The sequence below is a fragment of the Streptomyces sp. NBC_00258 genome (genome assembly GCF_036182465.1).
In the GTDB taxonomy this organism is placed as follows: domain Bacteria; phylum Actinomycetota; class Actinomycetes; order Streptomycetales; family Streptomycetaceae; genus Streptomyces.
The window spans coordinates 11,647,697-11,761,971 of record NZ_CP108081.1 but is presented as its reverse complement, the minus strand read 5'-3'; the positions used below and the strand labels follow the sequence as shown (position 1 = coordinate 11,761,971).

Genomic DNA, 114,275 nt, shown 5'->3' with positions numbered 1-114,275 from the left:
TCCTCGCCGGCCTCTACGCCTACCGCAAACAACTCCTCTCCGAGGGCGACGCCCACCGCGCCGACGCCAGCCAGCTCGCCGACCGGTACACCACCGCCGCCGAACAACTCGGCCACGACCAGGCTGCCGTACGCCTCGCCGGCGTCTACGCCCTCGCCCGCCTCGCCGACGACTGGGAAGAACAACGCCAAGTCTGCATCGACGTACTGTGCGCCTACCTCCGCATGCCCTACCAACCCGACCCGGCAGAAGCCGGACACAAGGCCGGTGAGCGGGAAGTCCGCTGGACGATCATCCGCGTCATCCGCGACCACCTGCGCAACCCCGTCGCCTCCACCGCCTGGTGCACCTACTCCCTCGACTTCACCGGCGCGACCTTCGACGGCGGCGACCTGTCGCACAGCCACTTCCTCGACACGGTCGACTTCGACGGCGCGGTGTTCTCCGGCGGCACGGTCGACTTCGGCGACGCGAGGTTCTCCGGCGACACAGTCACCTTCTTCGGCGGCGCGGAGTTCTCCGGCGGCACAGTCAACTTCGGCGGCGCGGAGTTCTCCGGCGGCACAGTCATCTTCTTCGGCGCGAGGTTCTCCGGCGGCACGGTCAACTTCGGCGGCGCGACGATCTCCGACGGCACGGTCGACTTCGACCGCGCGACAATCTCCGACGGCACGGTCGACTTCAAACGCGCGACGATCTCCGACGGCTGGGTCAACTTCGACCGCGCGACGTTCTCCGGCGGCACGGTCGACTTCAACCGCGCGAGGTTCTCCGGCGGCACGGTCGACTTCAGCGACGCGAGGTTCTCCGGCGGCACGGTCAACTTCAGCGACGCGGAGTTCTCCGACGGCACGATCGACTTCAACCGCGCGGAGTTCTCCGGCGGCACGATCGACTTCAGCGACGCGACAAACCCCGGCGGCACGGTCGACTTCAGCGACGCGGCGTTCCGCGGAACCGTGTTCTCGTGGGGTCCGTTCCCGGTCCCGGCAGGTGCCTAGGCCGTACGGGCACAGGCTCAACGGACCGACTGCCGGAATGCGCTGATCGCGGTGCGCACCTCCTGAGCCTGGTACCACTCCGCGCCATACTCGCCAGCGGGGGTACGCCAGGACCGCACCAGACTCTCTGCGGTGTCCGCTACCGCCTCCGGTACCGCGAAGACGCGATGGAGCGGGACCAGAGGACGGCGCGGGAGGATGTCATCGCGCACGAGGCGGACCGTGGCGTAGGACCAGCCGGTGTCCTCATCCCAGTGGAACCGGACGCCTCCCGGGCCGGCGGTGCGACTGACGTCCCAGCTCAGCTCCATCGACATGACGTCGCCATGCGCGCGCCCGGCCCGATCGATACAGACCGCACCCGGCGGGATCCCCCGCCCGGTGAGCGCCTCGTCGACGGCCTGGAGGTAAGGCCAGTGCGGCAGCCCCTGGGCACAGCCCGGCCAGCCGGGCGGATCAAGCAGCATCCCTCTCACCTCCACCTGCGGGCCGGAAACCCGGTCATGAGACACGCAGGAACGTGGCGGCCGGGCCGATCGCACCGGGCCCGAACTTCGCGCGGATCCGATCGCTGACAGCCTCAGCGACCAGACGATCCTCCCGCGCCTGGTCCAGGCTGATCTGCTGGGCAACCTGGTCGGCGTCGACCAGGTCCTCGCCCTTGAGGACCAGCCCGGTCAGGCGGCCGCGCTGCAGACCCGCAGCATCGACGATGCGATACGCCAGGGTTCGCAAGTCGTCGTCATGCGCCGAAGCCTCCGGCAGACGACGCGTCTTCTCCCACGACGTCCCGCCGGCGAACCGCAGTGTCAGGGTCAGGCCGCGGGCCACCTGGCCGCGCTGGCGCAGCTGGTGGGCGAGCTGCACGACCAGGTCCAGCAGGGCCGCGCGGACCAGCGCGCCGTCCAGGGTCTGTTGGGCGAAGGCGTGGCGCACGGTCAGGGTGGCGGGCAGCGCACGTGGGGCGACGGGGCGCGGGTCGATGCCGCGGGCCCGGTCGGCGGCCATCCGCCCAGCACGCCCGCCGAGCAGGCGCTGCACAGTGCCCGGCGGGACCGCGGCAAGCAGGCCCACGCAGTGCACGCCGAACTCCCGCAGCGCCGCCGCCTGCTTCGGACCGATGCCGTGCAAGGCTTCGACGGGCAGCGGACCCAGCCAGTCGACGAAATGGTCGGGGTCGATGGCGAGGACGCCGCCGGGGGCATCGATCTGGCCGGAGGCCGTGGCCGCGACCACGATCGTCGGGCCGATCCCCACGCGCACGTCGACACCCAGACGAGAGAGGGCCCGTATCCGCAGCACCTCCCCCAAGTGCCGGGTACTGGTGCCGTGGTAGCGCAGGGCGCCCTTCAGCTGCACCAGGGCTGCGGACGGTGGCAGCGCCTGAACGACCGGGGAAAACTCCGTGAGCAGTTCCAGGACTTGCCGGAAGGCCTCTTCCGGCAGGCGGTCGGGGCAGCGCACATGCAGCACACTCGACACCCGCTGATCTCCCGACACCGCTTCCGCCGCCATGGCACCCACCTCCACTACACTCACCTTATAGAACTAGTATTCGAACACGCGAGAGATGCAGCCCCACAGTCGAAGATCCCCGGGACGGACCATGCTGGACGACCTGCCCCCTGACCTGGGACGACTGCACGCACTGAGGACCTGGCATGCCATGTGGCTGCAGCGCATCGACGACAAGATCGCCGCCCTCCAGAAACGGGAAGCCGAGCAGCAGCACGGACGGCAGACCCGGCCCACGGAGCCGGAGTGGATCGTCGAACTCGGCATCGGCGACGGACGGCCGCCCGCCGAGGTCCACATGGGCGGCTGCTACGCCGCAGGCAAACGACGGCGCCCGGTCGGCCGGGACGAGGCCCGCCGGCTCCTCGCCTCGGGAGTGCGGGCCTGCAGCCATTGCCGGCCCGACACCGCCCTGGACATCCTCGGCTTACCCACCCGACCGGCCCTCGCCGCTACGGCGCGCTGACCGGCCCGGCCCCCTCCGGCCACGTTCACCGCACCCACCCCCTCCCCCAGAACAGGCTGCCCCTGATGACCAGTAGTGCTTTCCCGCCGCCGATCAGCGAGCCGGACCCCTCCACCTTCACCTGCTCCAGCAGCCTGGTCGGACCCTGCTCCGGCTGCCAGCGCAGCACCCACAGATACGGCAGCGGAGGTCTGCCCCTGTGCCACTGGTGCATGACCACCGCCCGGGAGAACTGGGGCACCGGCGTCCGCTTCAACAACACCCGCACACAGGCGAGCTGATCAGAGGACCCGCCGCAGAACCCTCCCGAAAACCTATGCAGGGCGCCGGCGGGAAGGCAGCCAAGAGAACGAGGGCCGGGCCTTCACTGTCAGGAGTCGGTGGGCGCGGACGCGGGCAGCGCGTCCGGCACGGTGGGACACCGGCTCGATACCGCGCCTGCTCTGATCCGCTCGAACGCTTCCAGCACTCTGGAACAGCGGAGCGAAAAACCGGCTCCTGGACCTGTTACGGGTTTCGCAGGCACGGCGGCCAGCATGTGGTGGGGGTGCGGCGGGGGCGCGCGGGGCGCTGGAAACCGCTTCCGCGGCGGTCTCCCCGGTGTCGGTGCGGTGGGCAGCGAACTGCCGTTGGCCGTCCGCCGGGTTAGCTGCGGCCCCCATCCGACGGTTACGGAAATGTCCGCATACAGCAACACCAAGCAGGACACCCGCAGAGCCGGGCGGGCCAGGGCCAAGCTGTGGGTCCTCGGCACTCGCCGGGGAACGCACACCGTCCCAGGTGACCGGTCAGGGCCGGCCCTCAGGACTCGCACCGTTGGGGGACTCCATGTCATCTCGTACCACCCGCCGTATCGCCGCGGTTCTCGTGGCCGGCGCCGCGCTCGGTGCGGTTGCCCTGCCCGCCTCCGCGGACAGCGGCCCCCAGGCCAGGCGCTCCCACGTCGAGATCAGCGACGTGCAGTACGACTCCCCCGGCTACGACAACCGCTCCAACCGCTCCCTGAACAAGGAGTGGGTCGACATCACCAACACCGGCCGGCGCAGCGTCAACCTCGACGGCTGGACGCTCAAGAACAAGGACGGCCGCACCTACACCTTCAACCACTACCGCCTGCGCGGCCACGAGACCGTCCGCGTCCACACCGGCCAAGGCCGCGACCACGACGGCCACGTCTTCCAGGACCGCCGCCACTACGTGTGGGACAACCGCTCCGACACCGCCACCCTGCGCAACGACAACGGCCGCCGCATCGACGACGAGTCCTGGGGCCGCCACAACGGCGGCGGCAACCACCGCCGCTGACCCCACCGATACCGGACCGAGGCCGTGAAGGCTCCCGGCACGGCATGACCCACAACGGCGTCCCCGGGCGGCTCCACCCAACGCCCCGGGACGCCGCTCGCCTGCGCCGGGTACGCGTCCGGCCCATCTACCGATGCCCGACGTCCAGCTGCACATCCTGGACTCAGCCACCCGGCGGCACGCCGGCTGCCCGCACCTCGGCGTCTACGCGGCGGGGGTGAGTTCGGCGCGGCCGAACAGCAGGGCGTAGCCGGTGGGGAGTTGGCGCAGGATGCGGGTGGTGAGGTCGGGGCCGGCGTGGGTGGCGAGGGCGGAGAAGACAGATCCGGTGTCCCAGCGGGTGGTGGCCAGGGAGGCGCCGGTGCGGGCGGCGAGGTCCTTGACGAAGGCCCAGCCGGTGAGGGGCTGGGGGTCGGGGATCTGCGCGGTGAGGGCGCGGGCGGCCTCCAGGGGCAGACGGGCGGCGAGATCGACGCGCTCGTCGCCGGTCAGCTGACGCCCCAGCCCCGCCAGGACCAGGCGGACGGCTTCGTCGGCCCGCTCGCGTGTGGGGTAGGCGCCTTCGTAGCGGACCTTCTCCAGCATCTGCTCATACGCCGTCCCGTACGGCTGCTGGTGCTCAAGCGGTACGCGCGCGTCGGAGATCACTGCGGTGCATGCCTTTCGTGGAGTGGGGTGGTGCCCGGTTGGCACCACCCGTCATGGTCAGGTGGGCTGGGGGCGGCCGAAGAGGAGGTCGTAGCCGGCGGGAAGCTGGAGCAGGATCTGCCCCAGCAGGTCATCGTCGGCTGCGTCGGCGACGGTGGACAGCACGGCGCTGACGTCCCAGGCCGCGGTCTGCTCGGTGGCGCCCTCGATCCAGGCGGCGGCCGCCCGGACGAACCGCTGCGGGGGCAGCGGTTCGGCGCTCTGCAGCGGGTTGAGGAGGATCAGTGCGTAGCCCTCCGGCAGGCGCGCCGCGAGGTGGGCGCGGATGTCGCCGACCAGATGCGCGCCCAGGAGGGCGAGCACCACGCGGGCCGCGCGCTCGGCTTCTTCCGCAGTTCCGTATTCGCCGCGTTCCTTCACGTGCTCGAGGAACACTTCGCGCCGCAGAGTCATCTCAGCCGCCGCCTCTTCCTCTTCAGACTGCCCATGGGGTGCGGAGGGCGGAATGAGAGGGGGAGATCAGGTGCCCGTCCTCCGCACCCGTCCGGCCGGTGTCAGCCGGAGATCTCGTTGCGGCCGGAGCCGGCGCCGATGGAGATCTTGCGGGGCTTGGCGCGCTCGGCGATCGGGATGCGCAGAGTGAGCACGCCCGCGTCGTAGTCGGCCCTGATGTGCTCGGTGTCGAGGGTGTCGGCGAGCACGATCTGGCGGGAGAAGACGCCCAGCGGTCGCTCCGACAGCTCCATCTGCACGTCATCGGCCTTCGCCGCCGGCCTGCGCTCGGCCTTGACGGTGAGCATGTTCCGCTCGACGTCGATGTCGAGCGCGTCGGCGCTGACGCCGGGAAGGTCGAAGGCCACCACGTACTCGTCGCCCTCGCGGTAGGCGTCCATCGGCATCGCGGACGGGCGGGACCATGTGCCCGGGCCCATCAGCTGCTGCGCCAGCCGGTCCAGCTCACGGAAGGGATCAGTGCGCATCAACATCGCGAAAAACACCTCCAGCAGGTTCAGGCAGTTGCTGCCAATGCGCTTCACTGACACCGTTGTAACATGTCATCCAATGGATGACAAACATGGTGTCGTCCATGTGATGACAACCCGAGGGAGGTGCCCGTGACCGCATCCGGCCAACCGGCCACGACCAGCACGAACGCCCACAGCCCGGCGTCGTTCCTCGCCGCCGCAGCGGCCCTCACCGCCATAGACGATGCCCTGCACGACGCCCAGCGAGACTCTCCCGACACCCCGGATGCTCCCGGTCCCGGGCCGGAGCAGGCGCTGGCCTCCCTGATGCTGCTGCGGCAGGTTCGCGAGCAGCTCGCCGGATGGGAGACCGGCCTGATCGAAACCGCACGCGACGCGGGTGCCAGCTGGGCCGACCTCGCCCATCCCCTCGGCGTCGCCAGCCGCCAGGCAGCCGAACGCCGCTATCTGCGCGGCCGCCCCGGCCCCGCCGGAACCACCGGCGAGCAACGCGTGACGGCCACCCGCCAGGCCCGGGCCGCAGACCGCACCACCGCCACCTGGGCCCGCACCAACGCCGCCGACCTGCGTCGCCTCGCCGGACAGATCACCGCCCTCACCGACCTCCCCGCCGCTGCCCGCCGCCCGCTCACCAAGCTCCACGCGGCCCTCGCCCACGACGACCCCGCCGACCTCCTCGCCCCCCTGGCCGCCGCCCGCCCCCACCTGACCGCCGCCCACCCCGCCCTCGCCGCCCGGCTCGACACCCTCACACCCCCTGAACCACCTGAACCTTCTCCTTGATCGTGGGCACCTGGAGACTTCCGCTTACGGATCAGAGGGTTTTGTGTCCTGTGCCGTGCATGGCACCATCCGTTGGCGTGGAGTGGTCGAGTCTGGTTGGGACGGAGCTTGGGGCCGTAGTGGGGGTGGGAGCCACCCTGGTCGGCGAGCATGTGCGCTGGCGGCGCACCACCAGGGACAACAGGCAGCAGGACCGCCGGAACCTGTACGCGGACTGCCTCGTCTCCTTTCGCAGGGCGCACGAAGCCATGCGGCTGGCCGCCGACGAAGAGCATGCGAGTCCGCAGGCGAGAGCGGCCAGGATCCGGCAGGTACACCAGGCGTCGGGATGCGATGAGGCACGGGAACGGCTGATCCTCACAGCAACCAATGAGGTGGTGACGGCGATTGACGCGTCGTACACCTCGCTTCGAAAGATCCGCGAGGTACTCGCTTCCGGCGCCACCGTCCCGACACCGGACTATCAAGCAGCCAGACAGGCACACAGAGACGCGACCGAAGCGGCTCGCAACGTCCTCCGCCGCGATCTGAACTCCCTGGACATCTGACCTGCTGTGTCCCTACGGCCCAGGCACGGGCATTATTTTGGGTGTTCCTGTCGGCTGGGTGGTATCCGGGCGGGGGCGTGCCCTAGCCGGACCAGATGACGGGCCGCCCCGCCCGCCAGAAGAAGAACCTGACCACTCTGCCCACAATCCCACCCTCGCAGACACAAGCGGCCTGATCAGGCCGGTCACATCAGACGCCCCACCGGATCCCCGCCGGGATCGTCGGCCAGCACGATCGCGGCCTTCACCCGCTCCGCCTCTGCTCCGAGCCGGTTCTCGGTCTCCTCGGCCTGAGCTGTCCGGTGCTGGGCGCGGTAGAGGGTGAGTGCCTGATGCCAGGCGGTGCGGGCTTCGGCGTACTCGCCGAGGGCGTGGTGGGCCCCTGCCAGGCCGCTGAACGTGTTCGCCATCTCGTAGGCGTCGCGGCGGTTGCGATAGGCGTCCAGGGCCTGGCGGAAGTATCCGACGGCCTCACGGTGACGGCCCGCTTGGGTGTTGATGTGGCCGAGGCTGTCCAGAACGGCTGCCTCCGCGTGCGGCCAGCCGTATGTCCGGCTGGCCGACAGGGACTTGTGGCAGCTGGCCGCGGCCTCTTCGTAGTGACCGACGCGGCCCTGACACCAGCCCAGTGTGTTGAGCGCGTTGGCCTCGCCGTGCGGGTCGCCGGCTCTCTCGTACAGTTCGAGAGACCGTTCGGCGTGCTTCAGCGCGGCCTTGGGGTCATCGGCCCGGTCCAGTGCCATGACCAGGCCCTGATGCGTATGGGCCTGGTTGAGCAGGTCACCCGTCTCCTGGGACAGGCTCAGTGCCCTGCCCAGGTGATCGAGAAGCTTCGCCCCGTCGCGATCGGCCAGCAGCATCGCGAAGGCCAGGCCACGATGGGCCAGGGCCTGGAGGGTCGGTGCCGTCGGGCCCTCCAGGGCCTGCGCGGCGGCGAGGCCGGTCTCGCTGATGCTGAGGAGTTCCTGGACATCGCCGGACCTGCGCAGGAACAGGGTGATGTCCCAGCAGAGCCGCCACACCTGGGAGTGGAGCCTCATCGAGACCGTGAGCTGAAGGGCGGCGAGTAGGCAGGACCGTTCGGCCTCGAACCACTCCCGCGCCGCGGCCGAGTCGTCCAGCCCGAGCTGGACCTGCCCACCGGACGATGGGCTCTCTTGCGCCCCTGCGGCGTCTGCCGCGCCTTTCGCTCCTTCCGCGATAGCCGAAGAAGTACCGTGGGGGGCCATCAGCGTATGAGCGCGGTCCGCTGTCCGGATGTAGAAGCCGATCAGGGCACTGAGCGCCTCGGTGAGCTGCGCCGGAGGCTGGTCCCGAGAGGCCCGCTCGGCGGCGTAGAGGCGTACGAGGTCGTGGAGGCCGTATCGCCCCGGCACATGCTGCTGGACGAGATGGGCGTCCTCCAGCGCACGCAGCAGCGCGCGGGCACGCGCCGGCGGGAGCCCGGCGAGAGAGGCCGCGGCGGGCAGGCCGATGTCCTGACCGGGCGCGAGGCCCAGCAGGCAGAGCAACCGTGCGGCGGCGCCGTCGAGGGCGTCGTACGAGGAGTCGAACGCGGCGCGCAGTGAGGTGCTCAGGTCGCCGGTGTCCAGGGCATCGAGCCGGGTCTCGTGTGGGCGGAGTTCGGCCGCCAGGGCGGCGAGCGGAAGCTGGGGGTTGCTCATGGCCCGAGCGCAGGCCACGGCGAGTGCGAGGGGCAGCCTGTCGCACTTCAATATCAGGGCTGTCGCCGCCTCGGGTTCGGCGGCCACCCTCTGCTCGCCGAGCCGGTCGGCCAGCAGCCTGTGGGCCTCGGTGGCAGTGAGAGGTTCCAGGACAACGGGGAGGGCGCCCTCGGCGACCAGTCCGCTGAGCCGGTTCCTGGAGGTGATCAGAACCGTGCAGGAAGGAGAGCCCGGCAGTAGGGGGCGGACCTGCTCGGCGTCATGGACGTTGTCGAGGAGGATGAGGATCCGTTTTCCGGCGACCAGGCTGCGGTAGAGACCGGTCTGTGCCTCGAAGTCCGTCGGGACGGCCCTCTGGTCGACGCCGAGGGCGGTCAGGAAACCGCGGATCACGGCCTGCGGAGTCAGGGGCCGGACGGCGGGGGCGAATCCGCGCAGGTTCGCGTGGAGTTGCCCGTCGGGCCAGCGGTGGAGATTGTCGTGCGCCCAGCGCAGCGCCAGTGATGTCTTTCCGACACCTCCCAGACCGCAGATCACGGTGACGGGCACCGTGTCGCTGCGCCGTATGTCCAACGCCGCCAGCTCCCGAGCCCGCCCGGTCAACGAGGATGGAGGCAGCGGGAGCTGACCGGGGCGAGCGGTCGGCGCCACGGCGGGGGCGGGTGGCTGCTGGTCGTCGGACCGGCCGGTCTTCGCGTCGAGGATGTGCAGGTGCAGCCGTTGCAGTTCGGGGCCGGGGTCCGCGCCCATGGTGTCCGCGAGGTCCCGGCGAAGGCGTTCGTACTGTTCGAGCGCGTGTGCCGAGCGGCCCTCCCGGTACAGGGTCAGCATCAGCTGCCCGACGAGGCGCTCGTTCAACGGCTTTTCTCCGACACGGGACTGCAGCTCCACGAGCAGCCGGGCCTGGCGGCCCTGCCGCAGCAGCAGATCGCCCCGCTCCAGCTCGGCCTGGAACCGTTCCTCGTCCAGACGTGCGCGGACCTCGTCGATCCACGGCGATTCCAGCGAGGCGAAGGCGTCGCCGTGCCACAGCGCGAGCGCCTCGTCCAGCAGGGCCGTGGCCCGCTCCCCGCCGTCGTCGGCCGCAGCCTCGCCGGCACGGCGCGCCCGGTCCACGAGCTCCCTGAACCGGTGCAGATCCACCGTGACGTCGGCGACGCCGCCGGCCCCCGGCCCCAGAGCGAGGACGTATCCACCGGGCCGCCGCTCGATCGCGACCCGCTCGCCGGCAGGGAGAAACGCCCTCCGCAGGCGCGAAATGTAGCTGTGCAGGATCTGCCGGGCGCCGTCGGGTGGCCGCCCACTCCATACCCGGTCCGCGAGACGGTCGGACGACACCACCCGGTCCGCGTCGATCAGGAGCCCCGCCAGTACGCACTGCCGTCTCGGCGGACCCAACTCGACCGGATTCCCGTCGATCAGTACCCGGATGTCGCCGAGTACCGAGATCTGAACCGCCATTGCGTCTCCCCCGAACCCGCCGCAACTGAGTCCGCCTGGTCATGACGGGAAGCCTGCGCAGCCCACAAGAATCCTACAAGGAGACCGCACGGGCTCTCCTGAAGCATCCATCCGGTACGTGCCTTTCCCGGTACATGCCCGTCGTTCACAGCGGCGGGCGGCCAAGTCGTCCACCCGATTCGAGGGAGACATCGTGAGATCCAGCATGCGAAGGCGCCCGTTCAACCTGCTCGCCACCGGAGCGCTGCTCGCCGGCCTGCTCGGCGGCGCCGTCACGATGGCGCCCGCCGCCTCGGCACACGGTGATTACCCGCACTGTCAGGGCAGTTGGCTGTACGAGCGGGTCGGGAACAGCGACCAGAAGGTGCGTCTGCCGGCGGAGGTCGGGTTCAGCATCGGCCTCATGTGCTACTTGACGAACGGCGACGGCACCCTCCAGTACCCCCTGGGCGGTGTCAAGACCCTGCAGAACGCGCTGAACCGGTGCTACTCGGCGGACCTCTCCGTGGACGGTGCCTTCGGCGACAAGACGGAGGCCGCGCTGCGCCGGGCGCAGACCTCGGCGGGGGTGAAGGTCGACGGCGAGTACGGTCCCGCGACCCGTCAGTACATGAAGTGGCCGACGTACAGCGACGCCACGACGAAGGTCACCTGCCAGCAGCACGGCAACATTCGGCGTGACCTGTGACAGCGGTCCGTTCTTCCTGAGCGGGGGAAAGGAAGAGTGAGGTCCCGGGACTCGGTGAGTGCCGGGACCGAACCGCTCAGCGCACGGCCCGCAGCCCGTCCTCGCCCCATCCCTCGGCCATGACCTCGACGCTAACGCGCGTCACCGAGTCGCAGCACCGAGCACCGCCAGTTTCCACTCCATACCCCGCCGGCCTCGTCCCCGCACCCGCCGAACCGATCGGCGCCACTCTGTCACCGGCTCCGCTTGCGCCCGCCCCGGGCCGTGGCACGCCCGCGCCTGCGGACACCACCGCGGCGAACGGCGGACATACGCCAGACCCGTGCCGCAAGGTGCCGGAGTTCCTCAAGTCCGGCCCGGTCCGGGTGCGCGGAGTCCAGCGCGGCGGCGACCGCGTCGCTGGCCTCGGGCCCCTGGGCGCGCAGTACCTCCTCGGCGCCGCCTGAGCCGCCGGCCAACTCCACGAGCTGCAGCAGGCTCTCGGCGAGCACCAGCAGATGCTCGGCGTCGGTCATGTCCTCGGGGGACAACAGTTCACGGTGCGCCAGCGCGCTCAGTGCGAGCGGTGCCAGTACGGCGTCGCCGCGCAGCGCACGCAGCAGCCGCTCACCCTCGCCGTCGGGCAACGCCACCGCCAGCACGTCCAGCATCGCCTGGGCACGCGTTCGGAACGCCGTACCCGCCATGGTCCGTAAGGCGTCGGTCAGTTGCCGCAGCGCGGCATCCCGCTCCCCCCGGGCCGAGATCCAGCCGGCCAGTTCCGTACGGGCGGCATCCGGGTCGTAGTCTTCGGCCAGCACCCCCAGCAAGCCGGCCGCCGGTGCCTGGACCAGCTCACCGACCAGCGGTGCGTCCCGGCCGGCCGCCAGCAGCCGCTGCCGTACGGCCCGGGTGCCCAGCTCGGTGACACGGATGAGTTCGACGGGCCCGGCGGTCAGTTCCTCACGCAGGCGGCGATCACGCTCCCGCGCCGCCGCCGGATCCGCTGCCGGCCCCACGACTCCCAGCATCTCCGCGAGTTCCTGCGACATCCCCGCGCCCAGTTCGGGTCCGGAATCTTCGAGATCGGAGAGATCGGCCTCCAGGAACACCGGATCGGCCATCCCCTGCTCACGCTCGACCGCGCCCAGGTCCACCAGCGCGTCGAGTACCAAGCGCAGGTCCCGGTCGGCGTGCTCGAACCACATCCGGTGCTGCAGGTCCGGGCCGGCGTCCAGTTGGAAGCGGGCCCGGTAGCCCAGGTGCACGGAGTCACGCAGCCGCGGCCAGGGCATCGGGTACGGCAGGCTGTAGAGCGTGTTCAGCACGTCCTCCAACATCTCGTCGTAGATGTCGAAGAGCATCGACTCGACATGCCAGCCGCTGCGCGCCCCGATCAGGGCCTGCCGCAGTTCGAAGAGAGCGTCGAAGGCGCGCAACCAGAGCTGAAGCGGGTCGGCCAGCACCGGCCGGGCCTTGGCCACCGCGTACAACCGGCCCTTGGCCACCCGGACCAGCCGCGCCTTCGTCGCCCACTCCACCAGCAGTGCCAGCTGCGGCAGCTCGGCCGAAGAGCGCACCCCCTCGGTCCTGTCGCCGGTGCCCAGCACGTCCACCAACTCGCGGGCGTCGGCCATCCGCAGCCGCCCCGTGGCTGTCACCACCCGCCCCTCGCGCCCCACCCACTCCGCAAGACCCCGCAACTGCGCCACAATCGTCGACACCTCGGCCCGTCGTCGCAGTTCACCGTCCGAAGGCAGCACCACAGGCAGCTGCGGCTCGGCCCGGGCCCCGTCGGCCAACAGGCGGCCGTTCAACCGCCGATCCATGATCGCGTCAAGGGCCCGCTGGTCGTAGGAGACGTCCCCGCACTGAGCACGCTCCGCGAACCGCTGAAGCGCCGCCCCGTCCATGACGTCCACGCCCTGCTCGGCAGCGGTCACCGCCCAGAACTTCGCCAAGCCCCAGCGGGTACGGTCCGCCATCGCCGCCGGATACCGCTCCGTGGCCGCGTCCACCGCGCCGAGGGAGTCATCGAGCGCGGGCCCGCGCGGGTCCGCCAACCGCACGGCGTGCAGAAAGCGCAGGAGGGTGCGCAACGTGCCCGGACCGTCTCCGCACTCCTCTCCGGGAAGCTCGGTGACCTGCTGGGGAAGCCAGGACAGCAGCAACTCCTCCACATGCCGCGGCTCCCACAACCCGAGCCGACCGTCGGCGGTCGCCCGGTGCCGGTAGTCCAACGCCGCCTCCACCAGGAACTCGTCCACCGGTAGACCCTGTTCCCCGGCCCACCGGACCAACCGGTCGATCAACAGCCCGCATGCCGCCTCGAACTCCTCCTCAGCCCCGGCTTCGTACCGCATCCGCATGAAATCCGCCCCGCCTGTCCGCAGCTTTACTCGCCTCGCCACGCTACCGCCGAGCCGCGACGCACCGCCCTCGGCCGAGGCTCGGCGGCATGCCGCCGGCAGGCCCCGGTGGCTGCCCGCGCTCACCCTGACCGTCCCGCGACGGATCGCTCATCGTCGAACGAGCCCCGCGGCACAGGACCGCATGAGAACGGCAGGCCGTCCCGGCCGAGTTGGATCGGCGCCGTTCCTGCGTGCTCCCCTGTGCGGCAGCCTCGGCGAACTCCTCATGCGGGTCCGTCAGCCGGTGCGGCAAACCGGTCACCCCAGCTGCAGATCAAGAGTCACTCTCCGTGGTACAGGCGGGGCAGGTCGATCAGTTGAATCGTGGGGTCGTTCTTTGCCAGCTGATTCAGTTCATCGGTGAAGCCGGTGCCGCTGAAGCAGTAAGATGTCATCTCATTTGGCGAGTCTGCGGTAGCAGATCAGGGTGCAGGCGATGCTGGTGAAGGCGAGGAAGTGGTCGGCTTTGCGTTCGTAGCGGCGGTGCAGGCGTCGGCATCCGGCGAGCCAGGACATCGTGCGCTCCACGGTCCAGCGGTGGGCGCCCAGGCGGGCCGAGGACTCGATACCTCTGCGGGCGATGCGGTGCCGGATTCCTCGGCTGGATAACCATCGTCGCAGGTGGTTGTAGTCGTAGCCCTTGTCGGCGTGGAGCTTGTGGGGCCTGCGTCGCCGGGGTCCCCGGCGGGAGCGGATCAGCGGTATGCCCTTCACCAGCGGGATCAGTGCCTGGCTGTCGTGCGTGTTGGCGCCCGAGATGCCGATGGACAGGGGCAGTCCGGTCCGCTCCGTGATCAAGTGGATCTTTGACCCGTACTTGCCCCGGTCTACAGGATTCGGGCCTGTCAGCTCCCCCTTTTCAAGGCCCGCATGTTGACCGAGTCGATCGCGCACCGCGACCAGTACAGCTCACCACGGGAGCCGAGTTCGTCGAGGACCAGGCGGTGGAGCTTGGCCCACACCCGGGCTTTGGTCCACTCGGTGAAACGCCGGTGGGCCGTCGCGCCGGACGGGCCGAACGAGGCGGTCGGCACCTGCTGCCACGTGCAGCCCGAGGTCGCCACGAAGACGATCGCGGCCAGCACTTCACGGTCGCCGTGCCGACGCCGGCCACCACCCTGAGGCCGCGACGGCGCCTCGGGCACCACCTGCTGGAACAGCTCCCACAACTCGTCCGGCACCAGCCGCTCAACGATCTTTGACACGCCACAAGTCTAGTCACCCAAATGAGATGACGTCTAAGGCGTTAACCACAAGCCGTCATGGGGCTGTTGGGAACAACAGGCACTGTTGGGGAACACATGAAAGCTCGTGTGTCTGGCAACGCCGCACACTCGGTGCCGTGGCCGCACGGGCCGGGGTTTCCACGGCCACGGTGTCGAACGCCCTCAACGGCACCGGCCGGCTGTCCGAGCCGACCAGGCAGCGCGTGCTCTCCGCGGCACGCGAACTCGATTACGCCCCCGCCAGCACGGCCCGTGCCCTGGCTCGCGGCGGCACCGGAGTGCTCGGTCTGACCATGACGGCATACGGCGACCTTCCCGTCCCGTACACCGAGATCCCGTACTACGCACAGCTGGCGCTGGGCGCCATCTCCGCAGCGCGTGAGCGCGGTTACCTGCTCATGGTGATGCCGAGTTCGTTGTCACCGTGGATGTGGCTCAACACACCGATGGACGGCGTCATCCACGTCGATCCGCGCGCCGACGACCCGGTGCGTTCCCTCCTGCGGGAGCGTGGCGTCCCCATGGCCTGCGACGGCCGGCCGCCCCAGCCGCACTGGGGCGACGTGTGGGTAGACACCGACAACGACGCGGGCCTGCGTCTCCTGCTCGACCACCTCACGGAGGCCGGCGCCCGGCGGATCGCGCTCTCCCAGCCGCTGCACGACAACGAGTACCCGCACCTGATCGGACGCGCCTACGCCTCCTGGTGCGCCGAGCACGACTTGCCCACACTCGTCGAGGAGTACGCCTCGCTGCCCGACTACTTCACTGCTGAACGGGACGCGGTCAGCCGGCTACTCAACCGCGATCCACGACCGGACGCCGTCATCGGCATCTACTCCGACTCCGGTCACAACATCCTCGCCGCCGCCCGGCACCACGGGCTTCGAGTGGCGCAGGATCTACTGGTGGCGTGCATCAGTGAGGATCCGGATTACGCGGCGACCACCCCGCCCGTCACCACGCTCAGCCTCCGCCCGGACCGGGTGAGCGACGAAGCGGTCGACCTGCTGATCGCTCTCATCAACGCCCGCACCTGTGTGGACCGGCATCGGCTCGTGCAGCCGGTCCTGGCCCCTCGCCGGTCCACACGAGGCCCCGTACGGCGAGGGAACGGCACACTCTGACCGCACGAGGCCACGGACCGCATCGTCGGCGTGGGGTCAGTTCGTCACGAGGAAGGTGGCGTCGCCGCGCCCTGTCGCCGTGGTGATCGGGTCGAGACGGAGCTGGTACCCGTAGTGGCGCATGTACCGGTCGGGGTGGTTGTACGACTGGAACGACGACCAGCTTGCGTCGGCGAGCCCGGCGACCTTGCGGAAGGTGGCGTCCGCGGCGAACTGGGTGGTGCCGTCGTTGTAGACGAGCTGGAAGTCGTATCCGGCGTGCCGCAGGAAGTAGCCGGGAAAGTTCACCGACTCGAAGGAGACGGTACCGGAGCCCGCCAGACCGGTCCTCAGCCGGAACTGGGAGTCGGCGGCGGGGCTGACGTTGGAGTCGATGCGCACGTCCATGTTGGCGTGCCGGACGTACCGGTCCTGGAAGTTGTACGACTGGAGCCGGTTGACCGTGGTGTTGGGCCAGCGGGCCTGTACGCGGCTCTCCTCGGCGGCCGTCAGGTTCAGGATCGAGCCGTGGCGCTTCTTGGTGCCGCCCAGGTTGTAGCTGCCCGACGCCGGGAGCTTGTAGGTGCCGGAGGCGGACGGGTTGGTCGTCGTGACCGGCATGTAACCGCGTCCCGAGGCGTACTGGTCGAGGTAGAGGGTCCACTCGTTGCGGTCTCTGAACTTCATCCACATCGGACCCTCGACCTGGGAGCCGGTCAGGCCGATGCCGGAGAGGTTGCCGAGGTTGGTCCAGGTGCCGAGGATCGAGTTGCTGCCTTCGAGGGTGATCTGGCCGTCACCGGAGGCCCGTACGTAGCGGTAGTCGCCGACGCCACTCGGCATCTCGACGATCTGGGTGTCGATGATTTCCTGGGTGCCGGGGCGCTCGATGTAGACCTGCGGGGTGGTGATGGAGCGGAAGTCGCTGGTGCGGGCGTAGTAAATGCGGTGCTTCGTTGCGCCGTTGAGGGGCTTGTTCGTCGCCCAGTACAGGATGTAGTCGTTGGTGGCCGGGTTCCAGATCGCCTCCGGCGCCCACGCGTTGCGCCCGTCGGGAATCGCTCCGGCGACGTTGAGCAGCCGCGGCTGCGACCAGTTGACCAGGTCCGTCGACTCCCACACCACGAGGTTGCGGCTGCCGTCGTTGATGGACTGACTCCACGTCTGCCCGCAGTCGATGCACAGATCGGTCGCGATGATCCAGTACTTGCTGCCGTCGGGAGAGCGGACCAGTGCGGGGTCGCGCACTCCACGCGTGCCCACCGTGGAACGCAGGGCCATCCCGCCGCCGTTGAGGTCACTCCAGTGCAGGCCGTCCGCGCTGTGCGAGAAGTAGATCTGCTGACCGGTCGCCCCTTCCCCGATGAAGTGCGCCATCAGATAGCCCGGATCGGCGGCGGCAGCCCGCTGCGGTGTGGTCAGGGCTTGGCCTGTGAAGAGCAGGCACACGGCGAGCAATATCGCCGACAGCCGGGCACGGAGCGCGGACATGTCTATCTCCTATCGTTCTGCGAATGCCACCATCGGGCGAAAAGAGCGAAGCAGGGTCAACCGGGGGGGCTCAGTCCCAGCGTTGGCGGGACAGGGTCGACTACCGCACGACGCGGAAGCGGGGTCGGATCCGCGCAACGGCATGTCTCTCGCCGGCACGGTTGGTCAATCCAAGAGCGGGTGAGGGCGGAAGTCGTCCGGTGGATCGAACGACGTTCGCGATGTCGGGCAGACGTTAAATGTGAGCAGCGGGATGCGTCAATACCTTCGACATCCGTAGTCCGTGGGACCTGAAAAGACTGGTCACGGGCGGCTGCGGGTGCGGGGTGACAAGGCGTACACCACCGGGGTGAACTCCTCTGCCTTACGCGGACGTTGGACCCGGGAACGCTGAACAACCGGGCGGAGAACAGCCACCAGCCAACGAGGCAGCGCGAACGGACGATGAAAGGCTTCCGTTCCGTGGGCGGAGCACAGCGGTTTCTGTCCGCATTCAGCGGCATCACGCCCCACTTCCGACCCCGCCGACATCTGATCCCCGCACACGACTACCGAGCCGAAATGACCGTCCGCTTCACAATCTGGGATCAGATCACCGAAGTCGCCAGCCTGCCCACCGCGCCGTGAGCACACAGCCGGAACCCGACTCCACAACGCCCCGGCACACCGTCAGACACCCCCACACCCAACAACGTGACAACGCCCGAAGACCGTCTACACCAGCGTCCACTGCTCATCGGTCAGGTCCGATGGATACCCCCCAGCACCGCTCACGACAGGCTCAACGATCACTGCCACCACGGGACATGGCAGATCTCAAACGCGGTCTGACACTCTGACCGGATGACAGAGAGCGACCGGGAGCGCACGGTAGAGAGCTGGATCTGGAACGAGAACGTCCAGCCCTTCTTGGCCCTCTTGGCGCGTTACGCCGGCTGTGACTTCGATGGCACTGACTGGCAGGCGGTCGAACTCGGCCTTGAGGCCACCGATGATGGGCACCCGGTCCGCTGGTACAGCTATCCGCTCGTCGGATCGGACCATCACATTGAAGTGCACCTTGCCAAGGCCGTGAGTGGTGATGAGGTTTCTGTCCGCGTGGCGGGAACTTCCAACCCTGAGCTGCTGCTGAGGGCGGACACCCTGATAGCGGCCTTTGCCACCAGACTCGTCCCTTGAGGCGAGCGTGAGTCGCAGCCCTCATGACTGGGTGAGAATCCGGGCACGGAGGAGTTCGAATGAGGCTGGGCCGTACATAGCTCGCTTCAGTGTTCTCACCCGGTTTACGTGGCGACTTCGACGACTCCGGAGCTCCAGGGCAGGGTCAGGCCGACGGTCACCGTGTCGAGGTCCTGGCGGAGGAAGCCCCACCCTGGCTCGCCGGTTCACCACCCTGGTCGGCCGCCCTCCGATGGCGTACCTCACCTGGTGGCGCGTGATTCTTGCCGCCACCCTGCTCCGCGACACCAAGGAAACCCTGGCCACCATCGCCGGACGAGTCGGCTACGGCGGCCCCTACGCACTCTCCCACGCCTTCGAGAGGGAGTTCGGCACTACACCGGGGCGGTATCGAGCGCAGGCCACGGGGCGATCCGCTCTTGCCACGAACCCTCAACCAACGTCAAAACAAGCCGGCATCGAAGACTCGGTCAGGCGACGACTCCCACAGTCGTCGTGAACCGGCACCTGCAATCGGGGTGGTGCACGAGTCGGCCCTGTCGAAGCGTCTTCGACAGGTCAATGAACGCGTGCCGACTGGCTATCTCGGGTCTGCTAATCGGGTCTCGAGGTAAGCGTGTTCTTTATGGTCTGAGTCGGTTTCGTTCGGTGATGCTCTCGGGTCGTTTCACGGTCTTGCCCACGTCGTAGCGGGTGGCGGACCGCCAGTTCTTCGAACCAAGTGGCCTGCCTGGTCCGGGTGTTGAGGGTTTCGGTGCACGGGCCGGACAGTACGGATGCTGTCGCGTAACGGCTGCTCACTGACCGTCGAGTAGTATTTGACGTTCGATTCCGGTCTTCTGCGCCGCCTCGGAGCCTACCTTTGTGGGGCGGAACATTCTCTCGTGCAACCGTGACCGTGTTCTTGAGATGCCGCAGGATGTGCGGGAGCGGCCGACGCCCGACCACCTGTGCTGGAAGGTGCTCGACGTTATTGATCAACTTGATCTGACGGCGTTCGTCCACAGCTACCGTGATGACCGTCAGGGGCGGGCGGCCTATCCTCCCCAGACTCTGATCGCGTTGCTTCTGTACTGCTACGGCAAGGGAATCCGGTCCTCTCGCAAGATTGAGCAGGCGTGCTTCGATGACGTGGGCTGCCGGATCATTGCCGCGAACCGAAGAGGCGACCATTCCACGCTCGCTCGGTTCATCAGACGTCACCGGGCGGCCTTGAAACTACTGTTTGTGCAGGTCCTGGCGGTGTGCGGTCGCCAACAGGGCCTGCTGAACCTTGCGGCTGTTGCGGTGGACGGATCTCCCATGGATGCGAACGCTGTCGGCGACGGCTCAATTCCCTGCTTTCTGGCTGATTCTGTCGCCGTAATTCCCCGCCCTGGTGACGCCGGTTCCCCAGGGCGACGCCCGTCATGGGTGGGGATGTCCGTCGTGGTCTCGGGTTGATGATCTTTCCCCGTGTCGGGTGGTTTGTTCGACCGATAGATCCTTCTTGCGAATCGATGGAGATCCCCTGGGGCATGCCCGTGCCGGGTTGAGGGTCCGGGCCTACTCGGAGTCGCTGGTGTCCCTTGACCAGCGGACCGGGAGGGTCGACGGGCGATCCGGATGGCAAGGAGAACATTCAGCGTGACGGACATCGTGGAGATCTACGTCCACTGGTACGCGGGCCGCTCGAAGACGCAGTTGTCGGCGTCGCTCGGGCTGGACCGGAAGACAATCAGGAAGTATCTGGCGCCGGCCGAGGCGGCCGGGATCACCCCGGGCGGACCGCCGATGAGCGAGACCGACTGGGCGAAACTGATCAAGAGCTGGTTCCCCGATCAGGCCAACAGGCGGCTGAATCAGCTGACTTGGCCGGAGATCGAGCGACACCGCGACTACGTGGTGGAGATGTTGAACACCTGCACGGTGACCACGATCCATCAGCGGCTGCGCGACGAGCGAAAGCTGCAGGCGGGGCTGACCTCGTTCCGCCGGTGGGTGCACGAGAATCTGCCCGACGAGGCGGCCCGGTCCAAGGTCACCGTGCTGCGGGAGAACGTCGAGCCGGGCTCGGAAGCACAGATCGACTACGGCTTCCTGGGGCAGTGGATCAATCCCAACACCGGGAAACGGCACCGGATTTGGGCGTTCGTGATGGTGCTGCCCGCCTCGCGGCACATGTTCGTACGCCCGGTGGCGCACATGGATCAGCACGCCTGGACCCAAGCGCACGTGGAAGCGTTCCGGTTCTTCGGCGGGGTGCCGCGCCGACTGGTGCCGGACAACCTCAAGACGGGGGTCGACAAGCCGGACCTCTACGATCCGAAAATCAACAGGTCGTATGCCGAACTCGCCACCTACTACGGGGCGTTGGTGGATCCGGCCCGGGCGTTGAAGCCCAAGGACAAGCCCAGGGTGGAGCGGCCCATGCCCTACGTCCGCGACTCCTACTGGCGCGGGCGGACGTTCACCTCGGTGGACCATATGCAGGCCGAGGCCCTGCTCTGGTCCCGGAATGTCGCAGGTCAGCGGCAGTGTCGCCCGTTGGGCGGTGCCGCTCCGCTGTCTGTGTTCGAGACGATCGAGGCGTCGGCCCTGCTGCCGCTGCCCGAGGCGCCGTTCGTGCTGGCCAGATGGTCGAAGGCGACGGTCGGCCCGGACATCCACGTCAAGGTCGGCCGGACCCTCTACTCGGTGCCCTGGAAACTCATCGGCCGTCGCGTCGATGTCCGCTCCACCGCCACTATGGTGCAGGTCTTCCACGAGGGCGAACTGGTCAAGACACATGCCGCACTTGAGCAGGGCAAACGCACCGACAAGAACGACTACCCGCCCGAGAAGATTGCCTTCCAGATGCGCACGCCGATCTGGTGCCGCGGCCAAGCCTCGCAGGTCGGGGACGCCTGCCGGCAGGTGATCGACCAGCTCCTGGAGGTCAATGCCCTCTATCGGCTCCGGGCCGCCCAGGGGGTGCTCGGCCTGCGCAAGAAGTACGGCGACACCAGGCTCGAGGCCGCCTGCGCGAAGGCGATCGCGGTCGGCGACCCGTCCTATCGGACCGTCAAGGGCATCCTGGTCGCCGGCACCGAGACCGACCCGGAACCCGAGACCGGCGACGCCGGCGCATCGGCCTTTCTGCACGGCCCCGAGGGTCTGTTCGCCGACGCCGTCATCCCCACCCAGATCTCCGGCACCGTCGGCGACGACCAGGGGAACGGTGACGCTGAGGAGGCCGCCCGGTGAGCGTGATGACCACCGCCCTGCGCGACTCGCTCAAGATCTTGCGGCTGTCCGGCATGCTCGAAACCCTCGACGCCCGGCTCACGCAGGCCCAGGGCGGCGAGCTTGGCCACCTCGACTTTCTGCAGGTTCTTTGCCAGGACGAGATCACTCGCCGCGAGTCCGTCGCCCTCGAACGGCGCCTGCGCAAAGCCCGGTTCGAGCAGCAAGTCACCCTGGAGGGCTTCGACTTCAACGCTTCCCCGAAACTGCCCGCCGCCCAGATCCGCGACCTCGCGGCCCTGCGCTGGCTCCACTCCGGCGAGTCCGTCATTTTGTTCGGACCCGTCGGCGTCGGGAAAACACACGTCGCGCAGGCCCTCGGCCACCAGGCCGTCCGCCAGGGCGCCAACGTCCGCTTCTCGAAGACCAGCCGCGTCCTTTCCGAACTCGCCGGCGGCCACGCGGACCGCACCTGGGACCGGCGCATGCGCGACCTCATCCGACCAGACGTGCTCATCCTCGACGACTTCGCCATGCGCCAGATGAACGCCTCCCAGGCCGACGACCTCTACGAGTTGGTCTCCGAGCGGCAAGGGCGTTCCCTGATCATCACGAGCAACCGGGCACCCAGCGACTGGTATCCGCTCTTCCCGAATCCCGTCGTCGCCGAGTCGCTCCTCGATCGGCTGATCAACGCCAGCCACCAGGTCATCATGAACGGCCCCAGCTACCGTCCCAACAAGCGACCGAAGGGGCCCTCCGGCTCCAGCAAGCCCCCGGCCAGCTGACATCGACTCACGCCCCAGGGGGTGGGGAATTGCCCCGACAGACCCCCTGGGGAATATCGCCGACGTTCACAAACGCCTCACGCGACTCCAACCAGCGCCTGCAGCGGCTTGAGAGCGTCACCTCGGAATGCGAAGCCGAGATCGACTCGATGGCGAACGACGCACTGGAACTCACCAAGTCGCTGCCACGTTCCGGTTCGGCGAGGAGCCCGCACCGGCCCGCGTCCGGTACGAGGAACGTGCCTTCGAACCGCGAGGTGGGCAGCCCTCTGGGTCTGCTCTCACCGCTCACGGAGCGCATCTTCGGTCCTCTGGGCACCGCTTCCCAGGCCGACCGGTTCATCATCCTGGCCACCCACCCCGAGCTGCGGGCCGAGGAGGACCGACTGGCCGCGTCAGGCGAACGATGAACGAATCAGGGCGACTTCCCAACAGCCCTGTTTCAAACGGCTTCCGGAGTCGCGGTCACGTCCGTCGAGGCGGCTTGTGAGCACGTGGTGATCGCGCGGGAGTTCGCGGCGGCGCTGGCCGAAGCCCGCGGTGCGGACGATCCGCCACCGGACAACAGGGATCGGACCGCGGCCGTGGCTGCCGGCACGATCATGTCCGAGTCACAGCCGGGCCTTGAGCCGACCGTCCTCGCCCCGGACTAGGATTCGAATGAACGCGACCGATGATCGGAGATGGGGGTGTCGTGCGGGCCGGGATCACGATCTTGCCGGAGTACCACTGGGCCGAGGCGAAACCACGGTGGCAGGCGGCAGAAGCGTATGGCTTCGCCCACGCTTGGACGTTTGACCACCTGGGCTGGGGTCCGCTCGTCGACCACACCTGGTTCGGCGCCGTGCCGACGTTGAGCGCGGCGGCGGCGGTGACCTCTCGGATCGAGTTGGGCTTCATGGTCGCGTCGCCGAACTTCCGCCACCCGCTGTCGTTCGCCAGGGACGTGCTCGCGGTGGACGACCTGTCCGACGGCCGCTGCACGGTCGGCATCGGCGCGGGCGGGGTCAACGGCTACGACGTGGAGGTGTTCGGCGACACCACGAAGGCCACCAGCCCGTTCCGCCGGTACCGGGAGTTCGTCGAGTTGCTGGACGCCCTGCTGACCAACGACCGGGTCGACTACTCCGGCGAGTACTACACGGCCGTGGACGCACGGAACGCGCCGGGTTGCGTGCAACGACCGCGCACTCCGTTCGTGCTGGCGGCCAACGGGCCGAAGGCTCTGGCCCTGGCCGCGAAGCACGGCGAGGGGTGGGTCACCCTGGGCACCCACCACGACTCGTTGGACGGCTGGTGGCGCTCGCTGGCCGAGGTGACGGCCCGGTTTGACGAGGCATTGGACGCCGAATCCCGCGACCCCGCCACGGTCCGCCGGTTCCTGCAGACCGACGCAGCGCCGGTCTTCTCGCTGTCGAGCGTCGAGTGCTACCGCGACTTCCTCGGTCGGGCGGGCGAGCTCGGCTTCACCGACGTACTGGCGCCGTGGCCGAGGGAGTCGGGCCCCTTCGCGGGTGACGAGGCGATCCTCGACACCGTGGCATCGGACGTGCTGCCGTCCCTGACCTGACCTCGGCTCAGATGCCTTGCAGGTGTCGACGATCGTGGGGAGACCGGAGGGGATCGAGGCCATCCTGGCTGCGAAGTTGCAGGTGTTGTTGCCGCATCTGGACGAGCGTCAGCGTCGGTTGGCGGTAGGGACGGAAGCGCGGTCGTCGGGGCATGGTCGGATCAGGCTCGTCGCGGCCGCGGCCGGGATCCGGGAGGGCACGGATTCGCGTGGAGCGACTGAACTGGAGTCTGGCCAGGCTCCGTTGGGGGCGGATCAGCCCTCCTGGTGGAGGCCGGACGAAGGCGACCGAGCTGGATGCTGGGCTGAGGCCGGCGCTGCTGGCGTTGGTCGAGCCCAACTGGCGCCTCCACCCGCCAGGTTCGCAGTGGTGGCCGGGCTCGCGGCCCGGCCACCACATACACCGGGCACCTGCCTTCCGACCGTGACTCCCGCCCGAGGCGCACACCGGCAACGCGGTGACATGCGCGGTGCCTTACTCGGCACTCGGCCTCACTGCGTTCGGCTTCGCGCGACGGCAGGGATGCCGGCTGACGCCATCTGGGGCTGATGGGCGGATCGGTCGTCTGGCAGTGAGAAGACGGCCTGAAGTCACGGGGGCTGGTGCGGACGCCAGGTGGCAGGCGGGCCGGAGTCCTTCTCGGCAAGGGACCGCGACATGGCCTGCGGGGTTCGCTCCCATGGGTGCCATCCGGACCGACCGGCCGGGTCCGGGCCTCGCCCTACCCAGGACGAGACGGTCACAACGGTGGGACCGTGCCGGGCCCCCGACCCCGGCACGGTCGACATCAGCCGGTCAGCAGCCGTCGGTCCAGGAGTGCGAGGCGATGTTGTTGTTGACCGACGTGTTCTTCCCCTCCCACCACCACGGGCCGTTGTTGAAGATGTAGTCCCCTCCCGTCAGGTCCTGCCACGCGTCACCATGACCGAGGCAGGCGTACACCCCGCTCTGGTCCTGGTTGTAGTACAGGTCGACATCGTCGTAACCGCCCGCGAATCCGCGGTTCTCCAGCGACGAGGCGACATTGCGCATCGGCTGGCAGTTGCCCGTCACACCGTCGTCGCCGTAGTCCCAGTCACGCTTGTTGCCCTCCCAGGAACAGTGGGCGCCCTGCTGGTAGGGGTCCGCCCACGCGTGCAGCCTGCCGTCCTCGGCGGCGGCCGCCGCGCGCGGCGCGGCGGCCGGTCCGTCCGCGGCCTGCGCGGCGGCGACCGGGCCGACTGTCGCGAAGAGCATCGCGGCACCGGTGGCGAGCAGAGTCAGTTTCTTCATTTCCTCATACCTCTCAGATGGGGAGTCAGCCGGCCTTGACGATGTCCCGGGCACGGTTCAGCGCCCCGGACTCCAGCGTCTTCCTGTTGATGAACTCGGTGGAATGGTCGGACTCGGTCTTCGCCCGTTCGGCGCGCGTGAGCGTGCGGGCGGTCTTTGCGAGACCCGAGGGGCCGGCGCACTGGGCCTCCGCCCTCGCGGTCGCGATCTCGGTGGCGCGGGACTCGCCGGATCCGGTCGCGCCCGCCGGCCGCACGAACCGCTGACGTGCCTCCATGGGAGAGCTGTACGAGTGGCCCTTGGCCCGCATGCAGGTCGACCACCGTGAGACAGCCGCCGTGAAGCGCTCGTTCCGTGCGGCCGCAGACGGTACGGACCGCTCGAGAGCGTCCGTCACCTTCCATGCGCTGTACCACTTGCGCAGGTCCGAGTAGAGGGACCGTTGCGCCTCGGACTCGCAGCCCTGATCGCTGTGCCGGACCGTGCCCATGCCGGGAACCCGCGCTTCCAGACCCGTCGGTTTCGGGCCGTTCAGCGCGTCCACGGCGGCGTCCCTGCGCTCCGCGGAGAGGCTCCGGAAGTAGAGCTGGTTCGGGTTCTTCGCGGCGAGGGTGTCCCGTTTCCGCTGGATGTCGCTGCCGTAGCCGTGCTCGGCGGCCCAGCCCTCGTCGTCGACAACGTGCGGGAAGAGGCGGTTGACCCCGTCCGGCAGGTCTTCGACGACGTGGAAGGAGAATCCCCGCTCCTCCATGCAGTTCCGCGTCAGGAGCGCCTCGGCCTTGGCCAGGGTCTGCCGTTCCGCGGGCGTGAGTGCGCGGGCGGCGACGGTCGGCTCGGGGACGGGGGTCCTGGGAGACGGGGGTGGTGGTGCGGCCGTACAGGCCGACAGCGCCGGGGCTGCCAGACAAAGCAGCAGTGCTGCCACGGCCTTGCCCCGCCCTGGACAGGACCCGGTGTATCCGGCCATGTTCGTCCCTCTTCCCCCGAAACGCTGCGACACCTCGAACGTTAGGAGGACCGGCTCGCCCGCGGTCCTGACATCTGTCAGGGCCGCGGGCCCTGGCCGCCGTAATAACGCCTGTGTCAGAACTGCTGATCAGTGACGCTGCCGTGACAGAAGGGCGGCATTTCGTCGGTTACCCGGACAGGAACGCTGCCCGGACCTACGCAGGGATCGAGACGGCGGCTGACGCTGTCGACGGTCATGTATTTCCCCAGGCTTTGGGATCTGAGCGTCACGTGATTCCCCACCCTGACGATCACGATTCCCCATAGGGACGGTGACAGTGTGCGGCCCGGCTGATCGCACGCGGCCCCAAGCAAGCAGCGGAAATGAGGTGGACGTGGCCGAGATACTGCCGTCATGGCCGTCACCCAGCAGCTCGCCCGCATCCCGACGGAATATCTCGCCGCCTGCCGCCATTCCGCCGACACGTCACAGGACCGCGATCCCCAATGGGATCCGCCGACGTGCGACGTGTTGGACCTCGGCTGGGCACCGATACTGCTGGCAGGCCTCGGCGAGGTGGCCGGGCTCGAAGAGGTCCGTCTCGACGCTCCCCGCCGGGCCACAGCCCGCGACACTGCTCTCGACCTGGGCTTCCTCGACACGCACCCGAACGGCATCGCTCCGTTCAGACCTGCCCCCACCGCCTTGTCCGCCGCTCAAGCGCATGTCTCCGCATTGCTCGGCCAGATCGACATGCCCGCCCTGCTCCCCGCCGTGCCGACGGACGACCGTGAAGCCAGAGCCGTGATCAGCCACGGAACAGACCAGCTCACCGGCAGTCCGAGGGAGTACCTGCGACGCTGGCTGTCCTCCCGCGGGATCCGGCACCGTCTCGCCCGCAACGGCATCGATTCATCCCGACGCCTGGGCCGGCACCGCTGGGTCGTGGAACGGACCGTTTCCTGACTGTCCGACTGCCGACGCCTCCACCGCCGCTACGAGCGCAAGCCGGAACACTTCCTCGCCTTCACCACCATCGCCGCGACCCTCATATGCCACCGCCGACTCACCAACTGACACGACGTCTTAGTTCCGCGTAGTGGTCGACAGCCTGATCGGGCAGCCCGGCGTACGGCTGCACTGCTACCTGGACGTACGCCAGGAACTCAGCCCTAAGCACCGGTCACGCGCGCGGCCAGCGAGAGTTGGCACCACGCTGACCTGACATGGACGGGATCATGGTCGGAGTGGAGGGCGGAGCGACCGCGTACTGGACGAAGCCCGGCGGACCGCCGACCCGGTACACCTGGTGCACCTGTTCGGTATCCATCCCGGCACCGCCGTCCGATACGTCCACACCGCGCACCCCGAGAAGGCGCTGCCCTGGATCCGCTGAGCCGGGCGGCGCCGTCCAGTCCGTCTGCAGCCCACGCCCTGACCCGCTTTCACATGGCCGTGTGCGCGCAGACTGGCTTCCTCGCGGAGCCAGAAACAGTTGAGCGAGCCCACCAGTACGGGTTCAGCCGAGATACGCGCCAAGGGGCAATGAGTAGATTCTGATGCGGCTTTACGCGTGGTCAGCACAGTGACGCCGCAGTAAATGCGTACATCGCCCTGGAAGCCGGAACGGTCCGCCGCAGGTCGCGACGATCACGGCCAGGGCTCCGTCGCAGTGAATCCGGTATTTACTGCGGCAGTTGCGAACGCGTCTCCGCGATCGAACATCCGCCCGAATGCGGTTCCGTTGTGCGGACTTGAGAAAGGAGACTGTCAGTGCCCGGCGCCAGCACGCTTACCTGGGCCATGCCCCAGGTCCTCCATCACAGGCAGGCACTCGGCGAGCAGGTCGACGACGTCGCGCCAGGCTCGCTGCGCGTGCTGTGGGTGGTAGCCGACGCCGGGGACCACAGGGTGGTCGACCGGCGGGTGGTGGAAGGCGTGCAAGGCGCCGCCGTAGACCGCGAGGCGCCAGTCGACGCCCGCGGCCTGCATCTCTGCGGTGAACGCATTCCGTTGCGCGGGCGGCATGATCGGGTCTTCCGACCCGACCCCGGCCCACACCGGGCAGCGAATGCGCGCTGCCTCGCCCGGTCGGCCCGTGGTCAGTGCGTTGACTGTGCCGATCCCGCGCAGGTTGACGCCGTCGCGCCCGAGTTCCAGCCCGACGGCGCCCCCGGTGCCGTAGCCGACGGCGGCGATCCGGTCGGGGTCGGTCCGCGGTTCGGTGCGCAACACGTCGAGTGCTGCATGGCCGATGCTCCGCATCCGGTCGGGCTCAGCGAGCAGTGGCATGCAACGGGCCAGCATCTCCTCGGGGTCGCTCAAATAACGCCCGCCGTGGAGGTCGAAGGCCAGCGCTATGTATCCCAGTTCGGCGAGAGCATCGGCCCGGCGGCGCTCGACATCGCTGAGCCCCGTGCCCTCTGGTCCGAGCAACACTGCGGGCCGGCGGTCGACACCGGCCGGGAGCGCGAGGTGCCCAATCATCGTCAGACCGTCGGCCGGGTACTCGACCGTACGCGTCGTAATCGTCGTCATGAGACTGGACTGTAGTGATCGTCGAGCCGGGTCCGGCCGCTGTTCTGCCGCTGGCAGAGCAGCGCGGGTGTCCTCTGAAATACGGGACGGGCCCGGCGCTCAGGGCTTCAAGATCATCCCGTTGCCCCTTTGGCGCGTATCTCGGTCACACCCCAGTACCCAGCTACAGATCCGCAATCCAGGGATGTCCCGGGTGTACGCGGTTGAGTAGCTCGGCCAGGGTCTCGCGCTGAGCTGGGGACATGTGTGGGAGGGTCGCGTCGAAGTCTGATTGATCCTTTCGGCGGGCGTGCTTGGCCTTGAACAGCAGGACCAGTTCAGGCGCCAGATACGGGATGCCGTCTTGGGTGTGCTGGATGATGTCGCTGTAGGGAAGCCGGATCCTCTCATCGCGTCGGCAGATCCAGGTGTCGCCGTCGTGCGGTTCGCGGAACACGTCGAGCAGGTAGTTGCCGGTGGCAGGATCGCGGAGCCAAGTCTGATGTACGGCGGCCAGCACCTCCGGTGTGGCGTCCTCCCAGATCCGGCCGCTGCCTGCCGCGTCGAAGACGTATCCGGGGAAGTGGTGACTGACCTCGGGAAAGCTCGCGGCCGGAATCGCGATCTCGATGTCCCCATGAGCGCGCGAAGGCCTCATTGACGTTCATCATGATCCCGTCCGGGCGTAGTAGGAGAGTCCGGTGCCGAGGCTGCGCTGAAAGACGCCCGGCGGAAGGAGGTGGCGGGAGTGGACGAGCCCATCGACATCGAGGCGCTGCAGATGCTTGTGCAGCAGCATCGCGCACAGTTGGGGCTGAGCCTGCGGGCGGCGGCGGAGCAGGCCGACGTGCCATTCAACACCCTCGCCCGGGTAGAGAAGGGCCACTTGCCGGACCTCGCCAACTTCACCCGACTCGTCGACTGGCTGGGCCTCTCTCCCGAGCGTTTCTTCCAGCCCCCACGGCTCCGTACGGAGAGTACCCCGGACGTCATCGCGTTCCATCTGTCACGCGACCCCAACCTCACGGATGCCGCGGCCGAGAAGATCGCCGGGTTGGTCAAGGAGCTCTACGGGAGCCTGGCGGCCCGCGAGAGTGAGGTGAAGGTGCACCTGCGCGCGGCGTCTACGTTCACCCCGCAGGCCAGCCGGATGCTCGCCGACCTTCTCGCCACCATACAGAGCAAGCTGACGGCCTCCGACACGGGCGGCTCCGCCCAGGGAAGGGGTTAAGGGTGCGCCGAGGGTTCAAGTCGGAAGCGGAACGGCTGGCGGACCGCGTACGCACACAGCTCGGTCTGCGCTCCGACGCCCCGCCGGACATCCGCAAGCTGGCCGCACATCTGCGCGTCGAGGTGATCGACGCGCAGGAGCTGGTTGGCATGGACAGCCTGCGAGAGCTCGAAAGCGTGCAGCCCGGTGCGTTTCCCGCCGCCACGTTCCATCTGCCAGGCGGCCGTACCGTCGCCGTCTACAACCCGTGCAACGAGCCCGCTCGTACCAAGAGCGACATCGCCCATGAGCTGGCCCACGTCCTGCTCGGCCACGAGGTACGTGAAGTGCAGCAGATCGGCGGGCACGCGTTCTTCACGTGCAACCCCGAACAGGAGGAGAAAGCCAACTGGCTGGCCGACTGCCTGCTGCTACCTCGTCAACTTCTACTCCGCCACGCGTACGCGGGAGCCGACACCAAGGCACTCGCAGACACTGCCGGAGTAAGCCTACCCATGGCCCGATTCCGCCTCAACACCAGCGGTGTCCTGCTCCAAGCACGCCGCGCTTGGGCAACCCGGGGCGGTAAAGAATCTTGACCAGATCTTCAACGCCGTATCACTCAACTTGATCTCGTGATGTCGGGTTCCTGAGAGGCTGGCCAGTGTTGGATGTGGGTCCTGATCGGCCGTACAAAGTGTCCGAGGACGTCTCTGAGAGCGGCCAGTTCCTCGTCGGCTACACCTGAAGCGCGCGGGATTCAGATGGCAATCTCGAAGCAGGCAAAGCTGCGCAGCCAGTCGTAGCCGGACCGACCCCACCACAGGAACCACCACATATAGAGTCTCCGCGGACAGCGGGAATTTACAGCTGCATCCCGCCCTGGCAAGGGATATCCGGTGGCATCCGCCGCGTTAATGGAAACAGGCTTGCACCAACCAACCCCAAGCACGAAATGCCCCTTTAGGTATGGTCGACGAGTCCCTAGTGGGTCAGCTAGCCTCAATAGTTACCTGCCCGGCCTCAGTAAGGCCTGTTCGGCCCACACGCGCGCTCATGCACCACTCCGAAACATTACGGATGGAGAAGCGATGCCCAAATACGGTCCCATAACCCAGCAGCCTCGGCAACGTCCTTCCGGCATGCCCGCGTGGAAATACCAGCCTTACCCAACTGTCAGCCTCGAGGATCGGACCTGGCCGTCTCGAACGATCTCGCAGCCGCCGTTATGGTGTGCCGTGGATCTCCGCGACGGCAACCAGGCGTTACCGATTCCCATGGACATCCAGCGCAAGCGGAAGCTATTCGACCGTCAAGTGCGCATGGGGTACAAAGAGATCGAGGTCGGCTTCCCAGCAGCCAGCCAGACAGATTACGAATTCGTCCGACTACTGATCGCGGACGATCTGATCCCGGACGATGTCGTCATCCAGGTGATCACACCAGCCCGCGAGGAACTGATCCGGCGCACTTTCGAGGCAGTGAGCGGGGCACGATACGCGATCGTTCATCTGTACAACTCAACCTCTTGCTTACAGCGTGATGTTGTCTTCGATATGAACCGTGGGCAGATCGCCGATCTGGCCGTTCGGGCCACCGGACTCTGCTCGGCGCTGGCCGAGGACCTGGCAGGTACGCACATCCAGTTCGAGTACACGCCGGAGTCGTTCACCGGTACGGAACTGGACTTCGCACTGGAGATCTGCGATGCCGTCACACAGGTTTGGCAGCCCAGCCCGGCGCACAAAATGATTGTCAATCTCCCCGCCACAGTTGAGATGTCGACCCCAAATGTCTATGCTGACCAAATCGAGTGGATGCACCGCAATTTGGCACGTCGAGATTCTCTGATTCTGTCGATCCATCCGCACAATGACCGAGGTACGGCGGTTGCCGCGGCCGAGCTGGCCTTCATGGCGGGCGCCGAGCGCATCGAAGGCTGCTTGTTCGGCAACGGTGAGCGCACCGGAAACGTCGATCTGGTGACGCTGGGTATGAATCTTTTCAGCCAGGGGATCGATCCGTTGATCGACTTCTCCGACCTTTCCGAGATAGCGGCGACGATCGAGTACTGCACTGGTCTGCCCGTTCATCCTCGTCATCCTTACGCAGGCGAGCTGGTGTACAGCGCGTTCTCGGGATCTCATCAGGACGCCATCAAGAAGGGATTGGAGGCGCGGGGTCGCAGGGCTGCCGCAGCAGGTGACGACACATCGCAGTTCCCCTGGGCGGTGCCGTATCTCCCCATTGACCCGAAGGATGTCGGCCGCGACTACGAGGCGGTCATTCGGGTCAATTCTCAGTCGGGCAAGGGAGGTGTCGCGTATATCCTCAAGTCCGAATACCAACTCGACCTGCCCCGTGGACTGCAGAGCGAATTTGCCCAGCTGGTGCAGGAGATAACCGACTCCGACGGCGGCGAAATCTCGCCCGAGGAAATCTGGAAGTGCTTCCGGCGTGCGTATCTCGACGTCTGTACGCCGATCGAGCTGGACGAGCATCAGTTGTCGTCGTCCAACGGCCGTGAAGAAGCCCACCGACTGGCGTTGCGGGCCGTCATCCACGGTCGTCCGATCGAACTCCAGGGAGAAGGCACCGGCCCCATCGACGCGCTCCTGGATGCTCTCGGCAGGGCTGGACTGACCGGTTTTGCCGTCCGTGCCTTTGCGCAGCACGCGCTTGGCTCGGGCAGTCGGGCCCAGGTCGGGGCGTATGTGGAGATCTCCCACGCCGACCGGTCCACTTGGGGTGCGGCCCTGCACACCAATCTGGCGGCAGCCTCCCAGCGAGCCGTCGTGAGCGCGGTCAACCGCCTTCTCCTCGACGAGTGACCAGAACGCGTGGCCCCAGCACGCGATAGATGCCCGGGACCGGCCGGTCGCGATCGTGCCGACGGCTGCTCCGCCCGGTTCCGGTGGCACAGGTCCCGGACCCGCCCGATCATCGCGCGCGCTCGTTCCCGTCCGATGCCGGGGAGTCCATGAGCTGACGTACGAGTCGCACGAACTGCGCCGCGGTCGAGTTGCTGTAGAACTGCCTGGGCGACACCTTAGGCAGGTTCACCTCCCGCATCTCGGCGATAGCCCGGACCACCAGCAGGGAGTTTCCGCCGAGCTCGAAGAAGTTGTCCTCAGGCCCTACCTCCGTGTTCAGCAGACGATTCCAGATCTGCAGCACGTCGTCGGCGGCCGCGGCAGGGGCGGTCACCGTGGCAGCGGATCGTGAGGGGGCCGATTGCAGTTCCGGAAGCCGGGACGCGTCCAGTTTGCCGTTGACCGTCAGCGGAACGGCCTCGACCTCGGTGATCGTCGACGGCGTCATGTAGTCGGGCAACGCCCTGCGGGCATGGGCAAGTATCTCCTGCGTATCGACAGCCCCGGCGGCCCCGGCAACCACGACGAATGCGTCGATCCGGGTGCTGGAGGGATCGCCTGAGGAGTCCTGCCGGACCACCACGACCGCGGCTGTCACCTGCGGCGCTCCCAGCAACACCGCGCGGATCTCGTCCAGTTCGACGCGGTGACCGCGGATCTTCACCTGCGAGTCCAGACGGCCGAGGTGATCGAGGCGGCCGTCCGGGCGCAGCCGTCCCTTGTCCCCGCTGCGGTATAGGCGTTGCCCGGTGACGTCGTCGATGACGAAGCGCTCGGCAGTGAGCTGCGGCTGTCCCAGATAGTGGCCGGCCACTCCCGCCCCGCCCACCCAGATCTCTCCCGCCGGTCCTGGCGGAAGCAGCCGTCCCTGCTGGTCCCGGACCGACAGGGACCACCCGGGCAGAGCACGGCCGACCGATCGGGATCCCGCCGCGACGTCCGCCGGGGTCAGCGTCTGAGCGGTCACGTGCACCGTGGTCTCGGTGATGCCGAACATGTTCACCACCCGGCACCGTGTGTGGGAGTGCTGGGCGAACCATGGCGCCAACATGCGCACATCGAGCGGCTCACCACCGAAGACGACCAGCCGCAAGGCCAGCTCGTGGGGTGCCCGCAGATCGGCCCGTACCAGTTGGGAGAAGGCCGAAGGGGTCTGGTTCAGCACGGTAACGCGGTGGTCCGCCAGCAGCTCGTGGAACTCTTCGGGATCGCGTGTCACCCAGTACGGCACGACCACCAGTCGGCCACCGGTCAGCAGACAACCCCAGATCTCCCACACAGAGAAGTCGAAGGCGCTCGAGTGGAAGAGCGTCCAGGTGTCGTCCGAGTCGAGGCCGAAGTCCTCGGCGGTGGCTTCCAGCAGAGCCAGAACGTTGCGGTGAGGCACCACGACGCCTTTGGGGCGCCCAGTCGAGCCCGACGTGTAGATCACATACGCGGCGTCGCCCCCGTCACCGTCCACTCGCGTACGTTCGCCCGCTGCCGCGGACTCGCCGGCAAGACCCCGCAGTTCGTCAGGGGTCACGATCCTCGTGCCGGTCGTCTCGGGGAACCGCTCCGCGGTCGTGACGACGACGGACAACTGCGCGTTGTCCGTCGTGAACCGCAGCCGTTCCGCCGGGTAGCGCACGTCCATCGGCACATAGGCACAGCCGGTCTTGAGTACGGCAAGCAGGGTGACGACAAGGTCGGCGTCGTGTTCCAGACAGACGCCCACCCGGATCCCCGGCACGACGTCCAGGGCGCGCAACCCCGCCGCGATCCGCTCGGCCCGGTCGTCAAGCTGCCGGTACGTCAGCCGCTCATCGCCGGCGACCAGGGCCTCCGCCTCAGGTTGTCGGTCCGCGACCCGAACGAACGCCTCGTGAATCCGGCCGTCCGTGCCGGATGCACGTCCCTCACCGCCTAACCGGAGGACCTCGTTCGTCTGCTCCGCCGTCATGAACTCGAGCTGCGACAGCGGCCGCTCCTGCGGCCCCTTGGCCAGTTGCCGGGCGAGGTGTCCGACATGGGTGCGGAACTGATCGGCGATCCGGGGCGCGACGGTTCCCTCGTCGTACCAGCAGGTGCCGCGGAACGATCCGTCACGTTGCCGCTCCACATGGAGGGTGAGCGGAAAGAGCGGTGGCAGACACGGCACGTAGCGGGTGTCTGCCCGCCCGGTGTCCAGCACTACCCCCACCGCGGGCAGGTCGCGTGGCACTGGGGGAGCTTCGTCCAGTTGTCCGAGGAACTCGGCCGCGGACTGGTCCTCGTGAGCCTTGACCGAGCGTGCGCGGATGTCGTCGGCGGCGCCGCCGGTGGGGGTCAGGAATCCGAGCAGGCCGGGCTCCTCACCACCGTATCGGGCAAGCGTAAGCGCGATCGCACCGACGACAAGCCGCTCGTCGAGGTCCGGGGGACCGGCGAGGTCCAGCGGAACACTGCCGACGATGCCCGCACACCGTGGATCACCGAGTCCCCACTCGACGCCTCCATGGGCCCTTTCATGAAGGGGCGGACGCTGCGGGGTGGGCGCTACGGAGGGAATCGGTGGGACATCTCCCACCGCTTCGGGCCCTTCCAGCACGAGCGCCCCTACTTGGCGCATCGTCGCTCGTGACACCGCGGAGCGAACGGCCAGGAGCACGAGGTCCACCACCCCATCGGCATACCGAAGCAGCACCGCGCGGAGTGGATACCTGTCCGCACGAACCGGGCGCGACGCCTCGGTATCGGCTCTGTCCCGCGCTACCGGTTCATCACTCCGCGCCGGTATCGCGGTTTCCCAGAGCCGGAGCGGCCCGAGCTCCGGCCACCGTTGACGGCCCATCGCCAGTTGCCGCTGAGCGCGTGCCGTGTCGATCGGGCCGGGCGCTCGCACCACCAGGCTGTGGCATACAGCGTCCCGGTCACGTGCCGTGGAGGTCGTCATCAGCAGCCTTCTGCCGTGGTGAGCGGAGCGGAACTAGTTGGGCCGGGCCGGAGCCCTGTCACCGGGCGGTGAATCCTCCGTCGACGGTCACTACGCTGCCGGTCACCTGACGGGAGTCGTCTCCTGCCAGCCACAGGGCCGCGCCCGCGACGTCGGACGGCTCGATCAGCGCGTTCATGGGCTGGTCCCGGACGAATATCTCCTCGTGCTCGTCCACCGGAACATCGAGCGAGCGGGCGATCTCCGATAGCATGCGTCCCTCCGCCACAGGATCGTCCCGGACCGAGCCGGGACACAGCGCGTTCACCCGGACCCCGGCCGACGCATAGTCCAGAGCCGCGGCCTTCGTCAGTCCGATCAGGCCGTGCTTGGCCGCGACGTATCCGGCGAAGTGCCGGTAGCCGACCGTACCGGCGGTCGAGGCCACGTTGATGATGCTGCCCGACCGCTGACCGGCCATCGACGGCGCGACGGCCTTCATCATCCGCCAGGCGCCGGACAGGTCGGTGTCGAGCATGAGCGACCACTCGTGCTCGGTGATCTCGTGCACGATCCTGCCGGACGGCGCGGCGATTCCCGCATTGTTGACCAGTATCTCGACCGAGCCGAACCGGTCGAGCGCCTCGTCCACCGCCGCCCGGCACTGATCGGGATCCCGTACATCGGCGAGGGCGACGACGACGGCGCTGCCCGCGCGCTCGCAGGAGTCTGCCGTGTGCACGAGCTGGCTGTGCGAGCCGAGGGGATACGGAACCCCCGGCAGATCACGCCCGATGTCGAGGAGCAGCAGGTCGGCTCCTTCCGACGCGAATCTGAGCGCGCACTCACGCCCCAGTCCGCGGGCTGCCCCGGTGATGACGGCCGTCTTCCCCTTCAGCCGCACGCCGTGGGCCCTCCGTCCCGTCCCGTGCCTTCGGCGATGGCGTGCAGCAGTGGCCCGGGGGCGTCGGCCAGGTACATGTGACCACCTGGGAGTTCCAGATACGCGAAGCCGCCCACAGTGACGCTCGCCCACTCGTGCGCCTGTTCCCGTGAGACGAGCGTGTCGTCGGCCCCGCGCAGTGCGGTGACCGGAACCGTGAGTGGCTCGCTGGAGGATGGTTTGTAGTTCTCGTGCATGGCCACGTCGGCACGGAGCAACGGCAGGAGAATCTCCAGCAGTTCCGGTTCATCGAGTGCCTGATGCCGGTACCCCGCGAACTCCCGCACACGGTCCAGGAACTCGTTGTCGGCAAGGCCCGTTGCCCGCTCGGTGCGTCCGTTGCCGGGCCCGGGCGCCCCGCTCACATACAGGTGCCGCAGCCCCCGGTATCCGGTCCGCTCGAGTTCGCGGGCGATCTCGTAGGCGAGAACCGCACCGAGGCTGTGCCCGAACAGAACGATGGAGGCGTCGGCTCCGGCCTCTTCGACAAGCCGTGGCGTCAACCCGGCGACGGCTTCCTGCACATCCTCGAACGGATCGTCCAGGAACCTCTCCTCACGGCCGGGCAGTTGCACCGGAAGTACCCGGCCTCCCTCCACCGGCAGGGGTCCCCATGCGCGGTAGAAACCAGCCCCGCTGCCGGCGAAAGGAAGGCAGACCAGAGAGAAAGGCCGTATCGGCATGGGTACCCCTTCGTTTTCCATGACAGATGGCCAACCGACACCATCCCGGAGGACGGCTCATCTCAATCATTCGAAAATCAGTCACGCTGCCGGAATTAATATCCCCTCATCGACGCACGCAACTCGAAATTACTGCCCTCCCACATCGACAGCCAAACCCGACCGACCCGATTACTCCGGCCCAACTCACCCCGCCACACAAAATGGCGCAAACATCCACAAAGAGACAATCGGTCATTTCCCTTTACGGGTACAGCAGCAGCTCTTGACCCGTCGCGACCGTCTACGTAGGCTCTGCAACTATTCGCCCATTGCAACGCGCGCAGTTTTTACCGCCGCCTCAGGCGGCCGGATGGGACACCAATAGATGACCCCGCGATCCGAGGTTGGCCGAATCACACCACAGATTGGCGCGATTGCACAGTGACCGAGGGCAGTGAAAACAAGACTTCCCCCAAGGCCTCGGCATGGTGGCGGCAGAACCGATTTCCGCTGTTCGTGGCATCGAGAGTGATCTCCCTGACCGGAGATGTGGCTACCACCACTGCTCTCACCGTGTATGTGTACGACGAGACCAAATCCAGTCTTGCCATCAGCGGGCTGTTCGTCGCCAGAGTCCTACCCCGTCTGTTCGGGCCGCTGGCCGGCGCCATCAGCGATCGGCTCGATCTACGCAAACTCATGGTGTATTGCGATATCGCCTCCTGCGTCGTCTTCCTGTTGATCGCCCGGCTCGATCCCTCCTACACGATGCTGCTCGCCATGGTTCTCCTGGCCGAGGTGGCCGCCACCATCGCCTCGCCCGCGGCGGAGACCGTCGTGGCCCGCACCGTCCCGGCCGAGTCCAGAGGGCGGGCAAACGGAGTGATGATGGCGGTGCTGACCGTGAGTTTCGCCGGCGGCGCCGCCATCGGTGGTCTGTCCGCAGGGGCCTGGGACTACCGCGTGGCCCTCTATGTCAACTCCGCCTCGTTCGTGGTGTCGGCCGTCCTGATCGCCGGGGTCCGGCGCATGCCGCCGGACGAGTCCCGTCACGGCAGTACTCCCAGCATGGCCTCCTCACTCCGCAGCGGTCTGCGCCTGTTGCGGGTGGACCGCGAGATCATGCTCGTCTCGGTGTGCACGATCGGGGTGGCGTTCGCCGCCGCGGTCGACCGGCCCGCGCTGGTCGTGCTGGCCGAGCGCGACCTCGGATCCGCGGGGATCGGTTATGGACTGGCCCTCGGAGGCGTCAGTGTCGGCGCCCTCCTGGCGACCTTGTTGGTGGGCCGGATCCGGTATCTGGACGCCTCCGCGGGTGTCTTCACCGCTGGTCTGCTGTTGCAGGCGCTCGGCCATCTGTTCATGGGGTTCTCCCCCGTGGTTCTGATTCTGGTGTGCGCGGCCGCGATCGCGGGCTTCGGAAACGGAATGGAAGCCATCAGCGGAATGACAATGCTGCAACAGACGAAGACACACGGGTCCGTCGGAATGCTGATGGGCGTCGTGGTGAGCGGATCCTACGTGGGCAACGCCGTCGGCTCGGTTGCGGGCGGTTTTCTGGTCGAGGCGGCCGGACCGAGATGGACCTTCGGTGTCGCCTCCTTCCTCATGGCCGGGCTCTCCTGCCTCGCCCTCCGCGCCAGGCAGCCGGGACCGGACGAGTTCGTCGCCGCGCCGAGGGACAGCTTCCCCGGCTCGAAGATGGTGGACGGGATCGCCGACGGAAGCCAGAAATAGCCGAAAATCCCCCATCGAAATTCAGACGCTTACCTCACGAGCGAAGGGAAGCACCCCCATGGTTGAGTTGTCCGAGTATTCGGCCTGGCACGGCACCCGGCCAATGAAGACGGCGCTGGAAAACCTCGACTCCGGGTCGTTCCTTGTCGAAGGGCGTGGGGTTCGAGTTCGGGATCAGGCTGGCCGTTGGTATCTGGACGGGCGTTCCTCACTATGGAATCTGACCCTGGGCCACGACCATCCGAAAGTCATCTCCGCGATACGCGAGCAGCTCGACTCCCTGCCCTTCGGAACACTGCTCTCGTACGGCCGGCCGCCTGCGGTCAGCATTCAGTTCGCCAACGCGCTCGCCGCGCGGCTGCCGGCCGGGTTACGGCACATCCGGCTGGGGAACACCGGGTCGCAGATGACCGAATCAGCCGTATTGCTGTCGCGATTCTTCCGCCAAGAGGCGGGCGAACCCCGACGCACCGCGGTCATCAGTTTCGACGGCAGTTATCACGGAACGGGACCGTGCGCGACCGCCCTCAGCGGGCATCTGCAAAAGGCGCACGAATGGTGTGGGCCGCTGATGGACGACGTGCATCAGGTGCCCGCCGAGGGGTCATGGCACAAGGCCGTTCAGGAACAAGTGGCCGCACTCGGGCCGGACCGGGTGACCGCGGTGATCTTCGAGCCTCTGATGGGCAGCGTGGGAACCATCCCCGACCCCGGCGACCTGGCCCGTATGGTCGACTACTGCCGCGGTCAGGGCATCCATGTGATCGCCGACGAGGTGACGACCGGTTACGGCCGTATCGGTCATCTGTCCCGGGTGCTCCAGCTCGGCATCCACCCGGACATGATCGTGTTCAGCAAGGGAATCACCGCCGGTTACGTGCCCGGGGCCGCGCTCGCCGTGTGCGACGAGATATTCGATCCGCTCGCGTCCGCGGCGTCCGGCCGGGCGTTCATCCATGGGTCCACCACGGACGGACACCCGCTCGCCGCAGCGGCCGGCCTCGCAGTGCTCGAAGTCCTCTACGAGGACGGTGTCATGGACTCCGTCGCGCACAAGAGCGAGGTACTGCGGGCGGCGCTGGAGCGGGTGCAGCGAGAGTTCGTACCGGGCGGGGAGATAGCCGGTACCGGCCTGATGCTGAAGTTCGCGTTGCGCGACGAGCAGGGGCAGACCTGGTCGCGGGAGGAGGTGAACGCCCTTCACGCGGCCTGCGAAGAGGCAGGCCTGCTGGTGAGCATCGCCATCGAGGGTCTGTGGGTTCTCCCGCCCCTGGTCATCTCCGTACAGGAGTGCGAAGAGATCGCCGAGCTGATGGCCACAGCGCTCAAAGCCACTCTGGCCGACGAGCTTCACTGAACCGAGCTCGCCCCCTCTGTCGCGTGCCAGAGGGGGCGAGCTCGTCACGCCTCCAGGGCTTCGGCGTAGTCGCCGGGTATCCGGTTCATGACGGTCCGCCAGGGAGAGCGGAACAGGCACGGCTTCCAAGATCATGGAGTTCTCGACGCCCCGTGACCTGCCTGGAAGACCGTGCCTGCCGAAGCATCATCGCTGATCCCGCCTGCCCTTGACCAACTCCGCGAGCATCCAGAGGTCGCGCCGGAAGAAGTGCCCGGACTGCTGGGCCGCCTTGCACAGGTGCCCGATCCGCGTGATCCCCGTGGAGTGCGCCACGCTCTGGTGGGCGTCCTTGCCCTGGCCGCGTGCGCGGTGCTGGCGGGGGCAACGTCGCTGCTGGCGGTCGGCGAATGGATCACCGACGCTCCGCCCCACGTACTGGAACACGTCGGCGTGCGACTCGACCCCCTGTTCCCCAAACGGTCCTTGCCTGCGGAAACGACGGTCCGACGACTGCTGGCCCGGATCGACGGCGACGCATTGGACCTGGCGGTCGGCCGCTGGCTCGCCGACCGCCGCAACCGAACCCGGGGCCGGCTGCGCGGCCTGGCGGTCGACGGCAAGAGCCTTCGCGGAGCGGCCAAAGCGAAGGGCCGCAAGATCCACCTGCTTGCAGCCCTGGATCACACCACCGGCCTGGTCCTGGCCCAGTTGGACGTCGGCGAGAAGACTAACGAGATCACCTGCTTCCAGCCGTTGCTGGAGACCATGGACGACCTGGCCGGGGTGGTCGTCACCAGCGACGCCATGCACGCCCAACGCGAGCACGCCGACTACCTTCTCGGCCGTGACGCCCACTACATCGTGATCGTCAAGGGCAACCAGAAGAAGCTCCGCAAGCAGCTCAGATCCCTTCCGTGGACAGAGATCCCGCTGCAGGGCCGCGTGCGGGGCATCGGCCACGGACGCTCGGAGACCCGACGGATCAAGGTGGTCACGGTCAACAGCCTGCTCTTCCCCGGAGCCCGGCAGGCCGTGCAGATCAAGCGCCGTCGCACCGACCGCAAGACCGGCAGGACCACCATCAAGACCGTTTACGCCGTCACCAGCCTCACCGCTGAGCAAGCCGGCCCCGCCCAGTTGGCGACCCTGATCCGTGATCACTGGCAGATCGAGGCCCTGCACCACGTCAGAGACACCACGTTCGCCGAAGACGCCTCACAGCTGCGAACCGGCAACGCGCCCCGGGCGATGGCTACTTGGCGCAACCTCGCCATCGGCGCCCTGCGGCTCGCCGGCGCGACCAACATCGCCGCAGCTCTGCGACACAACGCCCGCAACGCGGACCGCCCGCTCGCCCTGCTCGGCCTCAAGTGATCACGAAACGGACGCCCGCCGACTACGCCGAAGCCCTGGTCACGCCTCCGGCAGGAATCCGGATTCGATGAAATAGCGCAGGTACTTGTCGATCAGGGTTTCGTCGATCTCCGGACACGCGATCCCGGACCCGAGAAGCCCGGACCGGGTGTTGCTCTCATCGAAGAGCGGGACGGGGGCCGAGGACCTGCCGGCCATCGCGCTTTGCAGGACTGACACCGAGGCCACCGAACTCAGCGGGTCGCCCCCGCTCCGGCCCGCGGCGGCAGCCAGCAGCCGGTCCCACTCCTGTTGCGGAACACTGCTGATCGGATAGCCAGCCGCCCGGACCCGACGCGTCACGGCCGCCAGGGAGGTCGGCGCCCCGTTCACCAGATGGAAGGCGGACCCGTCGGGTCGGCGGTGGTGTGCCAGATGAACAATGGCGTTCGCCACGTAGTCCACCGGCACGAGAGCTGCCTCGGCGAACCTGTTGTCCGCACCTTCCTGGTCAGGAACGGCCCCCAGCTCCACGCACGCCCTGACGTAGTGCCAGAAGGCGTCGTCACCACCGGTCGCCCCCGTGGCGGTGTGCCCGCTGATCCGCCCGGGCCGGTAGACAGCGGTGGGTACGCCGGTGCGCTGCGCCTGCCTGACCAGTTCCTCCGCCACCCATTTGCTGCGTACGTATCCGCTGGCCGGGAGCGCCTCCGGCTCGCAGCGATCGTGCTCCATCAGGGGCCCGGACCCGCCGGTGCGGGCAGGAAGCGTACTACTCGTGGAGATGTAGTGCACGGGAGTGATACGGGAGCGCGCGGCAAGCCGGATGATCTCCTGGGTTCCCGTCACGTTGGCCGCTCGTACACGGGAGTACGGATCGACGATGTTGACCCGCGCGCCGTTGTGATAGATCACGTCCGCCTTCTCGGCCAGCTCGTCGAAGTGTGCCTCCGGCAGGCCGAGCAGCGGTTCTTCCAGGGATCCGGGCACGGCGGTGATCCGGGACTCCAGCGACTCGTCCCACAGCTGGTACGCGCGAAGTGCGCGTCGAACGCGCTCGGCCGCCTCCAGGACGTCTGACGCCCGTACCAGGCAGGTGACCTGGGCCCGCGTCCGGTCCAATATCGTCCTGAGGAGGAAAGCTCCGAGGAACCCGGTCGCTCCCGTCAGCAGGACGTGGCGAGGCTCCAGCGCACGCGCGAGGTCCGCCGGAGCGCCGAACTCGATACCTGGATCCAGCACGGCATCCGCCCACAGGTCGGGCCGATCGCGCTGGTCCGGCTGATCGTCCGATTCGAGAGCCTGGGCGAGCGCGGCCACGGTCTGCGCCTCGAAGATCATGCGCAGCGGCAGGTCCCGCCCCGCCCTGCGATGCAGTTCGCTCACCAGCCGCACGGCCAGGAGGCTGTTGCCGCCCAGGTCGAAGAAGCTTTCACCGACGCCGGCCTGAGGTACGTTCAGGATCTCGGCGAACAACTCGCACAGCAGCACCTCGAGCACGGTGCCGGGCGCCCGGTCGTCCCCGCCGGAACTGAACTCGGGGGCGGGCAGTGCCTTGCGGTCGAGCTTCCCGCTGCCGGTCAGTGGGAATGCGTCGAGCACGACGATCGCGGCGGGCAGCAGGTGCTGGGGCAGGCGAGTGGCCAACGACGAGCGCAGTCCGGCCGGGTCGGGCCGTGCGGCGCCGGCAGGCACCACGTAGCCGACGAGCATCCGGTCGTGCGGCCGGTCCTCTCGTACCGTCACGACCGCCCGCGCCACACCGGGGAGTTCGGCGAGCGCCGCCTCGATCTCGCCGGGCTCGATCCTGAATCCGCGGATCTTGACCTGGTGGTCGGCTCTGCCGAGGAACTCCAGGGCGCCCGCGGCGTTCCACCGCGCGAGGTCGCCCGTTCGGTACATGCGTGCTCCCCCGCCCGCGAACGGGTCGGGGAGAAACCGTTCCGCGGTCAGACCGGGGCGGTGCAGGTATCCCCTGGCCAGTTGTACGCCGGACAGGTACAGCTCCCCACGCACCCCGGGCGGGACCTGCTTCAGGCTGTCGTCCAGCACATAGGCGCGGGTGTTCCAGACCGGACGGCCGATCGGCACCGGGCCGGTGCCGGACTCACCCCGCCGACAGTGCCACCAGGTGACGTCCACCGACGCCTCGGTGGGTCCGTAGAGGTTGTACAGCTCCGCGTCGAACCGCTGGTGCGCTTGTGTCACCAGTTCGGGCGACAGCGCCTCACCGCTACAGATCAGCCGCCGCAGGCTGGGGCATCGCGTGACGGCCGGGCTGTCCAGGAACGCGCTGAGCATCGACGGTACGAAGTGAACCGTGGTGACGGCCTCCGACCGGATCAGGCGATCCAGGTAGGCGGGATCACCGTGCCCTTCCGGTTCAGCCACCACCAGCGTCGCGCCGACGATCAGCGGCCAGAAGAACTCCCACACCGAGACGTCGAAGCTCGACGGTGTCTTCTGGAGGACCCTGTCGTCGGGCCGCAGGCCGAACTGCGCCTGCATCCACAGCAGTCGGTTGGCGATTCCCTCGTGCGGAACCAGCACCGCCTTGGGTCGTCCCGTCGATCCCGAGGTGTAGATCGCATAGGCCGCGTTCTGAGGCGCCGGTTTCCCGAACCCGGCGGTTCCGGTCGAGCCGCTGTCGGGGTGGCCGGAGAGGATGTCTGCGGGGATGCCCTCGTCCAGCACCAGGACGGGGCGGGCGTCCTCGTACAGGAACGCGATCCGGTCGGGTGGCAGAGCGGGGTCCACAGGAAGGAAGGCGGCGCCGGACTTGAGCACCGCGAGCAGCGCCACCACCAGTTCCACCGAGCGTGGCAGCGCGACGGCGACCACCTGGTCCGGGCAGGCTCCCCGCGCGGTCAACCAGTGCGCGAGCCGGTCGGAACGCGCGCCGAGTTCCGCGTAGGTGAGCCGGGTCCCGCCGAAGACCAGCGCTTCGGCCCACGGGGTACGAGTGACCTGCTCCTCGAACAGTTGCGGCAGCGTGGTCGGCGGTACCGGGTGGGCCGTGTCGTTCCACCCGGTCAGCGACTGCCGGTACTCCTCGGCAGGGAACAGGTCAGCCCGGCTGACCGGCTGGTCCGGTTCGGCGACCACGAAGGTGAGCAGGGCCATCAGGCGGCGGACCAGGCCTTCGACCGTGGCCTCGTCGAACAGGTCGGTGTTGTATTCGAGGAATCCACCGATACCGGTGGAGGCCCGGCCGGACAGGTGCAGCGCGAGGTCGAACTGGGCCGAGTCGGTCCGGACCGGCTCACGCTCCGTCCGGAGCCCGGTCAGGTCCAGGCTCATCTCCGCCTCGGTCTGGAAGGCGAACAGCACCTGGAACAGCGGATGCCGGGAGAGCGACCGCGCCGGGTTGAGCAGCTCCACCACCCGTTCGAACGGCAGATCCTGATGGCTGTACGCCGCCGCGTCGACCTCACGCAGCCGGGCCAGCAGTTCCCGGAAGGTCGGATCACCCGAGGTGTCCGCCCTCAGTACGAGGGTGTTGACGAAGAATCCCACCAGCTCGTCGGTCGCAGTGTCGGGCCGGCCGGCGACCGGGCTGCCCAAGGGGATGTCGTCGCCTGCCCCGGACCTGCTGAGCAGGGCGGCGAACGCGGCCTGCAACACCATGAACAGGGTCGCGCCACTCTGCTTGGCCAGGTCGAGAAGGAGCCCGTGCAGGTCGGCTTCGACGACGACGGGAATCCTGGCACCCCTGTTGCGGGCCATGGCCGGACGCGGCCGGTCGGTCGGCATGGGAAGCTGCTCGGGCAGTCCTCGCAGGGCTTCGAACCAGAAGGCACGCTGCTGGGCAAGCAAACTGTCCGGATCACTCTCCGCTCCCAGCGACGCGCGCTGCCAGAGGGTGTAGTCGATGTACTGCACGGGCAGGGGCGCCCAGCCAGGTGCGTCGCCGCCGGACCGTGCCGCGAAGGCCGTAGCCAGATCACGGGTGAGCAGGCCCAGGGAGAATCCGTCGGCGGCGATGTGGTGGAGCACCAGCAGGAGAACGTGTTCGTCCGGTGCGAGGCGGAACAGCGTGGCACGGATCGGAGTTTCGACCGTGAGGTCGAAGGTGTGCCGGGCCGCGCGGCTCAGGGCCGCCGAGAGGCCGTCGTCGGTGGCATCGGCCGTGCCCAGTACGGGTCCGGCGGGGCCGTGCGGAACGAACTGGCACGGTATGCCCCCGTCCTCGGGGAAGGTGGTACGCAGGATCTCGTGCCGTTGGACGACATCGTCGAGCGCGGCCGTCAGCGCGTCCTGGCTCAGTGCTCCCGAGATCCGGAACGCAGGCGCGATGTTGTAGATGGCGCCCGCTTCCCCGAGCCGGTTCAGGAACCACAGTCTGCGTTGCGCGTAGGACAACGGAACCTGGGCGGGGCGTGGCGACCATGGGCGCAGGGGCGGGCGGTCGCCTATGCCCGTGGGGGGGCTCGCGGCGAGGTCGGCGACCGTATCGGTGAAGCTGCGCAGATCGGAGTTGCCGAAGAGATCCGGGGGCCGCAGGGTGACCGCGAACTCGGCCTCCACCGCGACCAGCAGACGCAACGCGGTCAGCGAGTCACCCCCCAGGGCGAAGAACTCCGCGTCGTCGCCGACCGGAACCCGCAGCACCCGCCGCCAGATCTCCGCCATCCGTTCAACGTCCGTGAAGCCCTCGCCGGGTGCCGCTTCCGCCGTCTCCGCCGTACCGATCAGGGCCGGTAGATCCACCTTCCCGTTCGGGGTCAACGGCAGGCCGTCGGTGACCACCAGGTTGTGCGGCTGCATGAACGTGGGCAGCTGTGCCCGTAGGGACTCTCGGAGCTGGGCCTCGACCAGTTCCCTGTCGGCCCCGGACCGGATCTGCGCGATACCCACCAGGCGCCGGTCGGCGGCGTCCTTGCCGTCGGCCAGAGCCCTGGCGACCCGGACGGACGGGTGCGCTCTGATCACCGCCTCGATCTCGCCCAGTTCGACCCGGAAACCCCTGACCTTCACCTGATGGTCCCTGCGGCCGACGAAATCCAGCGAGCCGTCATCGAGCAGGCGCACCCAGTCACCGGTGGCATACATCCGGTGCCCCGGCCGTAGCGGGTCGGGGCGGAAGCTCCGCGCGGTCAGGGCCGCCTGCCCGAAGTACCCGCGGGCGACACCGTCCCCGCCGATGAACAGCTCACCCAGCTCTCCCGGCGCGACCGGTTCGAGGTTCCGGTCCAGGACGTAGCAGCACGTGCCAGCGATCGCCGTGCCGATCGGCACGGTGTTCCAGACGGTTCTGGCGTCCAGGGAACCGACGGTCGAGAAGGTCGTCGCCTCGGTCGGGCCGTAGGCGTGCACACGGAGCTGGTCCGGCCGGTTGAGGGAGGTCAGCACCGAGGGATCCAGTACGTCCCCGCCCACGATCAGCAGCCGGAGCGCCCGCAGCGCGGCACGGCAGTCCGGGTGCCGCATCAGTTCGGTGAACAGGCCGGTGGTGACGAACGCGGCCGTGCTCGCCTCGAACAGCGCCGCATAGTCGGCCGGACCCATGTCCCCCGGGGGTGGGAGCACGAGGGTGGCACCCACCACCAGCGGCCCCCAGACCTCGTACGTCGTCACGTCGAACGCCAGGTTGCAGTTCTGGGCCACCCTGTCGTCGTCGCGCACCGCGTAGAGCTGGTCGCCGCCGAGCAGTCGGCGTACCGCGTCGTGCCGGATCATCACGCTCTTCGGTCTGCCCGTCGACCCCGAGGTGCAGATGATCATCGCCAGGTCGTCCGGCCCGACCTCGGCGTCCGCCGACTCGGCGCCCCCCGGTTCACGGGTCGCCCCGGCGGCGCGCCGGGCCAGGCCGGCCAGAGCGAGGACGCGAGTGCCGGCCCCGCCCTCGGCCGCCGCGCCGGGGTCCCCGGCCACGACGAGCACCTCGGCGCGGGCGTCGTGCAGCACGAGGCGGAGACGGTCGTGCGGCCAGCGGTCGTCGGTCGGGAGATAGGCGGCCCCCAGCCTAAGCACCGCGACGGCGACAGCAACGAAATCGAGGCCCCGGGAAAGCCGGATGCCGACCACCGACCCCACGGCCACGCCCATGCCCCGTAGTTCCGCGGCGATCAGTGCCGAGCGTTCGTCGAGTTCGGCGTAGGTGTACCAGTCGGTGCCCTGTACGACGGCGATCCCGTTGGGCCTGCTGCGGACGACTTGCCGGAAGAGGCGGTGGATGGGCACGAACCCGGAGATCTCCGGTTCCTGAGCAACGAGGGGGATCTCGGTGTCCGGGCTGTCGGCGAGCAGCAGGTCCAGGGTGCGCAGGTACTCGTCGGCGACACCTCGAACGTATCGGGCGTCGTACCGGCCGAGGTCGAACTCGATGATGAGTCCGAGCCCGTCGTCGTCATCGTCCGGGAAGGTGGCGGTTAGGTCGTACTTGGCCGTACCGGTGGAGGTCAGCAGCCGTTCCGCCCGGTGGCTGGCGAACTTCACGTATCCGACCCGGTCGGTGCGCTGAGCCACCATGGTCTGGAACAGGGGGCTCGGGCCGGCGTCGCGGCCCACGCCCGCCGCCTTTACGACGGCGCTGAACGGCAGCGCCTGGTGTTCGATGATCCCGAGTACAGCGTCCCGCACCGCAGCGACGGTCGCTCGGAGTGTGGTGCTCGCCGGAAGCCGTAGGCGCAGGGGCAGCGGGTTGACGAAGAGGCCCACCGTGCCGAGGTCCTTCTCGTCGGTGCGATTGGCGGCGGGTATCCCGATGACGAGATCCCGCGCTCCGCCGCGCCGGGCGAGAACGATGGCATAGACGGCGAGATAGAGCATGTACGGAGTCACGCCTGCGGCGGCGGCTACCTTCGCGACCCTGTTCTGGGTACCCGGGGAGAACGGGAAGCCGATGCGTTCGCCTCGGTGTGTGGTGCGTCGACCGGGGCCGGGGAAGCTGGTCGTCACGGGGGTGTCCGCGAGCTCGCGCTGCCAGTGCCGTACCGACCTGGCGGCCTCCTCACCCTCCAGCCAGTCGCGTTGCTCGCGGCTGAACTCCCGGTAGGGGCGTGGGTTCCTCGCCGGTTCGGCTCCCGCGTAGAGGGTGCCCAGCTCATCCACAAGGATGCCGATCGACCAGCCGTCGGCGACGATGTGATGCATCACGACGGCGAGGTAGGTCACCGTACCCGTAGTACCCACGAGACACCGCCAGAGCGGCGGCCGGTCGAGGGCGAACGGCTGCACCAGCACACCGTCGAGCAGCGCCCTGAATTCCCGTTCGTGGTCGCCCTGCGGATTCAGGGCGTGCGTCACGACCGGCACGGGGTACGCGGGGTGGATCACCTGCCGCACCACCGTTCCGTCGCCCTCGAAGGTGGTGCGCAGCGCCTCGTGGCGTTCCTGGAGCGACGCGACGGCCGTGCTCAGCCGGGCGGCGTCGAGCTCTCCTTCGACGCGCAGCACCTCGGCCATCGTGTACACGGTGTCGGCGCCCCTGAGCATCTCGTTGAGCCACATCTGCTCCTGGATGGAGGAGGCGGGCACCGTGACCATTTCATCCGCGGTGGTCATCGTTCTCCTTCTGCGAGGGACGCGTCAGCCGCCGGAGGCTTCACGAAGGGTCAGTGGTCGCATATCGGTCCACAGATCGTCGACGGCGGCGAGACAGCGCTCCTGGCTGTCTGGTTCACCGACGGGGGTCCACCCTGCGGGGATGTCCTGGTCGGCCCGCCAGATGCTGTACTGCTCCTCGTGGTTCACGACCACCCTGTACTGGTCGTTCCGGGGCCCTTCGGGCGCTTCCGCGGGAGGCTCATTTCGAGTCACGTGGCACGACCTGTTCGTGTTCGGCGATCCTTTTGCCTAGCAGTTCGGCGAAGGAACGCAGTTCCGGGGCACGGAAGATGTCGGCCAGCTTCACCGGGACGCCGATCTGGTCGCGCACCTGGGTGACGACCCTCATCGCGGTGAGCGAGCGCCCGCCGAGCAGGAAGAAGTTGTCGTCGGGGCCGATCCCGTCCAGACCGAGGAGGCTCTGCCAGATCTGGACCACGACGTTCTCGATGTCCGTTGTGTCCATGCTCGCGTCCACCGGCTCGCTCATCGCTCCACGTCCTCGGCCATCAGGTCGTGCACGCTCTTCCGCATCGCGCGCACAAGCTGTTCGACATCGGCGTCGGCGCTGCTCGCCCGCCGCCCGATCGCCCGGCCCGCGACGACGGGGCCGTGTCCGGAGAGCTCCAGAGTCAGGTCGGACTCGGACCAGCCGTTGAACTCCACGTTCCAGGAGGTCTCCAGTCCGGCGAAAACGGGCGCGGGCTGTTCGTCCTCCCAGGCGAACACAACCCGGAACGGATCACCGGTCGAGCGGCCCCGCTCGGAACGCGCGGCTTCCAGGATCACCGCCGGGTCGGTGGTGCAGTGGCGCTGGGCCTCCCGCATCGTCCGGGAGACGACATCCAGGCAGCCTGTCGCCGAGAGATCGACAGGCAGCCGGAACCGTACGGGCAGGACGCTGACGTACTGCCCGATCTCCGCCAAACCCACGTCCACTCCACGGCGGGATATCGGCACTCCGACGACTACGTCGCCGGTCCCCGTCTGCTGGGCGATCGCGCGCAGGAAGGCCGACAGCATCAGTGCCTGGAGTGTGACGCCCCGGGCGGCGCCCACGCGGCGCAGCTGAGCCGGGTCGGCGTCCGTCAGTTCTACGGGAAGGCACCAGCCGGTGAAGTCCGCGAGTTCCTCGGCGCTGCGCTGCCCCGGCAACTGGGCAGGCTCCGGGGCCCCTTGCATCATGGCCGCCCAGAAGACCTGGTGGTCCTCGTCGGTCGCGCCCTGGTCGGCTGCCCGCGCAGGGTGCGCGTCCGAGGACGGAGCGACCAGGTTGCGGACGGGATCGGCCAGGGCCGAGTAGTGCTGTGCGATCTCCTCCAGGAGACGGTAGATCGCAACGCCGTCCACCGCGATGTGATGGAAGGTCAGGAGGAGAACGTGCGAACGGTCCCCCGAGGGGATCAGCTGGTAGTTCCACGGCGGCTCCACTGACACGTCGATCGCCTGCGCACCGGCCCGCCGGACCGCGTCGGTCAGATCCGTGTTGCGAACCGTCAGCGGCCGGGCGGCCGGGGGCCGCGGCACCGCTGTGAGCTTTTCGCCGTCGAAGACGTACGAGGTGAGGAGCGCGGGATGGCGACGCTCGACGGTGTGCAGAGCGCGTTGCAGGTCCGCCGTCCGGAGGGGGCCCCGCATCCGGACCGGGACCACGATGTTGTAGATACCGTCCGTACCCGCGAGTTCCTGGTGCAGCCAGAGCTGCCGTTGCACCGGTGACGGACCGTCCGGCGGAGAGCCGGGTGACGCAGACTCCTGGTGCCCAGCGCGTCCGACGGTGTCCACCAGTGCCGCCAGTTTCCCCAAAGACTCCGCCGCGAGCACCTCGTGCACCGGAATGGACACCCCGAGGTGGTCACGCAGAGCCGTGCTCAGCTGCGCGGCCTTGAGGGAGTGTCCGCCGAGCGCGAGGAAGTTGTCGTCCGCTCCGACCTGGCGGGTGCCGAGCAGTTGCTGCCACATGCCGCCGATAGTGCGCTCTGTCTCCGTACCCGCCCGTACGTCCGATTCACCGCTGTTCCCGCCCAGCGGCCAGTGGGGTTCGGGCAACGCCTGGCGGTCCACTTTCCCGGTGACGCTGATCGGCAGTTCCGGAAGCAGTTCGATGACCGAAGGGCGCATCCAGTCCGGCATTCTCGTGGTGAGTTCCCGCTTGATGTCGTCCGTCTCGAAGCCGGCGCCGACGACATAAGCGACCACCATCCGCTCCCCCGCCGGATTGTCCCGGGCCACCACTGCGGCCTGGCGGATGCCCGGCAGACCGAGCAGGGTCTGTTCGACCTCGGCGGGTTCCAGGCGATGACCGCGGATCTTGAGCTGCTGATCGATGCGGCCGTGGAAAGTGAACGTCCCGTCGGGCCGACGGCGTACGAGATCTCCGGTTCGGTACCGCCGGATGCCTGCCGCGTCGTCCACGAACCGCAACGCCGTGCCGTCCGGGTCGTCGAGGTACCCGCGGGCGACCACCGGTCCCCCGATGTGCAGTTCGCCGGGCTCACCGTCGGGGACCGCGACCCCGCTCCCGTCCACCACAACGCAGTCGACGCCGGGCAACGCGCGTCCGATGGTGTCGGACGTGCTGGCCGGTGTCACCCGGTGCGTGGTGGTGATCACGCCGGTCTCGGTGATGCCGTACACCGCATGCATGTCGGTGTGTTCGCACAGATTGCGCAGGAGGGAGGCGGGCACCGACTCCCCGCCCAGCATCACGGTCGTGGCCTCGGGAAGCTTGTCGAAGTCGGCATCGCTGAAGGCGCCGAACAGGCTGGGAACGCCGTGCACAATGGGCGCCTCGATCTGCGACACCGTCGCGATCAGCGCCGGGCCGAGGAGGTCGTCACGGTCCGGCACGAACAGCGTCCCGCCGGTCGTCAGAGCGAGCCACAGGTCCATCATCGCCACGTCGAACGACCAGGAGGTGGCGAGCACATGGGTGCGGGGGCTCCGGGCCAGGTCCAGGTAGGCAGCCATCTCTCCGACGGTGTGTGCCAGCACTCCATGGGTGACCACCACGCCCTTGGGCCGGCCAGTGGTTCCCGACGTGAAGCAGGTGTACGCGGCCCGGTCGGCGTCCGACGGCGGCAGCACGGCCGCCTCCTCCGTGCCCGGATCCGCCCCGTCGTAGCCGGGGCGGTCCGCCGCCAGGTGACAGGTGCGGGAGTCGGTGATCACCCTTGCCGGGCGGGCCAGTTCGACGATGGTGCGCAACCGTTGCTCGGGCTGGTGCAACCCAACCGGGACCGCGCAGCCGCCAGCCAGCATGACGGACGCGATCCACACGGCCTGGTCCGCACCGGAGTTCAGCATGACGACCACGCGCTCCTCCGGCTCCAGTCCCTGGGAGACCAGGAGCCGTGCGCGGCGGTGCGCCAGGTCGATCACCCCACGATGGCTGAGGGTGGTGTCGTTGTCGCGGCACGCCGGTGCGTGGTGGGCCCGCTCGGCGACGCTCAGCCAGCGGTCCAGTACGACGGGATGCTGATCGGTCATGCTTTCGCCTCACTTCGCTCGACGGTCCGTTGGCAAGGAACGGAGGTCACAGCTGTCCCTCCGGTACGTCACGGCCCAGCAGCACCGAACCCGCCAGCGCGGTCACCTCGGTACCGAACATGGCGTGCTGGCTGGCGGTGTGCGCATCACGGAGCAGGTGCGCGAACCGCGATGCGCGCAGGGCCGCGCCGCCTCCCGCGGCCAGGTGCAGCTGGTCCACGACCCGCAGGCACGAGGCACGTACCGTGTTCATCGCGATCCGCAGTTCCGCTTGCTGCCTGGGGTGCGGAACACCGTCGGCGCACGCGTCCTCCAGCAGGCCGACCGTCCGGTGCAGCAGGGCCCGCGCCGACTGGAGGGCGCCCCAGGATTCGGCGACCAGGATCTGTACGTACTCCTGATCCGCGAGCAGGCCGCGGCCGAACGTGGGGCGTTTGCTCCTTGACAGCGCGGTGAACGCGTCGAGCATCTCGGTGGCGATGCCGACGAGGATCGCGGAGCACGCGCCGAACGTGGCACGGAAGGACATCCGGAAGGGCGGGTCCTGCCAGACCGGCGGTCCGCCGAGGCTGGGGACGACGCGATGGACGGGGACGGCCAGTTCATCGACACCGAACACACCGCTGCCCGACGAGGCCAGACCCAGACCGTCCCACGGCTCGCGGTAGGTGATTCCCGACGCGGGCACCAGCACAAAGGCCGAGCGGGTGACGGACTGCTGCGCGAACACCGCATGTACGGCCACCCAGTCACACGCGTTGACGCCGCTCCCGAACGCCCAGCGTCCTTTCAGCACATAGCCGTCGCCCTCGCGTCTGATCACTCCTGTCGGCGCGAGGGCACCTCCGACCCGGGTGCCCGGATCCGCGTACACCTCAGCCACCAGTTCCGGACGGGCGTGGCAGAGCAGCCAGGGCGCTGTTCCCATGATGAACAGGCACCAGGCGGTCGCGGCGTCCACCGCGGCGATCCGCTCAACCGCGCCAACCAGGTCGGACAGCCGACCGCCGCGACCGCCCAGCCATCGGGGCAGGCACAGGCCGGTCAGCCCCGACCCGGACAACAGGTCCGCGACGTCGGTAGGAAAGTCTCCAGGCACTTCCAGTTCGTACGACCGCTTCCGGAGTTCGACGCACACCTTGTCGAGCACCTCGTCAAGCGGCACCTCGCGTTCAGTCTGTGGCACGGTCATTGAGGCCTCCTGCCTTCGAGCCTCGGGGAGGCGAGCATGGAAACGATGCTTCCCTCCACAAGGGCCAGATTGATGTCCGCGCTTCCGCCCGCGAACGTGCAGGCCCTGGCGCTGGCCTGGTCATCGAGAAGTTCCTCGAGCGCGTCCTCACCAAGTCGGCCACCGGGCTGGCCAGCAAGGGCCGCGGTCCTGGCCACGGCCACGTCCGCGGCGACCGCGCAGCAGGCGAATTTCGCGATGCTGCTGTCCTCCAGGGACACGGCATCCGTACCGGCGCGCAGCAGGGACCCTTCGAGCAGCGCCTGCGCCGCGGACAGCCGTCGGACGAGGTCGGCGCGCGTCTGCCGCGGAACGTCCGTGATCCATCGGCGTGCATAGGCGAGTTGCTGCGCCGCGAGCATCATCCGTTCACGCGCGAGCCCGGCGAAAAGGGCATCGGCGCCAGGTCCCCGGTACAAGTCCTGCTCGGAAAGGGAGTAGGAGTGCACCGCCAGCTCGGCGAATCCGACGCCCCGCCAGGCTCGCCCGCCCAGCAGCGTACGGCGCACTTCGGGACGGCTGGTATCCACCAGCACGAGGACCAGGCCGCCCTTGGACCTGGCCGCCATCACGGCGAAATCGCAGTCGGCGGCCCCCGCGACATAGGTCTTGATCCCCTCCAGCACCGGTCCGGAAGCTGTCTCGTAAATGGTCGCCTTCAGGCTGGAGAGGTCGCTGCCGACTTCTGGTTCGGTCACCGCGATCGCGGCCAGCGCGCTGCCAGTGCGGGCCGCCGGGAGCAGTCGCGTGGCCTCGGGTGCGGCCCCGGGACCGGTGAGATAGCTCCGTACCACCTGCCGATGTGTCATGACGCGTGCAGCCAGGCCCGGCGTGAGCAGTTCGGCCAGTACCTCGGCCATGATCAGGTCGTCCAGCAGTGTGGTCCCGTCGACGGGGCACGTCTGTTCCAGCGCCGATACCAGGCGCCGCGCTTCGGCCGTCACCAGACCTGAGGGAGGGACGGAAGAGGAGGGATCCGACAACACCAGCGCTGCCCTGAGCCGGTCTGCGAGCAAGGGATTCAGCCTGCCCAGGCGGCCCGGCCAGGGACGACCGGATTCGGGGCCGTGCTTCTGCCGCTGACGGAGCTGAAGCCGGTGCACGGTGTCCGGCCCGCGGTCGAAGACGCCCGCGCCGGCGTGCACCTCCTCGCACTTGCGCACGCACTCGGCAACGCAGTCGACCACAATGGCGCAGACGGTGTCGATTCCCGCGGTGTCGGTTTCCGCGCTGTCGAGGTCGCGTGCCAGTTGATCCAGTACGGCGTCGGCGGACCGGTGTGCCGTGATCGCCAGGGCCAGCCGTTGCCGGAGGACGGCGTTGTCCATCAGCGGACGTCCGAACGCGGTGCGGCCGGCCAGCCACCGGGCAACCCGGACCAGGTAGTCGCGCCCCGTCTCGACCGCGAGTACCGCGCTATCCAACGCGTCCCGCACTTGGCGCTGGTCCGGCTCGTCGTCCACTGCCGGGTGGTGGTCCTGGACAACTGCGGGGTCAACGCCGTCGGCGAGCGCCTTGGCGTGGCGCCGTCTGGCCAGCCATATCTCGCGTGTCAGGTCGATCGACTTCGGCCGGGGCGTTTCCTGGTACTGGGTCACATGTGCGCCTTCGTCGTCGGGTTGGGGCTGATCACGCTGGCGAGCCGCTCCACCAGGGCGAGCAGTTCCGCGTCCCTTCCCTGGCCGGCGACCACCTGCAGGCCGACCGGAAGACCGGAGCCCGCGGGGGTCACCGGCATCGACACGGCGGGGAGTCCGCCGACGCTGGCCATCGCGCACCAGATGGACAGGGAGAACAACGGCACCTCCGTGTCCCCGACCGTCGTGTGATCCGCCAGCAGGGGCACTCGGCTGTCGCGTAGCGGAAGAGCGGTGGTTCCCATCACAGGAAGCAGCAGCGCCGAGTACCGCGAGAAGAACCGCTGCCAGCGCAGCCGGTACTCGGCTCGTACGCGGTCCAGCCGGCGCCAGTCGTGATGGGACATGCCCGCGCACCACCATGCGATGCTGACCGGATCCGTACCGACCTTTGGAGCGGGCTCGGCGTCTGCCGGAACCTCCGTGTCGTCCTCTGCGTACAGCAGTTGCTGGCACAGCAGCCAGTTCTCCGCGAGTCCGACCGGCAGCTCGACCTCGTCGATCCGGTAGCCGTCGGCCCGCAGTCGCTCCACGGCGGCGCGCAGGCCGGCCGTCACCTCGTCGGACACCGGTGCCGATCCGTCGGACAGCACGGCGGCGATCGTGGACGGGCCAGCTGCGCGGACGCCGGATCCGTGCGAGCCCCACAACGTTTTCCACACCAGGCTCAGGTCCGCGGCGGAGCGAGTGAGGGGACAGACCGCGAGCATGTCCGGCGTGTCCCACTCAGTGACGGGGCCCGGGACGTGCCCGAGGGTCGGCATGGTCCCCACGGTCGGCCGGAACGCGAAGACTCCGCAGACATGGGCGGGGATACGGGCCGAGCCCGCCACGTCGCTGCCGATGTCGAACACGGTGTGCCCCGCCGCCACCGCCGCGGCCGAGCCCCCTGAAGAGCCGCCGGGACTGCGTTCGGGGTCCAGGGGATGTGCGGTCCTGCCGTGTTCCTGATGCCAGGTATCGATGTCAGCCGCGCGGGCCGGCGCATTGCTGCGGCCAAGGACGACCGCACCGGCTGCCCGCAGGCGGGCGACGGCCAAGGCGTCCCGCTCGGCGGCGACACCGTGCGGAGCACCCGCTGCCACGTCATGCGCGCCGTGCGCGAATCCGCGGACCTGGAAGGTGCGCTTCACCGTCACCGGAATCCCGCACAGCGGCTCGGGGACGGCGTGGCTCAGGCGTAACCGGTGGTCGCAGTCCGCCGCGGAGCGCAGTGCGGCGTCGGCGTCGATCTCCACCACGGCGTTGATCTCCGGCTCCGCCTCGACGCGCCGCAGGCATTCCTCGACGAGTCCGACACTGGTGAGTTGCCCGGAGCGCAGCCGTACCGACAGGCCGCCGATCCCGTCGGCGAAGGATGGGACGCTCACGTGGCCGCCCGGGAACGCTGCTCCTGGACCAGATCGGCTATCCGGTCCAGACCGACGTCGATCTGCTCCGGGTCGAGCTGGCTGAACGACAGGCGCAGCTGCCGAGTCCATGTCACCCCGGAATAGAAATGGTGCATGGGTGTCCAGATGACACCGTGTCGGCGTGCCGAGTGCTCGAGCAGTGCGTCGTCCACGGGGAAGGGCACCGTCAGCACCAGGAAGTACCCGCCTCCAGGAGTGTTCCAGGTGACGTCTGCGGCCTCGGTGTCCTGGCGGAACCGCTGTTCCAGTCCGTCGAGCGTGAGCCGGAGATTTCGCCGGTACACCTCGGTCTCCCGGACGTTGGCTTTCACGAGGCTGCAGCCGTTGGCCAGCAACTTGCCCCCGATGACAGCCTGGGCCAGGGGCGAGGTATTCACCGTGAGCATGCTCTTGATCCTCGACAGCTGATCGGCAAACGGTCCGAGGTCGAGCCCCCCGGCATCGGTGACGCGCTGGTCGGCCACGACGTAGCCGACTCTGGCGCCCGGCAGCCCGCTCTTGGCGAAGGAACCGAGGTAGACCACTCGTCGACGACTGTCCATCGCCTTCAAGGTGGGAAGACGTTCAGCGGCGGAGAACAATCCGTAAGGGTTGTCCTCCAGCACCAGCAGGTCCAACTCGGCGGCCAGTTCGAGCAGACGACGCCGGGTGTCGAGGCCGAGACTGACGCCCAGCGGGTTGGAGAAGTCGGACACCACGTAGCAGGCGCGGGGCCGTTGCCCGTTCTCCCTGGCCATCCGGACCGTCTCGGCCAGGTCGTCGAGATCGATTCCGTCCGTTCCCGACCGCACGGGGAGGACGGGGAGGTCGACGAGCCGGGCGGCGCCCGTGAGACCGACGTACGTGGGTGAGACCGCGAGCACCACATCCCGGTCGTCGGTCCGGAACGCCCGCAGGACCAGGAACATCGCTTCCTGACAGCCGACGGTGACCACGATCGACTCGGGATCGATATGGATGCCCTCGTCCACGGCGAGATTCTCGGCCACCAAGTCGTGCACGATTCCCTTGGTCCGGCCGTACTGGAGGACCGTCCGGCGCACGTGTTCCGCGGACCAGCCCCGGGCGTCGGCAAGGTGGTCGCAGAAGGTGCGCAGGTAGTGATGAACGTCCTCGATGTCGAACAGCCCCTCGTGGGGGCGCCCGGCGGCGAAGGAGAGCGCGTCGGGGAATCGTTGGGACACCTCATTGAGGAAGGTCATCGACTCCAGCGTCGGATCCACGAGTGAGCCGTGGAGCCCATTGATGTCCAGCGATGCGAACCCCGCAGTCCGCGGTGTCGTGTCCGTTCTGGAGTAGGAGGGTCGATCCACCTCTGTCGCCCTTTCATCATGACCTCTTCGATACGACGAGACTCAGGCCGCCGTCACCGTGAGCCGGCCGGCAGCGGCCAGGTCGGGGCAGCCAGCCAGGAGCATCGCGGCCTCGAGTTCCGTACGCAGCAGCCGCAGTACCCCGGCGGCTCCGTCCTCGCCCTCGGTGGCCAGTCCCCAGAGCGCGGGTCTGCCCAATAGCACCCCAGCCGCTCCCAGAGCCAGCGCCTTCAGCACGTCCGTACCGCCGCGCACCCCACCGTCCAGGTACACCGGGCAGCGTCCGGCCACCGCGCGTACCACTGCGGGCAGCGCGGTCGCGGCCGGCAGCGCCCCGTCCAGTTGGCGACCGCCGTGGTTGGAGACCACAAGGGCATCCACCCCGACGGCCGCCGCCCGGTCGGCATCCTCGGGATGAAGAATGCCCTTGAGCACCAGGGGGAGTTCGGTGCGCTCCCGTATCCAGTCGAGGTCGGTCCAACCCAGCGCGGGATCGATGAACTCGTCGGTGTGCACCATGGGGGCCGAGGTTCCGGGGGTCGCACGGTGGGCCGTTGTACCCACAGTGCCTCCGGCCGTGTCCAGATGGGCGGCGGTCACCGTCTCCGGCAGCGTGAAGCCGTTGCGCATGTCCCGCAGTCTGCGGCCCATACGGGGAACGTCCGTGGTGAGGACCAGCGCGCGGCAACCTGCCGCCTCGGCCCGGCCGATCAACTCCCGTGTCTTGGCCCGATCACGCAACCAGTACAGCTGGAACCACAGGTCCGCGCCTGCTTCCGCGATCCGCTCCACCGGGTAACTGCTCAACGTGCCGGCGATGAACACCGTGCCCGCCGACCTCGCCGCACGGGCCATCGCGAGCTCGCCGTCAGGGTGGACAAGGCGCTGGTACGCCATGGGCGCGATCGCCACGGGCATCGAGACGGGGACACCGAGAAGTTCGCCAGCGGGCTCGGCACGGGCTATGCCGGCCAGCATCCTCGGGGTGAGCCATGTCCCTTCCAGGGACACCCGGTTGCCCGCCAGCGTCGTCTCCGCTCCGCTGCCGCCCTCGATGAAGTCCCAGACATCAACCGGAAGCAGTTGGCGTGCCGACCGTCCGGCATCGGCCAGTTCGTGAAACGCGGTGCTCCCGGAAGCCCCGGGTCCGGCTGCCGTGGTCCGCTCAGCCACGTCCGTCATGACAGGACGCTGTTCTGGGCCCGCTCCGTCTCGACAGCCTCGTACAGAGCCTTGATATTGCCAGAACCGAAGGTGCGCGCGCCCAGCCGTTCGATGACCTCCATGAAGAAGGTACGACGCGGGTGGGTGGAGCGAGTGAATATCTGAAACAGCTGTCCGTCGTGGTCCTCGTCCGCCAGGATCCCGAACCGTCGCAGCTCGTCGGTGGAGTGCGCAGCCAGCGTGAGGTGTTCGCCGAGCCTTTCGTAATAGGCGTCCGGCACGTCGAGGAACCCGACGCCGCGCTGTGCCAGTGCTCCGACCGTGCTCACCACGTCGTGGGTACTGAACGCCACGTGCTGAACGCCCGAGCCGCCGTGATTCGCCACGAACTCGTCGATCTGACCGGGCTCTGCGGCTGGATCGGGCTGGAGCAGCGTCAACGTCACCGCGCCGGAAGCACTCTGGACAACCTGCGACAGCATGGCCTGGGCGCCGACGACGATCCGCTCCTCGAAGATCACCTGGAATCCGAGTACGGACTCGTAGTAGGCGGTCCCGGAGGCCAGTTCACCGGCCTCGAGCGCGAAGGCGAAGTGGTCGATGGCAAGCAGCCCCACTCCATCGCTCTGTTCGGCCGGTCGGCTCGCGATGAAACCGTGCGGCCAGGAGGCTTCAGTGGCTTCCACCCGGTCAAGGCCGTGCTGTACGAAGGTGTGCCTCACGCCTCCGCAGCCGTCGATCACAGCGGTGACACCTCCGTGCGGGCCGTCATGGCGTAAAGGCGGCGAGAGTGGCCGGGCCCCTCGCGACACCGCTTCGTCGAACGCCGCCTCGGCATCGGGAACGCCTAGCGCGATGTCGGCGACCCCGTCACCGTGTGCCGTCAGGAAGGCATGAGCGGGGTGTCCCTCCGACCGAGGTTGGGTGAGTACGAGAAGAACGGCGTCCTGTCTCAGGGCAACGGAGTAGTGCGTGTCACCGCCGTCCAACGAACCCGAGGTCGCCACGGTCTCGAACCCGTAGCTCGCCACGAACTCGGCTTCTCTGGCGACGACATCCTCTACATAGAGCTCTATATGACTAACCGCCATGTCGATCGGCATGGGAGACCCCCTCATAGAACTTCTCGGCGCGGCCGGTGCGGCTCATGCCGGCACCGGAGTTCGCGGCGTACGAATCAACGGGCAGACGCACTCCAGATCACGGGACAGAAGGCGGGATCCGCATAGTCGGGGAATCCATCGACTGTCCTACGAACCAATACGTCATGGTTGTACGAGGCGATCCTGCCGTTCGGCAGGAGAAACTCCCGGTAGGCGTTCCCCTCATCCTGAAGGTGCAGCGATACGGCTCTCCTCGGCCTGCTGGAGAGGTTGGGTCCGCTGCCGTGATAGGTACGGCAGTGGTGAAAGCTCACATGCCCCTTGGGTATGACCACCGGCACTTCACGCACTTCAGAATTATTTAACTCAGCCGTTCGACTGAGAACAGCGTCGAGGTCTTTGCGTCGATCGGCGAAATGCAGCGCCGTCACACTGTCGGCACCAGCTTCCTGCCATAGGTGACTTCCATCGATCATGGAAATGGTACCCATGCGCTCATCGCAATCATGGAACGGAATGAAAGCGGTGAGCATCCGCTCGGAGGTCGAGGTCGCCCAGTAGTCACGGTCGAAGTGCCATGGCACGGTGTTGTTCGGATCGTCGAGGCCAGCTGGTTTGTAGATGAGCGTGGACTGAAATATTCGAATCTCGGCGGCACCAGCGAGTTTTGCGGCCACTGCGCCCAGCAGAGGCTTGCGCAGAATCGCAGCGATTTCGTCATCCTCGTAGTGGATGTAGTCGTTATGTCGCTGCACATTTCCCTCCTCCTTGACCCAGTAGGAAAGAGAAGGCGGGCGTGCCGGGAGGCGGCGATCACGATGACCGGCATAGAACCGCTCGCTCGCGGTGGCCAGTAGGTCCACCTCGTCGTCGCTCAGTAGCTTACGTGAGAGATACCATCCGTGTTCCGCATAGAATCGCACGTCCTCGGTGGAGGGCAGCAATTCCCGGTCGGACTCGCTGAGGCTGAAGGATTCTGCCAGATCAGACAACATGACCCCTTCTTCAGTCGAACAGCTCGGCATTCCGCGTGCGGGCAGCACAGAGCAGCAAGATTTCGAGATCTCGGCGTATCCACGGCCTCAGCCAATAAACAGGCAGCTCCTGCGGCTATCGACCGTATTGAGCCAGCTCTTTCTCCGCGATCTCGCTTATCACGCGCCAGAGGTGTTCCACGTCGGAACGCGTCGTATGAATATTTCCGATGGAGAGACGGATGACATACCCTTCCCTGATCACTGAGTGGGACACATAAACCCTGCCGTCCGCATTGATCGCGTCAGTGATCCGAGAATTCAGCGCGTCGATGTGCGCCTGCTTCCCCTGTTCGTCCGGTCCGTCGCCGGGCAGTCGGGCCCAGGGCTCGTAACGCAGACACACCAACGGGTAGACCGAGGTATTCACACAGTTCCAGTCCGGGTGGCCGGCCGCGGTCATCCGCAGCCAGTCCGCCAGCCGGATCGCATGGTCGAGTCTGGCCGCGAGGCCAGAACGGCCAAAGGTCCTGATGACCCACCACAGCTTGAGCGCTCGGAAGCTTCTGCCCAACTGCGGCGAAAAGTCCATGTAGTCGACGGTGTTGTCGTCCTTCGCCGAGGTCAGGTACTCGGGCACAAGGCGGAAGGTGTTGGCCAGGACGCCTGCGCGACGGCAGAACAAGGCTGTCGCCTCCAGCGGCACGAACAGCGTCTTCTGGGGATTGACCACTAGGGAATCGCCGACCGAGAGGTCCTCCAGCCGTCCCCGCAGCGTCGGAGCCAATGCGTAGAAGCCGCCGTAGGCCGCGTCAACATGCAACCAGACGCCATGCCGCGCGCAGATCTCCGCCACATCTGCCAGCGGATCGGCAGCGGCAACCGATGTCGTCCCCACCGTGGCGACGACAGCGACCGGTTGTACCCCAGCGTCGAGGTCACGCCGGATCGCGTCCTCCAGCAGATCCGGTCTCATCCGATACTCGGCGTCGGACGGCACCTTTACTACGTTGTCCGCACCGATTCCCAGCGTGATCGCGGCCTTGTCCACCGAACTATGGGCTTGATCTGAGGTGTACACCCGCAGCACCGGAACTCCCGGGCCTGTAATCCCCCGGGTTCGTACATCGAAATCGAGCGCGGAGTCACGGGCCGCAGTTAGCGCGTAAAGTGTTGCCAGTGAAGCCCCGTTGACCAGCACGCTGTCCGCGGTCTGCGCATATCCCACCATCTGCGCGATCCAACGCAGCACGACTTCTTCCAGTGCGGTCGCAGCCGGACTGGTTTTCCATAGCATTGCGTTGACGTTCAGCGCCGCAGTCAGCGTCTCGGCCAGGACACCGGAGAAGCTCGCCGTAGTGGGGAAGTAGCCATGGAAAGATGGATGATTCCAGTGCACTAGATTCGGCATCACCCTGTCTCGCGTTTCAGCAAGAATATGTTCGAATTCCTCTCCCAACTCCGGGAGGTCGGAATCGAGCAGAGCTAACAGCTCCACTGCGTCGCAGGGTGTCGCGACGGGTGTCTGACGAATCGACTCGAAGTGCTCACGAATCACCGTTAGAAGTTCCTGGCCGTGCTGCTCGAATGTCTCCGGACTCCAGTCACCGAGGTGGTCAGGCATCCACAGCCCTTTGGATGCCATCGTGATCCGATGTCGCCTCGACATCGACGGGGAGCTCGGTCAGATAGATAATTCCCCGTGGCCCAGCGCAATATTTGGCATAGAAGTCACCAAGAATTAACTCCTCGCGCTCGATGAACACCTCATGCTCAGAGCGACTCCGCCATGTGTATTTCATCCAGATCTCGGAATGATTATCCTGGAGCTGGAAGAAGCGTCCATGTTCGCACCAACCAGGGTTGACGTGAGCCGGCGGACCCACCAAGTCATCCATTTCCTGCATGAGCTCCAGAGCCCTGTCCGCGAATTCCGGCTTGAGCCGCCACGTCTCGATGACAGTCACCATGATTGCCTCAACCTTCCCCCGGAAGCCAGAATCTGATCACAAAGAGAAATGACCACTGTTCGTAAACAGTCGCATGGCGCAACACTTTCGACACAGAATTGAACGAGGAAGAAACCCGTCACGCAAACGATCACCATTAGATCGTTCACGCTTACACAATGAGGCTCTTCACGTCCGCACGTCAAGGCCCCCCGTGGCGCTCATGCCATACTTCATGAATCATTCAAAGACAGGTAGAAGGCATCGCGTTTTCAGGCCACGAAAATCACCGCTGCGCGTCCGGAAATGACACCCCAGAGATTTCGGCAGCTACACAAGAACAGCGCGGTGACCTCGGAGGATCCGAAGGGACAACGGTCGGCGAATCGGCAGCGCCACCGACGTCACGATGGGCCTGAACAGCACCTTCACTCACTCCATCCCATCCGCACAAATCATACTTTTAGACATAAAGGAGAGATGTAATCTATGTTCTCATTCGATGGCCTTACGAGAGCAAGGGCATTGGCCGTCCATGAAGCTCTCCGTACACGAGTGCCGATCCCCCCGCTGACCGACTCCGAGCCGTCGCTGAATCTGACCGCCGGCTACGCCGTCCAGCAAGATCTAGTCGACCTGCTCATTGATGACGGCAACCGGGTCATCGGTTACAAGGTGGGAGCAACGTCCATCGCCATGCAACGTCAGCTCGGCATCGATACCCCCTTCCACGGGCCCGTGTTCGCCTCGACCCTCTATCTCGACGGCGACACCATCCCCCTGAGCCGCTTCATCGCTCCCCGGGTCGAGTCCGAGATAGCCCTCGTCGTCGGAAAACACCTGCAAGGCCCCGGGGTCGATATCGCCGAGGCCCGCCGCGCGATCACCGGGGCCACGGCAGCCATGGAAATTGTCGACTCCAGGATCATCGACTGGCGGATCAAGTTGGCGGACACGGTCGCCGATCTCGGTTCCAGCGGAGCGATGGTGACCTCCCGCAGGACCGTGCCGCTGACTGACATCGACACCCGACTGATCGGGATGAGACTGACTCGCGACGGTGAACTCATCGACGCCGGCGTCGGCTCCGCCGTATTGGGTAATCCGTTCGCGGTCGTGGCCTGGTTGGCCAACACCCTCGGCGAACGCGGCGCCGCCCTGGAACCCGGGCACCAGATCCTGACGGGTGCTCTGCACGCCGCCGTACCACTGAAACCAGGTGCCGTGTTCCGGGCCGAGTTCGACCGGCTCGGCTCTGTCAGCATGCGTGTATCCGGCCGAAAGCCTGAGTAGGGCTTGGTCGGGTTGGTGTCCGCGCGGGGTACTTCGCTGTGCTGGAAGAGTAGACGCTCGCCTCACTCGACCGGGTCTTCGACCGCCTCGACCAGGAGGCGCTGGGCTGGCTATTCATCGACGAGGCGGGGAAGGGCCACTCTGCAGATGGCCGTCGGAGGCATGTGGCGGGCCCGTCTACGGTCGTCGTCGGCCACCCGCTGCAACTGCCCGTGACGAGCCTGCCCTGGACCTCGCAGCGCCCACTGCGCGACGAGTATGGGGTGGCCGAGGAGTGGGCACCGGGCCGCACGTCGTCCACCAGGTCGCCGACCGCACGAACCACTACGGCACACTCCTGCCGGCCGAGTTGCCCGACGGCTCGCTCGAAGCCTGGGTCGGCTCCCCGCTGCGGATTCATCGGCGCTGCGACGCCCCCCATGTTCACCATCAGCAACGCTGTCGCGTACGACGGCCTCACGGTTTACGGGACACCCGACCGCGGCCCCTACCGATACATCCTCGGGAAGTTGCTGGGTCAACGTCCCCGTCCGCCGGCCGGACGTGCCGTCAGGGAGGTCAGGGAGGACGCCTTTCCCGAGCTGAAGGCTGTCAGAGCCTCAGCTGGAGCTGCCTGAACTGGCCACCGCACCGGGCAGATCAGGGAGGTACCCGCCGTGATCCGCCCTCCTTGTACAGGGCAACAGTCATGAGACGTAGGCCCTCGCCGCCCACCGACCAACAGCCGTAAGCTTTCAGCACTGGGCATGCCCAACCCGGCGAAGTACGAAATCCGTGCACTATCCGTTGATCCGCTACGGGATCGGTGGGGCTTCGGAGCGCGCGATGGCGATCTCTGTGCTGATGCGGCCGAGGGCCCCTCAGACGCCCCCGTCGCGACTCGACCGAGGGGCTCCCTCCTCGGAGGCGGCTTGGTCGCCCGGCTGGCCCGGCTCAGGGATCCTCCACTGCGTGTGGTCGGGCCAGAGCAGGACACTCAGGGCACCCTCCAGGTCCACGACAGTCAGCATGTCGGGCCAGACGGTGCCATTGATCACGTTGGTAATGACCTGTCGATTGACACCGCTCTTCTTCGCGAGGGCATTGGCGCTGGTTCCCTGCTCCGCCATCGCCTCTGCGAGCCTGCGGGCTATGGCCTGCGCGACGAGGGCACCTCGATGTGGCTCCATCACGGCGTGCGGCCAGTCGCCGTTGACGACGAAGCTGCTCGGCTTCTTGGCACGTCTCATTCCTCCAGGCACGGCATAAGTGTGACCGAGGCGCACTCCGGATGCGCTCCCCGCCCCGCGATGCTACTTGTATAGCAAGTAACGGAGTGTGATTTTCCAAGGAAGAAACGCATGAAACAGATCGGCGAACGAAGCACCGATCGCCTCGGAATGCCCGGAGGGGCCGTCGCGCAGCAGGGGCCCCTCCGGAACCGTCGCGGTGCGACGCTTAAAAGCGGTACTTGAACGCCCGCTTCACGTGGTTCACGGTCACTCTCACAAACTAGTGGGTTCACAAGTAGGGGCAAAACCTGCTGGTGAGGGCACCGCGATCCACCCTGGCGGCGAATCCCAGCTCGTTTCCCTGCTCCGCAGGAGTCCATTTCCCCTCCGCCCTGAACGGCGGAGTATCCACGGAGGAATCCGATGAAGCACCCGCTGTCGACGTCGGGCAGCGAGGCTTCACCGATCACCCAGTAGAGCGGGGTGGGCCGTTCGCGGGTGCGGCTGAGCTGAGGCTTTGACAGAACACAAACCGTCGTCCCCAATCGCTTGGAGACCATTACCCGATTGCGTGCATAGCGCACTCATGTGGGGCTCCGGCCCTCCGAAGCAGTGCCGCTCCGCAGACCTGATCGGCTGCTGCGTCATGAGTTTTCTCGTTTCTCCACACCGTGGCCGATGAGTTTGTGGCTCCGGGCCGGTCCAAGCTCGTGACACCCCAGGAAAGGACATCGCCATGTCGGAACTTCTCATCGACTTCATCACCTCCCTCGACGGCTACGCATCGGGAGAGGGATGGCCCGGGTTCTGGGGCCTCGAGGGTCCGGAGTACCTCGCATGGCTCGGCGAGCAGCCCGAGGCCACCTACCTGATGGGAGCGAACACCTACCGCCTGATGTCGGGCTTCGCGGCAGGCGAGGTCCCGACTGGCCAAGACGAGTTCAGGCCCGAAGAAGAGGCGTCCGTCGACGAACTCACGCAAGCGTCCAAGGTGGTGTTCTCCTCCTCACTCGAGGAGCCACTGACGTGGGCCAACTCCACACTTGTCCGTGACGGCGCCGTCGAGGCGGTCCGCGCCATGAAGTCGAGTGGCTCGGGGCTCCTCAGCACGATCGGCAGCCTCAGCCTGTGCCGGTCCCTGCTACGAGCCGGACTCGTCGACCGCTTCCGGGTCGTGATGTTCCCGGTGATCACCGGGGCCACGGGCGAGGAACGCATCTACGACGGCTATCCGGACGTTGCCCTCGAGATGATCGAGCACCGCACCTTCGACAGCCGCATCCAGCTGGTCGAGTACAAGCCCCGCGTGCTCGAGCACCCGCCGCTCGGCGTCCCTGCGTGACATCGCCCCGTCCGCCGGTCTGGACGGCCGCCAGGCCGGCGGCTTCGGCCGCGGGGCCCTGACACACGCTCTTCGCCCCCCCACATGCTTCAAGACGCAACGCAGTGGAGGGAAGAGCGTCCCGGGCCGAATTCAGGTCGAGGCGTCCAGAACTCAAAGCTTCGGGTCACGCAAGGTCTCGGAAAGCTGTTCGGCACTCAGTAGTGCCGGATGCTCTGGTGTGGTCATCAGTGTTTCCTTTCCTCCCTGATTCGTGCTCGCAACGCCGATGGTGGGCTGGTCAGGACAGGTTGCCGTCACCAAGGGCCTGGTAGATGGCGGTGGTACATGACGTGGCCCGCCGTGAGCCGAGAATGGCGGCCCCCATGTCGTTCATGACGTAGCTGTTGTCACGCGCCGGCCGCGGTCCATGATCGCCATCGAGCCGCCCCGGCCTCCCCAGAACGCAATGCGGCTGTCAGGGAATCAGGACAGGGTGCGCCGGTCGGGCAGTGCGTATCCCATGCCCCATCGCAGATGGAGTCCGTTGACGAGGTTCACGCCATTGGACTGCTCGTCGAGGATGTGCCCGATGGTGTTGGGCTTGAGGAGCTGACCATGGGCGGCGGCCCCTGCGCGGGCGATGGGGGCAAGGATCTCGGCGACAAACAGGGCGTTGCCGTGTCCGTTGGCCGCGCCCAGGTCTGCGGCGCGCCAGGCCGTGGTGTTGGCCGCACCGGCGTCGAACGAGGGGCCGGTGAAGGGCCTGTAGGCGGCGGTGTCGTGATCGAGTGTCGAGGGATCGAAATCGCGTGTCGGTGCGATGACGCCGACGACCCGTTCGCCGTCGGCGTCACGCAGCCCGATCTGGAGGTCGGCGCCGAGGAGCTGGACGTTGTGCTGGTGCACGAAGTCACGCAGCGGCAGTCCGGTCAGGCGGTGCCGTTGTCGATCAGCCGCTCGTAGATCCTGGGAACGTTGTCGGCATTCCCTTGGTCGTCGTACCGGACGAACTCAACAGGACGGCCGCGAAGTCCGTCTCGGCTGTTGACGTCCGCACGCCAGATTTCATGAGCGAGACAGGCCGACCGGCTGTTGTCCGCGAGGGAACCGGTCAACGACAGGCAGTATCCGATACGGATCGGTGCCGAGGGGCGACGATGTCATGCCTCGCTTCCGGTGGGCGTGGCCAGGAGTTGCATCTCCCAGGCGAAGGCGACACCGCTGGCACCGCCGTGCTGCGCTTGGACCTCGGCCGCGCCCTGCACGGTCTTCTCGCGGGCCCAGTCGCGCTGCCACTCGCCCAGCACGGCCATCCAGGTGATCGGGACCACGCCCGCCTGGATCATGCGCTGCACCGCCATGTCGTGAGCCTCCTTCGAGACGCCGCCCGACGCGTCGGTGACGACAAAGACCTCGAAGCCCTCGCCCGCCGCCTGTATCGCCGGCATGGCCACACAGATCTCCGTCCAGAGGCCGGCGATGATCAGCTTCTTGCGTCCTGTCGCCTTGACGGCATCCACGACACGCTGGTCCTGCCAGGTGTTGATGAAGGTCCTGTTGATCGGCTTCTGCTCCGGGAACACATCCTGCAGACCCTGGATAAGAAGGCCACCGCGCTCCTCCAGGACGGTTGTCAGAATGGTCGGAACGTCGAACACTTTGGCGGCCTTGGCGAGCCCGACGGCGTTGTTGATGACCATCGTCGGTTCGTGGCTGTGCAGGTTGGCGACCTGGAACGGCTGGTGGTCGATGAGGGCGAGCACGCTCTCCTCGGGCGTCAGCAGCGCGCCGAGTCCGGCCTTGTTCTCAGTACTCACGAGATTCCCCTCCTGGAACTTTGCGTCCGCGGGCCTCCGGCAGCGCACCCACGTCTCGATGCCCCGCAGCGAGCCAGCCGCGGGCTGACCGGGCCGGGAACCCAAAACCATTTGGTTGACGCGTCACCTACGCTAGATGCCAGTGATTGACGCGTCAACTAGCGTCGATCTTGGGCGTTCAGGCGAGCTGGTCAGACAGGGCCATCGGTCCGTGAAGCGGAACTGGGCTACGAGGCGTGGGCACTGCGGACCATCAGCCGTATCCCAGTCGGCCGTACTTGTGGGCAGACCGAGCCGATCTCGGCGACCGAGACACCGTCTCGCGCCCCAGCCGCAGGCCCGAGAGGCACCGTGGCCCGCCACGACAGCAGGGCGGGTTCTCGGTGCAACTCGCCCACGCCCAGGGCCCTCGAGTCACCACCGGCGATGCCCTTCGGGCAATGGGCGCGGACGAGGGCGTTCCCGGGCCCGAGCACGGCGACGGCGACGGCGACGGCGACGGCGACGGCGACATGGACGCCGTCGTGGACTCGGTCGGCGGGCAGCAGCTAATGAAGTTCTTCGCGAAGCTGGCCGCTCACGGCACGCTCGTCGCCGTCGGCGACGTAACCTCGCGTCCCGTCACGTTCCCGCCGGGTGCCTTCTCGGCAGTGAGAACCGGCACGGCCGCGCGATCGTCACCTTCTACTCGTTGGACGGCCCTGCGCCCGGCCAGGATGTTGAACACTTGGCCCAGCTGATGGCCGAGAAGGTGCTCACGCCCCACATCGGCTGGCGCGTCGACTGGAGTCGGCGGATGAGGCCGTTGACCTGCTGACATCCCGCCGCCTCCACGGCAAGGCGGTCCTGGACGTCTCAGGCGGTCGGTGACCTCAAGAGCGCAGAATCGCAGCTGACGGGACCGGACCGGCCGACAGCCGCTGGTCGCGCGCCGCGAACGTCCGCTCATGCCGATTTCCGGATTGCACCCCACGACCCGGTCGGAATCCGAAACACTGGCGGATCGGGGCGATCAGGGACCGGTGTCGACAGGCCACTGTCCGGCGTGTCCAGTTTCGACTCCGTGAGTAGGAGTACCGCTATCACTGCGGGTCGGGAATGTAGATGGTCAGGAACGACTTCTGGTTCTCGCGTTGGACGTCCGAGGCGCCGGCGTGGGCGGGCGGGGAGGCTCTCCCGACCAGCGGGCTGTCAGGCAGGGACATCGCGCAAGCCCGAGGGCTGGTTCGCGCTGACCGTTTCAGCATGCTTTACCGCGCATATCACTAGCGGCGGTTTATTGACGGCGGGCGGTGTGCTGGTGTCTTCGTCGCCAGCGTGAGCGGCGCAGCTGAGCGCAGGACGCCTCCTTCAGCTTCCGTTCGCGGCCGAGCGTGGTGGCTGCCGTGCCTGGTTCCGGAACTGCGCGGGCGATGAGCCGACCACGCGGCGGAACGCGGTGCTGAACGCGCTCTCGGACAGGTAGCCGGTGGCCCGTGCGAGCTCGGAGATCGACAGAGTGTCGCGGGCGAGGGCGTCGCGCGCCAGGCTCATGCGCCATTGGATCAGGTACTCCAACGGCGGGACACCGACGTGGCTCTTGAAGGCCTGGGCGAAGGCGGAACGCGACATGTGGCTGATCTCGGCGAGCTCCTTGAGGGTCCAGGAGTGGGCAACGTCCGCGTGCACGGCACGCAGGGCGGCGCCGATGCCGTCCTCGTTCAGGGCGCCCAGCCAGCCGGTGGGCCGATCCGTCTGACCGGCGTGAGCACGCAGCATGTGCACGAGCAGGATCTGTGCGAGGTGGTTCTGCACCAGCGGGCCGCCGACGGCGGCGACACCGACCTCGGTGGCCAGGAGATCGATCAGCTGCGCGAGCCGCCCGCCATGAGGATCGTCCACGCGGACGATCACGAGCGGCGGCAGAAGATCGGTCAGGAGGGCCGCGTTACTGTCGTCGAACGCGATATGCCCGACGCAGAGGTAGAGGTCCTCCTCGGACTCCGGGCCGATCCGCACGAACCCGTCTTCGGCACCCGCCCACACCTGATCCGCAGGGCGCGGGCTTGCGTCGAGCGTGCTGGCCAGCACGTAAGGCGGGGGGTTGCCCAGCATGAAGGTGTCGCCCTCATGCAGGAGCACCGGCTCGTGCCCTTCGAGGATCAACCAGCACGTGCCGCGCACGAGGCCGCCGATCCGCACGTGCAAGAACGTGTCGAAGCGCAACGCCCACTCACCCACGGCCCGGAGGTTGGGCCCGATCACCGTGCGGGGCCTGAGCAGGCCGATCGCGTCAGCCACTGGATCCCGAAACCCGAGCACCGACTACACCTCCTGGACGATACGTAAAGAACGCCGGACTCTGCATTATGGATAGTATCCCCGATCTCCCGCAGTATCGATGTCGAACGGATCGGCATCGAGAGAGTGATGGAGACACCCACATGGGACAGCTGGAAGGCAAGACGTCGGTGGTCACCGGGGGCAGCGCCGGTATCGGTCTGGCCACCGCCGTACGGCTGGCGGACGAGGGCGCGTACGTGTTCGTCACCGGCCGACGCGAGTCCGAACTGGAGGCCGCCGTCAAGACCATCGGAGCAGACCGGGCCACCGCGGTCGTCGGCGACATCTCGAAGCCGGAGGACCTGGACCGGCTCTACGAGGCGGTACAGGCGCGAGGCCAGGGTTTGGACGTGCTCGTGGCGAACGCGGCGGTCGGCGCGTTCGTGACGCTGGAACAGACGACCGAGGAGCACTTCGACCAGACCTTCGCGGTCAACGTCCGAGGCACGCTGTTCACCGTGCAGAAGGCGCTGCCGCTGCTCAACGACGGAGCCTCGATCGTCCTGGTCGGTTCGACGGCCGGCGACCGCGGAGTAGAGGCGTTCGGCGCGTACGCGGCGTCGAAGGCGGCCGTCCGGTCCTTCGCGCGGACGTGGTCCAACGAGCTCAAGGACCATGGCATCCGGGTCAACGTGGTCTCGCCGGCATGGATCGAGACTCCCGGGGGCACCGCCGCCTTCGGCGACGAGGAGACCGCCCGGGCCGTCAAGGCGAATGTCGCCGCGACCGTGGCCAAGGGCCGCATGGGTCAACCTGAGGAGGCCGCCGCAGTCGTGGCCTTCCTGGCCTCGGAACAGAGCAGCTACGTCGTCGGCGCGAACATCTACGTCGACGGTGGCACGAACCAGATCTGAGCAGGCACCACACGGTGGGTGCCATCTGAAGCGTTCCCGCTTCCATGCCGCTACCACTAGGAGCATTCGGTGAACCGCCCGTCGCATGCCTTGCGCAGCCAGGCGTAGTCGGCGAGCTTGGCCATCTTCGCGCGCAGCGGTTCCAGCTTCCCGCGCACCGTCACCTGAAGGCCCAGTTCCTCGCCCACCGCCCTTACCTGGACGGGGTCGCCGGCGGCCCGCACGATCGCCAGGATATTGCGATAGCCAGCGGGCAGCGCGGCCTCGTCCGGATTCTCGCAGCGGTGCGGGATCAGCAGGGCCGCCCGCCCCGCCACCCGGGCGGGAGTCGGGGCGACGGTCGCGGCGACCTCCGCCGCGGCCCGGTCCTTCTCGGCCAGCCGGTTCAGGACCTGCTCGGCGATCAGCACCTGCTCCCGCTCGGCCTGGACCTCCTGGAGTCGCTTGGCCAAATCCTCGGCCAGCGTGTCCAGTTCACTCCGGCGAGCCGTGATCCGCTCCAGCTCCTGCATGCCCACGCCCTCCCCGCGACATCCCCCTGCACCGACCCTGTGACGGATACAGGGAGCGGCACGGTCCTCGGCGCAGCAGAACCCGGCAACGCCTCAGGCCGGCAGGTCAGACGATCTTCACCGCGGACACCCGCCGACGACCAGCACGAGTATCCCGCCTGCCCCTCACACCAGACCCGTGACCTGCGAACTTCACGTTGCACAGACCTCACTGCAGATACATCCCACCGCACCATGCATCCGGCATGCCTTGAATCTGAAGGGTCAGATCCGAGCCGGGATACATCGTCGCGGTCCTGGCGGCGGCCGGGTTCACCCGAGGCGGTGGCCCTAAGGGTGATGTGCGCCCACAAACGCAGGCCCCAGTGTGCCATCGCGGTCGCCTCGCACCGGGGATCCCGGACACCTTCCATCGCAGACGGCCAGCCACCCCGAAAGCATCAGTGACGACCAACGCCGCTTCCTCAACAGAGGCATCCTGCTTGAGCTTTGGCCAGTACTCGGCAAGCTCATCAGCACCGCCATCAAGGACGTCCGAGAGGAAGGGTTCCCGACGCTACAACCATGATCAACATCCCGAACACTCCCCCAGCGCCGCCACGGTAAGCATTCTCATTGCATCTGCGGAAGTCTCACGCAACCTGCAGGACCGCAGGTCAAGCTGCTCATACAGGGTCCAGAACCCGTCGCAATCGACTTACAGCACCACAGGTCAACGGAATGCAGTCACGGCAACAACGGTGAGACCTCACAACGAAGACGGTGAACGTAAGGCACGTGACAGAGTTCGTCAACGGCGCCAGGGTGTGAAGCAGCCAGGTGCGGCGAAGGCCGGTGGGGCCCGCTGGACAGGCTCCACCGGCCTCCGTGCCAGCACCGTCGAGGTGCTCTTGGTCAGGCGTCGGTGCGGACCGTCCGCAGGGCCTTCGTCCAGCTCACGAGCTGGTCGAGCGTGGTGTCCAGGGCCGCCTTTTGGTGGTCACCGGGCTTGAACATCGAATAGTTCTCGAAATCCGTGGCGAGGGAGAGCGCGACCTGCGCCCGTACCGTAGCCACCTGCAGCTCGGCCATGATCAGACGCAGGTGCTCGACAGCACGGGCGCCGCCGACGCTGCCGTAGCTGACGAAGCCCGCGGCCTTGTTGTTCCACTCGCCGTACACGAAGTCGATGGCGTTCTTCAGCGCGCCGGAGGTCGAGTGGTTGTACTCGGGGGTGACGAAGAGGTAGCCGTCGAAGGAGGCGACCTTCTGCGCCCACTCCTGGGTGTGGACGTTCGCGTACTGGCCCATGGACGCGGGGACGGCCTCGTCCAGGTGCGGCAGCTTGAAATCGGCGATGTCAACGAGTTCGAACTCCGCGTCATCGCGCTGAGACGCGATCTCCTGAGCCCACCTGGCGACGGCCTCGCCGTTACGGCCCGGACGGGTGCTACCCAGAATGATCGCGATCTTCACACTCATGGCTTGCTCCAAACTTGAGATATCAGCCGTACGCGTCCGCGCAGTCACCCTGAGGTCGATTCGGCCGACCATCAGCCGCATCGGCTGACATCGCGTCACGAGTGGGCTCGGCCTCCGCATGAAGACGGTTCGCGGCCTCGGTGGCGGCGCATCCGATCAAGTGGATGACGCGTCAACCACATTAGCATCGACACTTGATGCGTCAACCAGATGCGTCATGGCTCCACTCCACAACACCACTGACATGGGAGGCAGTTGACCGCCTGCACCTCATCGAGGGACCCGACTGTTCGAGCCGCAACCAGAACGTCCCGACGCGACCTGACGCAGTCGGGTCCGCAATGCACCGGTCGCCCGACAGCCGACCGTGAGGGGTGAACGCTCGTACGTCCCCCTCGGACTCGGATCGAGGCCCTTTCACCTGCCTTTCCGGGACGGCCCGACCTTCAGCCGGGAAGGAGTGGATCCCCGGACAGGAGCCACGAAGCGACGGAGTTCCCTACGCGTATGTCCCGACCTGCACCTTCGTGATGCGGTCAACCAAATGCGGGCATGAACAGCAGGGGTCGGGATGGGTGAGGTGGAGTACGCCCGGTACACGTACGAACTGCCCGTGTCGTCCACTGCGTTTGCCCGGCTGGGGCCGAGTGGTCGCGCTGCCGCCGGGCGTGGAATGAGTGCGTGGCGATGTCCGCAAAGGCAGTGGAGCAGGGCCCGCGTCCAGGCAACGCTCCACCGCGTCACCCTCAACGTACTCGGCGCCGGCGGCGAACTCGACCGGTCGCGATGCGCGATCGCCTCCGTCAGCCTTCCGGCTGCGAAAGGGTGCCCTCGACCGGACCGAACCCGACCGACCGCGGCAAACTGGAATCGAAAGTACCCCTGACCACAGGCCGGAAGGGGATCCCACCGTCGCTGGGCGCCTCGGCCGCCGACAGGCACGACAGTCAGGGCCTTCAGCCGCTCGTGCGCGGCATCTCGCCTATTTCTCCTTGTCGTGCGGCAACGCGCCGTTTACGGTCGTCCGCCGCTGCATCGAGCAGCAGCGTCCGCCCTCAAGTGCACGTCGGAGGAGCCTCGTAATCCATTCACCCCCGGCGGGAACAGGAGGACCTTCTGCAAGGAACCCGGTAAGCCAACCTGCCGGAAACCAGGCGAAGTAAGCCAGGAATCCCTCTGCCAGGAGAGGGAGAAGTCAGCAGGGCTACTCAGCCGAGCTGCGTCTTGAGCCACCGCAGGACATCAGGTGTGACCGGGTCAGTTATGTCGGCGAACTCATCGTGCCGCTTGAGGAACTTGGCGACGTAGGGGCAGACCGGGACGATCCGCATTCCGGATGCGCGCACGTCGGCAAGTGCCTGCTGGACCAGTTGTGGGGCCAGTCCCTGGCCTGCGAAGGCCTCGTCGATCTCCGTGTGGAAGAAGACACGTTGCACGCCCAGGTCACGGTAGGCGGTCAGACCGGCGCGTGGGCCGTCGACCAGAATCTCGTACCGGCGACCGGTGTCCGCACGCTCGACGACCGTGGTGGTGGAGGGCTCGCTCATGGGGTGCCTTTCGCAAGGAAGGTCAGTGGGCCGGCGGGTTCCGGCGCGGTGTGATGACGGCGTTCGGCAGGGCCGGTGCGGGCAGGGGGCCGCCGGGAAAGTCCTCGATGACACCGAAGCGGTCGGAGGAGGCTTCCCACTCCTCGCGGGCTTTGACTATGTCCTCGTGACTGCGGCCGACGAAGTTCCACCACATGACGATCTCCTCTCCGAAGGGAGGTCCTCCGATGAGGATGGCCCGCGCCGGAGCGTCGGTCTCGTTCACCATCGTCAGAGTTTCGGGGCCGCGAGGGACGTAGCCGAGTTCGGCAGGCCGCAGCACAGTGTCGACCATGCGGATGTCTCCGCGGTCCACGAGGAGGCCGTGCTCAAAAGCCGTGTCCACGGCGAGCGTGAGCGTCACATGGGGTTCGATGACGATCTCGGCGCCGAGCAGCGGCGTGAAGGCCCGGGCCGGAGAGGTCCGGCCGACGAGCGAGCCCAGAAAGACCCTGATCTCGGCGCCGTCGACCTGCGCGGGTTCGGGCACGTAGTGCTGGAAGTCCCGGGCGGTGTAACGGTGTTCCTCCGGCAGCGCGACCCACAACTGGACGCCGTGGAGGACAGTGGTGGTCGCGGTGGAGACCTCCGAGTGGGCGATGCCGTATCCACCGGTCATGAGGTTCATCTCACCGGGCCGGATCAAGGCGTGGGTGCCGAGGGTGTCGCGATGTTCGAGCTCTCCACTGAAGAGCCAGCTCACCGTCTGCAGTCCGGTGTGTGGATGCGGGGGCATGTTCATGCCCCCCGAGACGGCGACCTGGTGTGGGCCGTAGTGATCGGCGAAGCACCAGGCACCGATGAGTGTGCGCTGCCGCTGGGGCAACGTCCGCCGCACACGCATCGCGCGTGGACCGCCGAGAGGGACCTCGCGCGCCGACAGGACATCCACCCTGGGGGCTCCTGCCGGCCGGTCGCTCTCGACGAGCGCACCGCAGCGCAGAGCCGCGACATCGGTTTCCGCGTTGCTCATCGAGAGCACCTCCCGCACAATCTTGTTGTCACATCAACTAGGATGCCACAGGGCAGGCCGATGGCCAAAGCACCCGCACGAACACAGGCCACTCCGAGCGTGGCCCGAAGGAGGCCCCGACGTGAGCGACCCCACCCCCATCCCCCCGCCCCGCCCCGCCCCGAAGGATCTTCATCGACAAACAGAGCCCCAAGGCCTTCCATGCTCTGGTGCAGGTCTCGGAGGCGGTTCGGGCAACAGCCTCCGAGGCCGGGCTCGACCGCACCACCGTGGAACTGATCAACGTCCGCGTGTCGCAACTCAACGGCTGCGCCTACTGCCTCGATGTGCACATCACAGCGGCCCTGCGCGCCGGTGAATCACCGCGGAGACTCGGAGTCCTGAGCGCATGGCGGGACACCGGCCTGTTCGCTCCCCCGGAGCGCGCCGCCCTGGCGTTGGCCGAGGCCACAACCGATCCGGTGAACGCCGCGACCCAGACATCGGCCTTCGAGGCCGCCCGACAGGTTCTCTCCGAGGACCAGATCTCAGCCGCGATCTGGGTGGCGGTCACCATCAACGCGTTCAATCGCGTATCGATCATGAGCAAGCACCCCGTACCACCGCTTCACAAGAAGTAGAGGCGGCCCGCTCGCCCCACCGCTGCGTCACGGGGAGGTGTCGTGACGACCGCTAGAACCCAGAGGGCAAGCCGGGTTCCAGGATGTACGTCATCTCGTACGTGAACCGCTCAGTGCTGATGCCTGCCTGATCCCACGGAGGCCTGGGCACAGTGGATTGTCCCAGCGCTCGTCAGACCGCTGGGACATGAAACCGATCTCGATCTCGCTGTGGACGGAGTCTCAGGGGCGGGGCAGGTTTCGCAGGTTGGCGCGGGCCAGGTCGAGCATCTTGCCGACACCGCCATCGAGCACCGTCCGGCCCGCGGCGAATGCGAATCCCTTGACCTGGGCGGCCGAGACATGCGGCGGGATCGACAGCGCGTTGGGGTCGGTCACCAGGTCGACCAGGAACGGTCCGTCGTGGGCGAGCGCCCGCTTGAGTCCCTCGACGACATCCCCGGGGCGCTCGATGCGGATCGCCTCGATGCCCGCGCCGCGGGCGATCGCCGCGTAGTCCACCGGCTCATGGTCGGTCTCGTGATCGGGCAGTCCTTCGACCAGCATCTCCAACTTCACCATGCCCAGGGAGGAGTTGTTGAAGACGATCGTCTTCACCGGCAGATCGTGCAGCTTCACTGTGAGCAACTCCCCCATCAGCATGCCCAGTCCACCGTCACCCGACATCGATATCACCTGGCGGCCGGCGTATGCGAACTGCGCGCCGATGGCGTGCGGCAGCGCATTGGCCATAGTGCCGTGCAGGAACGAACCGATCACCCGACGCCGTCCATTGGGGGTCAGATAACGCGCCGCCCACACATTGGACATGCCGGTGTCCACGGTGAACACCGCGTCGTCGGCCGCGAGTTCGTCCAGGACGGAGGTCGCGTACTCCGGGTGGATCGGGGTGTGCCGCTCGACGTCGTGGGTGTAGGCGGAGACCACCTTCTCCAGCGACTTGGCATGCTTGTGCAGCATCCGGTCCAGATAGGTACGGTCCCGCTTCGCCTCGATCAACGGCAGCACAGCCCTCAGCGTCTCCCGGACGTCTCCGTGGACCCCGAGTTCCAGCACAGTGCGACGGCCGAGCCGGCCCGCATCGTGGTCGATCTGCACGGTACGCGCCTGCGGCAGGAAGTCGTTGTACGGGAAATCGGTGCCGAGCAGGACGACCAGGTCCGCCTCGTGCATCGCGTCGAAGCAGGCGCCGTAGCCCAGCAGACCGCTCATGCCCACGTCGTACGGGTTGTCGAACTGGATCCACTCCTTGCCCCGCAGGGTGTGCCCGACGGGGGCGGCAGCCTTCTCGGCGAGCGCCATGACCTCGGCGTGCGCGTCCCGCACTCCCGCACCACAGAACAGCATCACCTTCCGTGCCGCGTTCAGCCTCTCGGCCAGCGCCCGAACCTGTCTGTCCGGCGCGACGACGCGGCCGCGCTCAGTGACCAGGTCGCTGCTTCCTGTCGGGCGAGTCGCCTCGTCGTGCGCGACGTCGCCCGGTATCACCAGGACCGACACGGCGCTGTTTCCCAGAGCCCGCTGCATGGCGATCCGCAGAACCCGGGGCATCTGTTCGGGGGTACTGATCATCTCGCAGTAGTCACTGCACTCGACGAACAGCCTTTCCGGGTGCGTCTCCTGGAAGAAGCCGGTACCGATCTGATGGGACGGGATGTGCGAGGCGAGCGCCAGCACGGGCGCACCGGAGCGGTGCGCGTCGTACAGTCCCTGGATCAGGTGGGTGTTTCCGGGGCCACAGCTTCCGGCGCACACCGCGAGCCTGCCGGTCAGCTGTGCCTCTGCTGCCGCGGCGAAGGCGGCGGCCTCTTCGTTCCGTACATGCACCCACTCGATGCCGTCGGTACGACGCACCGCGTCGACCACCGAGTTCAGGCTGTCACCCACCACGCCGTAGATCCGCTGCACGCCCGCCTGGCGCAGAACGTCCACCATCTGCTGGGCCACGGTCAGATTCCGCATCGCCGGACTTCTCCCCTCGGGCTGTACACCTGTCCCACATGACTCTCGACAGCCTCAATGTAGTTGATGAATCCACTATCAGAAGCAGGGGCGCCCAAGCTCGCCACCGAGGACGGCTCACTGATCGTTTCAGAAACGGGTACTGCGGCTTCTCGACCAGGCACGGCCGAGAGAGGCCGGGCCCGGTAGCCGGATGCGGGCTCTCGGGCTCTCGGGCTCTCGGGCTCTCGGGCTCTCGGGCTCTCGGGCTGGGCACGGTGGGCGCGCGATCCAACCGTAGCCAGGGAGCCGGGGCGGGTTCCCTGTCCGCCCGGCTGGACCTCTGTCAGGCGCGCCGAGCCTCGGCCGGCTGGGCGGAGGTCTCACTGCCCAGACCCAGGCTGCCGTATGCGATCGAACGGTGCATGAGTGTGACGGCGATCCACAGCCCTCGACCACGACCTCATCGCCACTGCCGTCCACGTCTCTGGCATGGGACCTCGCGGCGGTTGGGACGGCGGCCGCACCGCTCCCGGCACCCCGCAACAGTGCGTGGCGCACCTTGCTCGCGCGACAGGTCGTGACCTGGCGCCGGGACTACTAGGGGAATCGCTTCTACGCGATCGACCGGGCCTTGCCACACGGGACCGGTTCCACACCGAAAGAGCGGAGTTGTTCATGGTTGCGTTCGCTCGCGGTGCCGATGGCACGCGCCCCGCGAGCAATGATGGAGGCCCTCAAGGGCCTCGTCACCGGCGCTGAAGGCGGTCACGCCCTCGCCGACCTGGTCGACCGCACCGGCCACGTCGGAGCCGAGACCGCCCGGGAGATCGACGATGCGCAGCACGTCAGAGGTGGCGTACTCGGAGAACCGCACGGCCGTGTCACTGACCGCAGGGCCCCGCGTGGTCGCAGTACGGCTGGAGGCGGCTCTGCCCGCAGCCGCACAGCATGACCCTGGTCTCGGCGCGTGCGCCCTGCGCCGTGTCCACACTCAGCTCCCCGCGCACGGTCAGCTGCCCGGTGGCACTGCGGGTGATCGTGGTGGGCTGGTCGGGCGTTTCCTCCACGCCCTCTACGAGTTCGTACTGGAGCGCGCCGGAGGGACAGCGCCGCACCACTTCAGCCAGGCGCTCGGCCGTGGATCCATCCGGCTGGATCCACGGTCGCTTCGTCGTGTCGAACACCTCGGGCAGGCCATGGACGCATTCGGCGGCGTGGAGGCAGCGCCTGGCCTCGAAGGTCACCGCGATCGACTCCGCCCGGTATGTCTTCCGCTCTGATTCGCTGCTCATGCCCGCCTTCACTACCGCCACGCTCGGCTCTTCAGTCACTGACCTTGCTGCGGGACTGGTACAGCAGGTCCTGGTACTCCGGGTGCCGGCTGATCCAGCCCGCGAAGAAGGGGCAGGTGGCCAGCACCCGCAGGTTCGCGGCACGTGCCTCGTCAAGGGCTGTGCGGGCCAGCGCGGACCCGACTCCCGCGCCCTCGTACTCCGCCTCGACCTCGGTGTGCACAAACGCCACGAGCTCCGTCGTACGGATGTATTCCGCGACGCCCGCCACCTTGGGCTCTCCATTGACACGGGCCTCGTAGCGCTTCGCCTCGGGCACGTCGCTCACTTCGACCGTCATGTGTCCTCCTTGTGGGGCCTGATCCCGCTCAACTCGGCAGAATCCCGCCGGCCGGGACATCAGCCTAACCTCATCAGGTTGATGCATCAACTTAACAGTCGACGAGGAGGCGAGCACGCGGTGCATGAGAATCCGCCGACACGGCGATCCGCCGTGACCAGTTCGGGCATTACTCGACCTCACGGCCGACAATTTCCTGGAACTCGCCCTGCAGGAGACGCGGATCGCACCACTCGCTCGTAACTTCGAACCAGACAACTTCGATACGTTCTCCACCCGTCCGACGGGCATCGACCGGCACCTTCCTGCTCGCGCACCAAGGCCGGGTCTGCACCGAAGCGCCTCGGTCACGACCGACGCGGCTTCGTCGAGGGGCACGTTGCCCCCACCGCGAGTGGATGAGCTGTCAACAATTTCGTTAGACTGCCCCCATGGACGCACCGCCGCGCTGGCTCGATCCAGAAGAGAAGGCCGCCTGGGACAACTTCATCCGCATGCAGGAGAAACTCGTCGGACGGCTGTCCCGCCGCATACAGACCGACTCCGGAATGTCCGCCGCCGACTACGTCGTGCTCGTCAGCCTTACCGAAAGAAGCGACGGGCGGATGCGCTTCCTAGACCTGGCCAACCTCGTAGAGTGGGAAAAGAGCCGGATGTCCCATCAGGTCACGCGGATGGCGAAACGCGGGCTCGTGTCCAAGGAGGAATGCCCCGACGACGGACGCGGAGCTTTCATCGTCGCCACCCCGGGCGGTTACAAGGCGATCGAAGAGGCCGCACCCCAGCACGTCGAGCACGTCCGCCGCCTGTTCATCGATGCGCTGACCCCGAACCAGCTCAGCACACTCGCCCGGATCAGCAAGCGTGTCCTGGACCACATGGAGAAGCAGCCGGACTGACGGGGCGAGGGGATGCAGTTCCCTGGATCACGGGACGGCAGCCTTTAGCAGCCCGGCGGGGACGTCCTGGCGTGCGGGCCGCCTGCCGGGTTCGCGGCGGGCGTGCTCACCGCTGAGCCACTCGTCCGGGGCCAGAGGGTCGGCCGGCAGGCCGAGCATTCCGCGGGCCTCTTCAAGCGCCGGATGGTGTCTCTTGCCAGGGGCCCTCGGAGGCCATGCCCTACGTCCCGGCCGATGGGACAGTTCCTCGCTGGGAGTCAGTCACCCGTCGGTACGGGAGCTGGGACCGGACCCAGGTAGAACCGTGACCGGGCGATCCGTCCGTCTCGGATCCAAATGATGGCAGACCCGCCCAGCACCACCGTCGCGCCGTCCGGCCCGGTACCCACCATCTCCCACTCTGTCCAGAATTCCGGGCCTGCGGTGGCACGGCGCAGGAGCTGTGCCCGTATGTCAGGAAGCCGGCCGTAGATTGCGGTCCAGTTGGCGAGCACATGCTCGTTGCCAGTGAACCCTTCCGCTGGGCGATGCGGCACCTCGGCTACGTAATCCGGGGTGAAGCAGTCCGCCACCCGCTGAGGATCATGCGAGTTGATCGCGTCCCTGAGACGCTCGACCGGGTCCTGTCGGCTCATCGTGCTCATCTCCATGTCGTCCGTCATCGGCTCTGTCCCTACGGTGTCTTCCGGTCATCGGACTCCCGGCACTACCGGAACGCATGGCCGCGGTCAGGCGGCGCGGGTCACCGGCTCGGTCGCGGCGACGCCGTCCCCTCTACAGAACTGCAGCCGTGGTCGCGCCACATCAGTGGAAGAGCTGCTCTGGCCGTTCGACGCGGTCAGGTCACCATTGACGGCGATGTGCGCGCCGTTCACGTACGAGGCGCCGTCGCCGGCGAGGAACGCCACGACAGCGGCCACCTCAGCGGGATCGCGGGCCGGCCCATGGGCACGCGGTCGTCGAACCGGTCGCGCAGCAGCGTGCTTTGGGCGAGCGCTGTCCGGATCTCCTCGCTGCTGGTCGTCACACCGGGATGGACCGTGTTGACCCGGATCTCCCGGCCGTGGTCGAGGGCCATCGCATTGGTCAGGTTGGCCACCGCGCCCTTGGTCGCGTTGTAAGCGGCCTGCGTCCAGTCACCGCGCGCGTCGCCCACGGATCCGATGTTGACGATGCACCCGCGGGCCGCGCGCAGGTGGGCAAGGCGGCCCGGGAGGCAAAGAACGGGCCGTCGACGTTCACACTCATCATGGCGCGATAGGCATCCTCGCCGGTGCTCTCCACGGTGCCCGGCTGCGCCAGCCCTGCGTTGCTGACGAGGACGTCCAGATGCCCAAACCGCTCGGCCACCCCGTTCATGAGCGCCGTGACGGCGGCCAGATCGGAGACATCGCCGACCCACGGGTGCATGTCACCCCTGTCCGGACCGCTCTCGACAGCTGGCGCAAGGTCGATTCGGTACGCCCCACCAGTACCGTGGTGTATCCGTCGGCGGCGAAGCGGTGCGCGATATGGACGCCCAGCCCTCCCCCGGCGCCGGTGATCACGGCCACGCGGCCGTTCTGGTCGTTCACCACGTCCTCCTGATGTGTGGGCTTCAAACACTAGGAAGATCACGGAAGTTCCGGCATGCATCAGGACGACAACCGACCTGAGCATCGGCGACAAACACATCCTGGAAGCAGATTGTCCAGTCGGAAGATGTCAACGATCACCACTGGACTGGACCCCCGACCGGCGACCGACGACCGACGACCGACGACCACTCTCCCAAGCCCCGGTCGGCCCGGTTGTGGACCAGGCACCAGTTCGCTGACCTGCGGCTGCGCCAGCCTTGCCACGATCTGGTTGACATGACAACCATGAGGGTGCCATGTTTACGTATCAACTAGATCGGCGGAGGTGGTGTAGGTGACAAAGGGGACTGCGACACGAGTCCTGCTGTTCGGGTTGAAGAGCGGAGGTCATACCTGCACCTGCTGAGCGGGCGGGAGAGCGAAGGCCAGGTCGGCCGGCACGGACGTCCTGCCCGGTCGTCACGAACCATGCACCGCCGCACCCCCGACACAACGAAAGCGTTGAACGAAGTGAACACGATGGATGTCTCGCAAATCGAGTTCGGCATCGACAGTTTCGGGGACCGGCCCCGAAACGACCAGGGCATGATCGTCTCGCACGCTCAGGCGATCCGCGCCACAGTGACCGAAGCGGTCCTTGCCGACCAGGTCGGTATCGACGTTGTCGCGTTGGGCGAGCACCACCGATCCGAGTACGCGATCTCCAGCCCCGAGACAGTACTGGCGGGCATCGCGACGGCCACGGAGCGCATCCGGCTCGCCTCGGGCGTGACAGTGCTGTCCTCGGACGACCCTGTGCGCGTGTTCCAGCGGTTCGCCACGGTCGACGCGCTCTCCAACGGCCGCGCCGAGGTGATCCTCGGACGTGGTTCCTTCACCGAGTCGTTCCCCCTGTTCGGGTACGACCTGAAGGACTACGAGGTGCTGTTCGAGGAGAAGATCGACCTTTTCCACCGTCTCCTGGAAGAGGGGCCGGTCACCTGGGAAGGCACCACGCGCGCCGCCCTGCACAATGCGGACGTGTACCCGAAGACCGATTCGGGACGCCTCAACACCTGGGTAGGGGTTGGCGGGACACCGAAGTCCGTGCTCCGCACCGCTCAATACGGCTTCGGGCTCATGCTGGCAATCATCGGCGGCGCCCCCGACCGGTTCGCGCCCTACGTGGATCTGTACCAGCGTGCCAGCGAGGAGTTCGGCACGACCGCGCAGCCGGTCGGAATGCATTCGCCCGGCTTCGTCGCATCCACCGACGAAGAAGCCAAGGAGCTCTTCTACCCTGGGTTCAAGGAGATCCGCGACCGGATCGGGGCGCAGCGCGGCTGGCCGCCGCTCCGCCGGGAAGAATTCGCCGCCGAGGTGGACCGCGGATCGTTGTATGTCGGCTCGGCCGAGACGGTCGCGACCAAGATCGCCCATGCTGTCCGGGTACTGAACGCGGGCCGGTTCGACATGATCTACTCCGCCGCCGGCACCGTTTCAGCCTCCGCACGTCTACGTTCGGTCGAGTTGTACGGCACCCAAGTCATCCCTCGGGTCCGCGAGCTTCTGACCGAGCAGCCCGCGGCCACGTCGGGAGCGACACGATGACCGCCCCCGCCACCACTATCGGGATTCTGGGAGCCGGGAAAGTCGGCACCGTCCTGGCGCGCTTGGCGGTCGCCTCCGGCTGTCGAGTCCTGATCTCCGGGTCCGGTGACCCCTCCAAGATCGCGCTTGCCGCCAAGATTCTCACCCCTGGAGCGACCGCCGTGTGGCCGGCCCAGGCCGCGGGTTCCGCCGACGTGGTGGTCCTGGCTCTCCCGCTCGGCAAGCACCGCAACCTCCCGGTTCCGCAGTTGGAAGGAAAGCTGGTCATCGACGCGATGAACCACTGGTGGGAGGTCGATGGTCCCCGCGCCGCGATCCTCCCGCCCGATACCTCATCGAGCGAATTCGTGCAGCGGTTCCTGCCGGGCGCGCGTGTCGTGAAAGCCCTCAACCATATGGGCTACCACGACCTCGAGGACGAGGCTCGTCCAGCCGACAGCCTCGGACGCAAGGCCATCGCGCTCGCTGGTGACTCGCCCGAGGATCTCGCCGTCGTGTCTGCGCTGATAGACGCTCTCGGATTCGACCCACTCACCATCGGCGACCTCGCGGCGGGCATCCGGCTCGAACCCGGGACCCCCGCCTTCGGAGCCAATGTCGACGCCGACCGGCTTCGCGCGCTTACCGCCACCCCTGCTCCGACAAGACTTCTTGAGCACTCGTAACAGAAAAACAGAATCGACTCGGTCGAATTGGAGAACTGTGGCCATGCCGTGACTCTCCCCAAAGAAGGACAGTCAGATGACTCAGGAATTGACTGACGACACCAGTGCATCTGTGACGGTCGATCTCGATCTGGCAAGCCCGATCAGCTGCTACACCATCAGACGCGCCGACAAAATACCCGTAGGCACGGCCGACTTCGTCGTCATATCCGATGTACGCGAAGAGCGGATATTCTTCCATACCGAGGTGTGCCAGGTTTTCGATGGACGTGATCTGGTTGAGCTTCTGGTGTGCAAGGCACTCACTGACAGCATTCGCGAAAATGCCACCGTCGTGCCCCTGTGTCCGATGTTTGCTCGTCACCTGCGGGTGCACAGCGACAAATTTAGCGCGAGTGGCGGTGTGTTCCGCCAGCCGACACCTGACGACATAGGAGTAATCACGCGCGCCACGCTCGGCGAAGCGTGAAGATTGCAATTACGCATGGGGGACGAATGCGGCCAATAATTCCGGACTATCTTGCTGAGGTGCTCGGAGATGTGGAGTCGGACACGTCCGGAGAGCAGGCGGGATACATCCCTGAGCTTGCGGCTGCGGATCCCGAGCACCTCGGCGCGGCCTTTGCTATGCTTGACGGAAAGGTATATGGCGCCGGTGACATCGATATCGAGTTTACGATCCAGTCGATCTCCAAGCCGTTCGTATATGCCCTGGCACTGTCTGATCGCGGATTCGGCTCCGTGCTCGCCAAAGTTGGTGTCGAGCCCTCTGGAGAAGCGTTCAACGAGATATCACTCGAAAGCGGTACCGGGCGACCTCTCAATCCCATGATCAACGCTGGTGCGATCACCGTTCACTCACTGGCCGGCGCAGAGGACCTGAATCCGTCAGGCCGGGTGGAGCGCGTGCTCCACGGCCTCTCAGCGTTCGCCGGTCGTCGACTGGAGATGGATGAAACGGTATACGCGTCAGAGATCGAGAACGCGCACCGCAACCTCGCCATTGCACACATGCTCCGCAGCCACAACATCCTCACCGGGGACGCGAGAACCATCGTGGACGGCTACACCCGCCAGTGTTCCGTGCTTGTCACCACGCGAGATCTGGCCATGATGGCCGCGACGTTGGCCAACCGCGGGACAAATCCCCTCTCGGGTGAGCAGGTGGTGCCTGAAGCGGTGGTGCGTCACGTGCTGAGCGTCATGTTCAGCTGTGGAATGTATGACGCCGCTGGTGACTGGGCGACCCAGGTCGGAATTCCGGCAAAGAGCGGAGTGGCCGGGGGCCTGATCGGCGTGCTCCCCGGACAGATCGGCATTGCCACGTTCTCACCACGCTTGGACACTCACGGGAACAGCGTCCGCGGGGTGTCACTGTTCGAACGATTCTCTTCAGACACGGGTCTACACGCGATGGAAGTTCCCGCCGCTGCGCTTGCGGTCGTGCGATCCAACCATGTCGTGGGCAGCGGACCGAACGCGCTCCGGGTTCTGCAACTGCAAGGTGGACTCGGCTTCGCCGGAGCCGAGCGAGTGGTCAAGGAAGCCGTGGACACCTCGCCTTCGGAAGTCAGAGTGGCTTTGGACCTGACAAGGGTCTATTCGATCAACGACGTGGCGCGGCGCATGCTACTCGAGGTCGTACGCCGGCTGACGCTGAGCGGTCACGACGTCTACCTCGTCGATCCAGAATCGATCATGCCGGATCCCGATCCCGGCGATGGCGGCCGAGTCACAGTCGTGGATAACGTGGATCAGGCCGCGAGTCCGGCGCGGGCCGGCTCGGCACAAGAGCCGGTCTCATACGGAAAGAAGAAACCTCTGACCCACCCCCGATAACGCACAGTTTCCACACAAACACATGGGTCGGCATTCATTTTCGTCGGTCGGAAGGGAAAGAAATCATGGGTTACATCAGCGTAGGCACGGAGAACAGCACGCCGGTCGAGCTCTATTACGAGGATCAGGGTTCTGGACAGCCGGTCGTCCTGATCCACGGGTATCCACTGAACGGACACAGCTGGGAACGTCAGACGCGCGAGCTGTTGGCCCAGGGCTATCGGGTCATCACTTATGACCGTCGTGGCTTCGGCCAGTCGTCGAAGGTGAGCTCCGGTTATGACTACGACACCTTCGCCGCTGATCTGAACACGGTCCTTGAGACCCTCGACCTGCGGGATGTCGTCCTTGTCGGCTTCTCGATGGGCACCGGGGAACTTGCCCGCTACGTGGGTCGCTACGGTCATGAGCGTGTCGCGAAGCTCGCCTTCCTCGCCTCACTCGAGCCGTTTCTCGTCGCCCGCGACGACAACCCCGGCGGGGTGCCGCAGGAGGTATTCGACGGAATCGCCGCGACCGCAAAAGCGGATCGATACGCTTGGTTCAAGCAGTTCTACGCGGACTTCTACAACCTCGACGAGAACCTCGGCACTCGTATCAGCGAGGAGGTCGTGACCGCTAGCTGGAACGTCGCGATCCGCAGCGCTCCGGTGGCTGCGTACGCGGTCGTACCGGCATGGATCGAGGACTTCCGCGCCGACGTCGAGGCGGTCCGCGCGAGCGGCAAGCCCGCACTGATCCTGCACGGAACAAACGACAACATCCTCCCGATCGACGTCACCGCGCGCCGATTTCACAAGGCGCTCCCCGAGGCCGACTACGTCGAGGTCGAAGGAGCGCCGCACGGCCTGCTCTGGACCCACGCCGACGAGGTCAACACCGCGCTGCGCGACTTTCTCTCGAAGTGACGGTGGACGACTGGCTGTTCTCCAGGCGACTCATCCTGACGCCGAAACCGCGTTATCGAAGTTGACGAGGCGTGTGTAGTGCCCGAGCTGCTGTTCAGGCGCTACACACGCCCTGCAGACGCAGGAGGGAGAAGCCGGGGGTGCGGCTGTTCTCAGGGGATGGCTTGACGGGCCTGCCCCCGCGAAGGACGAAGGGCGTCATCCACGACCGGGGCGCCCGCTACCTCGAGATCGACGAAGCCCTCACCGTCGGCAGCCAGGAGGCAATGTTCCTGACGCTCGGCGGAACTGGTCCGCGCAGGCCGTTCGTCGCGGGCGCCGGACCGCCTACCTGTACGCGAACTCGATGGGAGCCGCTCTACACCTCCGCGGGTTTCCGGACCAAGGACTACCTGACGAGCTCACGGCTCCGTCCGGCTCATCGTTCAAGAACCCCAACATGACGAGAGGAGTGTGACGACCATCATGACCACGAGCTCCACCGCGCTGGACCGTTACATGGGGCTGTCCGACCGGGCGGTCCATGACAAAGCGGCTCTGGACGAAACACTGGCGCTCTTCGCGGCGGACGCGACCGTCGAGATCGGCCCGGAGCCGGCGCAGGGCAGTGAGGCCATCGCCGCCTTCTACCATGCCCACTTCGCCGACCACGCCGAGATGAAGCACTTCTGGAACACCACGGTCTTTGATGACGGCACCCTCAAGGCCGAGTGGGTCTGCGCAGCACGCAAGACGGACGGCAGCCTCATCACCGTCGCCGGGGTAGAACACGCCACGCTCGACGCTCAGGGTCTCATCAGCCATCTCCGCAACGAGTTCACCCGTCTCCCCGGCTGAGCTGGCCCAGTCGCTATAGCTCCAGGCCTACTCCGCTTCGGCGGTGGAGCAAACGCGCGGCCTCCACGGCCTCCGGCCGACCACGGGCTCAGGGACGCAACAGGACTCCGGGGACCTCACGGGCGTCCCGTGAGGTCGGCGATCTTCCCAGCCCACCACGCCTGTTGGCGTCGGCAAGCACTGGGTGCGCCCCCTGGGTCGGCGTTGCCCGACGCTCCTGGTCGACCTGGACACCCGTCGGCCTCTCGATGTGTTGCCCGCAAAGGGAAGACGCCGCCCCGCCGGCCGCCTGGTTGCGCGGACACCCCGAGGTGGAGATCATCTGCCGAGACCGGGCCGGCGCCTACGCGGAAGGTGCGCGAGCGGGTGCCCCACAGGCCAGGCAGGTCGCGGACGGCTGGCATCTGCGGAGGAATCTCGCCGAGCCCTTGGCGAATACGGTCGGTGCCCATCACAGCTACATCCGGACCGCGTTCGCAACACCCCCGCTCACCAAGAAGGAGCCCACCGCGCAGGACCCGGCCACGAAGGAGCCACCAGCCGGCGGGACCGGGGCGGAGCCGCTGCCCATCAATCCAGTCACGTATCCAATCAGTCCTGCCCTCGTGTTCCGGGAGGATCGATCGGGCGCTGATCAACCGGCGAGTCGTCGCGATGCCCGCGTGCGCCATGGCAAGGACAGCCAGCCAGCAGACCAATCCCACACCTGCAATCCCAGCCTCCACGGCGACCCCAATCAGAGGTATGAAGAGGACCAGCGCCATCAGGGCGATCCCGGTCGGTATCGAAATGGCGCTTCGATCACTTTCGGCGAAGTCTCGTGCCTACTGCCCCGCCCTTAGACGATTGACGTAGGCGCCCGTCGGCGCAACCTTCCGTCGGTTCGGCAGTCTTACTTCCCGGGGTGCGCATGGCGACAGAACATCAGGTTGCCTTCTTCCTGAGAGAGCTGGAGACGGGCGACACCTGGCGACGGGCAGCAGCGGCGAAGGGGCTCGGCAAACTCGGCGGCACCGAGCACGCCGCGGTGCTCGTCCGGGCAGCCGCCGACCCCGCGCCCGAGGTACGGGAAGGCGCGGCGGTGGGCCTGGGCAGACTGGGGGTCCCCGAGGCCGGGGCGGAGGTCCTGCCCGCGCTGATGGGCGACGACGATCCGTGGGTGCGCAGACGGGCCTCATTGGCTTCGATCCGGCTCGGGCTGAGCGACCGCGAAGTCGTGGACGCCTATGCGCGACTGCTCGGCGACCCCGACCATCACCTGCGGATCAACGCCTTGGAGGCGTTGCGGGAGCTGGGCGTGCCCGGTGATGTTCCCGCGCTCGTCCGGCTGATGAGTGATCCGGCACACCGCCTCTCGGGTCCGGCGTGGGCCATGGTCTGGGACTTCCACAAGGACCCGGACGTCGAGGCAGAGCTGGTCCGTACGGCCCAGTGGGGCGAGGACGCCGTCCGTGCGCGCGCCCTGTTGATGCTGGCGGACCAGGCCACCGAACGGCTGCTGCCGTCGCTGTTGAGAGTTCTGACCGACGACCCTTCCACCGAGGTGCGCCGCGCCGTGGCTTTCCGACTGGCGCGCGTGAAACGGCCGGAAGTGCAGGACGCGCTGTTCGCGACTCTGGAGGCGGAGCGGGACCCGGAGATGGCCACACAACTGCTGTTCCTGCTCGAGGGATCGCGGGACGAACGGCTGCTGGAACTGGCATCCCGCTGGCTGAGCGAGGAGCGGGCCGGCCCGTCGGCCGCTGTTGCCCTGGGGTCCGTCGGCGGCAGGACTGCCACGAAACTCCTGCGGGCCGCACTCACCGACCCGGCAACGCCCACCTGCACACTCGCGGCAGCGGCCAAGGCCTACGGCGAGATGGGGAGATGGGACGCCGTGTGGCTGCTGCTCCCTCTGCTGGACCATGCCGCACCCGAGGTGTGCGGAGGTGCGCTGCGCGGCCTGGATGCCATGGCGGACGCCGGGTTTCGGCCGTGGGAACGCGCGGCGGTCGCCCGGGCACTGGTGGCCCGTCTCGGCGTCGACGCTACTCTGGTCTGGGTGGCAGAGAGCGTCCTCACCAATCTGGCGGAAGCCCTGCCCGGTCTGCGAGAACTGGTGGACCGGACCCCCTCCCCCTCTGTCCGTGCCGCCGCGCTGTCGCTCCTGGACCCGCACAATGCGACGGACTCCGGCACCCCGCACGATCTGCCGCTCTTCGTGCGGCACCTGGACGACGCGAATACGGGGGTGCGCCAGGCCGCCGTGCAGGGGATCACCCACTGGGTGGAGGAGACGGGCACACTCCCCTCGGGCGAGGAGCGGCTGCGCGCCCGGCTCACCGCCCTGGACTCGGACCCATCCGATTTCGTACGCGAAGCGGCGGCCCAGACACTGCGGGCCCTGGACGACTGCCGGAACAACTGACCACGCAGGGGTCACGGCGGCAACACCGGTGACACTCCCCACCCTTCACTCCGCAGCCGCCCAGCTCAGCACAGTCTCGGACTCGTACAACTCCAGCCACAGCTCCAGGTTCAGGTGACCTTTTGGGGAGGTCCCGCATACCGCGGGCGTCTGGTGCGGATCCATTCACATCCCGCAGTTCTCAATATCAGAACCAACAGCTGTTGGATTTCCAGATCGGCGATTTCTAGAGTGAGCACGCGACGCCGCACCGCGCACTCGCCAAGGCGTCCGGGAGGAGGAGACTCATGCAGCATCGCACCCCCGGCGACCGGCCCGGCTCCGCGATCAGCCCTACCCGTCGACTCGGCGTCGAAGTGATCGGTCCCTACCAGTTCCATCGTCCGACCCCACAGTCCCGGTCGGTGCAATACGGGCGTTGCTCGACGAGAGTGTCGTCATGATGGCCGGCATCTCCAACGCCGACGTCGCACAGATCGACGTAGCCCACGAAGTGCTCGGCGGTCGGCTCATGTCGGTGAAGAACCAGTTCTCGCCCGCCTTCCGCTCCAGCTGGGGAGAACTCGATCACCGCACCAAGCCCGGCCCCGCCTTCCTGTCCCGGAGCCCGCTCGGCAGCATCGCGAACGCGAAGGACCTCGCAGAACGTCACAGCGCGTTCCAGCAGGCCGCCGACGAGGCGGGCACCAGTGTCTACCGAGTCACGCCCGCCTGGGAGCTCGCGCCTGCGCCCGTCGTCATCCCGGTCACCTGGGCCTCTCGCTCCGCAAGCATCCGCGGCTCCGCAGCCGCGGCCGATCTGGAGCTCGCAGCTGACCAGTTCGTACTTCCTTCCGTCTGAAACGTTCAAGTCACAGCGAAAGAGTCACATGAAGACCTTCATCCTGCCCGGCACCAACATGGTGGTCCCCAACGTCGTCCTTGGACTGATGCGCATCCAGGACATGACCGACGAGGCGGTGCGCAGGCTCGTGAACACTGCGCGCGACACCGGCATCACGTTCCTCGATCACGCCGACGTTTACGGCTCGGACGACCACGGTTGCGAGCGTCGGTTCGCTGAAGCCATGAAGCTCAGCTCGTCGGAGCGTGAGCAGTTCGTCATTCAGTCGAAGGCCGGCATCGTCAAGGACGGGCCGTACTTCGACTTCTCTCATAACCACATCATCGAGTCCGTGAACGGTTCACTCCAGGCACTGGGCACGGACTATCTCGACATCCTGTTGCTGCACCGTCCCGACGCTCTCGTCGAGCCGGAGGAGGTGGCCCGCGCCTTCGATGAGCTGTCGGCGACAGGCAAAGTGCGTGCCTTCGGTGTCTCCAACCAGACCCCCCGACAGCTCGACCTGCTGCGCAAGCACGTGACGCAACCAATCGTGGCGAACCAGCTGCAACTGTCGATCACTCACGCGCCGATGATCGCGCAGGGCGTCGCCGCGAATATGCAGGGCCTCGATCAGTCGGTCGTACGTGATGACGGAATCGTCGACTACTGCCGCCTGCACGACATCACCATCCAGGCGTGGTCGCCTTTCCAGGCCGGATTCTTCGACGGCCCGTTCCTCGGTTCCGAACGCTTCCCCGAGTTGAACGCGGTGATCGACCGGCTGAGCGACAAATACGGCGTGCCGGCCGAGGCGATCGCGGTCGCCTGGATCACGCGCCATCCCGCGCAGATGCAGGTCGTTCTCGGCACGACCACGCCAGAACGCGTCACGGCCGCCGCGCTCGGTTCCGACATCCCGCTCACTCGATCCGAGTGGTACGAACTGTTCCGCGCCGCTGGTTACAGGGTGCCCTAGTTCTGCAACGGTGCTTGTTCTGAGTGCTGGGCAGTTTCAGGGGATGTTGCCGCGTCGTTTGTAGTGGCTGATGCGGGCGTGGTGCTGGCGTCGTCTCCGCCAGTGTGACCAGTGCAGAACGTCGTCGACCGCAGTGGGGCGGCGGCCCGTGAGGCGGGTGATCAGGCGTCGGATCTCGGCGAGACTGAGGTGGATGAGCTGGGAGGATCCGTTTCTGCTTTCTCCGTATCCAGTTGGCGGGCCCGCAGGACGGTGAGGCAGGCGTGGGCGGCCATGGCCAGGGTCATGCGGCGGTGCCAGCCGGGATAGCGGCGGGATCTGGTAGTTGTCGAGGCCGCACTCCTGCTTCGCGGTCTGGAATCACTCCTCCACAGCTCATCGGCTGCCCGCGGTGCGGATCAGCTCGTCCAGCGTGGTGCCGACGGGCAGTAAGGCGATGTAGACGGACTGGCGACGAGACCGTCACCGACCTCAAGATCCTCACCGGCCAACGCACGGACCTGGTCGCCGGGGCGCCGGTGGGCTCGTCGGCGAACAGCACCCGTGGGCTGGTGACCAGGGAGCGGGCCACGGCGACGCGTTGTCCCTGGCCGCCGGAGACCTCGCCGGGCCGTTTGCCCGACAGGTCGTCGACCTCCAGGCGCTCCATCCAGGCCAGGGCGGTGCGCTCGGCGTCCTTGCGGGAGGAGCCGTTGAGGCGCAGGGGCAGTGCCACGTTCTCGACGCAGGTCAGTTCCGGTACGAGCTGGCCGAACTGGAAGACGAAGCCGAACTCGGAACGGCGCAGCGCGCTGCGCTGGGAGTCGTTCATCGTGGCCATCTCGCGGCCGTTGTAGGTGATCGAGCCCGAGTCGGGCGGCACGATGCCGGCGAGACAGTGCAGGAGAGTCGATTTGCCGGAGCCGGAGGGGCCCATCACGGCGACGACCTCGCCCGGGTGGATGGAGAACTCGGCGCCGTCCAGGGCGTTGGTGGGGCCGTAGGCCTTGCGCAGGTCGCGGGCCACGAGCAGGGAGCCTACGGGGCTCATCGAGTCACCGCCTCAGCGAGCTTGCCGAGGCGCGCGGCGGTCAGTTCCAGCCACCGCAGGTCGGCCTCGAGATGGAAGAGAGCATGGTCACAGATCAGCTGGTCGGCGAGATCACCCTTGCGCTTGCGGTCGGTGAGGACGCGCATCATGCGCAGGTGTTCCGAGCGCTGGGTGTCGAGCATGTCGGCCGCGTCACGGTCCGTCAGAAGCGCGAGGACGATTTTCGTGTAGAGGGTCGACTGGAGATACGGCTCCGGCTTCTCCGGCGTCGCGAGCCACCGCTGGACGTCGGTGACACCGGCCTCGGTGATCGCGTACCGCTTGCGTTCGGGGCCGTCGCCCGCCTCTATCCCGTCGACCTCCACGAGGCCGTTCTTCAGCAGCCGGGACATCGTCGAATAGACCTGGCCGTAGTGGAGCGGCCGGTCGTGACCGAACTTCTCGTCGAAGGCCCGCTTCAGGTCGTAACCGTGACGGGGCCCGGACTCCAGGAGCCCTAGCAGTGTGTGACCAATGGACATGCGGAGCACTATACACACTGCGTATACACATGGTGTATACGCAGTGTGTGGACTCGTACAACGGTGTTGCGTTTCATCAACCGCTGCGCGGATGTGCCGCCACCTCACGAGCCGTTCGTGGCACCAGCGCATCCCACGGGCCTCGGTCTGCGCGGAAGCTCGAGGCTCGGGCGTACCAAGAGGTCACCGCGGAGCGGGCTCGCCCCACCAACACCAACGAGTGGCCGAGGTGATGGGTGTTGACGCTCGCGGGTGCTGGATGTCACCGGTCTGGCGAGAGGCATCAGGGCCCGTTCCTCAGAACGGCATACATCCAGCACCCGACTCGAACATCCCAAGAACTGCGTCACTCCCTCGGGATGCCCTTGGGAAGGGATTAGCTCTTCAGGTTGCTCCGTACGCGTGAGCCGAAGGACGGAAGTTGTCAGCAGAGGAGGCAGAAGATCCGGTGTACAGGACCGGTTGAAGCGGCCTGGTTGTCACAAGCAAGGCACGCGGCTTGTCACACATGCTCATTCGGCAGCCCTTCTGTCACCAGAAGCGAAGATCGACAGCTTCTCGCTTCCCGAGACGACATCCGGCGTCACTTCACCACAACCGCGTCCTGCTCCTGTGCGTCCTACTACTGAGCGTCGGCAGAAGTCGGCTACCCCGGGGGATCGGGACGCGAGTCATGCAGAAGTACGCGGTTATCCAGCACATCACACGGTTCTTCTGGCCCCCGCGTGGTGCAACACGGCAGCCGCCCACGTTCGCCCGGCAACTGGTGGGGCTCTGGCTGTTCGCGCTTGCCTTCGGGGCCGGGCTCACTGCGATCGGCTGGGACGAGGAGTTCGGCATGGTACTGCTGCTCCTCTTTTATGGCGACATCATCGACGGGGTGCGGTACCGCTGGACGGCCATACTGGCCGCGGTAACAGTCCTGTCGGTTGCCAGCCGGCTCACAAGAGCCGTCCTGCCCGGCTCCCTCGACGATGCCTGGGCGCAGAGCGTTGGCTCCGCTGTCGGTGTCACGCTCGGGCTGGCAGTGAGCGCCGTGATCACACGGCTTCCGGAACGCCGACCACATCGGCCCGCCGGGGGACACGACTCCGGGTTCAGCGGTCAAGGCTCTCCGTAAAGGGAGAGGGCCACCGACCTCGGGGACAACAAGCCTGCCTTTGTGACACCTATCGCGCTTCAGCTCAGCTCGGAGCCTCCTTCTCCCGTCCCGATGCTCTGTTCCTGCCCCATGAGCAGGTGGAGCAGGATGCGGAGAACGGGGCGAGGGAACTGGCGCGTCTCCTCCTGCAGGGCCACCTGGACCTGCGTGCCCGCCAGGAAGAAGCACACCTCACGGCCCTGGAGGCCGGGCCGCACTCACCGCGGGCCGCACCCGTCTGGAGAAGCAGCGCCGTCAACTGGCCACCGTGGTCGGGACGGTGACCATCACCCGGTGCGCACTGCGCGCCCCGAAGCAACCCAACTACTACCCGGCCGATGCGGTGTTGGGGCTCCCGGGTGGGCGTCACAGCCTGGGCCCTGCGCCGGCTGGCGGTGCTGGAGGCCGTCCGCGGCTCCTACGACCAGGCGGTCGAGACGGTCGGACGCCACTGCGGGACAGGTCCACTGGGCAAACGCCAGGCCGAACAGCTGGTGCGTGCGGCCGCGGTGGACATCGCCGCCTTCTATGCCGCCGCACCCCTCCTCCCACAGCCCACACGACGCTGCTGGTGCTCAGCGTCGACGGCAAGGGGATCGTGATGCTCCCCGGCCATGTGCGGGAGGCGACGCGCAAGGCCGCCGAGCGTGCTACCCGCACCTTCCGCACCCGTCTGTCCGCCGGGGAGAAGACGGGTCGCAAGCGGATGGCAACCCTGGCCGTGGTGCATGACGCGGACCCGGCGCCGCGCCGGCCGCATGACATCATCGCCCCGCCCGGCGGCCGCGCCACGGGCCGCATCCCGAGAAAGGGGCCAAAAGCCCGCGCGAAGTGGCTCACCGCTTCCGTCGAACACGACGCGGACCAGGTGATTGCCGCCGCGTTCGACGAGGCAGAAGCCCGTGACCAGCAGCACCAGCGATGCTGGGTGGTGCTGGTCGACGGCGCCGCCCACCAGCTGGAGTTGACCCAGAAGGAAGCCGACCGCCGGGCGGTCACGATCCATATCGTCCTCGACATCGTGCACGTCATCGAGAAGCTGTGGGCGAGCGCACGGTGTTTCCACACCGCCGCCGATCCCGCCGCCGAGACCTGGGCCGGCTTCAAAGCCGCCAGGATCCTGGCCGGCGACGCCTCGGGCGCCGTCCGTGACCTGCGCAGCGAAGCCGCACGCGGCCACCTCACCGACGAACAACGCGCCACGATCGACAAGACCTGCCACTGCCTGGAGAACAACGCCGCCTTCGTGCACTACGACCAGGCCCTCGAAGCCTGCTGGCCCATCGCCGGCGGCATCGTCGAAGGAGCCGCACGCCATCTGGTGGCCGACCGCCTCGACATCACCGGCAGCAGATGGAGCGTTCCCGGCGCCGAAGCCGTTCTCACCCTGCGTGCCCTCATCAGCAACGGCGACTTCCCGCAATATTGGATCTTCCACACCCAGCGGGAACGCGAACGTCTCCATCCTCACCCCGACCAGCACCACTACGAACTCAGAGCCTGACCCTCAAGCTCACTTCAGGAGAGCCGCGCCCGAACAGGATTGTCCCGTGGCTGGAGGAGAACGCCCCGGAAGTCGGTGGGGCCAGGTGATGATCCAAGCTGTCCGTCCCGGCCGCCCGTCCCAGTCACCCGTTCCAGGCCGCCAGCATTTCTGCTGGTCAGCGCCCGTTCCAGCGTTCCAGCGTCCCAACATGATCGTTTTTTGTGGCGGGCGGAACAGATCACGGAACAAGCTGTGGCCGTCCAAGCAGTCCGCTGGACGACCCACTTCCGCACCATGGAGATCTTCGATGCGTTCGCGACTTGCCGCCCGCTCCGCCCGCCTCGCCCTGGCCGTGGCCGCCGCGGCTGCCCTCGCTGCCACCGCGACCCCGGCCGCCACCGCCGACAGCGGAAGCACCGCCGCGCGGGCCTGTGCCACCAACGACCTGACCTTCAAGATCACCTCGAAGACGCAGGCAGGTGGCTACCTCCTCGTCACCGCCAAGGCCAAGTCCGGCATCACCTGCTACCTGGAGGGCGTCTTCCCCTCCGCGTCCTTCGGCTCCGCCGCCGACACCGAGCTGCGGCCCGTCGAGCACAGCGTCAGCGACGACGTCGTCCTCTCCGGCTCCGCCGCCGCCTACGCCGGCATCAACCCCAAGTCCACCAACAACGAGAACGGCAGGCTGTTCGAGAAGCTCCACCTCTCGGTCACAGGCGACGAGGACAACTTCGTCACCCTCGACCTCCCCCACACCGTCCAGGTCGACCGTCCCCTCGCCACCAACTGGCACGCCGACCCCGCCGACGCCGTCCCCTACAGCTGACCCCCGCGACGGGCGCCTCCACGGCGCCCGTCGACAACAGCGTCGCCCGTCTCCTGTCCTGGTGGCGGGCGACAGACAGCTAGCCAAGGAGTTTCCATCCGGCGGAAGTCCTCTTGCCGGGGTGGAGGCTCCTCTTCGTCTTGAACGGTGCGCGTCTCGGCCGGGCAGTCGCGTATGAGGTCCTGATCCGTATTACCTCACCAGCCAAGGTCGGCCCACAACGCTTGGCGTGGCCGTTGTCCCTGGCAGGTTGGGCCGCAATCCCCGCCTTCATCGGCGGCACCGTCGACTACCTCATCACCGTTCAGATCCAAACGCACCAAGCCCGCGACTTCCTCCGCTACGACCGGGCGCTCGCCCGGGGCCGGCCGATCGGCAGCGGCGTGATCGAGGGCGCGGCCAGGCATCTGGTCGCCGACCGCCTCGCGATCACCGGCAGCCGCTGGAGCGCCCCCGGAGCCGAAGCCCTCCTCCCACTCCGCGCGATCATCAGCAACGGCGACTTCACCGCCTACTGGCGCTGTCACGTGCGTCAGGAACACACACGTCTCTATCCCCGCCTCGACCAGGCCGATTACCGCCTGACGGCCTGAACGATCCCACTGCAGGAGAGCTACACCCTTCGAGAAACAGCGCCTAGACGAGTAAGTCCGAAGCCACGCCTGCGCCGCGATGCCTGTGTATCGCCACGATCGTTCTGTTTACAGAACGTTCTGTTTGTGGAACGTTGGTCGCGTCACCGCCAATGCATCAACGGCGCAGTAAGGGGCGGAAAACTATGGAACTGGCCCAGGAGGTGGGCGCGCGGCTGCGCCGTCTGCGCCAGGACCGCGGCCTGTCGCTGTCGGAACTGGCCCGTCGCTCCGGCGTCGGCAAGGGCACGCTCTCGGAACTGGAGACGGGCCAGCGCAATCCGACCCTGGAGACGCTGTACGCGCTGACCACGGCCCTCGATGCGCCGCTAAGCACGGTCATCGGCCCCGCCCCGGTGCAGGGCGCGGCGGTGCACGCGGCGCTGACGGACCATGTGCAGGACGCGGCTGCGGTGTCGGAGGTGTATCGCATCCGCATTCAGGGCGGCGCGGTGCAGCGCTCAGCTGCTCATGTGCCGGGCACCGAGGAGCACTTGCTGGTTTTCAGCGGCACGGCGCGGGTCGGTCCCGCCTCCGCCCCGTTCGAAGTGGGCCCGGGCGGCCACGCCCGGTGGGCGGCGGATGTACCGCATCTGTACGAGGCGGTGGGGAGGGATGTGGAGGGGGTGTTGGTGGTGCGCTACCCGGTGGAATGAGATGCCTACGCCGCACCGCCCTGCGTCAGGCCACGACCACCGCCGATCGGCTATGGGATCCACCGCTGCGGCAGGAGGCCGACAGTATCCAGTCCGTAGGCCGGGAAATGACGGTCGGTCTGACGAGGGCAGGAACAGCCCGGCCTGCCGGAGCCACTGGGTGGCGATTTCGTGCAAAGCCAGCTACGTCATCGAGAGACAGGATGATCCCGGTACATGCCTATACGTATAGCGCGCCCAGACGAACTACCTGCCCTCGTCCAGCACTCCGAGCAGCCCGAGCGCAACGCCGGGACGGCCGCCTACCTCACCGACCTACTTGCCAAGAAGTGCACCCGGCCGGAGTGGTGCCTGGTCGCGGAGGACGAGGCCGGTCGGCTCACCGCGGCCACCGCGCTGTGGACCCTCCCCGGGAACGACGTCCCGATGGCCCTGGTGCTCCTTGAGACACCGTGGGACGAACCCGGCCTGGCCACCGGCCGGGCGCTGCTGGCCGAGGCCGTCGCCCTGGCCGACTCGCTCGGTGCCTCGGAGCTGGAGCACGTCACCGACTCGCCGACGCAGCCGCCGCAGTACCAGGCGGAGCCGGAGCGGCGCGCCGAGCTGCTCCGTCTGGCGGGCTTCGAGCGGGCCCGTGACGGTCGCCGCTTCCGCCGCCGCTCCGGGGTAGAACTCACTTCGCATGATGACCGATTGACCTGGCATTCCCTGCCCAGTCTGGGCCGTGAGCCGTTCATCGCTCTCCTCGCCGAGGCACTGCCGACCAGCGCCGACGCCCAACTCGCCGCCACGCTCGCCCGGCATGGCGCCCGGCGTGCCGCGGAGAGCCTCTTCACGGACATGGAGGAATTCTCGTACGAACCCCGGTGGTGGGAGATCGGCTACGCTCCGGACGGCACGCCGGCTGCCATCAGCCTCCCCGCCCGAAACCCCTCGACCGCGGTGATCGGCTTGGTGGCTGTGTCTCCCGCCTACCGCGGCAACGGCTACGCGACGGCGGTGGTGGCCCGCGGCACGCGGCTGCTGGTCGAAGCGGGCGTCGAGGAGATCCGCGGCGACTGCGACGCGGCCAACACCGCCATGATCATGGCTTTCGAACGGGCAGGCTACGAGAACTTCGCCGACCGCCGGGAGTTCACCCGCCGGTTGTGAGCGGGGGCCGCTCCCGCGCCGTAACGAATACTGAGCGGCCCCTCCCCACCCCGGTTGGTAGGGCTGGACGAGTAGGTCCGAAGTCCTGCGGGCGCAAAGGGAGAAGGATCTCGTTGATCGTTGTGCGACGAACGACATCGAGACCCTTCCGACCGCCCTGTACGTGAAGATCGACGACGAGCTGGCGGGACCACGACGGCTGGGCAGGTCCCCGGCATTGACCGACTCCGAACTCGTGTGCCTCGCGCTCGCCCAGTCGAGGCTCGGGCTTCACCTCCGAGACGCACCGGCTGCGCTACGCCGGCAAGCACCTCACCGGGATGTTCCCGTACCTACTCAGCAATCCGGCTACAACAAGCGGCTGCGGTCCGCGCTCGGCCTGTCGAGCGGGTCATCCGGATGCTGGCGAAGTCGAGCACTTCTGGCTGGACGACTGCTGGATCGTGGGCTCCACCCCGGTGCCCTGCCCGATGTCGCGGCCAACGGTGAAAGGCTCGGACCTGGCCGGATGGGCGGGCTATGGGTGCTGCGCCAGCCACTCGCGGTTCTACTGGGGGCTGAAGCTGAATCTGGTGTGCACTACTGCGGCCGTTCCGCAAGGACGAGAAGGCCCGCTACGGCGAACCGATGCTCAAGAGAGTGCGGCAACTGATCAAGTCGGTGAACGACACCCTCAAAGGTCAGCTCGACCTCGAAGACCACAGCAGCCGCAGCTGCGCCGGAGTCGGGATTCGCGTCGCTCAGCGCATTCTCGCGATGGCCGCCGCGATGTGGCACAACAATGCAACCAAAGCCCCGCTCGCCCGGTCACTGATCGCCTATGACCACTGACCGGAGATCAGACTTACTCGTCTAACGGCTAACGGCTAACGGCTAACCATCATGACCGGCAAAGCCGTAATGCCTGACCGGGTCAGAGGATCCTGCCCTCACGGAAAGCTTGCACGGTCTCCTCGAAGGCGGGGTCGGCGAAGTAGTTCGAGTGGCCCAGGATTGGCGGATAGACGGGGTCTCCCGCGAGGCGGGCGAACGCGGCGGGGTCGAGGAGCTGGCGGTCGACGGGAGACGGGGCGAGGCCCACGGTAGCTCCTTCCCCGGGAAGCCCGGCCGGTGCGAGGATCCAGCTGCCGATCGGGTCAGTGGGGCGGTAGAGGTTGCGCCACCGGGCGGGGCCGTCCCCGGGCGTCAGCAGCCCGCCGATCCGTTCGAGGCTCATCGCGTTGAAGTAGGCGGGGAAGAACCGTACGAACAGACGTGTGAGCGGGCTTCCGTAGGTGAGCAGCCGGACATGCCGGTTGGTATCGGTTGTGGTCTGCAGGACCACGGCTGCGCCGATCACCGATCCCTGGGAGTGACAGGAGAGAATCACTTCCCCGCGCTGGGCGAGTTGGTCGCCTCCGGCCAGATACTCCACCCGTTTCAGCAGATCAGGTACGGTGCGCTCGGCGTAGCAGGGCGGTGCCAGCGGGTGGGTCTCGCGCGGCCAGAACGTGCCGACGTCCCAGAGGATGCCCACGGTGCGCCTGAAGCGCGGACTCTTGTACGCCTGCCGCCCGGCCCACAGGAGTCCCAGGAATGCGGCGCTGAGGACGAGGTTGGCGAGAAAGACGAGCCATCCCTGGTTGGTGACAAAAGCCGGGTCGACCATGAATACGACGCCACCTGCGACGGCAACGGTCGCCGCTGTCGCCAAAAGGACACCGAGAGTCTTCCGGCCGGTGGATTCAAGCAGTTGTGCCCGCGCCCAGGCTGTGGCGATGTCCGCGGCCCGGCGGGGATCGTTCTGTGCGGTGGGATAAGCCTGTTCGACCCCTTGGGCGGCGGCGCGGCGTACACGATGCTGTGACAGCCAGGAGACGGCTCCGATGACGACGGCGGCCAGGGCAAGCAGGGCGGCGCCGGTACCCGCCCAGAAGTAGGCTTCCGGCACGATCAGCTGGGCCTGTTCCCTGCCTCGGCGTTGGGCCGCGGCAGGCGCACCCAGGATCTCGGCCATACGCAGCATCACCCCTGCGGCCAGGGCGCCCGCAAGCGCCCAGCCGAGGAGCGCGACGCCCGTCAGGACCAACCCTCCCCACGGTTGGCGCGGAAGGTTCTGCGCAGGCCGGGCCTTGTCGCGCGTGCGGGTGACGAGTTGGGAGAGAAGGAGCGCCACCAGCATCGTGGCCTGGGCGAGGAACAGCGTGTGGATCCAGGTGACTTCCCAGGGGAGCTGGCCCGCGGCTGGTGGTCTGGCGCTTTTCGATCCCCAGCAGGCGGCCACTCCCGACCCGATGACCAGAGCGAGCGCGGCCCAGGGCAGGACACGGTAGAGGTCAGACTCGGAGGAGGCTTCGTCGCAGCCGTTGGGGCGCGTGCGCCGTCCGGTCCTGGGGAGCACCATCATCAAGACGACGAACACCAGCAGGGCGAGCGCCAGCGCCAGGCACAAGCCACGGAAGAACTCCGCCCAGGTATCCCGGTTCTCCTTGTCCCAGAAGGCCTCATGCGGACGGTCGAGCAGCGGGGCCAGCAGGAACACTGCGATGACGGCGAACGCGGCAGCGATGTGCAGGGATCGGAGCTGGCGCACCGGCCCGCGGCCGTTCCACATACGACGGTCCTCCAGCGGCGTCCGCACAATGGGGGCTGGAGTGCTCTGCAGGACCGGCTGCGCTTCCGCGGCCTGCCAGGTCTTGTTTCCCAGGTACCACAGCAGCATGACCAGTGCGATCGGCACGACGGCCGTCACGGTGAGATGGCGTCCGGGGGTGTCGAGCCAGCCGTAGTGCAGCCAGCGCAACCAGCTCTCGTCTCCGGCACAGGGCCGGACGGTCGCGTTGCCGCACTGCCAGCCGACCAGATCGACCGAGGCCGAGACAGCGCCGAGGACGTAAGTACAGGTGAGCGAAAGGGCGAGCAGCCGCTGGACGGTGGTGCGGAAGGCCACCGCTAGGCCGGGTTTACCAACGCGATGGCCCGGGTCGGTGAAGAAAGCCATATTGAGGAGCATGAACGGCAACAGCAGCAGCCACAGGGCCCGTTGTCCGTCGCCGGATGTCAGGCCGCCCCAGGAGTAGGCCTCGCGCCGAAATCCGTCGGTGTCCTCTCCCGTCGGCGCAGTCTGCCATTGACGCCGGTAGCAGCCGGCCTGCGCGTCTCCAGCGATGAGGGCGACGCCCGGGTGGTCGAGCGAGGATGCAGGAGGCGTGCCCGAGACGCCATGGACCCGTAGCTCGGTCCATCCCCCGCGGCCGCGGTTGGTGTAAAGGCCCATTGCCGCCTCCTGACGAGCCGACCCCATGCTCCCAGGATCGGGGCGATGTCTCAGGCCCGCCAGCCACCGGACGACGCCCTTGTGCCGCACCTGCACGCGCCTGCGGTCACAGAGCTGAAAACCAAGCCGGACTCATCGACCGCATCCCCGGCCGAGACCCATCGCCGACGCCATCGCCCGGGGATGGGACGTACACGCTTCCGCGCCCCTTCACGGCGGAGGGCTGCCGGCCCTGGCCACCGTCGAGCTCGCGGATCTTCTTCACCCCCGGCTGAGCATCGCCCAAGCCTGCCTCCTGGCCGTCGCGTCCTGCCCCGGCGTCTCGAGAGTGCTGCTGTCGGCCTCGACTCCGGCACACTGGGATACCGCTCGCACCGCCCTCAACGAGCCGCCTCTGCCCGCCGAGACCCTGCGGAAGGCCCTCGATGTACTCGCCCCCCACCACCCGGACTGACGAACAGCGCACCCTGGCCGCCCAGTCGGCCGCCGCCCACGCCCTCGGCATCACGTTCACCGGCCCCCGCCAGTGGGGCTACCAGGGACGGACCCTCGGCCAGCAGGCCGGCCACCCTGCCCACGGGGCCTGCTGGCTGCGCCTTGTCTCCGCCCCCGCCGAGAAGGCGAACGGGAAACTCTGGGACGGCACCGCAGAGGCCGCCGCCGCGTTCCCCACCGTGCATAAACCCGCCCTGCACGGCCTCCACGACCTGGACCACGACGGCTTCGCCTTCCGCGCAGAGCTGTTGGAGTTCATCACCAGTCCGACGTGTTCACCCGAGCCCGTCCTGCGCACCGAACGGAACCTGGCCCCGGCATGGTGGACGCGCCTGCGGTCCGATCTCGACACCATCGCCGCCACCCGCACCACTCGCGTCGCCGTGCGGCAGCAGTGGATCGTACGGGCCCTCCCCCAGCACGCCGGGGTGCCAGCACCGGACATCACGCACTGGGTCACGGCCCACGGCGACCTCCACTTCGCCAACATCACCGAGGACCCCATCATGTTGGACTGGGAGGGCTTCGGCACCGCCCCCCTCGGCTACGACGCCGCCATGCTGTACGCCTACTCCCTGCTCGCACCCGCCACCGCCGCCGCCATCCGCCGGGAACTGCCCATCCTGAACACCCCAGCCGGCACCACGGCCCTCCTCGTCGTCGCCGCCGACCTCCTCCAGTCCTGCTCCCGCGGCGACCACCCCGAACTGGCCAACCCCCTGCACTCCCTCGTCACTTCCCTCACCTGAGAAGACACTGCGGATACGAACCCAGGACTTGATACGCAGCAGATAGACGAATCCGCAGGACCAGTGCGCAACAGCCGTGAACCACTCCCGCAGTTACGCAGGGAGCTGCTGTACATGCGGTGGCCATGAGCCCTCCGGCGACAGAGGGCGGGCCATCCGAACGGGCTGAGCTCTTGAAGGTTCTTCCCAGATCGGTGCTCGCCTTGCCTACCGTCACCGAGATGGAAGCCGAGTATCTACGCCATGGCGTGCCTTTGGCGGACTACCAGCTGACCCGGGCCGACCACAGCCGGCAGCACGAGGCGGTACAAGTCCATGAGTGGCTTCAACGCCACGTTGCCCAGGCGCCTCGCTGGTCAGACAGCATTTGCGAGCAGATGCAGGATCTCCTCGGTCCTCCGACTCCTGCGTGGGAGCTGCAGCGATGGCGGCTGCGCTTGTACTGCGGGCACGTCATCGAGGCGACCCGTCTCCAAAAAAGCCCCCGGCCCGATGGAGGACACGGCGACAAGGAGCGCTGCCCGGAATGCGGTCTGGACCCCGCCGTGATCGTCGCCTTCGAGCCGCTGGAGCCCGTCGCCGCTCCCCCACCGGACAAGCGCTCCCGGATGCCCAGCCACTCCACCCGGAAACCACCCGGAGTTCGGCGTAGCAAGGCCGAACTGGTGGTCGAGAACGAAGCGTTGCGTGCGGAACTGGACGCCCCTGCGAGATCAGGCAGAGACCGGCTGCACACCCTCGAAGCAGAGACGTCGACAAGCCCTTCACTCAGGTCTAGCGGTCGGTGAGTGCACATGGGCGGGCCTGGCCCTGTGTCGAGACGTTTGTCGCTGCCGCAGTCCTGTGGGCGAGCTCTGCATTGCCGAGGGCCGAGCCGTCCGGCTACCGGCCGGTCCGCGGGCGCCTGCCGCACCACGACTGCTCCGCAAGGAATCAGCGAAATCCCGAACCAGGTGCCAGGACCGCCCGTACACCGGGCACCATCGCCGTGCACCCGCGCCGGCCCCAAGTTCGGGCGCGTGGCGGCCGCTTGGGTGCGGTCTGGATGACGGCGAAGGCCTACCCAAGCTGTGCGAAGGGATGCCAAATGGCCGGGCATACCGCCGGCAGGAGTCAAGAGTGGGGCCCGTCCCAGGAATGCGAGAGGGCCCGGATCGTGTGGATCCGGACCCTTCAGCAGTAGCGGGGACAGGATTTGAACCTGCGACCTCTGGGTTATGAGCCCAGCGAGCTACCGAGCTGCTCCACCCCGCGTCGGCGATTCCTACCGTACGCCATCGCAGAGGGTGCGAAGACCACCGTCTCCCGCAGGGCCTCTATGAGGCGAAGCCGACGTTGGTGGAGCCGTGAGCACTCACCAACCAGGACGGACAGCGGCAAAGGCTGATCGAACATGCCGCGCACCCGCCCAAGGGCTTGACTCAGCCTGCCCGCATGCAGAACACAGCAGCCCATGGCCGAACTCGCAGACGGCCGGGCGGTCTTGAGCCACGCGCAGCGCTGTACGCGGAGATCAGGATCTCGTGGTCAATACACTCCAGCAACACGGACAGCAAGCAGCTTGGCGGCGTCCGCTTCCTGAGGCATGGCGCACTGTAGTTCCTGTTGAATCTTCCGAACTGCGTTTTCGTACGCTCCTGAGCGGTCCCCGCTGTCGATGGCCTCCCGGAACCCGGTGAGTTCCTCAAGGGTTGCGGGGCGCTTTCCGTAGTCATGCCGAGGGAAGAGAGGGTCGAAGGACGAGAGGATCTCGCTGTTTTCCGCATACGAGATCCACGTAGATCCTGCCTCGCTCACTCTTACAGACAGAGCGACCGTGTCGCGGGAAACGGAGGCGAGGATTTCGTCACTCGCAAGGTACGGTCCTTCCGACTCGACGACGAAGGACCAGTCGCCGTGGGTTCCGGCACGCAGCAGCGGACCACTGTTCTGGAGCATGCCACTGCTGTTCAACTCATCCGTGTTCAGCTCGGGGACGTCATCTTCGTCAATGTCTTCCCCGAGCGCTTTGACGGCATCTGCTTCGAGGCGGGTCAAGGGGACCGGCTGAATCTCTCTTCCTGACACCCTGGTCAGAAGCTCGGTGGGGGAAATCCCTCTCACGAAGAGGGCACAGTACCCAGTTCCGTAGAGTTGCGAGTTCGGGAAGATGTCGATAATCACGGTGCTGCCTCGTTTTATTAACCCAACCACCACTGCGCAGGCCGGACCGCTCATTCCGCGCGGGTATCAATCCACCGGCTGGCCGACGTCCACCCAGTAGGCGTCTCCCTCAAGGAGACGCCACTCCACTGTCCTCCTGCCGAGGTCGCCGCCCGCGCCCTCATTCTGGTTCTTCGGCATGCTGGCGCGAGCGCACTTTGCGTCTGCGGCAGGCATCTTGCCCTGGTTGAGTCCGGGCCAGGTGAGGGACAGGTACTGCTTGCCCTCGATGGTCTGGGAGGTGACCATGTGCTGCTGGCAGGACGCTCCAGAGGTGACCCCCAACTGTCTGCCGCTCTCCTTCGTCCTGGCGAACGGGACTCGTCGCACTGAACTCGCGGGTGTCGGCGATGACGACCTGCACGTTCGCAGAGAACCCGCGGCTCGAGGCACCGACCTTGCGGTCGCGGACCGGGACAAGCGTGCCGTCCACGACCCACAGCCGGTCCGTGGCATCGGCGGGGCGTGAAATCGGCTCAAACGCGAGGAGAGGCCCAACCCGCTGGATCACCCTCCACACCGTGGCTGGCGAGACCCCGAACAGTGGAGCCAGCTGCCTCATGGTGAGGTTCGTCCGGTAGAAAGCCTCCACCACCAGCACCCGGCCGGCCAGCGGCAGACAGCACGGCCGCCCGATTCGCGGCCCGTCGCCACCCCGCTCCCGGACCTCCTTCAGCAACCGCTCGAACTGCTTCATCCGCAGCCCCGTGAACGTCTCCATACACAACGGATCAGCCCTCAGCACCCCACCCATACAAGGGAAATGCCCTGCTCACGGCCTTCTCCAACACGCTAGACTCTGGCAGCGATCACGGGAGCTGTCACGGTCGGTGAAGGACGTGTTCGATTCCCGTGTCTGAGCCCGGGCGCGGTGTGCGATCGCGGGCCGTGGAAGGCCATTCCGGCCATGCCGTGTCTGTCAGGGGTGGTCGTGACGGCCCGCGAGGGATCCGCCTATCCAGAAGGGCAGTTCCTTCTGATCCTTGCTCAGTGACCGTCGTATGGCATTGACCAACTGCACCTGCGCCTGAGCAGGCGCACGATTGGCTTGGGCGAACTCCTCCGCGCTCAACGGATCACGCGACGGGTCGCGTGCCGGATCACGCGCCACCTGGTCCAGGAACGCGCCGATGGCCTTGCCGAAGTTGTCGATCTCCGCCGCGACGTCGGCGGGGGCGACCAGGCTGGCACGGGTCAGGACTGCGCTCCACTCGCTCCAGTCGTAGTCCCATCCCTGTCGGCCGGCATGGGCGCGGCTGATGGTCATCGTGAACTTGGCGTAGTGGCTGATCAGTTCCTGGTAGGCGATCAGTTGCTTGTCCCGCAACCACTGACGGTCCTGGGCCCGGTGCGTGACAACGCCCCCGACCAGGACCCCGATCGTGACGGACAGCGCTCCCGCAGCCGTTGTCACCAGTGAGTCCAGCAGCGCCACCCCAGGCCCCACATCCCCTGTCGCCCGAACGCCAGCGGCTCGAACCTAGCGGTGACCAACCTCCCGTGACAATGCCCAACCTGCGCCGACGCAAGCCGCCGCGGCGGCGGCGGGCCACGCGAGCAGGATCATCTTCCGAAGGAGTTCGAAATCGGCGCGCCCATACAGCTGCCTCTTCATCTTTGATGCGGTTCACGGTGCCCTCGGTGCCGCCCGAACTCCAGCGGAGGGTGCGCTTGGCGGTGACGGCGTCGAGATCATTGGTGAGGCCGCGGGCGAAGCCGGTCACGCCGGGCAGGTCCGCCACGAATGCCTTGTCGATCCAGGCGGGTCGCTGTCCATGACACGTGTTACGCACGGATCGCCGACCGCACCGTCGCCGACGAGTACTTCGCCGTCTCGGAGAAGGTTGAGGCACTCTACGACGCACCGCGTCAGCTGCCGGCCGATGCCGAGGGCACGGAGATGGCCAAGCTCCGCCGGAAGATGCATCGCCCGATGCTCGGCAACGGCTACTGCGCTCGCCCCGTCGAGATGGACTGCCACTTCGAGTCGATCTGTGAATCGTGCACGTTCTTCGTCACCACGATCGAGTTCCGGCCCACCCTCGAACGCCAGCGAGACGACGCGGCAGCGAAGGGACAAGTCACACGCGAGCAGATCTTCGACGGACTCCTCAGCGGACTCGATGGAGAAGCGTCCTGACGGCCCCATTCAAGCTGAACGATCCGGCCAGATGTGATGTGACGCCGATATCAACAAAAGGGCGCCCGATGGGATCGCAAGGCGTCCGCACTGCGATCCCATCGGGCATGCAGTTATCCACGCTGCATCACTCCACGGCGCCAGGCGCTTCGACCGTAAACGTCACAAATTCGATCTCGGCATCAGAGGGCAGGCCGGGATAGTGGCCCTGGAGGCCCTTCTTGAGCTGGTCGATGCTCGTGAAGCCATCGAGCCGAGCCTGTTCGGCGGTGAGGCGATCGAGCCGGTGGCGTTCGATGCCGGTGACGGTGCCCTCCAACGTGCGGGGGGCTTCGTCGTCCTCGAAGAGGAAGATTGCGGGACCCGGCGCGATCGGATCTTCATAGCGGACGGTGGAGGTCTTCCGTCCGGTAGCAATGTCTTTGTAGTAGCGCTTGTTGAACCGAACAATTCGACGCGCATCCGCATCGGGGTAGAAGTAGGTATCCGGCAGAAGCCTCCGGATCGGGCGCAGTGCCGGTCCGTCGTCGGTCGGTACGGCGACGAAGACGTCGGGGTGGAGGTCGAGAAGCGCTTGGCGGCAGCGGCCGCACGGCGGGATCAGGCCGCGGCCCCGATCTCCCGCGGCAGCGATTGTGACGAGCGGGCCGACTCCCGCTGCTGCGGCGGCACCGAGCACGACGAGCTCGACGCACGGTCCGCCGGTGAAGTGGTAGACGTTGACCGCCTCATGGATCCTGCCGGCCGTGTCCATCGCCGCTGCGGCCACGGTGTGGTTCGGGTCGCTTCCGAGGGAAGCCGCGAGCCGTTCCGCAGCCTCTATGACGCGGCGCTCGGAGTCGAAGAGGTTGATGGAGACCATGGCGCCGACCCTAGATCGACCCAGCCGGACTCCTCGACACAATTGTTCTCATGAAGCTTGCCCTCAGCGTGGTCGGCGGCTTGACATCGAGACCCGCATATTAGAGGAGTGCCGGTCGGTCAGGTCCGCTACGACAACCTCACACCGGTGCCGCAGGTGGACAGCCTCGACCAACTCAACGCCCGGTTGGCCGAGTTCGAGGCGAAGGAGGACGAGCGGCGGATCGGGACGAGGATGCGGACCATCGCGCAGGACTTCACCCGCGAGGCCGGCCATCTGCTGCCGCTGCCGGACGGTCCGTTCGAGACCGGCATCATGCTCACTCCCCGCGTCGACCGCTACGGCATGATCACCGTGAAGATGTGCCGGTACTCGGTCCCGGTCCGCTTCATCGACCGCAAGGTCGCTGTCACGCTCACCTGCCACGACCGTGGAGCTGAACCAGATCAACTGGGATTCCCGGCACCCCCACGTCTCAAGTGAGCTGGCCGCCGCATGTCAGGGGCCCAACTCGGAACCAGATCAATTCAGATGGACAGCCGGTGCCATCTATCGCGACCAGTCACACGATGGGTGGTCGTTCGGGATGGGCGGCGGATGTTCACGCTGGCTGGCGAAGGCCCCGAGTCGATCGCCGGAGCTGCCGCGATTTGTGGCAGCGTCCCGGCATCGGGTGAATCTGCCGCCGCTCTCCGTCCTATCCCTTGCTCCATCTATCGAATTTCGATAGCTTCTCATCGTTGTTCGATGGGAGGATAGGTCGTGGGAAAGCTGACAGTGCGTGCGCTGCGCGCCGTGCTCGGCGTGGTGCTCGCCGGCACCGTGTTCGTGCAGGCGGGGATGGTGTGGGTGCTGGTCAGTGGGAACGATCCGGAGGACGGGTCGCTCCCACTGACCCCGCTGCGCGTGATCACGATCCTGGGCATGACGTCGGTCCAGGTCACCCTGGTCTGCGTATGGCGGCTGGTGACAATGGTGCGACGCGGAACCGTGTTCTCCCACGCCGCCTTCCGGTACGTGGACGGCGTGATCGGCGCGATCGTGGCGGCCGCCCTCCTGTGGTTCACGGTCACGGCCATCAATGCTCCGGGCCAGCGGGACGACCCGGGCGTCACGGTCATCATGGGCGGGATCGGCCTGGCCATTCTGGGAGTCGCGCTCATCGTGCTCGTACTGCGGATGCTGCTCACCCAGGCCGTCGCCCGCGACATCGAAGCGACGCAGATGCAGGCCGAGTTGAACGAGGTGATCTGATGCCGATCGCCGTCGACATCGACGTGATGCTGGCCAGGCGGAAGATGTCCGTAGGCGAACTCGCGGACCGTGTAGGGATCACGCCCGCCAACCTGGCGGTACTCAAGAACGGCCGCGCCAAGGCGGTGCGCTTCACGACGCTCGCCGCGCTCTGCGAGGTACTCAAGTGCCAGCCGGGCGACCTGCTGCGTTGGGAAGCCGAGGACGCCGCAGGTGGGGTTCTCGACGTTCCGTGATCCGAGGTTGTCCATGCGACGGGCGCAGTGGAGAGTGCCGTCGGAGCGGCTCCTACTCGGGTGGCCGCATGGAGCGCAGTCGGTCGGCGATGTCGTACACGGTCAGGCGCAGTGCCCGGATGTCCGCGATCAGGTCGCGCCACGGCTCGTACGCGGCCGTGTCCACGCTCTCCCCGGATGCCCTGACGTATGCGACGGCGACGCCGTACGCGAAGAACTCGTTGCGGGCCGGCAGCGGCCGCAGCAGCACGATCTGTTCCATGAGCGCGGCTGCCCGCCAGTAGGTGTCCGGCGATCCCACGTCGAGTTGCGGAGTGTTCACCCGGTGTCGCGCCACGGCGGCGACAAGTGCGGAGTAGTCACGGACGCCCAGCTCTTTGCCGAGGAGTTCCTCTTGGCGGTCGAGGAGCCAGCGGATGTCGATGTACAGGTCCAAGGTCAGGCCACCCGGCGAGTGGTACGCGTGGTCTCCGGCAGTCCGCCGAAGTCACGATCGAACGCCTCGGCGATCCCCGGCTGCGACACCGCCTCACGGAATGCGTTCGTCGCTACACCCAGTTTGAGCTGGTTCTCCTGCTCTATGGCCAGCTCTGCGAGGAGGGCACGCACGCTCGTATTGCGGGCTTTGGCAATCGCTGAGAACCGGTCCCGGGTCTCAGCGTCTACTTTCACGGTGGTGTCAGCCATACCCTGAGTATGCACCAATGACTACCTTCATGAATACCTCTCGCGAGACAGATTCGGCCGCGCCCATGAGCCTGAGCACGACAGGTGTCGCATTTGCACGACATCTGTCGTAATCCGCGTTCTGCCTGCTGCTCCTGCTGCAGGTTCTTGCTGGCCGACCTCCACGGGATCCGAGAAGCGGCGTTGTCAGTGGACTCCGCCAGGGTGTGTGTCGTGGACGAACTGGTGGAGCGTCTCGGCGATCAAGATCGTGTACTGGCGGTGGTGGTCAGTCGCCGGCAGGCCATCCGGGAGGGTTGGCTGCACCGGGTCGCCGTGACGGTCTGTCGTGATGAACGTGGGCGGATCCTGGTTCACTGGCGGTCGGAGCAGCTGTCGCGCTTCCCCACGTCGACGAACCGGCTTGGATTGGCTTGGGCTTTCTCGTCCCAGACGCGGTCGCCTGCACGCTGGTGTTCCGGCGACAGCTGCGGCGAGGGCTCTTCGACAAGGCGAGAGCTCGCTGACGCTGAGGATGTAGACAGAAGGCTGCAGGAGCGGCTGCGTCACCGGCCCAAACCGACACAAGAGTCGCTACATCCTGGCGCCTTCGGATGTTTCCTGCCCATGCGGAACCTGCGTACGGACGGTTCCGTTACGAGGCACGTCCGGCTCCTGGCCGGGGATCGTCCGCGTGGGGCGAAGCGGTGCACGGCCGCTCGGTGTCGATTGCCGTGCCCTACAGAAGTGATTCTCACGAGGTTGATGCCGTCCGCCCGAGCACCTGACCGAAAGTGTGGGGTCCGCCTGACGCTCGCCGACCCCGTACGCCGAGGCAACCGCCCTCGCCCTCATACACACAGGCCACTCAGATGCCCGCTGCTGCTTGACGCACCAACCGCATCGGCTGTCTGCTTCGCCACCAGCACCACTCACTCGGCGATTCGGCCCTCGAACTGCGAGGGCATTGGCTTCAGGGGACATGAGGGCGTCGGCCAACGCCTTGATCCGCGCGCGCAGATCGGGGCTCACCGCGGCGAGGTTGTCTTCCGTAAGGGCGTGCACGGGCAGACTGTCGCGTGCGGTCGTCGTGCCGACCTCCTTCAGGCTTCGGCACCTCGATCGAGGATCAGCCGGTGGCCGTTCGTCCAGACACTCGCTCTGACGTCAGGACAAACGCCCAGCTCAGAGGGGCAGCCCGTACACCACACCGTGCACCAACTCGTCGGCGCACAGGAGTCAGCCTGCGGGGGTGTTGTAGTTGACAATCCCCTCCACCATGAGAGCGACAGCACCGACCAACGGGT

Annotated in this window: 102 protein-coding genes, 1 tRNA gene and 15 pseudogenes (2 of these 118 running past the window's edge); 55 read left to right on the top strand and 63 right to left on the bottom strand. The window is 67.3% G+C overall.

Features of this window, described 5'->3' with window-relative positions:
* Positions 1-1,001, top strand: partial view of a pentapeptide repeat-containing protein gene (locus OG718_RS52255; protein ID WP_328842964.1) — the 3' portion only. The gene continues 238 nt to the left of window position 1, outside the view; the window shows 1,001 of its 1,239 coding nt (coding positions 239-1,239); its start codon lies off the left edge, out of view; it ends in the stop codon at positions 999-1,001.
* 17 nt (positions 1,002-1,018) lie between these two features.
* Here the strand turns inward: OG718_RS52255 and OG718_RS52250 are convergent, their stop codons facing one another.
* Together OG718_RS52250 and OG718_RS52245 are read right to left on the bottom strand one after the other, a co-directional pair.
* Positions 1,019-1,468: a DUF6292 family protein gene (locus OG718_RS52250; protein ID WP_143644539.1), complete on the bottom strand. Its 450-nt coding sequence runs from the start codon at positions 1,466-1,468 to the stop codon at positions 1,019-1,021.
* A gap of 34 nt (positions 1,469-1,502) precedes the next feature.
* Positions 1,503-2,516, bottom strand: a complete 1,014-nt coding sequence (locus tag OG718_RS52245; protein WP_328842965.1) for a DNA polymerase Y family protein — start codon at positions 2,514-2,516, stop codon at positions 1,503-1,505.
* A gap of 91 nt (positions 2,517-2,607) precedes the next feature.
* On the opposite strand from OG718_RS52245, the gene OG718_RS52240 reads away from it, so the two are divergent.
* From OG718_RS52240 to OG718_RS52230, 3 genes are all read left to right on the top strand, one after another.
* The gene (locus OG718_RS52240; RefSeq protein WP_328847646.1) at positions 2,608-2,982 is read left to right on the top strand and encodes a DUF6233 domain-containing protein; all 375 of its coding nucleotides are present in this window, start codon (positions 2,608-2,610) and stop codon (positions 2,980-2,982) included.
* Between the two features lie 65 nt (positions 2,983-3,047).
* Entirely contained in the window at positions 3,048-3,263 is a 216-nt protein-coding gene (locus tag OG718_RS52235; protein WP_328847645.1) for a hypothetical protein, read from the top strand.
* A gap of 547 nt (positions 3,264-3,810) precedes the next feature.
* The gene (locus OG718_RS52230) at positions 3,811-4,287 is read left to right on the top strand and encodes a lamin tail domain-containing protein (protein ID WP_143644546.1); all 477 of its coding nucleotides are present in this window, start codon (positions 3,811-3,813) and stop codon (positions 4,285-4,287) included.
* A 204-nt stretch (positions 4,288-4,491) separates the two neighbouring features.
* Here OG718_RS52230 and OG718_RS52225 read toward each other — a convergent pair whose 3' ends face one another.
* The 3 genes from OG718_RS52225 to OG718_RS52215 all read right to left on the bottom strand — a co-directional run bounded on the left by OG718_RS52225 (position 4,492) and on the right by OG718_RS52215 (position 5,921).
* Positions 4,492-4,935, bottom strand: coding sequence for a DUF2267 domain-containing protein (locus OG718_RS52225; protein WP_328847644.1), 444 nt, complete (start codon positions 4,933-4,935; stop codon positions 4,492-4,494).
* A gap of 57 nt (positions 4,936-4,992) precedes the next feature.
* Complete coding sequence (locus OG718_RS52220; protein WP_328847643.1) at positions 4,993-5,388, bottom strand: DUF2267 domain-containing protein; 396 nt, start codon at positions 5,386-5,388, stop codon at positions 4,993-4,995.
* A 101-nt stretch (positions 5,389-5,489) separates the two neighbouring features.
* Complete coding sequence (locus OG718_RS52215; protein WP_328847996.1) at positions 5,490-5,921, bottom strand: Hsp20/alpha crystallin family protein; 432 nt, start codon at positions 5,919-5,921, stop codon at positions 5,490-5,492.
* Positions 5,922-6,050: 129 nt separating this feature from the next.
* Between OG718_RS52215 and OG718_RS52210 the strand changes: the two genes are divergently transcribed.
* Complete coding sequence (locus OG718_RS52210) at positions 6,051-6,704, top strand: type III effector protein (RefSeq protein ID WP_328847642.1); 654 nt, start codon at positions 6,051-6,053, stop codon at positions 6,702-6,704.
* Positions 6,705-6,829: 125 nt separating this feature from the next.
* Positions 6,830-7,252, top strand: coding sequence for a hypothetical protein (locus OG718_RS52205; RefSeq protein ID WP_328847641.1), 423 nt, complete (start codon positions 6,830-6,832; stop codon positions 7,250-7,252).
* A 185-nt stretch (positions 7,253-7,437) separates the two neighbouring features.
* Here OG718_RS52205 and OG718_RS52200 read toward each other — a convergent pair whose 3' ends face one another.
* Positions 7,438-10,377: an AfsR/SARP family transcriptional regulator gene (locus OG718_RS52200; RefSeq protein ID WP_328847640.1), complete on the bottom strand. Its 2,940-nt coding sequence runs from the start codon at positions 10,375-10,377 to the stop codon at positions 7,438-7,440.
* A gap of 193 nt (positions 10,378-10,570) precedes the next feature.
* Between OG718_RS52200 and OG718_RS52195 the strand changes: the two genes are divergently transcribed.
* Positions 10,571-11,065, top strand: coding sequence for a peptidoglycan-binding domain-containing protein (locus tag OG718_RS52195; RefSeq protein WP_328847639.1), 495 nt, complete (start codon positions 10,571-10,573; stop codon positions 11,063-11,065).
* A 233-nt stretch (positions 11,066-11,298) separates the two neighbouring features.
* On the opposite strand, the gene OG718_RS52190 is transcribed toward OG718_RS52195, so the two are convergent.
* Positions 11,299-13,407, bottom strand: a complete 2,109-nt coding sequence (locus tag OG718_RS52190; RefSeq protein WP_328847638.1) for a hypothetical protein — start codon at positions 13,405-13,407, stop codon at positions 11,299-11,301.
* A gap of 444 nt (positions 13,408-13,851) precedes the next feature.
* Positions 13,852-14,651 (bottom strand): IS5 family transposase gene (locus OG718_RS52185; protein WP_443055389.1). Its coding sequence is split into 2 segments (ribosomal slippage): positions 13,852-14,313 and positions 14,316-14,651, totalling 798 coding nucleotides; the frame shifts between segments, so codons are not numbered across the junction.
* Positions 14,652-14,797: 146 nt separating this feature from the next.
* Here OG718_RS52185 and OG718_RS52180 point away from each other — a divergent pair.
* Positions 14,798-15,808, top strand: coding sequence for a LacI family DNA-binding transcriptional regulator (locus OG718_RS52180; RefSeq protein ID WP_328847637.1), 1,011 nt, complete (start codon positions 14,798-14,800; stop codon positions 15,806-15,808).
* A gap of 36 nt (positions 15,809-15,844) precedes the next feature.
* Here the strand turns inward: OG718_RS52180 and OG718_RS52175 are convergent, their stop codons facing one another.
* Positions 15,845-17,278, bottom strand: coding sequence for a glycoside hydrolase family 43 protein (locus tag OG718_RS52175; RefSeq protein WP_328847636.1), 1,434 nt, complete (start codon positions 17,276-17,278; stop codon positions 15,845-15,847).
* 390 nt (positions 17,279-17,668) lie between these two features.
* On the opposite strand from OG718_RS52175, the pseudogene OG718_RS52170 reads away from it, so the two are divergent.
* From OG718_RS52170 to OG718_RS52160, 3 genes and pseudogenes are all read left to right on the top strand, one after another.
* Positions 17,669-17,905 (top strand): annotated as a pseudogene (locus OG718_RS52170) (IS6 family transposase); the annotation flags it as partial.
* 216 nt (positions 17,906-18,121) lie between these two features.
* On the top strand, positions 18,122-18,457 hold the full coding sequence (locus tag OG718_RS52165; RefSeq protein WP_328847635.1) for a hypothetical protein: 336 nt from the start codon (positions 18,122-18,124) through the stop codon (positions 18,455-18,457).
* Positions 18,458-18,632: 175 nt separating this feature from the next.
* A pseudogene (locus tag OG718_RS52160) lies at positions 18,633-18,956 on the top strand (helix-turn-helix domain-containing protein); the annotation flags it as partial.
* 124 nt (positions 18,957-19,080) lie between these two features.
* Here OG718_RS52160 and OG718_RS52155 read toward each other — a convergent pair.
* Positions 19,081-19,242 (bottom strand): annotated as a pseudogene (locus OG718_RS52155) (NF041680 family putative transposase); the annotation flags it as partial.
* 124 nt (positions 19,243-19,366) lie between these two features.
* Here OG718_RS52155 and OG718_RS52150 point away from each other — a divergent pair.
* From OG718_RS52150 to OG718_RS52120, 7 genes and pseudogenes are all read left to right on the top strand, one after another.
* Complete coding sequence (locus OG718_RS52150) at positions 19,367-19,900, top strand: transposase (RefSeq protein ID WP_328847634.1); 534 nt, start codon at positions 19,367-19,369, stop codon at positions 19,898-19,900.
* A 183-nt stretch (positions 19,901-20,083) separates the two neighbouring features.
* On the top strand, positions 20,084-21,682 hold the full coding sequence (gene istA / locus OG718_RS52145) for an IS21 family transposase (protein ID WP_328843034.1): 1,599 nt from the start codon (positions 20,084-20,086) through the stop codon (positions 21,680-21,682).
* A complete protein-coding gene (gene istB, locus OG718_RS52140; protein WP_266817962.1) occupies positions 21,679-22,449 on the top strand; it encodes an IS21-like element helper ATPase IstB in 771 nt (256 codons plus the stop codon). Before istA ends, istB begins: the two co-directional genes overlap by 4 nt.
* Before the next feature lie 251 nt (positions 22,450-22,700).
* Positions 22,701-22,847 (top strand): annotated as a pseudogene (locus tag OG718_RS52135) (MerR family transcriptional regulator); the annotation flags it as partial.
* A gap of 96 nt (positions 22,848-22,943) precedes the next feature.
* Positions 22,944-23,102, top strand: a complete 159-nt coding sequence (locus OG718_RS52130; RefSeq protein ID WP_328847633.1) for a hypothetical protein — start codon at positions 22,944-22,946, stop codon at positions 23,100-23,102.
* A gap of 20 nt (positions 23,103-23,122) precedes the next feature.
* The gene (locus OG718_RS52125) at positions 23,123-24,019 is read left to right on the top strand and encodes an LLM class flavin-dependent oxidoreductase (RefSeq protein WP_328847632.1); all 897 of its coding nucleotides are present in this window, start codon (positions 23,123-23,125) and stop codon (positions 24,017-24,019) included.
* Positions 24,020-24,053: 34 nt separating this feature from the next.
* Positions 24,054-24,414: pseudogene (locus tag OG718_RS52120) on the top strand (ISAzo13 family transposase); the annotation flags it as partial.
* A gap of 401 nt (positions 24,415-24,815) precedes the next feature.
* On the opposite strand, the gene OG718_RS52115 reads toward OG718_RS52120, so the two are convergent.
* Together OG718_RS52115 and OG718_RS52110 are read right to left on the bottom strand one after the other, a co-directional pair.
* Positions 24,816-25,292, bottom strand: a complete 477-nt coding sequence (locus tag OG718_RS52115) for a hypothetical protein (RefSeq protein WP_143643236.1) — start codon at positions 25,290-25,292, stop codon at positions 24,816-24,818.
* A gap of 25 nt (positions 25,293-25,317) precedes the next feature.
* A complete protein-coding gene (locus tag OG718_RS52110) occupies positions 25,318-26,217 on the bottom strand; it encodes a hypothetical protein (RefSeq protein ID WP_328847631.1) in 900 nt (299 codons plus the stop codon).
* An 873-nt stretch (positions 26,218-27,090) separates the two neighbouring features.
* On the opposite strand from OG718_RS52110, the pseudogene OG718_RS52105 reads away from it, so the two are divergent.
* Positions 27,091-27,318 (top strand): annotated as a pseudogene (locus tag OG718_RS52105) (IS5/IS1182 family transposase); the annotation flags it as partial.
* 106 nt (positions 27,319-27,424) lie between these two features.
* On the opposite strand, the gene OG718_RS52100 reads toward OG718_RS52105, so the two are convergent.
* The 3 genes from OG718_RS52100 to OG718_RS52090 all read right to left on the bottom strand — a co-directional run bounded on the left by OG718_RS52100 (position 27,425) and on the right by OG718_RS52090 (position 29,416).
* Entirely contained in the window at positions 27,425-27,571 is a 147-nt protein-coding gene (locus OG718_RS52100) for a hypothetical protein (protein ID WP_328847630.1), read from the bottom strand.
* A 440-nt stretch (positions 27,572-28,011) separates the two neighbouring features.
* Complete coding sequence (locus OG718_RS52095; RefSeq protein WP_328847629.1) at positions 28,012-28,779, bottom strand: dienelactone hydrolase family protein; 768 nt, start codon at positions 28,777-28,779, stop codon at positions 28,012-28,014.
* A 163-nt stretch (positions 28,780-28,942) separates the two neighbouring features.
* Positions 28,943-29,416, bottom strand: coding sequence for a hypothetical protein (locus OG718_RS52090; protein WP_328847628.1), 474 nt, complete (start codon positions 29,414-29,416; stop codon positions 28,943-28,945).
* Between the two features lie 90 nt (positions 29,417-29,506).
* Between OG718_RS52090 and OG718_RS52085 the strand changes: the two genes are divergently transcribed.
* The 3 genes from OG718_RS52085 (at position 29,507) to leuA (ending at position 32,799) form a co-directional block, all read left to right on the top strand.
* Positions 29,507-29,989 carry a helix-turn-helix domain-containing protein gene (locus OG718_RS52085; RefSeq protein ID WP_328847627.1) on the top strand — a complete coding sequence of 161 codons (483 nt, stop codon included), beginning with the start codon at positions 29,507-29,509 and terminating at the stop codon, positions 29,987-29,989.
* Between the two features lie 2 nt (positions 29,990-29,991).
* Entirely contained in the window at positions 29,992-30,567 is a 576-nt protein-coding gene (locus tag OG718_RS52080; protein WP_328847626.1) for an ImmA/IrrE family metallo-endopeptidase, read from the top strand.
* Positions 30,568-31,059: 492 nt separating this feature from the next.
* On the top strand, positions 31,060-32,799 hold the full coding sequence (gene leuA, locus OG718_RS52075) for a 2-isopropylmalate synthase (RefSeq protein WP_328847625.1): 1,740 nt from the start codon (positions 31,060-31,062) through the stop codon (positions 32,797-32,799).
* Between the two features lie 109 nt (positions 32,800-32,908).
* On the opposite strand, the gene OG718_RS52070 is transcribed toward leuA, so the two are convergent.
* The 3 genes from OG718_RS52070 to OG718_RS52060 all read right to left on the bottom strand — a co-directional run bounded on the left by OG718_RS52070 (position 32,909) and on the right by OG718_RS52060 (position 37,360).
* On the bottom strand, positions 32,909-35,506 hold the full coding sequence (locus tag OG718_RS52070) for an amino acid adenylation domain-containing protein (RefSeq protein WP_328847624.1): 2,598 nt from the start codon (positions 35,504-35,506) through the stop codon (positions 32,909-32,911).
* 307 nt (positions 35,507-35,813) lie between these two features.
* Complete coding sequence (locus tag OG718_RS52065) at positions 35,814-36,638, bottom strand: SDR family oxidoreductase (protein WP_328847623.1); 825 nt, start codon at positions 36,636-36,638, stop codon at positions 35,814-35,816.
* On the bottom strand, positions 36,629-37,360 hold the full coding sequence (locus OG718_RS52060; protein ID WP_328847622.1) for a thioesterase II family protein: 732 nt from the start codon (positions 37,358-37,360) through the stop codon (positions 36,629-36,631). Before OG718_RS52060 ends, OG718_RS52065 begins: the two co-directional genes overlap by 10 nt.
* Positions 37,361-37,783: 423 nt before the next feature.
* On the opposite strand from OG718_RS52060, the gene OG718_RS52055 reads away from it, so the two are divergent.
* Together OG718_RS52055 and OG718_RS52050 are read left to right on the top strand one after the other, a co-directional pair.
* Positions 37,784-39,079, top strand: coding sequence for an MFS transporter (locus tag OG718_RS52055; RefSeq protein WP_328847621.1), 1,296 nt, complete (start codon positions 37,784-37,786; stop codon positions 39,077-39,079).
* 58 nt (positions 39,080-39,137) lie between these two features.
* Positions 39,138-40,436, top strand: coding sequence for an aminotransferase class III-fold pyridoxal phosphate-dependent enzyme (locus tag OG718_RS52050; RefSeq protein ID WP_328847620.1), 1,299 nt, complete (start codon positions 39,138-39,140; stop codon positions 40,434-40,436).
* 186 nt (positions 40,437-40,622) lie between these two features.
* Here OG718_RS52050 and OG718_RS52045 read toward each other — a convergent pair whose 3' ends face one another.
* The gene (locus OG718_RS52045) at positions 40,623-40,751 is read right to left on the bottom strand and encodes a hypothetical protein (protein ID WP_328843425.1); all 129 of its coding nucleotides are present in this window, start codon (positions 40,749-40,751) and stop codon (positions 40,623-40,625) included.
* On the opposite strand from OG718_RS52045, the pseudogene OG718_RS52040 reads away from it, so the two are divergent.
* A pseudogene (locus tag OG718_RS52040) lies at positions 40,716-41,633 on the top strand (ISAs1 family transposase); the annotation flags it as partial. The gene OG718_RS52045 and the pseudogene OG718_RS52040 overlap by 36 nt on opposite strands.
* Positions 41,634-41,831: 198 nt before the next feature.
* On the opposite strand, the gene OG718_RS52035 reads toward OG718_RS52040, so the two are convergent.
* From OG718_RS52035 to OG718_RS51975, 13 genes are all read right to left on the bottom strand, one after another.
* Positions 41,832-49,277: a non-ribosomal peptide synthetase gene (locus tag OG718_RS52035; protein ID WP_328847619.1), complete on the bottom strand. Its 7,446-nt coding sequence runs from the start codon at positions 49,275-49,277 to the stop codon at positions 41,832-41,834.
* Between the two features lie 24 nt (positions 49,278-49,301).
* Positions 49,302-49,532, bottom strand: a complete 231-nt coding sequence (locus tag OG718_RS52030; RefSeq protein WP_328847618.1) for an MbtH family protein — start codon at positions 49,530-49,532, stop codon at positions 49,302-49,304.
* Positions 49,519-49,809, bottom strand: a complete 291-nt coding sequence (locus OG718_RS52025) for a phosphopantetheine-binding protein (protein ID WP_328847617.1) — start codon at positions 49,807-49,809, stop codon at positions 49,519-49,521. The genes OG718_RS52030 and OG718_RS52025 overlap by 14 nt, the downstream gene beginning before the upstream one ends.
* Positions 49,806-52,808, bottom strand: a complete 3,003-nt coding sequence (locus OG718_RS52020) for a non-ribosomal peptide synthetase (protein WP_328847616.1) — start codon at positions 52,806-52,808, stop codon at positions 49,806-49,808. Before OG718_RS52020 ends, OG718_RS52025 begins: the two co-directional genes overlap by 4 nt.
* A 46-nt stretch (positions 52,809-52,854) precedes the next feature.
* Positions 52,855-54,000, bottom strand: a complete 1,146-nt coding sequence (locus OG718_RS52015) for an acyl-CoA dehydrogenase family protein (protein ID WP_328847615.1) — start codon at positions 53,998-54,000, stop codon at positions 52,855-52,857.
* Complete coding sequence (locus OG718_RS52010; protein WP_328847614.1) at positions 53,997-55,637, bottom strand: acyl-CoA dehydrogenase family protein; 1,641 nt, start codon at positions 55,635-55,637, stop codon at positions 53,997-53,999. Before OG718_RS52010 ends, OG718_RS52015 begins: the two co-directional genes overlap by 4 nt.
* Positions 55,634-57,046: an amidase family protein gene (locus OG718_RS52005; RefSeq protein ID WP_328847613.1), complete on the bottom strand. Its 1,413-nt coding sequence runs from the start codon at positions 57,044-57,046 to the stop codon at positions 55,634-55,636. The genes OG718_RS52010 and OG718_RS52005 overlap by 4 nt, the downstream gene beginning before the upstream one ends.
* Complete coding sequence (locus OG718_RS52000) at positions 57,043-58,290, bottom strand: aminotransferase-like domain-containing protein (protein WP_328847612.1); 1,248 nt, start codon at positions 58,288-58,290, stop codon at positions 57,043-57,045. The genes OG718_RS52005 and OG718_RS52000 overlap by 4 nt, the downstream gene beginning before the upstream one ends.
* 153 nt (positions 58,291-58,443) lie before the next feature.
* Positions 58,444-59,583, bottom strand: coding sequence for an alpha-hydroxy acid oxidase (locus OG718_RS51995; protein ID WP_328847611.1), 1,140 nt, complete (start codon positions 59,581-59,583; stop codon positions 58,444-58,446).
* Positions 59,580-60,668: a 4-hydroxyphenylpyruvate dioxygenase gene (gene hppD / locus OG718_RS51990; RefSeq protein ID WP_328847610.1), complete on the bottom strand. Its 1,089-nt coding sequence runs from the start codon at positions 60,666-60,668 to the stop codon at positions 59,580-59,582. The genes OG718_RS51995 and hppD overlap by 4 nt, the downstream gene beginning before the upstream one ends.
* Positions 60,669-60,742: 74 nt before the next feature.
* The gene (locus OG718_RS51985; protein ID WP_328847609.1) at positions 60,743-61,663 is read right to left on the bottom strand and encodes a phytanoyl-CoA dioxygenase family protein; all 921 of its coding nucleotides are present in this window, start codon (positions 61,661-61,663) and stop codon (positions 60,743-60,745) included.
* Positions 61,664-61,778: 115 nt separating this feature from the next.
* The gene (locus OG718_RS51980) at positions 61,779-63,266 is read right to left on the bottom strand and encodes a pyridoxal phosphate-dependent decarboxylase family protein (protein ID WP_328847608.1); all 1,488 of its coding nucleotides are present in this window, start codon (positions 63,264-63,266) and stop codon (positions 61,779-61,781) included.
* On the bottom strand, positions 63,259-63,612 hold the full coding sequence (locus OG718_RS51975) for a hypothetical protein (RefSeq protein ID WP_328847606.1): 354 nt from the start codon (positions 63,610-63,612) through the stop codon (positions 63,259-63,261). Before OG718_RS51975 ends, OG718_RS51980 begins: the two co-directional genes overlap by 8 nt.
* Before the next feature lie 534 nt (positions 63,613-64,146).
* Between OG718_RS51975 and OG718_RS51970 the strand changes: the two genes are divergently transcribed.
* Complete coding sequence (locus OG718_RS51970; protein ID WP_328847605.1) at positions 64,147-64,884, top strand: 2-keto-4-pentenoate hydratase; 738 nt, start codon at positions 64,147-64,149, stop codon at positions 64,882-64,884.
* Between the two features lie 860 nt (positions 64,885-65,744).
* Here the strand turns inward: OG718_RS51970 and OG718_RS51965 are convergent.
* Positions 65,745-66,113 carry a helix-turn-helix domain-containing protein gene (locus OG718_RS51965; protein ID WP_328847604.1) on the bottom strand — a complete coding sequence of 123 codons (369 nt, stop codon included), beginning with the start codon at positions 66,111-66,113 and terminating at the stop codon, positions 65,745-65,747.
* Between the two features lie 718 nt (positions 66,114-66,831).
* Here OG718_RS51965 and OG718_RS51960 point away from each other — a divergent pair.
* Complete coding sequence (locus tag OG718_RS51960) at positions 66,832-67,437, top strand: dihydrofolate reductase family protein (protein ID WP_328847603.1); 606 nt, start codon at positions 66,832-66,834, stop codon at positions 67,435-67,437.
* Between the two features lie 465 nt (positions 67,438-67,902).
* Here OG718_RS51960 and OG718_RS51955 read toward each other — a convergent pair whose 3' ends face one another.
* Genes OG718_RS51955 through OG718_RS51945 form a run of 3 tightly spaced genes read right to left on the bottom strand, consistent with a single transcriptional unit; the run spans position 67,903 to position 69,236 of the window.
* Complete coding sequence (locus OG718_RS51955) at positions 67,903-68,325, bottom strand: hypothetical protein (RefSeq protein ID WP_328847602.1); 423 nt, start codon at positions 68,323-68,325, stop codon at positions 67,903-67,905.
* A gap of 23 nt (positions 68,326-68,348) precedes the next feature.
* Positions 68,349-68,552, bottom strand: a complete 204-nt coding sequence (locus tag OG718_RS51950) for an ABC transporter substrate-binding protein (protein ID WP_328847994.1) — start codon at positions 68,550-68,552, stop codon at positions 68,349-68,351.
* Positions 68,553-68,579: 27 nt separating this feature from the next.
* Positions 68,580-69,236 carry a hydrolase gene (locus OG718_RS51945; RefSeq protein WP_328847601.1) on the bottom strand — a complete coding sequence of 219 codons (657 nt, stop codon included), beginning with the start codon at positions 69,234-69,236 and terminating at the stop codon, positions 68,580-68,582.
* Positions 69,237-69,676: 440 nt separating this feature from the next.
* Between OG718_RS51945 and OG718_RS51940 the strand changes: the two genes are divergently transcribed.
* On the top strand, positions 69,677-69,976 hold the full coding sequence (locus tag OG718_RS51940) for a hypothetical protein (protein WP_328847600.1): 300 nt from the start codon (positions 69,677-69,679) through the stop codon (positions 69,974-69,976).
* Between the two features lie 342 nt (positions 69,977-70,318).
* Here the strand turns inward: OG718_RS51940 and OG718_RS51935 are convergent, their stop codons facing one another.
* On the bottom strand, positions 70,319-70,441 hold the full coding sequence (locus tag OG718_RS51935) for a hypothetical protein (protein WP_328847599.1): 123 nt from the start codon (positions 70,439-70,441) through the stop codon (positions 70,319-70,321).
* 145 nt (positions 70,442-70,586) lie between these two features.
* Positions 70,587-71,516 (bottom strand): AraC family transcriptional regulator, encoded by a 930-nt coding sequence (locus OG718_RS51930; RefSeq protein ID WP_328847598.1) that lies wholly within the window; start codon positions 71,514-71,516, stop codon positions 70,587-70,589.
* A gap of 143 nt (positions 71,517-71,659) precedes the next feature.
* Between OG718_RS51930 and OG718_RS51925 the strand changes: the two genes are divergently transcribed.
* Positions 71,660-72,412, top strand: coding sequence for an SDR family NAD(P)-dependent oxidoreductase (locus OG718_RS51925; RefSeq protein WP_328847597.1), 753 nt, complete (start codon positions 71,660-71,662; stop codon positions 72,410-72,412).
* A 56-nt stretch (positions 72,413-72,468) separates the two neighbouring features.
* Here OG718_RS51925 and OG718_RS51920 read toward each other — a convergent pair whose 3' ends face one another.
* Positions 72,469-72,924: a hypothetical protein gene (locus tag OG718_RS51920; RefSeq protein WP_328847596.1), complete on the bottom strand. Its 456-nt coding sequence runs from the start codon at positions 72,922-72,924 to the stop codon at positions 72,469-72,471.
* An 894-nt stretch (positions 72,925-73,818) separates the two neighbouring features.
* On the bottom strand, positions 73,819-74,385 hold the full coding sequence (locus tag OG718_RS51915; RefSeq protein ID WP_143643251.1) for an NADPH-dependent FMN reductase: 567 nt from the start codon (positions 74,383-74,385) through the stop codon (positions 73,819-73,821).
* A 700-nt stretch (positions 74,386-75,085) separates the two neighbouring features.
* Here OG718_RS51915 and OG718_RS54570 point away from each other — a divergent pair.
* A pseudogene (locus tag OG718_RS54570) lies at positions 75,086-75,399 on the top strand (IS5/IS1182 family transposase); the annotation flags it as partial.
* Between the two features lie 194 nt (positions 75,400-75,593).
* Here the strand turns inward: OG718_RS54570 and OG718_RS51905 are convergent.
* Positions 75,594-75,932 (bottom strand): GNAT family N-acetyltransferase, encoded by a 339-nt coding sequence (locus OG718_RS51905; RefSeq protein ID WP_328847595.1) that lies wholly within the window; start codon positions 75,930-75,932, stop codon positions 75,594-75,596.
* Positions 75,933-75,954: 22 nt separating this feature from the next.
* Positions 75,955-76,944, bottom strand: coding sequence for a pirin family protein (locus OG718_RS51900; RefSeq protein ID WP_328847594.1), 990 nt, complete (start codon positions 76,942-76,944; stop codon positions 75,955-75,957).
* 167 nt (positions 76,945-77,111) lie between these two features.
* Here OG718_RS51900 and OG718_RS51895 point away from each other — a divergent pair, with 167 nt between their 5' ends.
* Complete coding sequence (locus OG718_RS51895; protein WP_328847993.1) at positions 77,112-77,564, top strand: carboxymuconolactone decarboxylase family protein; 453 nt, start codon at positions 77,112-77,114, stop codon at positions 77,562-77,564.
* Between the two features lie 222 nt (positions 77,565-77,786).
* Here OG718_RS51895 and OG718_RS51890 read toward each other — a convergent pair whose 3' ends face one another.
* From OG718_RS51890 to OG718_RS51875, 4 genes are all read right to left on the bottom strand, one after another.
* Entirely contained in the window at positions 77,787-79,526 is a 1,740-nt protein-coding gene (locus OG718_RS51890; RefSeq protein WP_328847593.1) for a pyruvate dehydrogenase, read from the bottom strand.
* Positions 79,527-80,181: 655 nt separating this feature from the next.
* Entirely contained in the window at positions 80,182-80,382 is a 201-nt protein-coding gene (locus OG718_RS51885) for an alcohol dehydrogenase catalytic domain-containing protein (protein WP_328848020.1), read from the bottom strand.
* A gap of 7 nt (positions 80,383-80,389) precedes the next feature.
* Positions 80,390-80,800 carry a (4Fe-4S)-binding protein gene (locus OG718_RS51880; RefSeq protein WP_328847592.1) on the bottom strand — a complete coding sequence of 137 codons (411 nt, stop codon included), beginning with the start codon at positions 80,798-80,800 and terminating at the stop codon, positions 80,390-80,392.
* A 31-nt stretch (positions 80,801-80,831) separates the two neighbouring features.
* Complete coding sequence (locus tag OG718_RS51875; protein WP_143643257.1) at positions 80,832-81,140, bottom strand: GNAT family N-acetyltransferase; 309 nt, start codon at positions 81,138-81,140, stop codon at positions 80,832-80,834.
* Positions 81,141-81,571: 431 nt separating this feature from the next.
* On the opposite strand from OG718_RS51875, the gene OG718_RS51870 reads away from it, so the two are divergent.
* Positions 81,572-82,039 (top strand): MarR family winged helix-turn-helix transcriptional regulator, encoded by a 468-nt coding sequence (locus tag OG718_RS51870; RefSeq protein WP_328847591.1) that lies wholly within the window; start codon positions 81,572-81,574, stop codon positions 82,037-82,039.
* Between the two features lie 27 nt (positions 82,040-82,066).
* On the opposite strand, the gene OG718_RS51865 is transcribed toward OG718_RS51870, so the two are convergent.
* The 5 genes and pseudogenes from OG718_RS51865 to OG718_RS51845 form a co-directional block, all read right to left on the bottom strand.
* The gene (locus tag OG718_RS51865; RefSeq protein ID WP_328847590.1) at positions 82,067-82,198 is read right to left on the bottom strand and encodes a hypothetical protein; all 132 of its coding nucleotides are present in this window, start codon (positions 82,196-82,198) and stop codon (positions 82,067-82,069) included.
* Between the two features lie 98 nt (positions 82,199-82,296).
* Positions 82,297-82,701: a nuclear transport factor 2 family protein gene (locus OG718_RS51860; protein ID WP_260695754.1), complete on the bottom strand. Its 405-nt coding sequence runs from the start codon at positions 82,699-82,701 to the stop codon at positions 82,297-82,299.
* Positions 82,702-82,767: 66 nt separating this feature from the next.
* Positions 82,768-82,947 (bottom strand): hypothetical protein, encoded by a 180-nt coding sequence (locus tag OG718_RS51855; protein ID WP_328847589.1) that lies wholly within the window; start codon positions 82,945-82,947, stop codon positions 82,768-82,770.
* Positions 82,911-83,398 (bottom strand): annotated as a pseudogene (locus OG718_RS51850) (SDR family NAD(P)-dependent oxidoreductase). Before OG718_RS51850 ends, OG718_RS51855 begins: the two are co-directional and overlap by 37 nt.
* The gene (locus OG718_RS51845; protein WP_260695765.1) at positions 83,395-83,586 is read right to left on the bottom strand and encodes an SDR family NAD(P)-dependent oxidoreductase; all 192 of its coding nucleotides are present in this window, start codon (positions 83,584-83,586) and stop codon (positions 83,395-83,397) included. Before OG718_RS51845 ends, OG718_RS51850 begins: the two are co-directional and overlap by 4 nt.
* Positions 83,587-84,135: 549 nt before the next feature.
* Here OG718_RS51845 and OG718_RS51840 point away from each other — a divergent pair.
* The 9 genes from OG718_RS51840 (at position 84,136) to OG718_RS51800 (ending at position 93,664) form a co-directional block, all read left to right on the top strand.
* Positions 84,136-85,206 (top strand): LLM class flavin-dependent oxidoreductase, encoded by a 1,071-nt coding sequence (locus OG718_RS51840; protein WP_328847992.1) that lies wholly within the window; start codon positions 84,136-84,138, stop codon positions 85,204-85,206.
* Entirely contained in the window at positions 85,203-85,871 is a 669-nt protein-coding gene (locus OG718_RS51835; RefSeq protein WP_328847588.1) for an NADPH-dependent F420 reductase, read from the top strand. Before OG718_RS51840 ends, OG718_RS51835 begins: the two co-directional genes overlap by 4 nt.
* A 76-nt stretch (positions 85,872-85,947) precedes the next feature.
* The gene (locus tag OG718_RS51830) at positions 85,948-86,340 is read left to right on the top strand and encodes an N-acetyltransferase (RefSeq protein WP_328847587.1); all 393 of its coding nucleotides are present in this window, start codon (positions 85,948-85,950) and stop codon (positions 86,338-86,340) included.
* Positions 86,341-86,366: 26 nt separating this feature from the next.
* The gene (locus tag OG718_RS51825; protein ID WP_328847991.1) at positions 86,367-87,710 is read left to right on the top strand and encodes a glutaminase; all 1,344 of its coding nucleotides are present in this window, start codon (positions 86,367-86,369) and stop codon (positions 87,708-87,710) included.
* Positions 87,711-87,775: 65 nt separating this feature from the next.
* Positions 87,776-88,618, top strand: a complete 843-nt coding sequence (locus OG718_RS51820) for an alpha/beta fold hydrolase (RefSeq protein WP_143643263.1) — start codon at positions 87,776-87,778, stop codon at positions 88,616-88,618.
* A gap of 465 nt (positions 88,619-89,083) precedes the next feature.
* Positions 89,084-89,455, top strand: a complete 372-nt coding sequence (locus tag OG718_RS51815; protein WP_328847586.1) for a nuclear transport factor 2 family protein — start codon at positions 89,084-89,086, stop codon at positions 89,453-89,455.
* A 910-nt stretch (positions 89,456-90,365) separates the two neighbouring features.
* Positions 90,366-91,862, top strand: coding sequence for a HEAT repeat domain-containing protein (locus tag OG718_RS51810; protein ID WP_328847585.1), 1,497 nt, complete (start codon positions 90,366-90,368; stop codon positions 91,860-91,862).
* 418 nt (positions 91,863-92,280) lie between these two features.
* Positions 92,281-92,703: an aldo/keto reductase gene (locus OG718_RS51805; protein ID WP_328847584.1), complete on the top strand. Its 423-nt coding sequence runs from the start codon at positions 92,281-92,283 to the stop codon at positions 92,701-92,703.
* 28 nt (positions 92,704-92,731) lie between these two features.
* Positions 92,732-93,664, top strand: a complete 933-nt coding sequence (locus OG718_RS51800; protein WP_306942956.1) for an aldo/keto reductase — start codon at positions 92,732-92,734, stop codon at positions 93,662-93,664.
* 161 nt (positions 93,665-93,825) lie between these two features.
* Here OG718_RS51800 and OG718_RS51795 read toward each other — a convergent pair.
* The 3 genes and pseudogenes from OG718_RS51795 to OG718_RS51785 form a co-directional block, all read right to left on the bottom strand.
* Positions 93,826-94,111 (bottom strand): annotated as a pseudogene (locus tag OG718_RS51795) (IS701 family transposase); the annotation flags it as partial.
* A gap of 64 nt (positions 94,112-94,175) precedes the next feature.
* Positions 94,176-94,694: pseudogene (locus OG718_RS51790) on the bottom strand (ABC transporter ATP-binding protein); the annotation flags it as partial.
* On the bottom strand, positions 94,691-95,215 hold the full coding sequence (locus tag OG718_RS51785; protein ID WP_328847583.1) for a PadR family transcriptional regulator: 525 nt from the start codon (positions 95,213-95,215) through the stop codon (positions 94,691-94,693). The gene OG718_RS51785 and the pseudogene OG718_RS51790, both read right to left, overlap by 4 nt.
* Before the next feature lie 673 nt (positions 95,216-95,888).
* Here OG718_RS51785 and OG718_RS51780 point away from each other — a divergent pair.
* The 7 genes and pseudogenes from OG718_RS51780 to OG718_RS51740 all read left to right on the top strand — a co-directional run bounded on the left by OG718_RS51780 (position 95,889) and on the right by OG718_RS51740 (position 101,939).
* Complete coding sequence (locus OG718_RS51780) at positions 95,889-96,335, top strand: hypothetical protein (RefSeq protein WP_260695757.1); 447 nt, start codon at positions 95,889-95,891, stop codon at positions 96,333-96,335.
* A 44-nt stretch (positions 96,336-96,379) separates the two neighbouring features.
* Positions 96,380-97,860: pseudogene (locus OG718_RS54565) on the top strand (ISKra4 family transposase); the annotation flags it as partial.
* A gap of 289 nt (positions 97,861-98,149) precedes the next feature.
* Entirely contained in the window at positions 98,150-98,668 is a 519-nt protein-coding gene (locus OG718_RS51760; protein ID WP_328847581.1) for a DUF4232 domain-containing protein, read from the top strand.
* Between the two features lie 140 nt (positions 98,669-98,808).
* A complete protein-coding gene (locus OG718_RS54560; RefSeq protein WP_443055311.1) occupies positions 98,809-99,261 on the top strand; it encodes a hypothetical protein in 453 nt (150 codons plus the stop codon).
* Between the two features lie 185 nt (positions 99,262-99,446).
* Positions 99,447-99,956, top strand: a complete 510-nt coding sequence (locus tag OG718_RS51750; protein WP_328847580.1) for a helix-turn-helix domain-containing protein — start codon at positions 99,447-99,449, stop codon at positions 99,954-99,956.
* A 216-nt stretch (positions 99,957-100,172) separates the two neighbouring features.
* Entirely contained in the window at positions 100,173-101,108 is a 936-nt protein-coding gene (locus OG718_RS51745) for a GNAT family N-acetyltransferase (RefSeq protein WP_328847579.1), read from the top strand.
* 85 nt (positions 101,109-101,193) lie between these two features.
* Positions 101,194-101,939: pseudogene (locus OG718_RS51740) on the top strand (IS982 family transposase).
* 82 nt (positions 101,940-102,021) lie between these two features.
* On the opposite strand, the gene OG718_RS51735 reads toward OG718_RS51740, so the two are convergent.
* Positions 102,022-104,364 (bottom strand): hypothetical protein, encoded by a 2,343-nt coding sequence (locus OG718_RS51735; RefSeq protein ID WP_328847578.1) that lies wholly within the window; start codon positions 104,362-104,364, stop codon positions 102,022-102,024.
* 425 nt (positions 104,365-104,789) lie between these two features.
* On the opposite strand from OG718_RS51735, the gene OG718_RS51730 reads away from it, so the two are divergent.
* Entirely contained in the window at positions 104,790-105,608 is an 819-nt protein-coding gene (locus OG718_RS51730; RefSeq protein WP_328847577.1) for a hypothetical protein, read from the top strand.
* A gap of 221 nt (positions 105,609-105,829) precedes the next feature.
* Complete coding sequence (locus OG718_RS51725) at positions 105,830-106,396, top strand: hypothetical protein (protein ID WP_328847576.1); 567 nt, start codon at positions 105,830-105,832, stop codon at positions 106,394-106,396.
* Positions 106,397-106,788: 392 nt separating this feature from the next.
* Here OG718_RS51725 and OG718_RS51720 read toward each other — a convergent pair.
* The 4 genes and pseudogenes from OG718_RS51720 to OG718_RS51700 all read right to left on the bottom strand — a co-directional run bounded on the left by OG718_RS51720 (position 106,789) and on the right by OG718_RS51700 (position 109,245).
* Positions 106,789-106,862, bottom strand: a tRNA-Met gene (locus OG718_RS51720).
* Between the two features lie 273 nt (positions 106,863-107,135).
* Positions 107,136-107,771 carry a DUF6461 domain-containing protein gene (locus OG718_RS51715; protein WP_328847575.1) on the bottom strand — a complete coding sequence of 212 codons (636 nt, stop codon included), beginning with the start codon at positions 107,769-107,771 and terminating at the stop codon, positions 107,136-107,138.
* A gap of 175 nt (positions 107,772-107,946) precedes the next feature.
* Positions 107,947-108,564 (bottom strand): annotated as a pseudogene (locus OG718_RS51705) (helix-turn-helix domain-containing protein); the annotation flags it as partial.
* 165 nt (positions 108,565-108,729) lie between these two features.
* Positions 108,730-109,245 (bottom strand): hypothetical protein, encoded by a 516-nt coding sequence (locus OG718_RS51700; RefSeq protein ID WP_328847574.1) that lies wholly within the window; start codon positions 109,243-109,245, stop codon positions 108,730-108,732.
* 309 nt (positions 109,246-109,554) lie between these two features.
* Between OG718_RS51700 and OG718_RS51695 the strand changes: the two genes are divergently transcribed.
* Positions 109,555-109,950: a hypothetical protein gene (locus tag OG718_RS51695; protein WP_328847573.1), complete on the top strand. Its 396-nt coding sequence runs from the start codon at positions 109,555-109,557 to the stop codon at positions 109,948-109,950.
* Positions 109,951-110,077: 127 nt separating this feature from the next.
* On the opposite strand, the gene OG718_RS51690 is transcribed toward OG718_RS51695, so the two are convergent.
* Entirely contained in the window at positions 110,078-110,812 is a 735-nt protein-coding gene (locus tag OG718_RS51690) for an ASCH domain-containing protein (RefSeq protein ID WP_328847572.1), read from the bottom strand.
* Positions 110,813-110,920: 108 nt separating this feature from the next.
* On the opposite strand from OG718_RS51690, the gene OG718_RS51685 reads away from it, so the two are divergent.
* The 3 genes from OG718_RS51685 (at position 110,921) to OG718_RS51675 (ending at position 112,302) form a co-directional block, all read left to right on the top strand.
* Positions 110,921-111,295 (top strand): Mu transposase domain-containing protein, encoded by a 375-nt coding sequence (locus tag OG718_RS51685; RefSeq protein WP_328847571.1) that lies wholly within the window; start codon positions 110,921-110,923, stop codon positions 111,293-111,295.
* A 279-nt stretch (positions 111,296-111,574) separates the two neighbouring features.
* Positions 111,575-112,066, top strand: coding sequence for a DUF2975 domain-containing protein (locus OG718_RS51680; RefSeq protein ID WP_143643278.1), 492 nt, complete (start codon positions 111,575-111,577; stop codon positions 112,064-112,066).
* A complete protein-coding gene (locus OG718_RS51675) occupies positions 112,066-112,302 on the top strand; it encodes a helix-turn-helix domain-containing protein (RefSeq protein WP_055611208.1) in 237 nt (78 codons plus the stop codon). The genes OG718_RS51680 and OG718_RS51675 overlap by 1 nt, the downstream gene beginning before the upstream one ends.
* A 52-nt stretch (positions 112,303-112,354) precedes the next feature.
* Here OG718_RS51675 and OG718_RS51670 read toward each other — a convergent pair whose 3' ends face one another.
* Complete coding sequence (locus OG718_RS51670; protein ID WP_328847570.1) at positions 112,355-112,738, bottom strand: toxin Doc; 384 nt, start codon at positions 112,736-112,738, stop codon at positions 112,355-112,357.
* A gap of 2 nt (positions 112,739-112,740) precedes the next feature.
* Positions 112,741-112,989, bottom strand: coding sequence for an antitoxin MazE7 (locus tag OG718_RS51665; RefSeq protein ID WP_143643280.1), 249 nt, complete (start codon positions 112,987-112,989; stop codon positions 112,741-112,743).
* Positions 112,990-113,214: 225 nt separating this feature from the next.
* Here OG718_RS51665 and OG718_RS51660 point away from each other — a divergent pair.
* Positions 113,215-113,376 (top strand): annotated as a pseudogene (locus OG718_RS51660) (NTP pyrophosphohydrolase); the annotation flags it as partial.
* An 831-nt stretch (positions 113,377-114,207) separates the two neighbouring features.
* Here the strand turns inward: OG718_RS51660 and OG718_RS51655 are convergent.
* On the bottom strand, positions 114,208-114,275 hold the end of the coding sequence (locus tag OG718_RS51655; RefSeq protein WP_328848018.1) for a hypothetical protein. Its footprint extends 517 nt past the window's final position; only the last 68 of its 585 coding nucleotides appear in the window; its start codon lies off the right edge, out of view; it ends in the stop codon at positions 114,208-114,210.

Coding starts and splice junctions, on each gene's coding strand:
- OG718_RS52250 (WP_143644539.1), bottom strand. CDS start 1,468: ATGCTGCTTGATCCGCCCGGCTGGCCGGGCTGTGCCCAGGGGCTGCCG.
- OG718_RS52245 (WP_328842965.1), bottom strand. CDS start 2,516: ATGGCGGCGGAAGCGGTGTCGGGAGATCAGCGGGTGTCGAGTGTGCTG.
- OG718_RS52240 (WP_328847646.1), top strand. CDS start 2,608: ATGCTGGACGACCTGCCCCCTGACCTGGGACGACTGCACGCACTGAGG.
- OG718_RS52235 (WP_328847645.1), top strand. CDS start 3,048: ATGACCAGTAGTGCTTTCCCGCCGCCGATCAGCGAGCCGGACCCCTCC.
- OG718_RS52230 (WP_143644546.1), top strand. CDS start 3,811: ATGTCATCTCGTACCACCCGCCGTATCGCCGCGGTTCTCGTGGCCGGC.
- OG718_RS52220 (WP_328847643.1), bottom strand. CDS start 5,388: ATGACTCTGCGGCGCGAAGTGTTCCTCGAGCACGTGAAGGAACGCGGC.
- OG718_RS52215 (WP_328847996.1), bottom strand. CDS start 5,921: ATGTTGATGCGCACTGATCCCTTCCGTGAGCTGGACCGGCTGGCGCAG.
- OG718_RS52200 (WP_328847640.1), bottom strand. CDS start 10,377: ATGGCGGTTCAGATCTCGGTACTCGGCGACATCCGGGTACTGATCGAC.
- OG718_RS52190 (WP_328847638.1), bottom strand. CDS start 13,407: ATGCGGTACGAAGCCGGGGCTGAGGAGGAGTTCGAGGCGGCATGCGGG.
- OG718_RS52175 (WP_328847636.1), bottom strand. CDS start 17,278: ATGTCCGCGCTCCGTGCCCGGCTGTCGGCGATATTGCTCGCCGTGTGC.
- OG718_RS52165 (WP_328847635.1), top strand. CDS start 18,122: ATGACAGAGAGCGACCGGGAGCGCACGGTAGAGAGCTGGATCTGGAAC.
- OG718_RS52150 (WP_328847634.1), top strand. CDS start 19,367: ATGCCGCAGGATGTGCGGGAGCGGCCGACGCCCGACCACCTGTGCTGG.
- OG718_RS52125 (WP_328847632.1), top strand. CDS start 23,123: ATGATCGGAGATGGGGGTGTCGTGCGGGCCGGGATCACGATCTTGCCG.
- OG718_RS52115 (WP_143643236.1), bottom strand. CDS start 25,292: ATGAAGAAACTGACTCTGCTCGCCACCGGTGCCGCGATGCTCTTCGCG.
- OG718_RS52100 (WP_328847630.1), bottom strand. CDS start 27,571: ATGGATACCGAACAGGTGCACCAGGTGTACCGGGTCGGCGGTCCGCCG.
- OG718_RS52095 (WP_328847629.1), bottom strand. CDS start 28,779: ATGACGACGATTACGACGCGTACGGTCGAGTACCCGGCCGACGGTCTG.
- OG718_RS52090 (WP_328847628.1), bottom strand. CDS start 29,416: ATGAGGCCTTCGCGCGCTCATGGGGACATCGAGATCGCGATTCCGGCC.
- leuA (WP_328847625.1), top strand. CDS start 31,060: ATGCCCAAATACGGTCCCATAACCCAGCAGCCTCGGCAACGTCCTTCC.
- OG718_RS52060 (WP_328847622.1), bottom strand. CDS start 37,360: ATGCCGATACGGCCTTTCTCTCTGGTCTGCCTTCCTTTCGCCGGCAGC.
- OG718_RS52050 (WP_328847620.1), top strand. CDS start 39,138: ATGGTTGAGTTGTCCGAGTATTCGGCCTGGCACGGCACCCGGCCAATG.
- OG718_RS52035 (WP_328847619.1), bottom strand. CDS start 49,277: ATGACCACCGCGGATGAAATGGTCACGGTGCCCGCCTCCTCCATCCAG.
- OG718_RS52025 (WP_328847617.1), bottom strand. CDS start 49,809: ATGAGCGAGCCGGTGGACGCGAGCATGGACACAACGGACATCGAGAAC.
- OG718_RS52020 (WP_328847616.1), bottom strand. CDS start 52,808: ATGACCGATCAGCATCCCGTCGTACTGGACCGCTGGCTGAGCGTCGCC.
- OG718_RS52015 (WP_328847615.1), bottom strand. CDS start 54,000: ATGACCGTGCCACAGACTGAACGCGAGGTGCCGCTTGACGAGGTGCTC.
- OG718_RS52000 (WP_328847612.1), bottom strand. CDS start 58,290: ATGACCTTCCTCAATGAGGTGTCCCAACGATTCCCCGACGCGCTCTCC.
- OG718_RS51995 (WP_328847611.1), bottom strand. CDS start 59,583: ATGACGGACGTGGCTGAGCGGACCACGGCAGCCGGACCCGGGGCTTCC.
- hppD (WP_328847610.1), bottom strand. CDS start 60,668: ATGCCGATCGACATGGCGGTTAGTCATATAGAGCTCTATGTAGAGGAT.
- OG718_RS51985 (WP_328847609.1), bottom strand. CDS start 61,663: ATGTTGTCTGATCTGGCAGAATCCTTCAGCCTCAGCGAGTCCGACCGG.
- OG718_RS51980 (WP_328847608.1), bottom strand. CDS start 63,266: ATGCCTGACCACCTCGGTGACTGGAGTCCGGAGACATTCGAGCAGCAC.
- OG718_RS51975 (WP_328847606.1), bottom strand. CDS start 63,612: ATGGTGACTGTCATCGAGACGTGGCGGCTCAAGCCGGAATTCGCGGAC.
- OG718_RS51965 (WP_328847604.1), bottom strand. CDS start 66,113: ATGAGACGTGCCAAGAAGCCGAGCAGCTTCGTCGTCAACGGCGACTGG.
- OG718_RS51960 (WP_328847603.1), top strand. CDS start 66,832: ATGTCGGAACTTCTCATCGACTTCATCACCTCCCTCGACGGCTACGCA.
- OG718_RS51940 (WP_328847600.1), top strand. CDS start 69,677: ATGGGCGCGGACGAGGGCGTTCCCGGGCCCGAGCACGGCGACGGCGAC.
- OG718_RS51935 (WP_328847599.1), bottom strand. CDS start 70,441: ATGTCCCTGCCTGACAGCCCGCTGGTCGGGAGAGCCTCCCCGCCCGCC.
- OG718_RS51925 (WP_328847597.1), top strand. CDS start 71,660: ATGGGACAGCTGGAAGGCAAGACGTCGGTGGTCACCGGGGGCAGCGCC.
- OG718_RS51920 (WP_328847596.1), bottom strand. CDS start 72,924: ATGCAGGAGCTGGAGCGGATCACGGCTCGCCGGAGTGAACTGGACACG.
- OG718_RS51915 (WP_143643251.1), bottom strand. CDS start 74,385: ATGAGTGTGAAGATCGCGATCATTCTGGGTAGCACCCGTCCGGGCCGT.
- OG718_RS51905 (WP_328847595.1), bottom strand. CDS start 75,932: ATGAGCGAGCCCTCCACCACCACGGTCGTCGAGCGTGCGGACACCGGT.
- OG718_RS51900 (WP_328847594.1), bottom strand. CDS start 76,944: ATGAGCAACGCGGAAACCGATGTCGCGGCTCTGCGCTGCGGTGCGCTC.
- OG718_RS51890 (WP_328847593.1), bottom strand. CDS start 79,526: ATGCGGAATCTGACCGTGGCCCAGCAGATGGTGGACGTTCTGCGCCAG.
- OG718_RS51880 (WP_328847592.1), bottom strand. CDS start 80,800: ATGAGCAGCGAATCAGAGCGGAAGACATACCGGGCGGAGTCGATCGCG.
- OG718_RS51875 (WP_143643257.1), bottom strand. CDS start 81,140: ATGACGGTCGAAGTGAGCGACGTGCCCGAGGCGAAGCGCTACGAGGCC.
- OG718_RS51870 (WP_328847591.1), top strand. CDS start 81,572: ATGGACGCACCGCCGCGCTGGCTCGATCCAGAAGAGAAGGCCGCCTGG.
- OG718_RS51865 (WP_328847590.1), bottom strand. CDS start 82,198: ATGCTCGGCCTGCCGGCCGACCCTCTGGCCCCGGACGAGTGGCTCAGC.
- OG718_RS51860 (WP_260695754.1), bottom strand. CDS start 82,701: ATGACGGACGACATGGAGATGAGCACGATGAGCCGACAGGACCCGGTC.
- OG718_RS51840 (WP_328847992.1), top strand. CDS start 84,136: ATGGATGTCTCGCAAATCGAGTTCGGCATCGACAGTTTCGGGGACCGG.
- OG718_RS51835 (WP_328847588.1), top strand. CDS start 85,203: ATGACCGCCCCCGCCACCACTATCGGGATTCTGGGAGCCGGGAAAGTC.
- OG718_RS51830 (WP_328847587.1), top strand. CDS start 85,948: ATGACTCAGGAATTGACTGACGACACCAGTGCATCTGTGACGGTCGAT.
- OG718_RS51825 (WP_328847991.1), top strand. CDS start 86,367: ATGCGGCCAATAATTCCGGACTATCTTGCTGAGGTGCTCGGAGATGTG.
- OG718_RS51820 (WP_143643263.1), top strand. CDS start 87,776: ATGGGTTACATCAGCGTAGGCACGGAGAACAGCACGCCGGTCGAGCTC.
- OG718_RS51815 (WP_328847586.1), top strand. CDS start 89,084: ATGACCACGAGCTCCACCGCGCTGGACCGTTACATGGGGCTGTCCGAC.
- OG718_RS51810 (WP_328847585.1), top strand. CDS start 90,366: ATGGCGACAGAACATCAGGTTGCCTTCTTCCTGAGAGAGCTGGAGACG.
- OG718_RS51800 (WP_306942956.1), top strand. CDS start 92,732: ATGAAGACCTTCATCCTGCCCGGCACCAACATGGTGGTCCCCAACGTC.
- OG718_RS51785 (WP_328847583.1), bottom strand. CDS start 95,215: ATGTCCATTGGTCACACACTGCTAGGGCTCCTGGAGTCCGGGCCCCGT.
- OG718_RS51780 (WP_260695757.1), top strand. CDS start 95,889: ATGCAGAAGTACGCGGTTATCCAGCACATCACACGGTTCTTCTGGCCC.
- OG718_RS51760 (WP_328847581.1), top strand. CDS start 98,150: ATGCGTTCGCGACTTGCCGCCCGCTCCGCCCGCCTCGCCCTGGCCGTG.
- OG718_RS51750 (WP_328847580.1), top strand. CDS start 99,447: ATGGAACTGGCCCAGGAGGTGGGCGCGCGGCTGCGCCGTCTGCGCCAG.
- OG718_RS51745 (WP_328847579.1), top strand. CDS start 100,173: ATGCCTATACGTATAGCGCGCCCAGACGAACTACCTGCCCTCGTCCAG.
- OG718_RS51735 (WP_328847578.1), bottom strand. CDS start 104,364: ATGGGCCTTTACACCAACCGCGGCCGCGGGGGATGGACCGAGCTACGG.
- OG718_RS51730 (WP_328847577.1), top strand. CDS start 104,790: ATGTACTCGCCCCCCACCACCCGGACTGACGAACAGCGCACCCTGGCC.
- OG718_RS51725 (WP_328847576.1), top strand. CDS start 105,830: ATGGAAGCCGAGTATCTACGCCATGGCGTGCCTTTGGCGGACTACCAG.
- OG718_RS51695 (WP_328847573.1), top strand. CDS start 109,555: ATGCCTTGTCGATCCAGGCGGGTCGCTGTCCATGACACGTGTTACGCA.
- OG718_RS51690 (WP_328847572.1), bottom strand. CDS start 110,812: ATGGTCTCCATCAACCTCTTCGACTCCGAGCGCCGCGTCATAGAGGCT.
- OG718_RS51675 (WP_055611208.1), top strand. CDS start 112,066: ATGCCGATCGCCGTCGACATCGACGTGATGCTGGCCAGGCGGAAGATG.
- OG718_RS51665 (WP_143643280.1), bottom strand. CDS start 112,989: ATGGCTGACACCACCGTGAAAGTAGACGCTGAGACCCGGGACCGGTTC.